At 70.8% G+C, this 115343-nt stretch carries 94 protein-coding genes and 1 pseudogene (1 of these 95 only partly in view); 39 read left to right on the top strand and 56 right to left on the bottom strand.

The genetic code is table 11. The features are described from left to right. Nucleotides 1-220: 220 nt before the first annotated feature. On the top strand, nt 221-1561 hold the full coding sequence (locus ABGB01_RS13650; protein WP_347773641.1) for an acyltransferase: 1341 nt from the start codon (nt 221-223) through the stop codon (nt 1559-1561). On the opposite strand, the gene aztD is transcribed toward ABGB01_RS13650, so the two are convergent. The 4 genes from aztD to aztB are packed head-to-tail and all read right to left on the bottom strand — an operon-like array spanning nt 1545 to nt 5651. Beyond that, nucleotides 1545-2720 carry a zinc metallochaperone AztD gene (gene aztD, locus ABGB01_RS13645; RefSeq protein ID WP_347773640.1) on the bottom strand — a complete coding sequence of 392 codons (1176 nt, stop codon included), beginning with the start codon at nt 2718-2720 and terminating at the stop codon, nt 1545-1547. The two genes, ABGB01_RS13650 and aztD, sit on opposite strands and share 17 nt — an antisense overlap. Before the next feature lie 23 nt (nt 2721-2743). Beyond that, on the bottom strand, nt 2744-3658 hold the full coding sequence (aztC, locus tag ABGB01_RS13640) for a zinc ABC transporter substrate-binding protein AztC (protein ID WP_347773639.1): 915 nt from the start codon (nt 3656-3658) through the stop codon (nt 2744-2746). After that, nucleotides 3655-4812: an ABC transporter gene (locus tag ABGB01_RS13635; RefSeq protein WP_347773638.1), complete on the bottom strand. Its 1158-nt coding sequence runs from the start codon at nt 4810-4812 to the stop codon at nt 3655-3657. The genes aztC and ABGB01_RS13635 overlap by 4 nt, the downstream gene beginning before the upstream one ends. Next, nucleotides 4809-5651 carry a zinc ABC transporter permease AztB gene (gene aztB / locus ABGB01_RS13630; protein WP_347773637.1) on the bottom strand — a complete coding sequence of 281 codons (843 nt, stop codon included), beginning with the start codon at nt 5649-5651 and terminating at the stop codon, nt 4809-4811. Before aztB ends, ABGB01_RS13635 begins: the two co-directional genes overlap by 4 nt. A gap of 51 nt (nt 5652-5702) precedes the next feature. On the opposite strand from aztB, the gene aztA reads away from it, so the two are divergent. After that, nucleotides 5703-6455 carry a zinc ABC transporter ATP-binding protein AztA gene (gene aztA, locus ABGB01_RS13625; protein ID WP_347773636.1) on the top strand — a complete coding sequence of 251 codons (753 nt, stop codon included), beginning with the start codon at nt 5703-5705 and terminating at the stop codon, nt 6453-6455. Between the two features lie 46 nt (nt 6456-6501). Here aztA and ABGB01_RS13620 read toward each other — a convergent pair whose 3' ends face one another. Next, entirely contained in the window at nt 6502-7608 is a 1107-nt protein-coding gene (locus tag ABGB01_RS13620) for a hypothetical protein (protein WP_347773635.1), read from the bottom strand. A gap of 134 nt (nt 7609-7742) precedes the next feature. Here ABGB01_RS13620 and ABGB01_RS13615 point away from each other — a divergent pair, with 134 nt between their 5' ends. Beyond that, entirely contained in the window at nt 7743-8753 is a 1011-nt protein-coding gene (locus ABGB01_RS13615) for a LuxR C-terminal-related transcriptional regulator (RefSeq protein ID WP_347773634.1), read from the top strand. 48 nt (nt 8754-8801) lie between these two features. On the opposite strand, the gene ABGB01_RS13610 is transcribed toward ABGB01_RS13615, so the two are convergent. Then, complete coding sequence (locus ABGB01_RS13610) at nt 8802-11825, bottom strand: BTAD domain-containing putative transcriptional regulator (protein WP_347773633.1); 3024 nt, start codon at nt 11823-11825, stop codon at nt 8802-8804. 301 nt (nt 11826-12126) lie between these two features. Here ABGB01_RS13610 and ABGB01_RS13605 point away from each other — a divergent pair, with 301 nt between their 5' ends. Next, nucleotides 12127-12498, top strand: a complete 372-nt coding sequence (locus tag ABGB01_RS13605) for a cupin domain-containing protein (protein ID WP_347619823.1) — start codon at nt 12127-12129, stop codon at nt 12496-12498. A 48-nt stretch (nt 12499-12546) separates the two neighbouring features. Here the strand turns inward: ABGB01_RS13605 and ABGB01_RS13600 are convergent, their stop codons facing one another. The 6 genes and pseudogenes from ABGB01_RS13600 to ABGB01_RS13575 form a co-directional block, all read right to left on the bottom strand. Continuing rightward, a complete protein-coding gene (locus ABGB01_RS13600; RefSeq protein WP_347773632.1) occupies nt 12547-13746 on the bottom strand; it encodes a DUF1266 domain-containing protein in 1200 nt (399 codons plus the stop codon). 211 nt (nt 13747-13957) lie between these two features. Continuing rightward, nucleotides 13958-14035, bottom strand: a pseudogene (locus ABGB01_RS13595) (transcriptional regulator); the annotation flags it as partial. 65 nt (nt 14036-14100) lie between these two features. Continuing rightward, nucleotides 14101-14919 (bottom strand): SAM-dependent methyltransferase, encoded by an 819-nt coding sequence (locus ABGB01_RS13590; protein WP_347773631.1) that lies wholly within the window; start codon nt 14917-14919, stop codon nt 14101-14103. 195 nt (nt 14920-15114) lie between these two features. Next, nucleotides 15115-15870 (bottom strand): trypsin-like serine protease, encoded by a 756-nt coding sequence (locus tag ABGB01_RS13585; RefSeq protein WP_347773630.1) that lies wholly within the window; start codon nt 15868-15870, stop codon nt 15115-15117. Nucleotides 15871-15997: 127 nt separating this feature from the next. Then, nucleotides 15998-17071: a peptidase gene (locus tag ABGB01_RS13580; protein ID WP_347773629.1), complete on the bottom strand. Its 1074-nt coding sequence runs from the start codon at nt 17069-17071 to the stop codon at nt 15998-16000. 123 nt (nt 17072-17194) lie between these two features. After that, entirely contained in the window at nt 17195-17485 is a 291-nt protein-coding gene (locus ABGB01_RS13575) for a hypothetical protein (RefSeq protein ID WP_347773628.1), read from the bottom strand. A gap of 272 nt (nt 17486-17757) precedes the next feature. Here ABGB01_RS13575 and ABGB01_RS13570 point away from each other — a divergent pair, with 272 nt between their 5' ends. Next, the gene (locus ABGB01_RS13570; RefSeq protein WP_347773627.1) at nt 17758-18120 is read left to right on the top strand and encodes a DUF3040 domain-containing protein; all 363 of its coding nucleotides are present in this window, start codon (nt 17758-17760) and stop codon (nt 18118-18120) included. 71 nt (nt 18121-18191) lie between these two features. Here ABGB01_RS13570 and ABGB01_RS13565 read toward each other — a convergent pair whose 3' ends face one another. Beyond that, a complete protein-coding gene (locus ABGB01_RS13565) occupies nt 18192-19694 on the bottom strand; it encodes a serine/threonine-protein kinase (protein WP_347773626.1) in 1503 nt (500 codons plus the stop codon). 121 nt (nt 19695-19815) lie between these two features. On the opposite strand from ABGB01_RS13565, the gene ABGB01_RS13560 reads away from it, so the two are divergent. From ABGB01_RS13560 to ABGB01_RS13545, 4 genes are all read left to right on the top strand, one after another. Then, nucleotides 19816-20241 (top strand): hypothetical protein, encoded by a 426-nt coding sequence (locus ABGB01_RS13560; protein ID WP_347773625.1) that lies wholly within the window; start codon nt 19816-19818, stop codon nt 20239-20241. 44 nt (nt 20242-20285) lie between these two features. Further along, nucleotides 20286-21014, top strand: a complete 729-nt coding sequence (locus ABGB01_RS13555; protein WP_347619813.1) for an FHA domain-containing protein — start codon at nt 20286-20288, stop codon at nt 21012-21014. A gap of 33 nt (nt 21015-21047) precedes the next feature. Then, the gene (locus ABGB01_RS13550) at nt 21048-21419 is read left to right on the top strand and encodes an arsenate reductase family protein (RefSeq protein ID WP_347773624.1); all 372 of its coding nucleotides are present in this window, start codon (nt 21048-21050) and stop codon (nt 21417-21419) included. A gap of 162 nt (nt 21420-21581) precedes the next feature. Beyond that, the gene (locus ABGB01_RS13545) at nt 21582-23291 is read left to right on the top strand and encodes a glycosyltransferase (protein ID WP_347773623.1); all 1710 of its coding nucleotides are present in this window, start codon (nt 21582-21584) and stop codon (nt 23289-23291) included. A gap of 38 nt (nt 23292-23329) precedes the next feature. On the opposite strand, the gene ABGB01_RS13540 is transcribed toward ABGB01_RS13545, so the two are convergent. The 12 genes from ABGB01_RS13540 to ABGB01_RS13485 form a co-directional block, all read right to left on the bottom strand. Continuing rightward, nucleotides 23330-23578, bottom strand: a complete 249-nt coding sequence (locus ABGB01_RS13540) for an ATP-binding protein (protein ID WP_347773622.1) — start codon at nt 23576-23578, stop codon at nt 23330-23332. Beyond that, nucleotides 23482-24204 (bottom strand): sensor domain-containing protein, encoded by a 723-nt coding sequence (locus ABGB01_RS13535; protein ID WP_347773621.1) that lies wholly within the window; start codon nt 24202-24204, stop codon nt 23482-23484. Before ABGB01_RS13535 ends, ABGB01_RS13540 begins: the two co-directional genes overlap by 97 nt. Nucleotides 24205-24375: 171 nt before the next feature. Next, complete coding sequence (locus ABGB01_RS13530; RefSeq protein WP_347773620.1) at nt 24376-25215, bottom strand: alpha/beta hydrolase; 840 nt, start codon at nt 25213-25215, stop codon at nt 24376-24378. Nucleotides 25216-25228: 13 nt separating this feature from the next. Continuing rightward, a complete protein-coding gene (locus ABGB01_RS13525) occupies nt 25229-26509 on the bottom strand; it encodes a hypothetical protein (RefSeq protein WP_347773619.1) in 1281 nt (426 codons plus the stop codon). Then, nucleotides 26506-27516, bottom strand: coding sequence for a ThiF family adenylyltransferase (locus ABGB01_RS13520; RefSeq protein WP_347773618.1), 1011 nt, complete (start codon nt 27514-27516; stop codon nt 26506-26508). Before ABGB01_RS13520 ends, ABGB01_RS13525 begins: the two co-directional genes overlap by 4 nt. Nucleotides 27517-27674: 158 nt before the next feature. Further along, complete coding sequence (locus ABGB01_RS13515) at nt 27675-27800, bottom strand: hypothetical protein (protein ID WP_269128690.1); 126 nt, start codon at nt 27798-27800, stop codon at nt 27675-27677. A gap of 152 nt (nt 27801-27952) precedes the next feature. Next, nucleotides 27953-29083 (bottom strand): alpha/beta fold hydrolase, encoded by a 1131-nt coding sequence (locus tag ABGB01_RS13510; RefSeq protein WP_347773617.1) that lies wholly within the window; start codon nt 29081-29083, stop codon nt 27953-27955. Between the two features lie 305 nt (nt 29084-29388). Next, nucleotides 29389-31350, bottom strand: a complete 1962-nt coding sequence (locus ABGB01_RS13505; RefSeq protein WP_347773616.1) for a S9 family peptidase — start codon at nt 31348-31350, stop codon at nt 29389-29391. Nucleotides 31351-31372: 22 nt separating this feature from the next. After that, entirely contained in the window at nt 31373-33100 is a 1728-nt protein-coding gene (locus tag ABGB01_RS13500; protein WP_347773615.1) for a CocE/NonD family hydrolase, read from the bottom strand. Continuing rightward, nucleotides 33093-34496 (bottom strand): serine hydrolase domain-containing protein, encoded by a 1404-nt coding sequence (locus ABGB01_RS13495; RefSeq protein WP_347773614.1) that lies wholly within the window; start codon nt 34494-34496, stop codon nt 33093-33095. The genes ABGB01_RS13500 and ABGB01_RS13495 overlap by 8 nt, the downstream gene beginning before the upstream one ends. Further along, a complete protein-coding gene (locus tag ABGB01_RS13490) occupies nt 34493-35566 on the bottom strand; it encodes a membrane dipeptidase (protein ID WP_347773613.1) in 1074 nt (357 codons plus the stop codon). The genes ABGB01_RS13495 and ABGB01_RS13490 overlap by 4 nt, the downstream gene beginning before the upstream one ends. A 7-nt stretch (nt 35567-35573) precedes the next feature. Next, nucleotides 35574-37466, bottom strand: coding sequence for a CocE/NonD family hydrolase (locus ABGB01_RS13485; RefSeq protein WP_347773612.1), 1893 nt, complete (start codon nt 37464-37466; stop codon nt 35574-35576). A 363-nt stretch (nt 37467-37829) separates the two neighbouring features. Between ABGB01_RS13485 and ABGB01_RS13480 the strand changes: the two genes are divergently transcribed. The 5 genes from ABGB01_RS13480 to ABGB01_RS13460 are packed head-to-tail and all read left to right on the top strand — an operon-like array spanning nt 37830 to nt 43837. Beyond that, nucleotides 37830-39293, top strand: coding sequence for an ABC transporter substrate-binding protein (locus tag ABGB01_RS13480; protein ID WP_347773611.1), 1464 nt, complete (start codon nt 37830-37832; stop codon nt 39291-39293). 5 nt (nt 39294-39298) lie between these two features. Then, entirely contained in the window at nt 39299-40267 is a 969-nt protein-coding gene (locus ABGB01_RS13475; RefSeq protein WP_347773610.1) for an ABC transporter permease, read from the top strand. Next, the gene (locus ABGB01_RS13470) at nt 40264-41121 is read left to right on the top strand and encodes an ABC transporter permease (RefSeq protein ID WP_347773609.1); all 858 of its coding nucleotides are present in this window, start codon (nt 40264-40266) and stop codon (nt 41119-41121) included. The genes ABGB01_RS13475 and ABGB01_RS13470 overlap by 4 nt, the downstream gene beginning before the upstream one ends. Then, a complete protein-coding gene (locus ABGB01_RS13465; RefSeq protein ID WP_347773608.1) occupies nt 41118-42965 on the top strand; it encodes an ABC transporter ATP-binding protein in 1848 nt (615 codons plus the stop codon). Before ABGB01_RS13470 ends, ABGB01_RS13465 begins: the two co-directional genes overlap by 4 nt. A gap of 35 nt (nt 42966-43000) precedes the next feature. Further along, on the top strand, nt 43001-43837 hold the full coding sequence (locus ABGB01_RS13460) for an MOSC N-terminal beta barrel domain-containing protein (protein ID WP_347773607.1): 837 nt from the start codon (nt 43001-43003) through the stop codon (nt 43835-43837). Between the two features lie 93 nt (nt 43838-43930). On the opposite strand, the gene dapB is transcribed toward ABGB01_RS13460, so the two are convergent. Beyond that, nucleotides 43931-44737, bottom strand: a complete 807-nt coding sequence (dapB, locus tag ABGB01_RS13455) for a 4-hydroxy-tetrahydrodipicolinate reductase (RefSeq protein ID WP_347773606.1) — start codon at nt 44735-44737, stop codon at nt 43931-43933. A gap of 449 nt (nt 44738-45186) precedes the next feature. On the opposite strand from dapB, the gene ABGB01_RS13450 reads away from it, so the two are divergent. From ABGB01_RS13450 to wrbA, 7 genes are all read left to right on the top strand, one after another. Next, a complete protein-coding gene (locus ABGB01_RS13450; protein WP_347773605.1) occupies nt 45187-45855 on the top strand; it encodes a GntR family transcriptional regulator in 669 nt (222 codons plus the stop codon). Between the two features lie 179 nt (nt 45856-46034). Beyond that, nucleotides 46035-46709 carry a pyridoxamine 5'-phosphate oxidase family protein gene (locus tag ABGB01_RS13445; RefSeq protein ID WP_347773604.1) on the top strand — a complete coding sequence of 225 codons (675 nt, stop codon included), beginning with the start codon at nt 46035-46037 and terminating at the stop codon, nt 46707-46709. 97 nt (nt 46710-46806) lie between these two features. Next, nucleotides 46807-48117, top strand: coding sequence for an FAD-dependent oxidoreductase (locus tag ABGB01_RS13440; RefSeq protein ID WP_347773603.1), 1311 nt, complete (start codon nt 46807-46809; stop codon nt 48115-48117). A 55-nt stretch (nt 48118-48172) separates the two neighbouring features. After that, complete coding sequence (locus tag ABGB01_RS13435; protein WP_347773602.1) at nt 48173-48802, top strand: TetR/AcrR family transcriptional regulator; 630 nt, start codon at nt 48173-48175, stop codon at nt 48800-48802. Between the two features lie 333 nt (nt 48803-49135). Beyond that, the gene (locus ABGB01_RS13430) at nt 49136-49744 is read left to right on the top strand and encodes a helix-turn-helix domain-containing protein (RefSeq protein WP_347773601.1); all 609 of its coding nucleotides are present in this window, start codon (nt 49136-49138) and stop codon (nt 49742-49744) included. 127 nt (nt 49745-49871) lie between these two features. Beyond that, nucleotides 49872-51224, top strand: coding sequence for an MFS transporter (locus ABGB01_RS13425; RefSeq protein ID WP_347773600.1), 1353 nt, complete (start codon nt 49872-49874; stop codon nt 51222-51224). Nucleotides 51225-51233: 9 nt separating this feature from the next. Beyond that, nucleotides 51234-51842 carry an NAD(P)H:quinone oxidoreductase gene (gene wrbA / locus ABGB01_RS13420; protein ID WP_347773599.1) on the top strand — a complete coding sequence of 203 codons (609 nt, stop codon included), beginning with the start codon at nt 51234-51236 and terminating at the stop codon, nt 51840-51842. A gap of 56 nt (nt 51843-51898) precedes the next feature. On the opposite strand, the gene ABGB01_RS13415 is transcribed toward wrbA, so the two are convergent. The 8 genes from ABGB01_RS13415 to ABGB01_RS13380 form a co-directional block, all read right to left on the bottom strand. Then, a complete protein-coding gene (locus ABGB01_RS13415; protein WP_347619807.1) occupies nt 51899-52168 on the bottom strand; it encodes a GlsB/YeaQ/YmgE family stress response membrane protein in 270 nt (89 codons plus the stop codon). Between the two features lie 118 nt (nt 52169-52286). Then, nucleotides 52287-53060, bottom strand: a complete 774-nt coding sequence (locus ABGB01_RS13410) for a GolD/DthD family dehydrogenase (RefSeq protein ID WP_347773598.1) — start codon at nt 53058-53060, stop codon at nt 52287-52289. Continuing rightward, complete coding sequence (locus ABGB01_RS13405; protein ID WP_347773597.1) at nt 53057-53641, bottom strand: ribose-5-phosphate isomerase; 585 nt, start codon at nt 53639-53641, stop codon at nt 53057-53059. The genes ABGB01_RS13410 and ABGB01_RS13405 overlap by 4 nt, the downstream gene beginning before the upstream one ends. Before the next feature lie 28 nt (nt 53642-53669). Continuing rightward, on the bottom strand, nt 53670-55460 hold the full coding sequence (locus ABGB01_RS13400; RefSeq protein ID WP_347773596.1) for a dihydroxyacetone kinase family protein: 1791 nt from the start codon (nt 55458-55460) through the stop codon (nt 53670-53672). A gap of 43 nt (nt 55461-55503) precedes the next feature. Continuing rightward, nucleotides 55504-56526: an NAD(P)-dependent alcohol dehydrogenase gene (locus ABGB01_RS13395; protein WP_347773595.1), complete on the bottom strand. Its 1023-nt coding sequence runs from the start codon at nt 56524-56526 to the stop codon at nt 55504-55506. A 36-nt stretch (nt 56527-56562) separates the two neighbouring features. After that, entirely contained in the window at nt 56563-57609 is a 1047-nt protein-coding gene (locus ABGB01_RS13390; protein ID WP_347773594.1) for a substrate-binding domain-containing protein, read from the bottom strand. A gap of 48 nt (nt 57610-57657) precedes the next feature. Beyond that, entirely contained in the window at nt 57658-58677 is a 1020-nt protein-coding gene (locus tag ABGB01_RS13385) for an ABC transporter permease (RefSeq protein WP_347773593.1), read from the bottom strand. Then, nucleotides 58674-60221 carry a sugar ABC transporter ATP-binding protein gene (locus ABGB01_RS13380; RefSeq protein WP_347773592.1) on the bottom strand — a complete coding sequence of 516 codons (1548 nt, stop codon included), beginning with the start codon at nt 60219-60221 and terminating at the stop codon, nt 58674-58676. The genes ABGB01_RS13385 and ABGB01_RS13380 overlap by 4 nt, the downstream gene beginning before the upstream one ends. Nucleotides 60222-60635: 414 nt before the next feature. Here ABGB01_RS13380 and ABGB01_RS13375 point away from each other — a divergent pair, with 414 nt between their 5' ends. Further along, nucleotides 60636-61394, top strand: a complete 759-nt coding sequence (locus ABGB01_RS13375; protein ID WP_347619799.1) for a DeoR/GlpR family DNA-binding transcription regulator — start codon at nt 60636-60638, stop codon at nt 61392-61394. A gap of 39 nt (nt 61395-61433) precedes the next feature. Here ABGB01_RS13375 and ABGB01_RS13370 read toward each other — a convergent pair whose 3' ends face one another. The 4 genes from ABGB01_RS13370 to ABGB01_RS13355 are packed head-to-tail and all read right to left on the bottom strand — an operon-like array spanning nt 61434 to nt 65304. Continuing rightward, entirely contained in the window at nt 61434-62030 is a 597-nt protein-coding gene (locus tag ABGB01_RS13370) for an ATP/GTP-binding protein (RefSeq protein WP_347773591.1), read from the bottom strand. Continuing rightward, a complete protein-coding gene (locus ABGB01_RS13365; protein WP_201760457.1) occupies nt 62011-62361 on the bottom strand; it encodes a DUF742 domain-containing protein in 351 nt (116 codons plus the stop codon). The genes ABGB01_RS13370 and ABGB01_RS13365 overlap by 20 nt, the downstream gene beginning before the upstream one ends. Beyond that, entirely contained in the window at nt 62358-62783 is a 426-nt protein-coding gene (locus tag ABGB01_RS13360; RefSeq protein WP_347773590.1) for a roadblock/LC7 domain-containing protein, read from the bottom strand. Before ABGB01_RS13360 ends, ABGB01_RS13365 begins: the two co-directional genes overlap by 4 nt. Further along, nucleotides 62764-65304, bottom strand: a complete 2541-nt coding sequence (locus ABGB01_RS13355) for a nitrate- and nitrite sensing domain-containing protein (protein ID WP_347773589.1) — start codon at nt 65302-65304, stop codon at nt 62764-62766. Before ABGB01_RS13355 ends, ABGB01_RS13360 begins: the two co-directional genes overlap by 20 nt. A gap of 477 nt (nt 65305-65781) precedes the next feature. Between ABGB01_RS13355 and ABGB01_RS13350 the strand changes: the two genes are divergently transcribed. The 7 genes from ABGB01_RS13350 to ABGB01_RS13320 all read left to right on the top strand — a co-directional run bounded on the left by ABGB01_RS13350 (nt 65782) and on the right by ABGB01_RS13320 (nt 73627). Beyond that, complete coding sequence (locus ABGB01_RS13350) at nt 65782-66561, top strand: IclR family transcriptional regulator (RefSeq protein ID WP_347773588.1); 780 nt, start codon at nt 65782-65784, stop codon at nt 66559-66561. Continuing rightward, nucleotides 66558-67865 carry an aminotransferase class III-fold pyridoxal phosphate-dependent enzyme gene (locus tag ABGB01_RS13345; protein ID WP_347773587.1) on the top strand — a complete coding sequence of 436 codons (1308 nt, stop codon included), beginning with the start codon at nt 66558-66560 and terminating at the stop codon, nt 67863-67865. Before ABGB01_RS13350 ends, ABGB01_RS13345 begins: the two co-directional genes overlap by 4 nt. Beyond that, on the top strand, nt 67862-68917 hold the full coding sequence (locus ABGB01_RS13340) for an ABC transporter ATP-binding protein (RefSeq protein ID WP_347773586.1): 1056 nt from the start codon (nt 67862-67864) through the stop codon (nt 68915-68917). The genes ABGB01_RS13345 and ABGB01_RS13340 overlap by 4 nt, the downstream gene beginning before the upstream one ends. 15 nt (nt 68918-68932) lie before the next feature. Beyond that, a complete protein-coding gene (locus tag ABGB01_RS13335; protein ID WP_347773585.1) occupies nt 68933-70030 on the top strand; it encodes an extracellular solute-binding protein in 1098 nt (365 codons plus the stop codon). 13 nt (nt 70031-70043) lie between these two features. After that, nucleotides 70044-71750: an ABC transporter permease subunit gene (locus ABGB01_RS13330; RefSeq protein WP_347773584.1), complete on the top strand. Its 1707-nt coding sequence runs from the start codon at nt 70044-70046 to the stop codon at nt 71748-71750. Beyond that, nucleotides 71747-72679 carry a M14 family metallopeptidase gene (locus tag ABGB01_RS13325; protein WP_347773583.1) on the top strand — a complete coding sequence of 311 codons (933 nt, stop codon included), beginning with the start codon at nt 71747-71749 and terminating at the stop codon, nt 72677-72679. The genes ABGB01_RS13330 and ABGB01_RS13325 overlap by 4 nt, the downstream gene beginning before the upstream one ends. A gap of 90 nt (nt 72680-72769) precedes the next feature. Continuing rightward, entirely contained in the window at nt 72770-73627 is an 858-nt protein-coding gene (locus tag ABGB01_RS13320) for an SPFH domain-containing protein (RefSeq protein ID WP_347773582.1), read from the top strand. Nucleotides 73628-73677: 50 nt separating this feature from the next. Here ABGB01_RS13320 and ABGB01_RS13315 read toward each other — a convergent pair whose 3' ends face one another. The 3 genes from ABGB01_RS13315 to ABGB01_RS13305 all read right to left on the bottom strand — a co-directional run bounded on the left by ABGB01_RS13315 (nt 73678) and on the right by ABGB01_RS13305 (nt 77164). Next, on the bottom strand, nt 73678-73908 hold the full coding sequence (locus tag ABGB01_RS13315) for a hypothetical protein (RefSeq protein ID WP_347647793.1): 231 nt from the start codon (nt 73906-73908) through the stop codon (nt 73678-73680). A gap of 226 nt (nt 73909-74134) precedes the next feature. After that, on the bottom strand, nt 74135-75031 hold the full coding sequence (locus ABGB01_RS13310; protein ID WP_347773581.1) for a sugar phosphate isomerase/epimerase: 897 nt from the start codon (nt 75029-75031) through the stop codon (nt 74135-74137). Between the two features lie 9 nt (nt 75032-75040). Beyond that, entirely contained in the window at nt 75041-77164 is a 2124-nt protein-coding gene (locus tag ABGB01_RS13305; protein ID WP_347773580.1) for a PQQ-dependent sugar dehydrogenase, read from the bottom strand. 349 nt (nt 77165-77513) lie between these two features. On the opposite strand from ABGB01_RS13305, the gene ABGB01_RS13300 reads away from it, so the two are divergent. From ABGB01_RS13300 to ABGB01_RS13255, 10 genes are all read left to right on the top strand, one after another. Beyond that, complete coding sequence (locus tag ABGB01_RS13300; protein ID WP_347773579.1) at nt 77514-78275, top strand: NAD(P)-binding domain-containing protein; 762 nt, start codon at nt 77514-77516, stop codon at nt 78273-78275. Between the two features lie 51 nt (nt 78276-78326). Beyond that, nucleotides 78327-79028 carry a PIG-L deacetylase family protein gene (locus tag ABGB01_RS13295; protein WP_347773578.1) on the top strand — a complete coding sequence of 234 codons (702 nt, stop codon included), beginning with the start codon at nt 78327-78329 and terminating at the stop codon, nt 79026-79028. Beyond that, entirely contained in the window at nt 79025-79663 is a 639-nt protein-coding gene (locus tag ABGB01_RS13290; protein ID WP_347773577.1) for a 4-carboxy-4-hydroxy-2-oxoadipate aldolase/oxaloacetate decarboxylase, read from the top strand. The genes ABGB01_RS13295 and ABGB01_RS13290 overlap by 4 nt, the downstream gene beginning before the upstream one ends. After that, complete coding sequence (locus ABGB01_RS13285; protein WP_347773576.1) at nt 79660-80739, top strand: ABC transporter ATP-binding protein; 1080 nt, start codon at nt 79660-79662, stop codon at nt 80737-80739. The genes ABGB01_RS13290 and ABGB01_RS13285 overlap by 4 nt, the downstream gene beginning before the upstream one ends. Beyond that, nucleotides 80739-82493 (top strand): iron ABC transporter permease, encoded by a 1755-nt coding sequence (locus ABGB01_RS13280; RefSeq protein WP_347773575.1) that lies wholly within the window; start codon nt 80739-80741, stop codon nt 82491-82493. The genes ABGB01_RS13285 and ABGB01_RS13280 overlap by 1 nt, the downstream gene beginning before the upstream one ends. 23 nt (nt 82494-82516) lie before the next feature. Next, nucleotides 82517-83614: an ABC transporter substrate-binding protein gene (locus ABGB01_RS13275; RefSeq protein WP_347773574.1), complete on the top strand. Its 1098-nt coding sequence runs from the start codon at nt 82517-82519 to the stop codon at nt 83612-83614. Nucleotides 83615-83702: 88 nt separating this feature from the next. Then, nucleotides 83703-84344, top strand: a complete 642-nt coding sequence (locus ABGB01_RS13270) for a GntR family transcriptional regulator (RefSeq protein ID WP_347773573.1) — start codon at nt 83703-83705, stop codon at nt 84342-84344. Further along, nucleotides 84338-85390 carry a 4-oxalomesaconate tautomerase gene (locus ABGB01_RS13265; protein WP_347773572.1) on the top strand — a complete coding sequence of 351 codons (1053 nt, stop codon included), beginning with the start codon at nt 84338-84340 and terminating at the stop codon, nt 85388-85390. Before ABGB01_RS13270 ends, ABGB01_RS13265 begins: the two co-directional genes overlap by 7 nt. Next, nucleotides 85387-86550, top strand: coding sequence for an MFS transporter (locus ABGB01_RS13260; protein ID WP_347773571.1), 1164 nt, complete (start codon nt 85387-85389; stop codon nt 86548-86550). Before ABGB01_RS13265 ends, ABGB01_RS13260 begins: the two co-directional genes overlap by 4 nt. Nucleotides 86551-86624: 74 nt before the next feature. Continuing rightward, nucleotides 86625-88613, top strand: coding sequence for a serine/threonine-protein kinase (locus tag ABGB01_RS13255; RefSeq protein WP_347773570.1), 1989 nt, complete (start codon nt 86625-86627; stop codon nt 88611-88613). A 632-nt stretch (nt 88614-89245) separates the two neighbouring features. On the opposite strand, the gene ABGB01_RS13250 is transcribed toward ABGB01_RS13255, so the two are convergent. The 15 genes from ABGB01_RS13250 to ABGB01_RS13180 form a co-directional block, all read right to left on the bottom strand. Further along, nucleotides 89246-90592 (bottom strand): M20 family metallopeptidase, encoded by a 1347-nt coding sequence (locus tag ABGB01_RS13250; RefSeq protein ID WP_347773569.1) that lies wholly within the window; start codon nt 90590-90592, stop codon nt 89246-89248. A 25-nt stretch (nt 90593-90617) separates the two neighbouring features. After that, complete coding sequence (locus tag ABGB01_RS13245; RefSeq protein ID WP_347773568.1) at nt 90618-92165, bottom strand: AbgT family transporter; 1548 nt, start codon at nt 92163-92165, stop codon at nt 90618-90620. A 186-nt stretch (nt 92166-92351) separates the two neighbouring features. Further along, nucleotides 92352-92672: an AzlD domain-containing protein gene (locus tag ABGB01_RS13240; protein ID WP_347619785.1), complete on the bottom strand. Its 321-nt coding sequence runs from the start codon at nt 92670-92672 to the stop codon at nt 92352-92354. Then, entirely contained in the window at nt 92669-93430 is a 762-nt protein-coding gene (locus ABGB01_RS13235; protein ID WP_347773567.1) for an AzlC family ABC transporter permease, read from the bottom strand. Before ABGB01_RS13235 ends, ABGB01_RS13240 begins: the two co-directional genes overlap by 4 nt. A gap of 2 nt (nt 93431-93432) precedes the next feature. Then, nucleotides 93433-98829 (bottom strand): amino acid adenylation domain-containing protein, encoded by a 5397-nt coding sequence (locus ABGB01_RS13230; protein ID WP_347773566.1) that lies wholly within the window; start codon nt 98827-98829, stop codon nt 93433-93435. A 17-nt stretch (nt 98830-98846) separates the two neighbouring features. Further along, nucleotides 98847-102473, bottom strand: a complete 3627-nt coding sequence (locus ABGB01_RS13225) for an amino acid adenylation domain-containing protein (protein WP_347773565.1) — start codon at nt 102471-102473, stop codon at nt 98847-98849. Beyond that, entirely contained in the window at nt 102466-105438 is a 2973-nt protein-coding gene (locus ABGB01_RS13220; protein ID WP_347773564.1) for an amino acid adenylation domain-containing protein, read from the bottom strand. Before ABGB01_RS13220 ends, ABGB01_RS13225 begins: the two co-directional genes overlap by 8 nt. 52 nt (nt 105439-105490) lie before the next feature. Further along, entirely contained in the window at nt 105491-106321 is an 831-nt protein-coding gene (locus ABGB01_RS13215) for an SDR family oxidoreductase (protein ID WP_347773563.1), read from the bottom strand. Then, complete coding sequence (locus tag ABGB01_RS13210; protein ID WP_347773562.1) at nt 106318-107031, bottom strand: alpha/beta fold hydrolase; 714 nt, start codon at nt 107029-107031, stop codon at nt 106318-106320. The genes ABGB01_RS13215 and ABGB01_RS13210 overlap by 4 nt, the downstream gene beginning before the upstream one ends. A 773-nt stretch (nt 107032-107804) precedes the next feature. Further along, entirely contained in the window at nt 107805-108338 is a 534-nt protein-coding gene (locus tag ABGB01_RS13205) for a hypothetical protein (RefSeq protein ID WP_347773561.1), read from the bottom strand. A gap of 141 nt (nt 108339-108479) precedes the next feature. Next, nucleotides 108480-109925, bottom strand: coding sequence for an argininosuccinate synthase (argG, locus tag ABGB01_RS13200; protein WP_347773560.1), 1446 nt, complete (start codon nt 109923-109925; stop codon nt 108480-108482). Nucleotides 109926-110039: 114 nt separating this feature from the next. Beyond that, a complete protein-coding gene (narI, locus tag ABGB01_RS13195) occupies nt 110040-110753 on the bottom strand; it encodes a respiratory nitrate reductase subunit gamma (RefSeq protein WP_347773559.1) in 714 nt (237 codons plus the stop codon). Next, the gene (narJ, locus tag ABGB01_RS13190) at nt 110750-111367 is read right to left on the bottom strand and encodes a nitrate reductase molybdenum cofactor assembly chaperone (protein ID WP_347773558.1); all 618 of its coding nucleotides are present in this window, start codon (nt 111365-111367) and stop codon (nt 110750-110752) included. The genes narI and narJ overlap by 4 nt, the downstream gene beginning before the upstream one ends. Further along, nucleotides 111364-113010: a nitrate reductase subunit beta gene (gene narH / locus ABGB01_RS13185; RefSeq protein WP_347773828.1), complete on the bottom strand. Its 1647-nt coding sequence runs from the start codon at nt 113008-113010 to the stop codon at nt 111364-111366. The genes narJ and narH overlap by 4 nt, the downstream gene beginning before the upstream one ends. Before the next feature lie 86 nt (nt 113011-113096). Then, nucleotides 113097-115343 carry the 3' portion of a nitrate reductase subunit alpha gene (locus ABGB01_RS13180; RefSeq protein WP_347773557.1) on the bottom strand. Its footprint extends 1404 nt past the window's final position, so the window shows 2247 of its 3651 coding nt (coding positions 1405-3651); its start codon lies beyond the right edge, outside the window; its stop codon occupies nt 113097-113099.

Genomic DNA, 115343 nt, shown 5'->3' with positions numbered 1-115343 from the left:
GATTACCTGAAAATCATGCGCGAACTCGATCGTGGCTGAAGAACACGCCATCTCACGGCAAGAAATGACCATGTGTCACGCCAAGAACACGCGATGCAAACCGTATGTCGAGGAAACATCACGGCTATTACCCGTGCCCATTTCGCGTCGTTCCCGCGGGTGCCTCCCGGGTTGGGTAGATGCTCCAGCATGAAAGAGCACACGGTGCACTGAGGGCGCCATGGGAGCCATCGAGCGGGCCGCGAGAGAGCTGCGGCGCAAGGCCGAGCAGACCCCTGCCCACCGCGACCGCCACGTCGACCTCCTGCGTGCCGTCGCGATCGCGGCCGTGGTGACCGGGCACTGGCTGGTGCTCTCGGTCAGCTACAACGGCGGCCTGCACGGGGTCAACGTCCTGGACGTCGTGCCGTGGACCCGGCCGCTGACCTGGCTGTTCCAGGTCATGCCGATCTTCTTCCTGGTCGGCGGGTACGCCAACGCCGCCTCGCTCGCCGCCCACCGCCGCGAGGGCGGCGGCGCCACCGGGTGGACGCTGCGCCGTACCGACCGGCTGGTGCGGCCCACCACGATGGTGCTGGCGGTGCTCGCGGCCGCCGGCCTGGCCGCCGGGGTCGCGGGGGTCGGTCCCGAACTGGTCGGCATGGGGGTCTGGCTGGCGGGCATCCCGCTGTGGTTCCTGGTGGCGTACCTGTCGGCGGTGGTCCTGACACCGGTGATGCACGCGCTGCACCGCAGGTACGGGCTGGCCGTGCCCGTCGTGCTGGTCGTCCTCGTCGCGGCGGGCGACGTGGGCCGTCTGGTGCCCTGGATCCCTTACAGCGGCGCGGGCAACTACCTGTTCGCCTGGCTGGCGGTGCACCAGCTCGGCTTCGCCTGGCAGGACGGGCGGCTGCCGGCCCGCCCCGCCGTCGCGCTGTCCCTGGCGCTGTCCGGGCTGGCCGCCCTGGTGGGGCTCACCGTGTTCGGCCCCTATCCGGTCAGCATGGTCGGCGTGGCGGGGCAGGAGATCCAGAACACGTCCCCGCCCACCCTGGCCCTGCTGGCGCTGGCCACCGCCCAGACCGGCGTCGCGCTGCTCCTCCACGGGCCCGTCAACCGGTGGTTGCGGGGCGTACGGCAGTGGACGGCGGTCGTGGCGGTCAACTCGGTGATCATGACCCTGTTCCTGTGGCACATGACCGCCGCCGTGCTCGGCGTCCTGGCGCTCTACCCCACCGGGCTGCTGCCCCAGGCCGCCCCCGGATCCCTTCCGTGGCTGTTGTTGCGCATCCCCTGGCTCGCCGCGCTCGCACTCATCCTCGGCCTGCTCGTCGCGGTGTTCGGGAACGTGGAGCGGCGCGGCGGCCCCTGCGCGGCGCCGGGGCGCGGCGCCGCCTTCCTGACCGTGGCCGGGATGGCCGCCGTCGTGGGCGGCCTTCTCGCCGTCGCCCTGGCCGGCCCCGGCCATCACGGGCCCGCCGGGTTCCCCACGGCGGCCCTGATCGGCTATTTCGCCGGGGCCGCGCTCCTACGGCTCCTGAGAAGCGGCTTTCCCGGACGGACGTTCAGCCGGTGCCGCTGAGCTCGTTCGGGCTCTCCGGCAGGGTGGCGCTCCTGACGACCTTCCCGGACGCGAGGTCGACCGCGTGCACCTTCCTGGCCGCCGGGTCGCTCACGTAGGCGCTCCGGCCGCGGACGAAGATGGCCGGCCGCGGCTGCTGCCAGTCGATCGGCTCCTTCCACTCGCCCATGACCTCGATCGACCTGACGACCTTCGCCTCGGCGGGGTCGATGACGTGGACACGGCCGTCCGTGCCGAGCACGAGGGCCTCCCCCTGCGGCCCGCGGGCCAGGGAGCGGAAGGTGTAGCTCGTCCCGAGGTCCAGCAGCCGCATCGTGCCGGCGGCGGTGTCGATGAGCGAGACCTGCGTCGGGCGCTCCAGCTCGGCGTCGGGATCCTTCTTGTAGTCGCCGAGAACGATGGGAGAGACGTCGGAGCCCGCCTGGTTGCCGATGCGGCCGTACTCGTCGGGGCTGTCGACCTTGGTGAACTCGCCGTCCTTGTAGACGAGCACGCCGTCCTCGCAGCCGACCACGACGGCCTCGTCCCGCGCGGTGGCCTCCCCGTGGACGCCCGGGCAGTCCTCGCTGCGCGCGATCTCCTTGCGGGACCTGTCGAGGACGAGCAGGCCCGCCCGCTTCTCCTCGGTGCCGAGGGAGACGACCAGCTCGCCGTTCTCCAACTGGAGCGCCACGCCGTGGTGGGGCGCGGCCGCGGTGTAGACCTCGCCCTCGGGCAGGCCCTCGGCCAGGTCGGCGGGGTCGAAGACGGTCACCTCGCCGGTGCCGTCGGCGAACAGCACGGTGGTGCCGCCGTGCCTGACGACGTGGCCCGGCTTGCTGCCCTTGAACTCGTCGTCCTTCAGCGCCGGGGTGACGGCGTCGAGCACGCGGAACCCGGTCGCGGTGGAGACCAGCACGTGCCGCTCGTCGCCCGCGGGGTTGACCCGGTTGAACCCGGCCAGCGGGATGTCCCTGGCCAGCCGCAGGCTCTGGCCGTCGAGCACGTAGAGCCCGCCGTCGTACGTCACCACGATCGGATCCGTCACGGGCGGCTGAGGGGAGGAGGCGGTGGTGGCGGGCGGCGCGGCGCCGGGCGCCGGGGCGGGCGGCGCGGTCCCGCACGCGGCCAGCAGGGCCGCTGCGGCGATCAGTGCGGGAGCGGATGTCCTGACGGTCATGGGTGTGCCCTTTCTCTGGGGGTTCAGCGGCCGTTGAGGCCGTCGACGATGGCTTTCGTGTTGGTGCGGACCATGTCGAGGTAGGTGGTGGCGCCCGCCGTACTGCTCAGCGACTCCGAGAACAGGGGGACGACCTTGACCCGCACACCGGCTTCGGAGGCGAGCACCTGGGCGAGCCGGTCGGGCTGGGAGGAGTCGGCGAAGATCGCGTTCACCTTCGTGCGCTGGACGGCGACCTTCAGCGACTGCAGGTCCGAGGCGCTGGGGGAGGCCAGGGTGGTGCCGCTGGGGATCACCGCGCCGACGACCTCGAAGCCGTAGCGCTGCGCGAAATAGCCGAAGACATGATGGTTGGTGACCAGCTTGCGCGCGGCGGGCGGGACGGTCGCGACCTGCTCCGCCACCCAGGAGTCCAGCCGCTCGACTCGCTCGCGGTAAGCGTCGGCGGCGGCCCGCACGGCGGCCGGATCGGCGCCGTCCACGTGCGCGATGACCTGCTCGGCGATCAGGTCGACGGCCCTGGCCATGCGCCGCGGGTCGGTCCAGAAGTGGGGGTCGAGCTGCCCGGCGCTCTCGTCGCCGGCGAAGCGGAGGGGTTCGACGCCCTCGGCGACGGCCAGCGTGGGCACGCCGGCGTCCGCTGCGGCCCGTACGTTCCGCAGGACGCCCTCCTCCAGGCCGAGCCCGTTGTGGACCACGAGGTCCGCGCGTTCGATCAGCGCGGCCTCCTGGGCCGAGACGCCGAACGAGTGCGGGTCGGAGTCGGGCTTCATCAGCACGGTCACCTCGGCCCCGCCTCCGGCGATGGCACGGGTGACGTCGCCGAGGATGTTGGTGGTGACGACCACCTGAGGCCCCTGCGCGTCCTGGCCGGCGCATCCGGTCAGCGCCGCCAGCACGACGGCCGCCACGGCGCAGGCGGCCCTGCACGCCCTCATCGCCCGGTCTCCATCATGTGCGCGGGCGCGAAGCCGGGCTCGAACGTGCGGGCGTGCCTGAGGCCGTCGTTGTAGTCGATCTCGTGCACGGCCCGGCCCGCCGGGTCGTTGACGTACGCGCGGGCGGCGTCGACCTCGATGGCCGGCGCGCCGGTCAGCGGCGTGCGGAGCACCTCCGTGCCGGCCTGTTTCTTCCCGGAGCCGGGGTCGTACGCGTGCAGCGTGCCGTCACCGGTCAGGACCAGGACCGGCATCCCGTCCCCCGCGGCGTTGACCGCCACGGCAGGCCCGGTCCTGATCCGCCGCCACGTCCTGGCGGTGACGTCGAGCACCCAAACGCCCGCGTCGCCGGCCCTGGCCGCCAGGATGGTGCTGCCAGGCCGGTGCCGGAACTCCGTGGCTCGCTGGTCAGCGGGCGGCACGCGCGGGTAGGGGATCCGTACGCTCTCGAACGCGCCGTCGTCCTCGGTGACGAGCACGGCGCCGCCGGCGCAGCCGATGACGACGCCGCGCCTGGTCACCGCCGTTCCCGCCGCGTTTGTGCAGGCGCCGATGGCCGGTCCCGGCTCGCCGGCCCGCGTCACGAGCCGCACCTCGCCGCCGACGGCCACGATGACGTGCTCCGCGTACGGCACCGCCGCGGCGGCCGTGAACCTGGCGGTCTCCGCCAGCGTGCCCTTCTCCATGCGGGCGCGGTCGAGCAGCCTGACCGTGCCGTCGGAGGAGCGCACGGCGGTCACGGCGGCGTCGCCGGCGACGGTGTACGGGGGTCGCCCGCGCAGCGTGCCGAGGTCGCGGGCCGCCGCCCGGTAGTAGTGCACGTGGTCACCGTGGTCGACGGTCCACGCGCCGGTGTCGATCACCCGGAGCCCGCCCGTGGCGGTGGTGAGGTAGGCGAAGCGGCCGTCGCCGGTCACGCTCTCGACCTGCTCGACGTCGGCGACCGGTGACACCTTGCCGGTGAGCAGGTCGAGCACGCGCACGGCGCCCGCCCGGTCACCGGCCAGCAGCAGCCGCGACTGGGGCTCAGGCATCTCCTCGGCGCCCGCGACGTACCCGTGCGGGGTGCGGGCGGCCGTGCTCTGCTGCGGTTGCCGCCCGCACCCGGTCAGCAGGAGCAGCCCGGCGAGCGCCACGGCGACGGCGGCCCTCATGACGGCGCTCCCGTACGGGCCGCGAGGCGGTTCTTCATCAGGCCGGCCGCCGCGGAGACGAAGAACAGCGCCACGGCGACGGCGGCGATGGTGGCGCCCGCCGCCGTCGCCGCGTGCCACGAGACGACGAGCCCGGTCACGGTCGAGACGATCCCGAGCAGCGCCGCCCCGAGCATGATCTTCGGGATGGCCCGCGCCCACAGCGCCGCAGCGGCGGCCGGCGCGATGAGCAGCCCGAAGACCAGCAGGGTGCCGACGATGTGGAACGAGGCGACGATGGCGACCGTCACCAACCCGACCAGCAGCACCTGAGCCGCCCGCGGGCGCAGGCCGAGCGTGTGGGCCTTACGGGGATCGAACGCGAGCGCGACGAACGCCCGGTGTCCGAGCGCCGCCACCACGGCGGTGACCGCGAGCGCGACGCCCAGGCCCGCGAGGTCGTCCCCGCGGACCGCGAGCACGTCACCGAACAGGAACGCGGTCAGGTCGACGGCGAACGACCGGGAGTGGGAGACGACGATCACGCCCAGCGCCAGCATCCCGGCGAAGAGCAGGCCGATGCCGGTGTCCTGCGACAGCCGCGGCGACCTGCCGAGCACGCTCACGCCCAATGCCATCCCGGCGGCGCTGAGCAGCCCTCCGACGAGCACGTTCACCCCCGTCAGGGAGGCGAGCGCCACGCCCAGGAGCATCCCGTGGGACATCGCGTCGCCGAGGAAGGCCATGCCGCGCAGCACCACCCACGTCCCGGCGATCGCGCAGATGAGGGAGACGAGGACGCCCGCCCAGAGCGCCTGCCGGACAAAAGACACCTGAAAGGGATCAAGCAGCCAATCCATGACAGCCACACTACAATGAAAACCGTTGTCGTTTTCAAGTGGAGGTTGGTCGTGAAGCTCGGCGATGCGATAGCGATCCATGACGTCGTGGCCGGATTCGGCCGCAGGACGGTGCTGCACGGGATCTCGGCCGCACTGCCCGCCTCGGCGGTGACGGCCGTCGTCGGCCCGAACGGCTCGGGCAAGTCCACGCTGCTCGGCGTGCTCGCGGGCGTCATCAGACCGGCGCGCGGGCGGATCGAGCGCGACCGGCGGCGCCCGGGATACGTGGCTCAGCGCAGCGCGGTGCCGGACGCCCTGCCGCTCACGGTCCGCGACGCGGTGGCGATGGGCCGCTGGGCGCTACGCGGGCCGTGGCGGCGGCTGACGGCGGCCGACTGGGCGGTGGTCGACGCCTGCATGTCCCGCCTGGGCATCCTCGACCTGGCCGGGCGGCAGTTGGGCGCGCTGTCGGGAGGGCAGCGCCAGCGGGCGCTGGTCGCCCAGGGGCTGGCCCAGGAGCCGGGGCTGCTCCTGCTCGACGAGCCGGCGACAGGGCTCGACGTGGAGGCCGGCCGTCTCATCGGCGTCGTCGTCGACGAGGAGAGCGCGGGCGGTGTCACGGTGGTCCACGTCACCCACGACCTGGCCGCGGCCATGAAGGCCGGCCACTGCCTCCTCCTCGACGGTGGCCGGCTGGTCGCGCAGGGCTCTCCCGGCGAGGTCCTGACGCCGCGGGCGCTGCGGGAGGTGTTCGGCGGCTCTCATCCACAGCCTGTGGACGCCGTGACCGCGCCTCCCGCCACCCTGGAGCCGGAAGGGTGACGGGTCTCGTGCGGCGAAAGGTGCGCCGGCCTCTCTCGCGGGGCGGTCAGACCTCTTCGGCCACCCCCAGGTACATCACGCTGGAGTCGGCGGGGTTGAAGGCGATCGAGGTGACCCGGTCGTAGGCGTTGTGCTGGGTGGTGACGTGGTCACGCCAGGAGTCGTATCGGTAGATGTCGGTGCCGAGCGAGGACCAGCCGGTCCCCCACACGAAATAGAGCACGCCCGGGTCCCTCGGGTGGGCGACGAGCAGCGGCCCGTTGGGGATCGTGACGCCGTTGCCCTGGTCCACGACGGGGATGAAGCGGCGGCCTCCGTCCATCGAGCGGTAGATGTGCCGGCCGCCGGACGGCGCGCCCGCATGCAGCTCGTCGAGGTCGAGCCCCATCACGTACACGACGTTCGGCGAGGTGGGCGAGATCGCGGCGCTGAACACGTTGACCTTCCCGCCGGACGCGCTCAGCCCCTTCGCCGTCGTCCAGGTGCGCCCGCCGTTGAAGGTGACGCGGACCCCGGTGTCCGACGCGCCCAGCACGACGTGGTTGAGGTTGTGCGGGTCGAACACCGCCGTGTAGACGCTGCGCAGTTCGTCCTTCTCCCAGGCGGGCACGCCGATGGGCTGCCATGTGCGCCCGCCGTCGCGTGACTCGTGCAACTGCCCGTCGCCGTCGGCCACCCGCAACTGGTCGCCGTGGCGGCGGTGGGTGCCGAGCCCGGCCAGCCTGCCGGCCGGCGAGGTCAGCGGCGTGACCCCGTCGGTCGTCGCGAGCGAGACATGGCCGTCGCGGTCCCACGCGTAGGCCCGGTCGCCGCGGGCCGCGGTCAGCTCGACGTACGAGCCCGCCACCTGGCCCACCGGCTCCCACGTGCAGCCGGCGTCCGACGAGCGCGACAACTGGTTGTTGGCCAAGGAGAGCAAGGTGTCAGGGCGGTCGAGCGTGACAAGGCCGGTCGTGTAAACGACCGGCTCCAACGTCTTGCTGGTCGGTGTGATGGTCTTGCCTTCGTCCCGCGTGTACGTCACCGTGCCGTCGCCGGTGACCGTCTCGCAGGAGGGCTGGTGCCAGCGGCCGAAACCGTCGGCGGACGCCGGTGTCGCGGGCGACATGACCGCGAGCGCGGCCGTCAACCCGATGGCGAAAGCCTTCTTCAAAGCTGCCTCCCTGGCAGGCATGGGTGCGGAACTTCAACAGGTCCATGTCCGTCCTACCGGGAAGCGGATCCCCGGGGCCAGCTCAACGGTTGGCAGCTTTGCGACATTTCATGAATATGACATGCTTGTGGATCGTGGACCCGCATGACAACGCGCTCGCGGCGGTCGGCGTCGACGCCGAGGACGAGCAAATATACCGTGATCTGCTGCGCCGGCCGCGCGCGACGCTGCACGAGCTGGCCGCGCACACCGGGCGCACCACGGTGGCCCTGCGCCGCGCGTTCGCCCGGCTGGAGGCGCTGGGTCTGGTCAGCCGCATGGCGGGGCGCCCGATCCGGTTCCTCGCGACCCGGCCGGACGTGGCGGTCTCCGCCCTCATCTCGCGCAGAGAGGAAGGGCTGGCGCAGGCGCGGCTGGCGGCGCTGGCGATGCTCGCCGAGACCCCGCGCACGGAGAACCACTCGCCCGAGGAACTCGTCGAGGTCGTCCAGGGCCGGGCGGCCGTGGTCCAGCGGTTCACGCAGCTGCAGCAGGCCGCGACCGGGGAGATCCTGGTGCTGGACCGGCCACCGTACGCGCAGGATCCCGGCGAGCAGAACGTCGCCGAGATGGAGCGCCTCGCGCACGGCCTGCAGGTCCGCGGCATCTACGACGCCTCCGCCCTGGAGATCCCCGGCAAGCTGCGCCTCGCCCAGGAGTCGGTGGCCGCGGGCGAGCAGGCCAGGGTCAGCCCCGAGGTGCCGATGAAGCTGGCCATCGCCGACCGGCGGATCGCGATCCTGCCGCTGAGCACCGACGAGTCCGCCCATGCCGACAGCGCGGTCATCGTGCACTCCTCGACGCTGCTCGACGCGCTGGTCGCCCTGTTCGAGGTGCTGTGGAGGTCGGCGCTGCCGCTGCCGGCCAGACCGCTCGACGCGCCGTCCGGCGGCCCGGCCGACCTTCCCGACCCCGAGCTGTTCACGCTGCTGGCGGCCGGGCTCAAGGACGAGGCCGTGGCGCGCCAGCTCGGCGTGAGCCTGCGTACGGTGCACCGGCGGGTCAGCGAGATGATGGAGCGGCTCGGCGCGCGCACCCGCTTCCAGGCCGGGCTGCTCGCCGCCCGCCGCGGCTGGTGGGGCGAGGACGGCCCCCGGCACGGCTAGAGCCACCGCCCGTGGCGCGGCTGGACCCGCCGCCCTCGCCTTCTGGGCTCAGGCGGTCACGGCGAGCGCCGCCTTGACGGCCTGCTCGTGCCAGCCCGTGGCGCCGATGCCGGCGAAGATGTCCGCGGCCTGCCGGAGCCGGCCCACGCTGTCCTCGCTCTCGATGTGTCCGAGCGTGAGGAGGACGCGGCCTTCGATCATCCTGTCACCCACCTGCCGGGCGATCCGCAACGCCCGGTGCAGGTCGTCGGCGGCAGCGACCGGCTCCCCGCAGCCGAGACGAGCCTCGCCCAGCGCGTGCAGCGCGTACGCCTGGCCCACCAGGTCGTTCAGGTCGAGCGTGATGGCCAGCGCCTGCTCGCCGTCCCTGACGGCCTCGGTGTGCAGGCCTTGCCGGCGGCGGACCTCCGCCCTGCGCTTGAGCAGCTGGGCCTCGCCCACGGCGAGTTTCGTGTCGATGGCCAGCGCACGATCCAGCAGCCGCGCGGCCTCCTCCAGCCGGCCTTCGAGCATGTGCACGTGCGAGAGAAAGCCCAAGCCGTGCGCCATGGACGCGGTGTCGCCGACCTGCTCGAACAGCTCCAGCGCGCGTTCGATCTCCACCCTGCCCCCGTCGAGGTCGCCTTGGATGAGACGGACGGTGCCGAGGTGACGGAGCACGATGGCCTGGCTGGGCACGTCCTCGAGCTGCTCGAAGAGGCTGAGCGCCGCGCACAGGAACTCGGTGGCCTGCGGCAGCCGCCGCAGGACGAGGTTGAGCGAGCCGAGGGAGTAGAGCATGGCGGCCTGGCCCGGCAGGTGGGAGGCGGCACGGCAGGCCTCGAAGGCCTTGGACGCCACCGCCTGCCAGTCAGCGAAATAGGCACGAGACTCGAACAGGTGCACGTAGCTGGCCACGAGATCGCGGCTCAGGTCGGCGAGCCCCAGCTCGGCGCACTGCGACACCGCGGCGACGAGCGTCAGCCGCTCGCTCTCCAGCCACGCCAGCGGGTCGCTCAGCGACACCGCCCAGGGCGCCTCGTCGGGCAGCCATCGCGGCGCGTCGCCGCGCGGCACCTTGAGGTACCGGGTGCCGAAGTGTATCTCGCGCGCCTTCTCCGCCAGGCCGAGCAGCCCGCTGAAAGCGCGGCACAGGGCGGCCGGCGCCGCGCCGCACGGCTCCTCGGCCTCGGCCTGCTCACGGGCGAACAGGCGGATCAGATCGTGGAAGCGGTAACGCGGCTGGCCGGCCCCGTCGCTCCCGAGCGGCTGCAGCAACTGGGCGTCGACCAACTGCTCGAGCAGCTGGTCCGCCTCCTGGACCGACGTGTCCAGCAGCGCCGCCGCCAGCCAGGGCGCGAACCCGGACGGAGCCTCCACCATCGAGAGCCAGCGGAAGGCCAGGGCGGCGCGCTTCGACAGCTCGCGGCAGGACAGCTCGATGCTCGCCCTGACCTCGAAGTCGCCCCGGCTGAGCTGGTCCAGCCGGTGGTGCTCGTCGGCCAGCCGCTCGGCCATCTCGGCGAGCGACCACCGCGGCCTCGCCGTCAGCTTCGCCGCGGCGATGCGCAGCGGCAGCGGCGACCGGTCGCACAGCGTCGCCAGCCGGGTCGCCGCCTCCTGCTCGGCCGACACCCGCTCGGCCCCCACCACACGTTCGAGCAGTTCGACCGACTCCTGCTCGCTCAGGACGTCCAACGGCACCTGCAGCGCGCCGTGGCTCACGGTCAACCCCTCCAACCGGCGCCGCGAGGTGACGATCACGCAGCAGTCCGGCGTGCCGGGCAGCAGCGGGCGCACCTGCGCGGCCGACTCGGCGTTGTCCAGCAGGACCAGCACCCGCTTGCCGTCCAGGGTGCTGCGGAACAGCGCGGTCCGCTCCTCCAGCGCGGGCGGAACCGCCGCCCCCGGCACCCCGAGCGCGCGCAGGAAACGCTCGAGGACGGCCGACGGCTCCGCCGACCTCCTGTCCCGGTCGTAGCCGTGCAGGTTCGTGAACAACTGACCGTCGGGGAACCGGCCGGCCACCTCATGAGCCCACCGCAGGGCGAGCGAGGTCTTGCCCACCCCCGCGGCGCCGCTGATCACGGCGACCGGCAGGCCGTCCCGGTCCGGCCGCGTCAACCGGTCGAGCATCCGGATCTGCGGCGTACGGCCCACGAACGCGGAAACAGCGGGCGGCAACTGCGCCGGACGTACCGTGACCACCGGAACGCGCTGGTCCGCCTGAGCACCGGACGCGCCTGACCGCGCTGTGGATGTGTTGGGCTGTGCGGTGGGCGTACCGGTTGGGGCGGTGGACGTGGTGGGCGGTGGCGCGGGTGTGTCGTCGTACTCCGCGCCGGCGGGGGGCGGTCCTGCCAGGATCGCCTGCTGGAGGTCCCGCAGGGCCTGTCCCGGCTCCAGGCCGAGCTCGTCCAGCAGGTGCCGGCGCCCCTGCCGGTAGCTTTCCAGCGCGTCGGCCTGCCGTCCCGAGCGCCACAGCGCCAGCATCAGCCGCTCGCGCAGCCCTTCGCGCAGCGGGTGCTCCTCCACCAGCGCGGCCAGCCGGGCCACGGCCTCGCGGGGACGGCCGCACGCCAGCTCCGCGTCGGCCCACTCCTCGGCGATGTCGAGCCGGGCGTTCTCCAGGCCGCGGGCGGCGGCGGCGATCTCGGTGGTGTCGATCTCGGCCAGCACCGGGCCGCGCCACAGGTCGAGCGCCCGTGCCAGCGTGGCCGAAGCCTCCTCCGGCCGGCTCGCCCGCCGGGCGGCGGCGGCCTGCTGCCGCGCCTCGTGCATGTCCAGCCATACGTCGTCGGTGAGCAGGCGGTAGCCGACCCGCTCGGTGGTGATCAGCTCCGCGTCCCGGCCGGCGGTCTTGACCGCCTTGCGCAGCGTGTGTACGTGGATCGCGACCTGGTTGCGTGCCGAGCCGGGCAGGCGATCCCCCCAGATCGCCGTCACCAGCCGGTCGAGCGGCACGATCCGCCCGGCGTCCAGCAGCAGGGCGGCGAGCAGCGAGCGCGGCCGCGGGCCGCCCAGCTTGACCGGACGCCCCAGGCAGCTCGCCTCCAGCGGCCCGAGGATCCGGAATTCCATCTGCGTTGTCATGTATCCCCCGTCGACCGTTCGATTGCCGTCTCCCCCTAGCGACCGGGCCTTCATGAATCGGTTCGAAATCGCCTGTAAAGCCCGGGGCCCTAGCCTCGCACCTCGGCCTGATGTGCCGTACCGGTTACGTAACAGGGAGGCATGAAGAACTCGGGGTCGTTGTCGGCAGTGACGGTCACCGTTCCGGTTGGAAGGACGCCGGCGGCTCGGGTGACAGGGCGATTTCGGGCGAGGAGGTTTACCGGGCCCTGCGATCAGGCAGGAGGAGAGCCCGTACGAACCCGTAGAGCAGGAGCCGACCGTGCACCATTTCACCATCGCGACCGTCGCCGAGGAGAGCGCCGACTTCCGCCGCGTGTTGTGGACGGGGGAGAAGAGCCAGCTGGTGATCATGACGATCCCGCCGGGCGGCGAGATCGGCGACGAGGTCCACGAGGGCATCGACCAGATCCTGACGTTCGTCTCCGGCGTGGGCGAGGCCCGGGTGGGCGGCGAGACCAGGGAGGTACGGCAGGGCGACCTGGTGGCCGTCCCCGCCGGGACCCGGCACAACTTCGTCAACACCGGCGTGAACCCGCTGGTCCTCTACACCGTGTACGGCCCGCCGGAACACGCCGACGGGGCCGTGCACAAGACCAAGGAGGAGGCCGACCGGGCCGAGCACGCCGCCTGACCTCCGCCGCAGGCGTGTCGCCCTGTCGGCTGGGTGGGCGGAGGGGGCCTACCGGGGGGCGTCGAGGGCGAACGGGATGTTCCGCCAGGGGCTGCCGGGATCCTGGGTGAGGATGCGGTGCGGGGTGAGCGCGGAGTCGTACATGTGGCCGAAGGCCTCGTCGTCGAAGCGCAGCACGCGTCCCAGGATGTAGCCGGCGGAGAACGACTCCCACGTCTCGTACACCTGCCTGGTCAGCTCGCCGGCCTTGATCACGACCTGCTCCACCTCGAACGGCTCGGCGAAGCGGGCGCTCAGCCCCCAGCGCGCGAAGTTCACCGCCCGGCCGAAGTCGTAGCCGAGTGCCGAGGTCACGTACCCGTCGGGCGGCAGCATGCCGTCGGCGCGGAACCGGTCCTCGTAGCGGGCGATCCGCCCGATCAGCTGCATCATGGCGTCGATGCCGGGCGGGCCCATGCCCTTCTGGGCGAGCACGCCGGCCGCCGCCTGCCGCCACGTCGACGGGTCGCGGTGCGAGCCCGGGTACTGGCGGGCCAGATCGCTTCTCACCTGGAGCAGGAACTCCGGCTCGACCGGGCTGTTGCGCCCCTCCAGCAGGGCGGTGACCTGCGTCTGCCAGCCGCCGCGGTCGGTGACGCCCCAGGACTCGCGCAGGTTCTCGACGTCGCCCTCGTAGTGGGTGTAGACGTCGCCGACCTCGTTCCAGATCACCCCGTTGTGCACGGCGAGGTGCCCGCCGCAGGCCAGCCCGTGGGCGAGCGGCCCGTGCAGGGGGCCGGTGTACCTGGTGAGCAGCTGGTCGGCGTCGTGCCCGCGCTTCGGGACGCTCTTCTTGAGCGATTTCCAGTGCCGGCGTTGGCGCTTGGCGTCGTTGAAGTACGCACCCGACGGGCTCCCTGGGTTGACCAGCATCCCCTGCAGCTCGCCGCCCCACCACTCCTCGGGAGGGAAGGGCAGGCCGACCTCGCACGCGACGGCGTCGTGCCGTCTCGGGGGCAGCTCGCCCCGGGTGTAGACGACCAGGCAGTCCTTGCCCTCGGGCCCCTTCTCCGTCAGCCAGTTGACGACCAGCTTGCGGCTGTCGACGCGGTCTTTCGGCTTGTAGGAGAACGTGTCGACGCCCAGCAGGACGCTCACGTACGCGTCCCAGTCACCGCGCGACTTGGCGTCGAACAATGCCCGCTCGACGTCGGTCGGCGGCACCCAGGGCGGCCCCTGGCCCGGCGGGTTGTTGATCGGCATTCCCATGAAGGCAGACCTTAGTCAACAAACTCCCGCAAAGAGTGGAATTACCGGTCGTTCCCCGCACGACAGGGTCGACCAGCGGAAAGTCCTGGTCCCTGCCGGTCGAAGGGGCACCTCGCAGGTCATCCGGAGGGCGGGCGCCTGGTCTCGGCGTTCCGGAGCTCGGCCAGCAGCTCGTCCTGCCCGACGATCACGTCGGTGAGGATCCGGCGCGATCCAGCACCCGGATGCGTACGGGATGGCCGAGCGTACGGAAGAACTCCGCCTTGGCCTGATAAAGGGGCACAGACATGCGTCAACCTTCGTCGCCGAGCTCCACATGGCTCACGTGCGGGCTGGAGGTCGTGCGGGGGCCCGTCAGGCCTTGCGGCCGACGCCGCCGTAGAGCCACTTCGTGGCCTGCGGGGCCGGGTCGGAGGGGTCCGGGTGCCAGTTGTCGATGGTCACCAGCCCGGGCTCGACCAGGTCGAAGCCGTCGAAGAAGCGGGCGATCTCCCCGCGACCGCGGAAGAAGATCGGCGTCGGCGTCCTGGCGTAGACGGCCTCGATCTGGGCGACCGCCTCCGGCGAGTGGGTGTCGGTGGTGACATGGGTGGCCGTGAGGTGGCTGCCGGCCGGCAGGGCGTCGTGCAGCTGGCGCATGATCGGGCCGCGTTCGTCCAGGGTCAGGAAGTGCACCATGGCGATCATGAGGACGCCGACCGGCTCGTTGAAGTCGATGAGCTTGACCGTCTCGGGGTGGCCGAGCACGTCGGCGGGGCGGCGCATGTCGGCGGCGGCCACGCTGGTGTTGTCGTCGGTCGCCAGGATCGCGCGGCCGTGCTGCAGCACCACCGGGTCGTTGTCGACGTAGACCACGCGGGAGTCGGGGGCGATCTCCTGGGCGATCTGGTGGGTGTTGCCCACGGTCGGCAGGCCGGAGCCGATGTCGATGAACTGCCGGATGCCGTTGCGGGCCATGTAGCGAACGGCGCGGCGCAGGAACGCGCGGTTCTCCTGGGCGAGCTGGCGGATCTCGGGCATCGCCTTCTCGACCTGCCGCACGGCCTCCCGGTCGATCTCGAAGTTGTCCTTTCCTCCGAGGTAGTAGTCGTACATCCGGGCGACGCTCGGCCTGGTGACGTCGATGCCCGCCGGTCCGCTACGCCCCTGCTCCACCATTTCCCCGACCTCCACGGGTAGATCATTTCTTACTCAAGTTAGCGCAATCAGGTAGGGCGGGGTGTAAAGAAGGCGTCATTCGACACTGAACCCGCCCAAGACCCCGGATGGTGCGATCGTTCGCCGACGGTCACGCGCGCCGCGATCACGCGGCCCGTGTGGCGGTCACGTCGTACCAGCGCAGGGTCCTGGCGGGGCTGGGGGAAGCCGTTAGGGGAGGGTGACGTACTCGTCGAGGAAGCTCCGGGCCGTGGGGGTGTCCAGGCGGTAGTCGTAGTTGGTGCCCCGGCAGGCGTCGTCGGCTCCGCTGATCGAGGTGGCGACGAGGAGGTGCGACTCGGGGCCGCCGAGGAAGTTCGGGCCGCCGGAGTCACCGAAGCACGTGCTGCCGTCGCCTTCGGCCTTCAGCGACAGGTCGAGCCACCGGCGCGAGAGGTTCTTGAAGGAGATGGTGGCCTGGTTGCGGGTGTCCGGGTAGTGGAACCGCGGGCCGTCCTTCTTCTTCTTTACGGGGTTCAGCGAGCCGTAGCCGACGGGGGTGAAGGCCGACTTCTGCAGCTTGCCCTCGGCTTCGAGCTCGTCGAGCATCCCCTTGCGGGGGAGCTGGGCGGGTTTGATGCCTGGGATGGGCTTGTCGAAGAGGACCACGGCCATGTCGTGCAGAGCTGATTCGTCCTTGAAGCGGGGATCCGGCACATAGCGCCCGGTGTAGTACGTGGTCCCGGGCCGGTAACGGTCGGCGAAGGTGACCCTGGCGGTCTTCTGCCCGCGCTCCCCGCAGTGGGCGGCGGTGAGGAAGACGGTGGGCGCGATGAGCGTGCCGGTGCAGTAGGCCCATGAGCCGTCGGGGTGCGCCTTCTTCGCGACGAGCGCGCCCACTTCGGGGTGTGCGTTTCCGTCGGCGACACCGTTGGTGATGGCTGCTGCCGGCGCGGAGGGGCTCATGATCAGGGCAGCGAAAATCATGACAAAAAGGACGAAACGCATTACAGGAGTATAAACACCCCTGTTCCGTGTATGAAGATGAGGAAAAAAGATCTACTCATGCCGCTCCCGGCCCGGATCCGGAGCGGATCCAGGCCGGGAACACCCTTCAGAGCGCGTTGGTGCTCTGGGCGGCGCGGTAGACGGCCATCGCCTCGTCGCCGAAGAACGGGCCGAACATGAAGTCCGGGGCGAAGTTGTACTTGAAGCTGTTGACGGAGTTCAGCCAGCCCAGCCCTGTGGACTCGTCGAACCCCTGGAACCACGGGCCGCCGCTGGCGCCCCCGGTCATGTTGCAGCGCAGCCCCAGGTCGCGCGTCTGGACGGTGTCGTTGAACGACCGCCCGCTGCAGTAGATCAGCTCGGAGCCGTCGAACGGCTCCGCGGCCGGATAGCCGAACGAGAACATCTGCCGGATCCTCGGCTGGTTGAACGCCACCCCCTGCCCGCCCACGACGTCGGTCAGCGTCCGGTTCTGCAGCGGCGCGACCACGGCGGCGCCGACGTCGAAATTGATGTCCTCGCGCGCGTTCCACTGCTGGGTGGTCAGCAACCTGCTGGCCACCCAGGTGCCGAACGGCCGCTGCCCCTCATCGAAGGCCGGGACGAACGCCCAGTTGCGGTGGAACTGGCCGTTCAGCTTCACGCAGTGCCCCGCGGTCATCACCACGCTCTCGTTCGCGCTGGTCACGGCCGTGCCGGAGCAGGAAGAGTTCTGGCCGTCGGCGGTGGTGAAGAAGACCCGGCCGGTGGTGCGCACCACCGCGCCCGCGTCGGTCCACCGCAGGCCGGGGCTGTTCGCCACCGCGGCCTGCCGTCTGACGGCCGAGGTGGCGCCCGTGTCACGGGACGGGGTGGTGGAGGAGCCGCGCGTGGTCCACGAACCGCGGTTGCCGCTGGTGGCCGAGGTGCCGCGGGCCGACCACGGGTTGCCCCGGGAGGGCTGCTCCGACCGGGCGCTGCGCCGCGGCGCGGGCGACGACAGCGGCTGCGCCGCCAGCATGCGCTGCCGGGTCCAGTACTGCGAGACGGTCCTGCGTTCCGACCACGAGTCCGTGGCCGACCACCTGACGGGCCCGTCGCGGTCAGGGCCGCTCAGGGCGCCGGCCTGCGCGGCTCCCGCGGGCGCCAGGACGCCGGCCACGACCGCGGCGGCGGAGAGCAGGGCGACTCTGCGGTGCATTACGTACCTCCCGAAAACCGGAATCTGCCGATTGGAGGTACGCATGGCGACATCCATGTCGCTCAAGGCATGCGCAGATTGATATGGCGGCACTACATGACGGAACGGCCACGAGACCGTGCGTCACCGCTCGCGGTGGGCCGCCTCCTCGAGTGGACGCCGGTGCTCGGCGAGCAGCCGCCCGTTGTGCCGGATCTGGACCGCCTCGTACGGGCAGAGCTGCCGGGTCACGTACGTCCTGGCGATCGCGTCGGCGTCGGCCCGGTCGACCCCCCAGCCGACCGTGTTCCACCGCGCGCGCCCGTCGTCTCCCGTGGTGTCCAGGACGACGATCTCGAAGAGCTGGCCGGTGGGCGGAGGCGTGCAGGCGGTGTGCCCGCGATATTCCTCGCGTGGCCGGTGCGGGACAGTCACGCCACTCCTTTCCGCCGGGACGAAGCCGGCAGCGATCTCAGGGCCGGGCGAACACGGGCATGCCCTGGCCCCTCGGGCGTAAACATGGCAAGAGATCTGGCTGGTAACGGTAACGGGCGATTCGCGGCGAACGCCTCGGGTAGGAGCGCGGCGGCTGACCAGCATCGCCCCGGCAGGGGCGGCGCTAAGGACCGTTCCCCCCCGGCAGGACGAGGGAGAACGATGTGACCAGCTTCACGCCCGGCGACCAGCCGCCGACCCCGTAGCCGACCATGAGCCTGTCGGACTGGGAACGAAGGGCCCTGGCCGAGATGGAGCAGGAGCTCCGCCGGGAGGACCCTCCATTCGCGCACCGCATCGACGCGCTCAACGCGTCGCCGTGCGGCCTGGGCCCGCAGCGGTTCGCCTGCCAGGTGTCCGCGTGCGAGGTCGTGTGCGTGTTCCTCACCGTGGTCGTGCTGGTCGGGCTGTGCGTGCTGGTCATCCTCACCGCGGGCCCTCGCCAGGCCCCGCCGCCGTCCCGGATCGGCGGGCCCGGCACGGCCACCGGCCAGCCGGCCGCACCGCCGGCCGCACCGCCGGCCGCACCGCCGGGCGCCCACGCCGGAACGCCGCAGCCCGCCGCCCCGCCCTGACCGCGAGCGGGTGCGCGCCCCGGCCGGGTGGAGTGTCAGGCCTGGCGTGGCCGCCCTGGCCGGGTGGGGCGTCAGGCGGGCTGGTAGTCGCGCATGTAGCGGGCCACCTTGGTGGTGTAGTCGCGCCACTTCGCCGGCACGCCGTTCGCCTGCTTCAGCGGGGCTACGCCGCTGCGGTAGAGGGCGGCGAGCTTCAGCGCGGGATCGCCTGGGATCTTCGCGACCTGAGGGCCGAGCCGGCACATGAATCGCCCCATGGAGACGATCGACAGCTCGGGGCTGAACGGCGGCGACGGCTCGGGACGCTGGAGGCCGCCCGGCTGCCAGTGCCACAACACCTCGGGGGTCCACCGGGCGATGCCGTACTCGTCGTTGGCCTTGTCGGAGAGGTCGGGGTCGAAGCCGGACTCCGCCTTGAGCATCGCGGCGATCAGCGCCGGGCTCAGGCCGGGCAAGTCGCAGTAGGTGCCGGCCTGCACGATCAGCCCGCGGTATTCGTCGGGGATGTCGGAGCCGGCGCGCAGGTAGCCGCCGGTCGCGTCGCCGGTGGACGACGCTGTGGACGACGCGGCAGGCGAGCCGGCCGTCGGGCTCGACTCGGGCGGCGGATCGACGGGCGGTGACGCGGTCAGCGCCACGGCCGTCACGGTCGCGGCGGCCACGACGACGACTCCGGTGCCGACGACGATCGCCGTACGCCGCCCCGGCCGCCGCGGACTCTCGTGCGGCTCCTCCTCGGGCGGTTCGCCGTCGTCACCCGGTGCGCCGGGCATGGGAGCGAGATCGGGAACGGTGGACGACCTCAGGGCCGCACCGAACGCGGCGGCGTCAGGCCAGCGGACCTCCCGGTCGGGGTCCAGAGCCCGCATCACCGCGACGTCGACCACCTCCGGCACCTCGGGGTTCAGCTGGCCGGGCGGCACCCGGAGCTCCGGCTTGGCGGGCACCTTCCCGGTGAGCATGTGGTACGCCAGCGCGCCCAGTCCGTGCACGTCGGCGCGCGCGTCCGGAGCACCGTCGAAGTAGAGCTGCTCGGGGGCCTGGTAACCGGGCGATCCCGCGGGCAGCGTCAACCCGCTCAGATGGTCGGTCGACCGCGCGATGCCGAGATCGGCCACCATCACCCGCTCGCCGCCCTCGGGACGGGAGCAGAACAGCACGTTCGACGGCTTCAGATCGCGGTGGACGACCCCGATGCTGTGGAGCACGGCCACACCCTGGCAGATGTCCCGCATCACGCCGAGCGTCTCGTCGACGGAGAGCGGGCGGCTGGCCAGGCGCTCCGCCAGGGTGCCGCCGTCGGCGTAGGTCATCACGAAGTAGGGGCGGCCGTCGTCGAGTTCGCCGATGTCGAAGACCTGCACCAGCAGGTGGGAGTCGGCCCTGCGCAGCAGGCGCGCCTCCTGCAGGAAGCGCTCGCGCACGTCGGTCTTGCGGGCCCAGTTGTCCGCCAGGATCTTGACCGCCACGGGCGAGCGCAACTCGTCGTCGTGCGCCAGATGCACGGAGGCGAACCCCCCGACGCCGATGAGCTGCTCGATCCGGTAGCGACCTGCGTGGGATGGCGCCGTCATTCGGCTCATCATGGCCGATGGGCACGGGGTTCGTCCATGTCACCTCGCAGCTGACAGGTTTACCCGATCCCAGGTGGCGTCCAGGATCAGGTTGCAACACCGAAACGGGGAGGAATGCACCATGATTGTTCGACGGGCCGCGATCGCGGGGGCCTTCACCCTTGGTCTCCTGGCCACCGTCGCACCCGCCGCGCAGGCCGCCGGGGACGGCCAGCCGTGCGGCAAGGCGTACAAACACGGCACCTACCAGGTCCAGAACTGCCCTGACTGGTCGCCGAGCGGGAGCATCCCGGTCTACAAGTCGGCGAAGAAGGGCACGATCGTCGGGTACATCAACCCGGCGGGCAACGACTGGTACCTGTGCGAGAAGGTCGGCGCCCGCTACGGGCTCGGCCGCTACCACAACTACTGGTGGGCGGCCACCATGGCCGACAACGACCAGTGGGGCTACGTGAACGAGGTCTATTTCCGCGGGGGCGGAAACGACGAGCCCGACGCCGGCCTGCGCACCTGCCGGGGCCCCGGCGGCAAGCCGTTGCCTGAGTGATGTGACCTCGACACCCCTATTGGATCCCGAGTAAGGTCCCTCCGATGCACAGCACGATCCTGATCCAGATGGCGGCCACGCCGACCGACGACCGGCCGTACTCTCTGGAGCTCGGGCCGGGCGAGCAGGCGTTCTTCGGGCGCGGCACCCCGGGCTCGCCAGTGGACATCGTGCTGGACGACCCCGCGGTCTCCCGCCGCGCCGGCAAGATCGTCGCGGTGGGAGACTACTGGCTGCTGTCCAACCTCAGCACGTCGAAGACGTACGTCGTGGAGAACCCCGAGGGCGGCGGGGAGTTCGTGAAGGTGCAGCCGGGACGCGTGGGGGCGCCGATCTCGTTCGAGTTCTCCCGGGTGAGCCTGCCCGCCGTCGACGGCACGGTGTCGTTCCTGGTCTTCGCGCCGCAGCACGTGCACGTGCCGCCGGGAGGCGCCGACGGCGGCGCGGCCACGCAGGTGGCCTACCCCCTCGACCAGAACGCCAAATACTTCCGCATCCTGGTGGCGTTGTGCGAGCCGCGCCTGCGCGACCCGTCGACCTCGCGCATCCCGACCATCCCCGAGATCGCCGAACGGCTCCCCGACCTGGGCTTGAGCCGCACCGCCATCGGCTTTCACATCGGCTATCTCGCTGAGAAGAAACTGCACGTCAAGAGCCCGCAGGGCGGCGACGGCAAGGCCGACTGGCAGCGCCACGCGCTGGTCTCGCTGGCCCTGAGGTTCGACCTGGTGACCAGCGAGCACCTCGCCCTGCTTCCTGTGCCCCGCCGCTGAACGGCGGGCGGCTGATGCGGGATCATCGGGGTCATGGAGATCTGGATCAATCCCGGCTGTTCCAAGTGCCGCTCGGCGCTGTCGATCCTGGACGCCGAGGCCGCCTCGTACACCGTGCGCCGCTATCTCGACGATCCGCCGACGGAGAGCGAGATCCGCGAGGTGCTGGCCAGGCTCGGCCTCGAACCGTGGGACATCACCCGCACGGGCGAGCCCGTCGCCGACCGGCTCGGCATGGCCTCATGGCCGCGCGAGCCCGGCGACCGTGACCGCTGGATCGGCGCGCTGGCCGCGAACCCCGTCCTGATCCAGCGGCCGATCATCACGGCCGACGACGGGAGCGCCGTGATCGGGCGTACCGAAGAGGCCGTGAGATCCGTGACGCGGCGAAGCGGTGACGCCTGACGGCGCTCCGCCGGGAGCGGGGTTCCTGTGAGCTTGCTGCTAGGGACGACCTGGGGCGATGCGGTGCAAAAGCATCCTGACCGATGGGTTTCCCCAGGAAGGTGGCGTAATGTAAAGCGCCGTCCGCCACCCCGAGCCGACTGTCAGAGGAGCACCAGGCGCATGTCCGACGATCGTCCCGGCCTCCCGCACCCTCCGGAAGATCTGGTGCCGGACGGTGGTGCGCGGCGCGTGCGCGGCAACGACTACCGCGTTCTGCAGCCGCCCGAGCAGTTCACCCCCGAGTTGCGGGTCAGCGTGGTCATCCCGGCCTACGGCGCCCAGGACAAGCTCGACCTGGTGTTACAGGGGCTGGCGCGGCAGACGTACCCGGCCGCGCTGACGGAGATCATCGTCGTCGACAACGGCACCTCGCCCCCGCTGCGCCTGCCCGGAGGCACGGCGGCCCGCCTGACCGTCTGTGACAAGCCGGGCCGGGCCTGCGCCCGCAACGCGGGGCTCGCCGAGGCCACCGGCGACGTGATCTTCTGGCTCGACTCCGACGTGGTGCTGACGCCGGGCGCGATCGAGGCCCACATGCGCTGGCACCACACCGCCCCCTACCTCTCGGTGACCAGCTACATCAGGTTCACCGAGGCAACGCTGCCCGAGGTGCTGCCCGACGACCTGGAGGCGGCGTTCGAGCCGGCCGCGCCGCACGCCTGGCTCGTCGACCTGGTGGAGCGCACCGACGGCCTGACCACCAACTCGCCGCGCCCGTTCAGCCTGCACGTCGGCGGCGCCACCTCGGTCAACGCCCGCCTCGTCCAGGCGGCCGGGCCCATGGACGACGACCTGATCGTCGGCCAGGACACCGAGATGGGCTACCGCCTCCACCAGGCGGGAGCGGTGTTCGTCCCCGAGCCGCGGGCCCGCGCCTACCACCTCGGGCCGACCATGCGGATGCGGCAGCAGAAGAGCATCGACCGGGTCAGCCACGCGTTCGTCGCCGACCGCATCCCGGCCTACCAGTGGCTGCGCACGCACCCCACGCGGGAGTGGCAGGTGCCCTACGTGACCGCCGTCGTCGACGGCACGGCCGGGTACGAAGCCGTCCGCGCCGGCGTGGACGCGCTGCTCGCGTCGACCGTGGTGGACCTGTCCGTCGTCGTGGTCGGCCCGTGGGACACGCTCGACCGCGACCGCCGCGCCCCGCTCAACGACCCCGACCTCGACCTGGTGCTGGTCCACGGCCACTACGAGCACGAGAGCCGGGTGCGCCTGGCGACCGAGGAAGAGGTCGACCCGCGGGTCCCGTTCGTGTTCCGCCTGCCCGCGGGCTGGACGCCCGGCGAGGACAGCCTGGCGGTGCTGCTCGACCTGGCCAGGACCGAGGGGCTCGGCCTGATCGAGGTGGCGCTCGACGAGCCGGCCGGCCCAGCGGACTCGGACGAGCCGGCCGGCCCAGCGGGCTCGGAGGTGGCCAGGCTGGAGCGCGTGTCCGCGTTCGCCCGTGCCCGGCTCGTCGCCCGGCCCGGCGAGCCGCTCGACGACGCCGTGGCGGCCGTCGCGGGCGTCCAGCGGGTCGACGGCGACCAGCACGCCTTCACCCGCGAGCCGGCCCAGCCGGTCGGGCGGCGCAGCGCGTACAAGGCCAGGATCGCGGCCAAGGCCGAGGTGGCCCGCCTGGCGAAGGAGTCCGAACGGCTGCGCGCGCAGGTCACCAAGTGGCGGGACGAGGCGGCGCGCTGGCGCAAGAGCACCGTGGAACTGCGCCGCGAGGTCGGTACGTTGCGCCGCGAGCTCTACACGGCCCAGAAGACCCAGCGCGCCACGCGTACCACCCTGGCGGGCTCCGTAAGACGCGCCATCGGCAAACGACTGCGCGGCTGACCGGCCCACGGCTCAGGGGAGAGGCTCAGGGCCGCAACTCAGGGCCCGCAGGGCAGGGCGACCCGGAGGGTGGTGGGCTCGCCCGATGGGCTGTCGAGCGCGAACGTGCCGCCGTGCGCTTCGGTACGGCGGCGGATGCCGCCGATCCCGGACCCGCTGTTCTCGTCGGCCCCGCCCTTGCCGTCGTCGGTCACCTCGACGTGCAGCCGGTCGTCGTGGTGGCGCACCCGGACGTACGCCTGCCGCGCCCCGCTGTGCTTGGCGATGTTGGTGAGCGCCTCGGCCACCACGTGCCGTCGTGCAGCGAGCGTTCGATGCGCCGCAGCTCGGTGGCGTGCGCGTCCAGCGCGGCCGAACGGGTGGCGGTCAGTTGCGCCACGCGCACGCTGAGGTCGGCGTCGAGGGCCAGGAGGCGGCGTCCCGGCCAGGCCTGCAACCACGCCATCAGCGGAGAGAAGATCATGGTGAGTGCGATCCACACCGGGGCCACCAGGGCGATGGCGAGGGCGCTCGTCCCGTCGTCCACGGTCCAGAGCCCCAGGCCGGCGTCGGACGCCTCTCCCGGCGGCACCAGCCGCCACCACGCACAGAACGTGACGTCCTGCACCGCCTTGACGGGCAGGGTCGTGCTGAGTATGCCGAGGAACAGCCCGAAGGAGGCGTGCGTGGCCACCCACGCGAGCTCCCTGCGCACGGTACGGTCGGCGAGCGCGGCGGGCGCCATGAGCAGCCCCACGCCGACCAGGGACATGAGCGCGGTGGCGGCCAGCAACATGAGCGAGACCAGCGCCAGGATTCCGGTTCCGAGCCCGCCGATGAGGCGTTCGAGAGCGTCCAGGGTGGTCCGGCCACGGGCGAAGACGTCCCATCGGACGGCGGACCCGCGTCGGTTCCCGGCGACACGAGTCGGCATCCGCGCCTCGACCAGACGGCAGGCCCTTGATCAGCAGGCTACACCCGTGCTTGTCGCATTGTTGGTGGCTCAGTCAGGGCATATCCCCCGCCATCACGCTCCATCGGAGGAAAAGGGCGGGCGCGGGGTGTGGGCGGTGGTGGGGATCGGCGGATGCCGGTCGTGAAGGCGTCAGGTGAGGAAGGTGGCGACGGTGCTCACGAAACGCGAGGCGTCGTCGAGCCACGGGAAGTGACCGGCGCCGGGCTGGACCGTGAGCGTGGCGTCGCGGAACAGGGCGGCGTACTCCGTCATGGCGGGCAGCGGCGCGGCCACGTCCACCTCGCCCGCGAGCAGCAGGACGGGACCGCCGAAGGCGGCCAGCGCCGTACGGGTGGCGGCGGGGTCGAACGCCCCCTCGGCGCCGAACGCGGCCGCCGCCTCCTCGTTGCGCTGCTCCTCGTCGGAGGCGTGGTGGGCCTGGGCGGCGGCGTCCCACCGGCCGTAGGTCAGCGGCGTGACGGCCTCCCAGTCGTCCGGCGTGGCCGTGCCCGTCGTGGCCGCCCGCAGCCCCGCGTACGCCCGGGAGAACCAGGGTTCGCCGGCCCGGAGCCGCGCCGTCTCCAGCCGCCACTCTCCGGCGATCTCGATGCCGACCGCCCGCGTGCTGGGCGTGACCAGCACGAGCCGGCCGGTGTGCTCGGGGTGCCGGGCCGCGTACTGGACGGCGAGGTTGGCTCCGGCGGAGTGGCCGAGCAGGTCGATCCGGTCGAGCCCGAGGTGCAGGCGGAGGGCCTCCACGTCGTCGACGAGGCGGTCGCACCGGTAGGCGGAGGTGTCCGCGGGCGTCGCCGAGCCGCCGGTGCCCCGCGGGTCCAGCATGATGAGGCGCGTGCGGGAGGACAGGCCGCCGAGCTCACCGAGGCAGGACGAGGGCAGCATGGGCCCTCCGGGCAGGCAGATCAGCGGCGAGCCGGCACCGTGGACGTGATAGGTGAGTGTGGCGCCGTCAAGCGCGGACAGGGAGGGCATGGCCCGGATCCTGTCAGCGCCGCTCGGCGGGCGGCAACGGCTTTTCCCGCCGCCGCCCCGTCGTCGCCCTGCTCCTCCGGCGGAACCAGTGGGGGTGCGTACGGACGAAGGTCACGATGAACAGGACCTGAATGCCGCCCTCGACGAGGATGAAGAGGCCGGAGTCCAGGGCCATGAGGGCGGATCCGCCGCCGATGCCCTGCACGGCCCGCACCAGGGCGCCGATCACGATGGGGGCGGTGAACAGCGCGAACGCGGCCAGGGTGATGCTCGCCCCGATCACCAGGAAGACGGAGTAGATCCGTGTGGCACGTCGCGCATGAGGAGCCAGCCCAGCCGTCGGGTCGGTGATCGCCGAAGGTCGGCGCAGCAGGGCGTCCAGGCCCCGCGTTCTGAGGTACTTCGCGTAGGCGATCCCGTCTTCGAAAAGATTGCGTGCCCGCAGCACCTCGCGCAGGACGTAGTAGAGGTCCGTGCGCATGTAGACCTGGAACTGGAACGGGATCGCCATGAGGACGGAGAGAACGAGCGCCTGAAGGATCGCCTGCGCGCGGTCGGCCAGCGGGACGTGGGCGATCACCAGGATCAGGGACGCCATCACCATGATGTCCCAGGCGAGCCCGGCCAGGTAGACGCGGTAGCGGGAGCGCCGGGGCAGCCCCCACACCCCCGTGACGTCCGTCTGCACGACGAGATTGTGCAGGCGGGTACCGAAGCCGATGCGGCCCGGGGCTCCGAGTGACCGGGCCGCGGTGAGGTGCATCAACTCGTGCACGCTGATGGAGGCCGACATCATGGCCGTGTTGACCAGCACCGTGAGGCCGACATAGTCGGACCAGAAGAAGTCCGAGTATGTCGGGATCAGATCGTTGCGCACGGTGAGGGTGAGCAGGGCCGCGGCCACGACGACGAGCCACAGCGCCTTCATCGGCATGCTGAAGAGCCAGGCCACATGATGCTCCGACAGCCGGCGGAAATGGCCGCGCGGCGTGCTCGCGGCGGCGTCCGGGAGCGGGGTCCCGTCGATGGAGGCGACGAATCCGAGCTCGGAAAGGGCCTCCACGAGCTCGGCGAGGTCGACCTCCGCGTCGTGGACGTCGGCTATCCGCCGCCGGGTGGCGCCGACGGACATGCCGTCGGCCATGAGCGAGATCGCCTCACCGTACGCGGCCGGGAGCTCGACGAACTCCCCGATCTCCGGTCTGCCGACGACGGTGATGACCGGGTCGTCGTCGTGCGGCCGGATGAGCAGCCGATGGAACCGGACGTGGCTCTCGGCGGTGACGACGCTCACGAAACCGTGGAGCCGCAGGTGGGACAGTCGTCGTCACGCGGGATGTCGATGAAGTAGAAGTGGTCCCACAGGGCGACGTTCCAGTGGTACATCCGCCCGCGGACCTGGGGGGCCATGTCACCGAGATGGTAGAGGACGTCCAGTGCGCAGAGATGGCCGCTGATGTTGGCGCTGGCCGCGTTCACGGCATTGGGTCGCCCTTCGGTGAGCGGGCTTCCGTGCGCCTTGATCTCGTGCTGGTCCTGCTGCCGGCGCAGGCACGCCCAGCAGCCGGTCTCACCAGGGATCATGGAGGCGACCACTGCCATCGGCCCTGTGTAGAAACTGGCGAACCACGGCGTCCGGGTGCGCAGCGCCGCCTCGTTCGTCCAGAACACGATGTCCGGCTGAGGCTCGTCCGCGCAGAGGACGAACACGTCGCAGTCGTCCATGAGGGAGGCGATGTCGTCGGCGCCGCCCGCCTTGAACGTGCTGCCGGTCACCTCGACGAAGCCGTTCATCAGGCGCAACCGCTCCACGGCCGATTCGACCTTGGGACGGCCGAGGTCGGCCTCGGTGTAGAGGAGTTGCCGGGTGAGGTTGGGCTCCTCCACGACGTCGAAGTCGGCGACATGAAGCGCCCCGATCCCGCCGGACACCAGCCCCGCCGCCACGGCCGAACCGGTGCCGCCGAGGCCGAGCAGACCCACCTTGGCATCCTTGATCCTGGACTGCGCCTCATAGGGCGAACTGCGCGGGACGGTGTCGATCCAGGCGAAGAAGTTGCGGGACGGCTCGTAGCGCTCGATCTCACGCGGGGTGAGGTTGCCCGGGGCCGGGGCGCCGGCGTCCTCGACGAAGCCGCCGGCGATCAGGTCGTCGATGACGGCGCGGACGCTCTCCTCATCGACGTCGCCATGGGTCTCGGCGAAGGCGGCGCAGATCTGGTCGACGGTCCTGGTTCCGTTCATCAGGACGATCAGCCGGGCGATGGCGCCGTCCTCGCCGTCCTGAATTTCGGATGACACTCCCTGTTGCGTCAAGCCGATGACGATGCGGTTCCCGGGCAACGACAGAGGCCGATGAACACGCTTGATTTGGGGGAGTTGCATCCGTACCTTCCAGCTTGGCGTCGTTATGAGAAGAGGCCGGCCAGGCGTGGCCTGGCCGGCCGGAAATCAAACAATCAGCTGTCGAGCGAGCGGTCGCTGGTGGTTTCGATCTTCTCCAGGCGCCGGATCTGGAGGGAGATCTTCTTCTTCTCGCCCACCGAACCCTGCTCGACCTCTTCAGCGTGCGGGTGGTTGTTCAAGGCAGACTCCTTCTTTCCATGGCCTCTTGCGACTCTCCGATTCGCGCCCGAGATCGCTGTGGCCAAATTTACTTGGCCAAGTTAACTCTACCTTGGCTAAGTAAGAAGATCAATGGTCTGCCCTGTTGCACGCCCTCCCGCCTCGGTCGGCCTCAGCCCTGGGGCTCTTCCCCCGGGCAGCGGGTGCCCTTGGCGGGTACCTGCAGGGAGATCAGGTACTTGTCCATCGCCGCCTTGGTGCAGTCGGTCATGCCGCAGATGCCGTGGCCCCAGCCCTCGTAGCTGAGCAGCGTGGCCTTGGGGCCGAGCTGGCGGGCCACGGTGGCCGACCACGCGTACGGCGTGGAGGGGTCGTGCCGGGAGGCGCCGACCAGCAGCGAGGCGCTGCCCTTGTTGGCGGCGCGCATCACGTCGGCGTACGCCTTGTAGTTGCGCAGTTTGAGGTTGTAGTCCTCGCAGAGGATCGCGGTGGGGAACTCGGCGTGTTCACCGCTGGCGGGTCCGTTGCCGGGAGGGTCCGGCATGTCGTCGGGCACCGGGCCGCCGTCGAGGGCGCGCAGCACCTTGGCCTCCAGCGCCCAGTCCGGCCCCTCGTTCATGATGTTCGGGAACAGCTCCGCGTACATCTGCTGGGCCAGCGTGCCGTAGGAGACGCCGTAGGAGGTCAGCTTGTCGTCGCCGAGCGCGGCGCGGATGGCGTCCATGTCACGCGCCACGTTGGCCGAGTCGATGTGGTCGTACAACGGGCCGGTGAGCTTGCGGCAGTCCGCGCGCAGCTTCTTGTTGAAGGCCGTCCACTTGTCGTAGTCGGCCTGGCTGGTCATGACCTCGTACGGGATCTTGTTGTACACCGACGCCGAGCAGGTCGCCGCTCCGCTGCGGCCGACGCCCCGGGGGTCGTAGCTGACGATGTCGAAGCGCCGTTGCACCTCCTCGCTGAACCCCGAAGGGCGAAGGATGTCGTTCACGCCGGAGTTGCCGGGGCCGCCTGGGTTGGTCAGCAGGGATCCGATCCGCGCGGAGGGGTCGGTGGTTCTGCGCCGGGCCAGGGCCAGGTCGACGGTGGGTCCGTCCGGCTTCGACCAGTCGATCGGGACGGCCAGCTTGCCGCACTCGACAGTGGGCTCGTCCTCACACGGGCCCCACGCGATGCCACGTTTGCCGACGGCATCCGTGACGCCCTCTCCGGCTACGGCCGCGTTGCCCACCCCGGCCATCGGCGCGGTCGACAAGCTCGCCATCGCCACGAGAGCGGTGGCGAGCAGGCTCGTTCTTTTCGGCACATTGCTCCTGTCGTTGATCAGCCGGCCCGGATGCTCGGGCCGTCGCCGGCGATCAACTCGTCGATGACGGCGTCGACGCTTGCCACGTCGACGCCGCCGGGATCTCGGAGAAGGCCGCGCAGATCTGATCTACGGTCCGGTTCCGTTCATGAGGATGATCGGCCGGGCGATGGAGTCGCTCGCGCCGACCTGTCTCTCAGATCAAGCTCCCTGGCGCACCAACCAACCAGGCGCTCTGCCACGAACCCTCTATTACTTGGCCGAGTTAATGTCACCTTGCTCAAGTAAGTCCGGGCAACGGTGGACTAGACGTATCGGATCATCCAATCCAGCAGGGCCTCGTTCTGAGCCAGACGGTGGGATGGGGGCCCGACGAGGGAGCCGTGATGGGAGGTGCCGGGGAATCGCAGCATCTCGGCCGGCACTCCGTTCGCCTTGAGGATGGCGTAGTACTGCTCGGTCTGTTCCGGTGGACACCGATGGTCGGCCTCGTGTTGCAGGAACAGGGTGGGTGTCGTGCAGCGGTGGGCGTAGGTGATCGGTGAACACCGTTCGTAGTCGTCGCGGCGTTCGTGCGGTGCGCCGCCCATCACGGTCGGCCCTTGCCAGAGGCCGGTATCGCTCGTGCCGTACATGCTGAACCAGTTGAAGAACGGGTTTTCGGGGCAGGCGGCCTTGAACCTGTCGGTGTGCCCGATGATCCATCCGGTGAGGAAACCGCCGCACGAGATGCCGAACACTCCGAGCCGGTCGGGGTCGGCGACTCCCAGCTCGACGGCGTGGTCGACACCCTTCATCAGGTCCGTGTAGTCGAGGTTGCCGTAGTCGTTGTTGATCGTCGTCGCGAAGTCGTCGCCGTACCCGGTCGAGCCGCGCTGGTTGACGAACAGAACTCCGAAGCCGGCGCCGGCGAGCATCAGAAAGTCGAAGTTGAAGGTGTGACCCCAGCCGGTGTGAGGACCCCCGTGGATGCCGAGCAACGTGGGGTACGGAGCGGCGCCGCCGTCGGGAGGCGCCAGGAACCATCCCTCCACGGTGGCGCCGTCGCCGCTCACGAACTCCAGCCGCCGGGCGGACGGCAGATCGAGTTCCGCCAGCAGTGCGGCGTTGAGCTCGGTCAGCCGTTCTTCATGTCGAGCCGCGACGTCGAACGTGTACAGGTCGCCGGGTTCCGTCATGCCGAAACCGGCGAACAACAACGTGTCGCCGCGCAGGCACGCGGGCGCGCAGACGCGTTCGCCCGCCACCACCGGCTCGTACGACTCCGGACCGGACAACGCGACCTTGACGATCTCCCCCTCCCCGCCACGCTGCACCATCGTGTAGGCGTGGGCGCCGTCGTCGGACACGACCAGTCGTCCCAGCGACATCTGCACGGCCGGCATGTCCGGCTGGAAGATGCCGCCGACACCGGCGTCGAGCCCGGTCGTGCGCGGGTCATGCGCGCCGGTGCGCGGATCGGCCACCCGCAGCTCCGCCTTGGTGCCCGGGAGCTGGCCCGGCTCGTACCCGATGAGGTAGGCGATCCGTCCGTCGGGACACGCGGTATGGCTGGAGAGCAGGCCGGCGTGTGCGAGTTCGCTGACGCCGCCGTCCAGGCCGACCATGCGCAGGTGCATCGTCATCGGGGCGGCGCCGGGGTCGTGGGAGGCGAGGTAGGCGATGCTCGTGCCGTCGGACGTCCACACCGGTTCGAAGTTCAGCGCCGCGTCGTCGGTGAGCCGCTGTGGCTCACCGCCGGCGACCTCGACCACGTAGATGTCGGTTCCAGCGTCGTCGAGAACGCCGATGCCGTCCACCCGCCACACGGCACGTGTGACCCGGTACGGCTTGGCCGGGTCGCGCGGCTCGCCCTGCGGTCCCGCGGCGAACGCGATGTGCGTGCCGTCAGGGGACCAGGCAGGCCCGCCGCTGACGCCACGCGGGAGCGAGGTGAGCTGTCGCGCCTCGCCGCCGTCCGCCGGCATCACGAAGATCTGCGGGGCCCCGCCACGGGCGGAGAGGAAGGCGATCCACCGTCCGTCCGGGGAGAACACCGGCGCGACGTGCACGGTGTCCGCGTACGTGAGGCGTCGGCACGCCCTGCTCCGGCGGTCAAGGAGGTAGAGGTCGGTGTGGTCGGTGTTCGACTCGGTGTCGGCCCTGGAGAGCGCGTACACCACGGTCCGGCCGTCGGGCGCGAGGTCGGCGCCCATCAGGAAGCGCAGCTTCAGCAGGTCGTCGGCGACAACGGGGCGCTTGGCCGTGGTCTCGTTGGCAGGGGTCATGCTCGCCTTCGCTCCTTGGGGATCAAACGTTCGCCTGGCCGGCGTGGCGCCGCACGACGGGCAGCAGAATGCGGCTGGCCAGGTCCGGGCTGTGGTACACGCGCTGCTCCGCGACGACGACGGTGTCGTCGGTGAAGAAGTTGCTCGCGCCCGAGTTGGTGTTGCGGTCGTACCGGCTGAAGCCCGAGCTGCTGATTTCGACCCGGATGCGGTGACCGGGGAGGAAGCGGACGCCGCAGGCGTCCATGCCGATCTCGTAGAGCGTGGGGATGCCGGGCTCGAGCGGCTCGGGATGCTCGAATGAGTGACGGAACCGGGCGCGCAGCGCACCGCGGCACAGGAAACGCGCGGTACCGTCCGGGTGCACATCGGTGAGCCGCAGGTGCCAGTCGGTGTCGAGGGCTGATGAGGAGGCGTAGAGCCGGCAGGTGATCCAGCCGACGACGTCCAGCGGCTCGGTCAGCGGCTCGCTCGTGTAACACAGGCAGTCGCTGCGCTTCGAGCCGGGACGGTCGTCGATCGGACCGTCGTGCAGGCTCCACGGGCGGGCACCGCAGTCGGCCGGGTCATACCGATAACTGTCGGGAGGTTCCTCCATGCTCGGGGGTTCCAGGGTCAGGATGCCGTCGCCGTCGAGGGTGTTCGCCTGCCCGCCGGAGTGGAGGTAGAGCGGCACGTCCTCCGCGTCAGGCAGCGGCCAGTCGTCTTCCGCCCACCACTCGTTCGCGCCGACGACGAAGATGTGAACCGGCTTTTCTTCGTCGATCCCGTTGGGCACGCCTTTCAGCCAACGGTCGAAGAAGCGCAGGACGTAGTCGTTGAGCTCGATGATCGCGCTCTCGCCGAAGTCGACCTCGTTGAGCTCCCGTTGGGTGTTGATCCAGTGCGGCCACGGGCCGATGACCAGCTTCTGCCTGGACTTCGCCCGGCTGTTTCGCATGGCCTGGTAGTTGGACGGGGCACCCGGGAGGTTCAGGTCCCACCATCCCGTGACGTTCAAGGACGCGACGTCCATCTCGGCATGGTTGTCGTACGAACGCCGGCGCCAATAGTCATCGAAGGTGGGGTGCTCGGTCATCTCGCGCCACCAGGGCGGGCTCTCCCCGGTGCTGTCGGGCACAGCGGCCAGCGGCAGGGTGTCGAAGTACGGCTGCGGCCCCGTGAGCACGCTTCCCGGATCGGCTGTCTGCCAGGAGCGTGCGCCCATGGCGACGGCCCACTCGGCCATGCCCAACATGAAGCAGCCGCCGAGGATCGGCTCGTTTCGCCACGGTGAGCCTGGTGGCGAGCACATCGGCACGATCGCCTTCAGATGCGGCGGGCGGCGGGAGGCCGCGAACCACTGCGTCTGACCAGCGTACGAACCGCCGATCATCCCGATGTTGCCGTCGCACCACTCCTGCGCGGCGATCCATTCCACCGTGTCGTAGCCGTCGTTGGCCTCGTCGGCGTACGGCTGGAACACCCCGTCGGAGTTGAACCGGCCGCGGCAGTCGGAGAACGCGATGATGTAGCCCGCCTGTGCGAATCGTTCGTACAGCTCGGCCCGGTGACCGCCGACCTTGTCGTAGGGCGTACGCATCAGGATGACGGGCAAAGGACCTGGCAGGTCGGGCCGCCGGAGGTCCAGCGCCAGTTCGACGCCGTCGCGCATGGGCACCCGCAGCCCGAGGTGCAGGCGGGTAACCGAGGTCAACTGCGGCGGAGTCTCGGCTCGAGGCGGCTCACCCTGGTGCACGTGTTCAGTCATCCTCATCCATTCCAGAAATTGCGGGCTCTACCCGGCGCGCGAGGCGGCCATCCAGGTAGACGAGCTGGTAGCGACCGGTGTGATCCGCCTGGGAGAAGTGCAGGCGGGTTCGGCCGTCGAAGAGGCCGGCCATGTCGGCGACGGCCGAACGCGGGCCGTCCGGGACGGCGTCGAACTCCGTGGCGGCTCCCTTCTCGTAGATCTCGGCTCCTTGGAGGTCCTCGAGGACGGGTTCGACCCTCACGCGCAGCCTCTCGCCGTGCGGCGTGACGGTGAGCCGTCTGCTCTTACGCAGGTAGGTTCCGGCGCACCGGCTGAGCTCAAGGGCTTCCGCGTCGTGGTTCTGGTGCGGGACGCGCAGCGGGGATCGTTCGGGAGGGAGGAACAGGTCGAGCGCATCCGCGTGGAGAGCGGCTGACGCGTTCGAGTTGGCGAAGGCGATGTACGCCAGGTGGTCGCGCGGGGAGAGCACGGCGAACGCTGTGCCTCCGTTGGAGCCGCCGCCGTGGGAGTACACCGGTCCGCCCTCGCGTGCGGTGTAGCGCCAGCCCAGGCAGTAGCCGGTCTCGGGCCCGGGCGGTTCCGCGACCGTCGGTGTGCGCATGGCCGCGACGGACGCCGGCGCGAGGAACTGATCCATGAGGTCCGGAGGGTCGAGGAACGCGCGCAGGAAACGGAGCGTGTCGCCGACCGTCGTGATCAGAGTCGATCCCGCCGCGGCCAGCGTCTCCGGCAACAGGAACCGCGTGGTCGGCACGTGCCCCTGCGCCGCGGGGAAGTGGCCGATGGCGGTGTGACGCATGTCGGCGTGCCTGGCGTCCGCGCTGGTTCGTTCGAGCTGGAGTCGGTCGATCACCCGTTCCTGGAGCAGCTGGAGAAAGTTCTTGCCGGTCAGGCGCTTGAGGATCACCTCGACGACGAACCAGCCGGCGTTGTTGTAGGAGGCGGTGGCGCCTGGTTCGTGCAGCTTTCCGACGTGACGCAGCAGGTCGACGTAACGGTCCACCCCGTCCGGGTACGGGCCGGTGTCGACGAGATAGTCGCCCGCGTCAGTACCGCTGGAATGGTTGAGCAGTTGCCGGACGGTTATCGCCCCGGCCGCCGCCTTGTCCGCGCCGAACTGAACGTCCGGCGCGTAGTCCACGATCCGCTGGTCAAGGTCGATCTTGCCCTCTTCGACAAATGTCATGACCAGGGCGGTCGTCCACACTTTTGTGACGGATCCGGTAAGGAACGCAGTGTCGGGAGTCATCTCGGCCTGCGTGTCGAGGTTCGCGACGCCGCAGGCGGCGACCGAAGTGCGACCGGCATGGTAAGCACCGACGACGAAGCCGGGCACGCCGTGCCCGCGTCGCAGCGTCTCGAGCCGGCGCCGCAGGTCGGTCCCGGCTATCACGACGACGACCGTTCCCGCTGCGACGGGACGCCCATGACCTCGCGGAAGACGCGCATCACGTTGTCGCCGAGGACTTTCTTGACGTCCTGCTCGCCGAAACCTCTCCGTACCATCGCGTCGGTGACCTTCACGAGGTCCGACGGCCGTTTGATCTCCGCGGGTTCGTACGGGCCGATGGCCCCGGCGTTGCCGCTGGGATCTCCGGCGTGCGCCGGCCAGCCGCCCCAGACCTCCTGGAAGTAGTCGTCGATGATGTCGGGGCCGAGCCCGACGTGGTCGATGCCGGCGATGTCCACGACGTGCTCGATGTGGTCGACGACGCGGTCGGCCGTAGGGTTGTGCGGGTCGACGAACCAGGGGATCGCGGCCGCGATGCCGACGACCCCGCCCAGTGCGGCGATCCGTCTGATCTGGTCGTCGCCGAGGCTGCGATGGTTGTCGGTGATGACGAGGCAGGTCGAGTGGGTGGCGAGAAGCGGCCGGCTGGCAAGGTTCAGCACGTCCTCCACACCGGTGACGCCGAGATGGCTGAGGTCGAAGACCATGCCGAGGCGCTCCATCTCGGTGAACACCTCGATGCCCTGCGGGGTGAGGCCGCCCCGGGCCGTGTCGTCCAGGCCGCTGCCGTCGGCGAGGAAGGTGCGGCCGTAGTGCGCTATCGATGCGACGCGCACGCCGGCCCTGAACAGGGTCCTGATCAGCTTCGGGTCCTGGCCGATGCCATGTGCCCCCTCGATGGCCATGACGAGCGCGATCCTTCCGCTCTGGTTCGCCGCGTCGATGTCCGCCGCCGTCGAACAGATCGCCACGTCATCCGGGTACTGGACGGCCAGCTCGTGGATCCGCTCGGCGAGGAGCAACGTACGGCGCAGGGCTCCTTCGGACTGGTGGTCCTCGTCGATCCAGATGGGCAGCACCTGGACGTCGACTCCGCCGGCCCGCAACTCGGGTAGCCAGAACTCAGCGAAATGGTCGGTCTTTCCCCGCTTGTCCATGTGGTCCACGAGGAGGATCAGGTCGTTGTGCGCGTCGACGACCTGGGCGTCGGCGTGCAGGCGCGCGGTGTCCATCTGCGGCTCATTCCTCCGTCGCCGAGGTGTCGACGACAGGGACGACAAGGTGGGACGGATGGTCTCGGTCACGGTAGATCGTCTGGGTGGCGACGACCGGGGCGCCGGGTTCGCCGCCCAGGTTGGTGTTCCTGTCGAAGCGGGGGAAGTCGGCGGAGGAGATGTCGACGCGGAGCCGGTGCCCGGTCCTGAACCTCATCGCCGTCGCCCACATGTCCACCTCGAGTCGATGGATCTTCCCGGGCTCGAGCAGCTCGGGTGCGCCGTCGCCGGTGCGGTGGCGGGCGCGGAGCATCCCGCTCTGGACGTGGAACGCGCGGCCGTCCGGCCAGACGTCGCTGAGGCGGACGTTGAAGTCGGTGTCCACCGCGCTGGAGCCGGCGTAGAGGACCATGACGAGCGGGCCGACGACGTCGAGATCCTCATCGAGCGGCGGTGTCGTGTACACCAGCACGTCACCGCGTCGCTGGACCTCGCTCACATCCCCGCTGCCCGGGGTGTAGTGGAAGGAGACGAAACTCCCGGCGACGGTAGGCGTCGGATCCTCGGGATCGTAGGCGTAGACGTCCGGCTCGGCGTCCGCAGCCGGCGGGCTCGTCGAGAGCACCCCTTCACCGCCGAGATAGAAGGCACGTTCCGTCGCCTCGGGCACCGGCCAGTCGGATGCCGTCCGCCACTCGTTGGCGCCCATCAGGTAGTAGGTCACCCTCGGCCAGGACTCCGTCGTGCCGTTGCGTACGGAGGTGAACCAGTGGTCGAGGAAGCCGACCTGGTCCAGCATGTTCGACGGACGCACCAGCTCGGGATGCTCGTCGGTGCCCAGCCGGTATCCAGGCCGGTTGTGCGCCCTCGGGGTGATGATGATGCGCGCGCCGTCGGCGACCTCGGGGCGTCCTTCGCGGCGCAGCATCCGGAACGTGGCGAGGGCGTCGTTGACGCCCCAGTCGTACCACCCGGTGAGCATCAGCGGCGGAGCGGTGACGAGCCGGCACATCTCCGCGGGGTCGGCGTGCGGCATGATGTGCCTGGCGTGAGAGATGCGGTGGCCGAAGATGTCGGACATGGCCTCCATGTCTGTCATCGTCACGTGGTCGACGCCCTTCGCTCGACGAACGAACTCGGCGCGTCGCGCGCTGGAAAGATCGCAGTACCGCTCCCACAACCACTGTCGTGCCTCGGCCGGATGCATTTCTGTGACGACGGGGTACTCCTGCACCAGCCACTCCGGCAGCGGCAGTTGCAACGGCTCGTTGAAGTAGCCGCCTGCCAGCGTCTCCTGCTCGAACACCCGCTCCATGTCGAAGAGCGAGACGGGCACCTTGTCCGCGCCGTTGCCGACGACCCGCGCATAAGAGTTGACGAACATGTACAGATGCACGGTGTTGACGGCGATCCCGAGTCCGCTGACCGCCGGCGCGATCGCCGACATCGCCGGGTTCGCCGACATGCACCACTGCGTGAGACCGGTGTAGGACCCGCCGCACGACGCGATGAACCCGCCGTACCACTCCTGCTCGCAGATCCAGTCAATGAGGTCCGGGCCGTCTTCCCGCTCGTGCACCAGGTAGTCCCAGTCGGCAGGCTCGCTCTCGCCGGTTCCTCGGCAGTCCTGCGACACCACGGCGTAGCCGCGCCGCGCGAATGCCATCAACGCCGCTGTCACGCCGAACGCCTCGACATCTCGGGGAATCGGGCCGCGGCTGACCAGGACCGGCGCTCGGTGGACCGGCGGAAGGTAGACGTCGGTCGCGAGTCGCACCCCGTCCCGCATCGGGACCTGGACCGTCTCGCACGTGATGGCGGACGCGGGGAACCGCGGCGGGGGGAGCGTTCCGTTCAGAAGGAACTCGTGGAGCTCCGGTGCGACGTCGACGAGCCGGGCCTGTGCCTTCTTGACCAAAGGTGCACACCTCTTCCTTGCCGATCGGCGAACGCCTCACCGGTGAGCTGGTTGACTCCACGCTGATCTCAGTCATACCATATGTAGCACCTTCAATGTAAGATATTACTATGTCGCGACGCATCCCCAAGGATCAGCCTCGGGTCAACGGTGCGCAGCGTGGCCCTGCATCTACCCGACCGCGGCCGCCGCCCGTCGGCATCCCCCACGTCCTCCATTCATGTCTCTGTCGCGCCGAGCGCAAGGAGAGAGGTCGAGAGCAGCATGAGCCTCAGGATGATCACGGCATGCCTGGCGCTGATGTCAGCATGCTTAGTGAGCTGCACGAACAGCGCATCCCAAGCAGACACCAACGTGCTGACCGTGGGACTCACCGGAACGGTGAGCACCCTCGACGACACCGCTAGCACGAGCTCGGTGGGCTTCACCGTGACGTCGCTCGGCGTGGAGCGCCTCATGCGGGTCGCCCCCGACGGCGAAGTCGAACCACACCTCGCGAAAGCGGTGGAGCATCCCGATGCGACGACCTACCTCTACACCCTGCGGCCAGGGATCACGTTCTGGGACGGCTCCCCACTCACCGCGGACGACGTCGCGTTCTCGATGAACCACGCGCGCCGGGCGAAGTCGCAGCTGGCGTCGTTCTTCGCGAGCGTGCAGGACATCACCGCCGACGATGGCGACACCGTGCGCGTGACGCTGAAACACCCCGACGCCAGCTGGAAATACACGCCGACGTTGGCTCCCGTGTTCCAGAAGGCGTTCGCCGAGAAACACGGGGACTCCCACGGGAAGCCCGGTGTGCTGGTCATGGGCACAGGCCCCTGGAAGTTCGCGGACCTCGCCGCCACCCGTGGCGTCGAGCTGGTCCGTAACGACAACTACTGGAACGGCCGACCGGCATTCGACCAGATCAAGATCGAGTTCCTCGCCGACGACACGAGCGCCGCCTTCGCGTTCCGCGCCGGCGAGATCGACGTCGCGTTCCCCGCCGACGCGCGCTCGTACGAGTCGGTGTCGGGGGCGAAGCTGGTCAGCAGCGGGCCGACCTGTTCGTCCATGGTCATGAGCATGAACACGAAGCTGGAGCCGTGGAGCGACGTCCACGTCCGGCGGGCGGTCGCGCACGCAGTCGACAGGGAAGGCATCGTGAAAGCCCTCGGCGACGACGTCACTCCCACCTCCCGGCTCATTCCCCGGCCCATGTGGGACGGCGCCGTGCCCGCCGCGGCAGCGGACAAGCTCTACGAGTCGCTCCCCACCTACGAGTACGACCTGGCCAAGGCGCGCGCGGAGCTCGCCCGCTCGGCGTACCCCGGCGGTTTCAGCGCGACCATCAACGCGTCGTCCAACGTGGCCGAGACCAGCATCGCGAACCAGGCGCTCGCAGCGAGCCTCGCCAAGATCGGGATCAGGATCGCCGTCAAGAGGGTGCCGAACAGTCAGTGGCTCAAGCAGCTCTACGGACCCCGTGCGGACATCCCCGTCTTCACGATGCCGATCGGTTGCGGCACGGTGCCCGACCCGAGCTTCTATCCCGGCATCCTGCTGGACTCGGCCGCCGCCACCGAGGGCGGCACCAACGTCGCCGACTACACGAAGCCGGAGGTCGACCGCTTGGTCCGGGCGGGCCTGCGTACCGACACCCCGGCGAAGCGCCTGTCCATCTACCGCGACCTGCTGCACCAAGTGTCGGAGGACGTGCCCTACGTGCCGCTCTACTCGCTCGAGGGGTACGTCGCCCTTTCCGAGCGGTTCGTCTGGCCAGAATTCGACGAGATGTACTCGGTCCAGCCATGGGCGCTGTCGATCAAGGCGAAGGCGTAACGACGATGAGCCTGCGGAGCACGGCCTTCCTTCTGCTCAAGCGTCTCGTGGCGGCATGCCTGCTGCTGGCCGTCATCTCTCTTGCGGTGTTCTCGCTGGTGTACCTCTCGCCGGGAAGCGCCGAGCAGATCCTCGCAGGCGGCAAGGGATCGATCTCGCCCGAGCAACTGCAGCGCCTCAGGGCCGAGCACCACCTCGACGAGCCGCTCCTGACCCAGTACTGGATCTGGGTGAAGGACGCCGTCACGCTGGACTTCGGCCAGTCCATCCAGACGGCGCTGCCCGTGACCGATGAACTGGGCGCACGGCTGCGCGTCTCTCTCTTCCTCGGCGGCTACGCCTTCGTCCTGACGACCGTGGCCGGCGTCCTGCTCGGCCTGTTCGCAGCGTTGCGAAGGAACAGCATCCTCGACCGCGCCATCGTGGCGTCGACGCTCGTCGGGCTCAGTGCTCCGGCGTTCGCGACCGCGCTCCTGCTGCTGTACGCCTTCGCCATTCTCGTGCCGGTGTTCCCCGCTTTCGGCCAGGGCACCGATTTCCTCGACACGTTGTGGCACCTCACGCTGCCGGCGCTCGCACTCGCCACCTCCAGCACGGCCTTCCTGGTCAAGCACACCCGCGCCGCGATGCTCGGGGTGCTCGACCAGGATCACGTCGTGTTCGCGCGCGCACGTGGGCTGTCGATCACGACCGTGCTCTGCCGCTACGTGGGGCGCAACGCGCTGATCCCCATCACGACGATCAGCGCGCTCACCTTCATCCAGTTCGTCGTCGGCGCCGTCCTCGTCGAGATCGCGTTCTCGCTGCAGGGGATCGGGAGCCTGCTCGTGCAGGCCGTCGCCGCCAAGGACGTGCCGATGGTCCAGGGAGTGGTGATGCTGGTCGCCGTCATCGTCATCGGCGCGAACCTGGTCGCCGATCTCTTCTCCATAGCCGTGGACCCACGGGTGCGACTTGGAAGGCGGGCGGCATGACCGAAGTCAGCGAGAGGGCGGCACCCCGCCGGCCTGGCACCGCCAACCGGTCGGATGTGACGGCCGGCCTCTGCTTCGCGTTCCTCGCGGCCATATGTGCGCTCGCCCTCGTGCCGTCCATGGCGCCGTACGATGCGATGGGCGCGAATCTCACCCTCGGTCTCAGCTCGCCCAGCGAGAGCCACTGGCTCGGGACGGACGCGCTTGGGCGCGACATCCTGTCGCGGGTCATCGTCGGCGCGCGGGCCGCCCTCCTCGGACCACTGATCGTCACGCTGGTGTCGATGACCTTCGGCAACGCCCTCGGCTTGATCGCCGGATGCCGTGGAGGGTGGGTCGACAGTGTCATCATGCGCTGGGTCGACCTGATGCTCGCGCTTCCCGGCCTGCTCGTCGCGGTGGTCGTGATCGGAGCGCTCGGCGGAGGCTACTGGGTGGCCGTCGCCGTGCTCGGAGTTCTGCTCGTCCCGTTCGACGCGCGCGTCATCCGCGGCGCCGCGCTCGAGCAGATGCCCCGCCCGTACGTCGAGGCGGCCAGGACGCTCGGTGTCCCGTGGTGGCGTCTCACCCTCTTCCATGTCTGGCCGAATGTGTCCGCGGTGACCGTGGCGAACACCTTCCTGGTGTTCGCGATGGCGCTCGTCTCACTGTCGGGCCTGTCCTTCCTCGGCTTCGGCGCGGATGCCGGCCAACCTGACTGGGGCCTCATGATCGCGGAGAACCGTACGAACCTGTTCGAGAACCCGGCTTCGGTCGTGGCGCCAGGATGCCTGCTCATCCTCACCGCGACGTGCGTGAACCTGCTGGGTGACTGGGTGTACCAACGCCTGTCCGAGCGAGGCCTCAGCCGATGAACGAGGTGGAATCCGTGGACGAGCCCGCGCTGGAAATACGGCGGCTGCGCATCGAGGCAGCCGGACGCGGTACGGCGACGACCATCGTGTCCTCGCTGGATCTCTCCCTGGCGGCCGGCGAGACGGTGGGCATCGTCGGCGAATCGGGCAGCGGGAAGTCGATGACCGCCCGAGCCGCCGTCGGGCTGCTCCCGCCTTCCGTGTTCGTGTCAGGTGGCGAGATCCGTTACGGCGGACGCAACCTGCTCGAACTGACCGAACGACAATGGCGCCGGATCCGCGGCTCGGAGCTGGGTTTCGTCATGCAGGACCCCTTCACGATGCTCAATCCCGTCATGAAGTGCGGTCGCGTCATCGAGGAGTCGCTGCCCGACGCCGGCCGGGGCACATCCAGGCGGCAGCGTCGCGCCGAGTCGATCGAGCGGCTGGCCGAGGTGGGCATCACGGACGAAGCCGTGGCGGATCGCTATCCCTTCCAGCTCTCCGGCGGCATGCGCCAGCGCGTCGCCATCGCCGCCGCGATCGCGTCCGAGCCGCAGGTGCTCATCGCGGACGAGCCGTCGACGGCTCTGGACGTCACGACGCAGCGAGACATCCTCCTGCTGCTGAAAAAGCTCCAGGCCGCGCGAGGCATGGGGCTGATCCTGATCACCCACGACCTGCGCGTCGCCTTCGCCATGTGCGACCGGGTCCACGTCCTTTACGCGGGTCACCTGGTCGAGGTCGCGGCGGCCGCCGAGCTCGAGAGCACCCCGATGCATCCCTACACCCACGGACTGCTGACCTCCGAACCACCGGTGGACCGCCGCGTGGCGGAGCTGACCGGCATACCGGGCGCGGTGCCGGTGCCCGACGACGTCGCCGGCCGGTGCGCGTTCGAGCCGCGCTGCGCCTGGTCGACGCCGACCTGCCGGAACGGCACGCCGCCACTGACCGAGGTGGCGCCGAGCCACCTGTCCGCGTGCACCCGTGTACGCGAGATCCACGGTGAGATGGCGCACCTGCGCTCCCGCATGAAGCTCGCCGAGCCGCTCCCGCCGGCCCAGCCGCCATCGGGCGAGCCTCTCGTTCGCGGGCGTGACGTGCGCAAAGTGTTCGACGGCCGCCGTGACCAGGCGCCGGCCCTTGCCGGCGTCTCGTTCGAGATCGGGTACGGCGAGAGCGTCGGGCTGGTCGGCGAGTCGGGATCCGGCAAGACGACCCTCGCCCGATCGCTGGTCGGCTTGGAGCGCATCACCTCCGGCGAGCTCGTCGTCGACGGAGTCGCCGTGAACGCCGGGTCTCGCCTGGACGCCCGGGACCGACGCAGACTGAGCCACACCGTGCAGATGGTGTTCCAGGATCCCTACGCGTCGCTCAATCCCATGCGCACCATCGGGTCGGCCCTGACGGAGGTGGTCAGGCTGCACGACCCGGCGGCGACCGACGCCTCGGCCCGGGTCGCCGAGCTGCTGGAGTCCGTCGGCCTGCCCGCGGAGCTGGCACAACGCAAACCGGTCATCCTGTCCGGCGGCCAGCGGCAGCGAGTCGCCATCGCACGTGCGCTGGCGGTCCGCCCGAAGCTCCTCGTCTTCGACGAACCTCTTTCCGCGCTTGACATGTCAGCACAGGCGCAGGTCCTCAACCTGCTCACCAGGCTGCACCGCGACCGCGGCATCGGTTACCTCTTCATCACGCACGACCTGGCGATGGTCCGTCAGATCGTCGATCGCGTCTACGTGTTGTACCGGGGCGACATCGTCGAGTCAGGTCCCGTCGACGAGGTGCTGGCACGCCCGGCTGACCAGTACACGAAGAAGCTGATTGAGTCCGTACCCCGGCCGACGGGGACCTGGCTCACGTGAGATCGGCGAACTCCCAGGACGATTGTGGAGGTGGCATGGGCCGGCGAATAGCGGTCGACTGGATCTCGGTGGCGCCGGTCAAGGGCCTCCGTCTGCTCCCGCGCAGCGAGGTGCGGCTGACGGCCGACGGCGTGCCCGGCGACAGGGCGTTCTTCGTCGTCGACGGCCGGAACGTGATGATCAGCATGAAGCGTGTCGGCCTCCTTGCGGCGGTTGTGCCCGATCATGACCCAGTGGCCGGCCGGCTCGCCCTGCGCTTCCCCGACGGCCGTTCGGTGGCGGATACGGTGCGGCTGGGTGCTGCGACGCGAGTGCGCTTCTTCGACACCGAACTGCGCGCACGTCCGGTCGAAGGCGAGTTCTCGGCTGCGCTGTCCGAGCACTGCGGCGTCTCCTTGCGCCTGATGGCCACGCCACCTGGGTGGGTGTCGTTCGACCGCAGGCAGGGCGTCGTCTCCGTGCTGTCGCTGGCCTCGCTCGAGCGGCTGCGTGAGGTGGCCGGGCTGGCCGAGCCGATCGATCACCGACGTTTCCGGATGACCTTCGGGTTCTCCGGCCTCGACGCGCACGAGGAGGACCGATGGGTCGGCCGTGACCTTCAAGTGGGGGAGGCGGTCCTGCGGATCGCCGGGCATGTGGGCCGTTGCGCCGCGACGACCCGCGACGCGGACACGGGTGTCATGGACCTCAAGACACTCCGTCACCTGGCGGCCTACCGAGGAGACCTGGCGGCGACGGAGCCCTTGCCGTTCGGCGTGCACGCCCAGGTCGTCCGCCCCGGTCCGGTCAGCGTCGGCGACCCGGTCATGCTGCTCGCGGGGACGGTCGAACCCCGGTCACGGGAGGTCAGCGACGCGGACCGAACGGCGTGATGTCCGGCGCAGGGATCGAGACATCGCGCGCCTGAGCGAACCACGCTGTCGACAGCCCGGCATTCCCCGCTGCGCCGCGGAGCCGGCTATGCGTCACGTCTGCTGGGCCAGGGCATCCGGGTCCAGACCGCGAACGACGCCGATGACATCCGGCACGCTCCTGATCGCATGCAGCGTGCCCGCGACGAACTTCTCCGCGCTGTGCCCGCTCTCGTGCCGGATCACCAGACGCTCATCGGCCCCGCCGAAGATCACCTCGGTGGCCAGCTCGTAGCTCGGCAACCGCAGGGAGTGAACCTGGGTGCCGGCCACGGTCGCGCCACGTGCCTCGGCCTGGCCTCCGGTGTCGGCGACAGGACGGTCGACCGTGGGCGGGCCGTGCTCGGCGAGCCGCTCGGCGAGCTCCCTGGCCGTCCCGCTCGGCGCATCCGGCTTGTTCTGCGACGCGTAGTCGACGATCTCCCAGGTCCGTAGATACTGTGCGGCCAGCAGCGCGGCCTGGGTCAGAACCGTGGCGCCGAGCGAGAAGTTGCCTCCGGCGAACACCCCGACGCGGGCCCTGCGCGCGATCTCGTCGATCTCCGCGAGGTCGTGCGCGCTCAGTCCTGACGACCCGACGACCACGTGCACGCCGTGCTCTATGGCAAGGATGGTGTGGGCGCGGATCGTCTCGTGCGAGGTGTAGTCGACGACCACGTCGACGTCGTCGAGCGCCTCGGCCAGCCGGCCGTGCACGGGGACGCCGATGGGGTCCTGCCCCCATGCCGCGCCGAGGTCGCTGCCGGCTGCGGAGCGGCTCACGGCGGAGGTCAGCTCCAGGTCAGGAGCTTCGATGACCGCTGCGGCGACGGGGCGGCCGGTCCAGCCGGTGGCGCCGGCGACGCACACACGAACGCTCATCTCAACCTCCATGACTGTGGCGCATCTTCTATTTAAAATAGCACATGTAGTAGGTAATGTATTATATGTGGAGGAGCGGGATCGACCTTGAGCGATCAGTGCGGTCCTCGTGCGGCGCCCAGGGGCGAGGCCGGCGCGGCAGCCGGGCATCGATCGGCGCCTCCGCCGCCTGGACGCGCGGGGTATACCGCGTGGAACTTCGGCGGCTTCGGCGTGTCCGTACTTGTGGTCCTCGCCATCGCATCGTCCTCGACGCCGGCTTCGCCTCCCCGCCCGCCGAGACATACCGGTGGGCGATGTGCCTGCGGTATCCGGTATGGCTGCTCGGCGGCATCCAGGTGTGGCGTTACCGTGAGTGCTCTCGCAAGCCACCTGGTGCCCAACCGGGCAGAACCGCTATGTGAAGTATGCTGTACAACATATAACGCACACATAGAGCGGGATTGACGTTGGCCAACGAACTCGGCAACATCTCGTCGACGAGCTTCCGCGAACAGGCGGCGCGCGCGATTCGAAGGGCGATCTTCACCGGCAGGATCGCACCGGGGGTGCTGTATTCGGTCTCCGCTCTCTCCGGTCAGCTGGGTGTGTCCGCGACACCGGTGCGGGAAGCCATGTTGGATCTCGTGAGCGAGGGCCTGGTCGTCGCGGTCCGCAGCCGCGGCTATCGCGTCGTCGACCTCACCCCTCAGGATCTTGACCACATTCTCAGGCTTCGAGTGCTCCTTGAGGTGCCGACGAGCGGAGAGATCGCCGAGTCGCGCAACGACGACGACCTGCCTCGACTGCTCGACCTGGCCGCCCGGTTGCCGGACTTGGCCGGCAGTGGCGACTACGAGACCTACTTGGAGAACGACCAGGAGTTCCATCTCGGCCTGCTCGCGCTGTCCGGCAACCCTCGACTCGTGAGCATCGTGGAGAAGCTCAGGAACCAGACCCGGATCTTCGACGTGAGCAAGCTCGCCGCCAGCGGTGGCCTGGCCGGCTCGGCCCACGAGCATCTCGAGATCATGAAAGCGATCAGAGACCGGGACCGCCCGCGCACCGAGGAACTCGTCGAGCATCACATCCTGCGCTCCCGACGTGCCTGGCCCGCCGAGAAGGCCGCCGGTTCCTGACGAGCCGCCCTCCACGTATCGATCGGCGAGGCCGCATCGTCCTGCCGCCGGGATGACGTGATGGTGGCGGGGCCTCGGCCTCGCGGTCCGCTGCGTACTTCTTGAAGAGGAGAACAGACCCTTTCCCGGCGCCCAGTCATGTGCAATGCTACATACAAAACCTAGTGTGTGAGGTTGCTATGGATGAGGTAGCGCGCCCATTGTCCGCAACTAGCCGTACACGGTTGCGCCGGTTTCCCGAGCGCGGTCGGACAGACCGCGCCGACCTCAAGGCGATCCTGGACGACGGTCTGATGTGCTTCGTCGGCGCAGTCGTGGAGGGAGGCCCGCGGGTGATACCGATGGTCTACGGTCGGATCGACGACACCCTCTACCTGCACGGATCCGTCGCCAACCAGGTGCTCACCGCCGCGAGGGACGGCGCTGAGCTCTGCGTGTCGGTGACGGACGTCGACGAGCTCGTCCTGGCGAACTCGTTGTTCCACCACTCCGTCAACTTCCGCTCCGTGATGATCTACGGCCGGGGGCGGCTCGTCACCGACCAGCGCGAGCAGGTGGCGGGGCTGCGCGCCGCGGCCGACCAGCTCGTGCCGGGACGCGGCGCGACGCTGGACGCCCCCACCCGCAAGCAGCTGGCCGCAACGCTGGTCATCGCCCTTCCACTGGACGAGGCCTCGGTGAAGGTACGGCAAGGTCCGCCGAACGGCGAGGTCGGCGATTACGACCGTCCTATCTGGGCCGGGGTGCTACCCCTCACACAGGCCTGGGGCGAGCCGTTGTCCGACCCCAAGCTCCGCACCGCGACGGCCATTCCCGACCACGTCGCCAGACTGGCCGGGCAGCCACTGCGGTGACGGCTGGGTACGGCGCGCCGATCCGGTGCCGCGGCCATGGGCTCCCTTCTTCGACAGGTGACGGTGACGGCCGGGCGCCGCATCGGGCAAGGATGGCATGGTGACTATCACCGCGGATGTCGTCGTCGTCGGTGCCGGCGTGATCGGCTCGTCGACGGCTCTCGAACTTACTCGCGCCGGCTTCCGGGTCGTCGTCGTCGATCGTCTCGGAGGGCCGGGGCAGGGCTCGACGAGCGCATCGAGCGCGGTCATCCGGTTCAATTACTCGACCTTTCCTGGCGTCGCCGCGGCGTGGGAGGCCCGGCACTGCTGGGAGAGCTGGCCGGACCACCTTGGGTTCGTGGACCAGGCGGGAATGGCCCGGTTCTGGCGGACAGGCATGGTGTTCCTCGATGTCGACGTGGCGCCGAAGGAGAGGGTGGTGCCGCTGTTCGACCGGGCCGGCATCCCTTACGAGACATGGGATGCGTCCCTGCTGGCAGAGCGGATCCCGGGACTCGACGCGAGCCGGTTCTGGCCACCCAAGAGGCTCGACGACGACGCGTTCTGGGCAGATCCCACGGAGCGACTCGGCGCCCTGTGGACCCCGGACGCGGGCTGGGTGGACGATCCGACGCTGGCTGCGGTCAACCTCGCTGACGCCGCCGGCCATGCGGGTGCGCGGTTCGTGTACGGCAGTCAGGTCACTGCCGTACGACGAAGCGGCGGCCGGGTCGCCGGCGTCGGCCTGGCGAACGGCGAACAGGTGGACGCGCCCATCGTGGTCAATGCGGCGGGACCGTGGTCGTCGGCCTTCAACCAGATGGCAGGCGTCGGTGACGACTTCACCATCACGACCCGTCCGATGCGTCAAGAGGTGCACTTCGTGACCGCACCCCCCAAGTTCAACCACGGCGACCGGCCCGGACCAGTGATCGCGGACCTGGACCTGGGCACATATCTGCGCGGCGCACCCGGCAACGGGCTCTATGTCGGTGGCACCGAGCCGGAATGCGACCCGATGCAGTGGCTGGACGATCCGGACGAGGCGAACCTCCGCCCGACCCCGGCGCTTTTCGACGCGCAGGTGACACGCGCCGCACGGCGCTTTCCCCACCTCAGTGTGCCGGCGCGGCCAAGCGGCGTCGCCGGTGTGTACGACGTCTCGACGGACTGGACTCCCCTTTACGACCGCACCTCGCTCGACGGCTTCTACGTCGCGATCGGCACCAGCGGCAACCAGTTCAAGAACGCACCCGTGGCCGGGCGTTTCATGGCGGCGATCGTCGATGCCGTGGAGAACGGGCACGACCACGACAGCCACCCGGTGCAGTACCGCGGTGGGCACACCGGTCTCACGGTCGACCTCGGGGCGTTCTCCCGCCGGCGAACGGTCAACGCCGACTCCAGCGGGACGGTGATCGGCTAGGCACGGCGTCGGGCGCGTTATTGTCCGTGGCCGATCAATCCGGATACCATTACCTGTGCAAGCAGGACCTGATGCCCATCACACCTTCACGGCGACCGCCCGCCGCGCGCAGATCATCGCTGCCAGCATCGACACGATCGCCGAACTCGGCTACGGCCAGGCCACGTTCGCCAGGATTGCCGAACGCGCCGGCCTGAGCAGCACCCGCCTGATCTCCTACCATTTCGCGGGCAAGGCCGAGCTCATGAGCGCCGTTGTGGCCGAGGTCTACGGGTTGCTCGGCCGATTCATCGCCGAACGCCTGACTGGCCATTCTGACGCACGCGGCGAACTGCGCGCGTACATCACCGGTGTGATCGAGTTCATCGCCGACCATCGCGTCCAGATGCAGGCCCTGATGTCGATCTTCCTGAACTTCCGCGACATCGAGGGCGGCAGTCGCTCCTACGATGCCTCCGACGACCGCGGCGCCATCGGCCACGTCGAGGGCATCCTGCGCAGAGGCCAGGAAACCCGCGAGTTCCGCGACTTCGACACCTTCGTCATGGCCACGACCATCCAGCGAAGCATCGACGGCCTGCCGTTCCTGCTGCAGAGTGCACCTGACCTCGACCTGGACGACTACGCCAGAGAACTGACGGCCCTATTCGACCTGGCCACGCGCGCACAGCCCACTGCTCCGTGATCGGCTCACCGGCCGACGGTGACCGGGCCGATCAACAGGAAGTGCTGCTCGCGTGGCGCATGGCACGATGACCGCACCCGCACGGGCGGCCTGGGACCAGGCCGTCCGGCCGTCCGACGAGGAAAGGCCAGGCGCAACGATGATCGCGAGGATCTGGCGTGGGTCCCGTCGCCGCCCTCACCGTCGCCGCGCCGGGAGCACCACCCGGCCGCTCCTCTGCGTCGGCGAGCCCGCCCTGCTCCAAGGCCGCCCCCGCCGCCCGTCGTTCGTCGTGCGGGCGGGTGGGGCGCCGAGTAAAGTGCACATGATGCGCAGTTATTAGGAGGGGCGGCCATGCCACCGGCGATCGACGACCCGCACAACGCGCGCAGCCGGCGCACCCGCGACGCCCTGCTCGCAGCCACCAGGGAGATCCTGGAGAGCGACGGTTTCGACGCCCTGACCATGGCTGAGGTCGCCGCGCGCGCCGGCGTCTCCCGGCGCGCGGTCTATCTGCACTTCCGTTCGCGCACCGACCTGGTCACCGCATTGTTCGGCTATGTGGCCGGCCAGGAAGGGCTGGCCGAGTCGCTGGCCGGGGTCTGGGAGGCCGCCGACGCGACCGAGGCGCTGCGGGCGTGGGTGCGCCACCTGGTCCGCTATCACCCGCGGCTGACCGCGATGAACCACGCGCTGGACCGCGTCGATCCCCAGGACCCCGACGCCGCCCGGCACAGGAGGACGGTCGCGACCGCCCAGATGGACAACTGCCGCCGCATCGCCGCCCGGCTCGCCGACGAGGGCCGGCTGGCGTCTCCCTGGACCGCCGACACGGCGGCCGACATGCTCTGGAGCCTGATCTCGACCGACCTGTTCGACCGCATCATGGTCGATCGCGGCTGGCCGGAGGAGCGGGTCCTGGAGCATCTGCTCGCGGTCTACGAGTCGACGTTCGTCCGCTGAGCCGCACCTGGTCGGCGGCCGGGAAACCCTCGTTCCAGGACGTCTTCTCCGGTTTCTCTTGCACTTAACTTCTCATGCTGTGTAGTTTCCAAACTGCACAGCATGAGAAGTTCGGAGGATCGGGCGGATGGCCGGGGAGACCTCGCGGGACCGGTGGTGGCTCGTGGCCGCGAGCGGGATCGCCGTGTTCATGACCCAGCTCGACGCCACTGTCGTCAACGTCGCCATCCCCACCATCCAGGAGCGGATGGGCATCGGGCCCAGCCTCGCCCAGTGGGTGGTGCTGGCGTACACGCTGCCCCTCATCGCCCTGACCGTGCCGAGCGGCCGCTGGCTGGACGGCGTCGGGCCGCGTACCGCCCTGGTGTTGTCCGTCTCCGGCTTCGGCGCCGCGAGTGCCCTGGTCGGGCTGGCTCCGGGCATCGCGTGGCTGATCGCCGCACGGGCCGCGCAGGGCGCGTTCGGCGCCGTGCTGCTCGCGCTGATCTCCCTCCTGGCCACGATCGCGGTACGCGAGCAGGCCCGCGGCAGAGCGATGTCCCTGGTGCTGCTCCTGGGCTCGCTGGGCGGGATGAGCGGCCCGGTGCTCGGCGGCCTGCTGATCGAGACGCTGGGCTGGCCGTGGATCTTCTACCTCAACGTGCCCGCGAGCGTTCTCGTGATCGCGATAGGGATGACGCAGCTGCCCCCGGGCGGCCGGCCACGCCTGCCCGACCGGGTCTGGGCCGTCGAGGCAGGGCTGCTCGGCGCCGCCGCCGTGGCGCTGCTGCTCGCCCTCTCGCTCGCCGGCGGATCGGGCGCCGGCTGGGTCGCGCTCGCGGCGGTCGCGGTGCCGTTCGTGCTGGTGTGGCTCCGGTTGCCGGGCAGCCGCCCGGTCGTCGACCTGCTGCGCTCACCGGGGGTGGCCGCACCGCACCTGGCGCTGCTCGCCGAGATGGCGGCCGTGATGGCCGTGCAGTTCCTGATCCCGTTCCACCTGCAACGGGTCGCGGCGGTCCCGCCGGCCCAGATCGGGCTGACGATGCTGGCCTTCCCCGTGGCGATGTTGCTCACCGGGCCGGTCGGCGGCGCGCTCGCCGACCGCTGGAAGCCCGTGCGGGTGGCCTGGCTCGGGACGGTGGTCGTGACCGCCGGGCTCGCGCTCGTCATCCCGCTCGGCTCCGACTGGGGCCCGGCCGACCTGGCCTGGCGGCTGGCCGTCGCGGGCGCGGGCGCCGGCCTGTTCGCCGGCCCCGACCAGGCCATGGCCATGGCCGACACGCCCCGGCACCTGCTCGGCACCACCGCCGCCACGACGAGCCTGGCCCGCCAGCTGGGCGTGGCTCTCGGCCCGGCACTGGCCACCGGGGTCTGGGCCTTCTCCGGCTACGACCCGCAGGGAATGCGCCTGGCCGTCGCGCTCGCCACGGCGCTGGCCTGCGCCAGCGTGCTGGCACTGACCTGGCCGGCCCGCCGGCCGCTGATCCGCACCACACAGTGAGGGAAGACCATGTCCGAACCCGTCAAGACCGCCGTGATCTACTACAGCGCGACCGGCAACGTGCACAAGCTCGCCACCGCTCTCGCCGAGGGGGCGGAGAAGGCCGGCTCCGACGTACGCCTGCGCAAGGTGACCGAGCTGGCCCCGCCCCAGGCCATCGCGAGCAACCCGCAGTGGGCCGAGCACGTCGAGAGCACCCGCGACGTCGCCGAGGCCGGCGTGGACGACCTGCTCTGGGCCGACGTGGTGCTGCTCGGCACGCCCACCAGGTACGGGGCGATGGCCAGCCAGCTCAAGCAGTTCATCGACACGACCGGCCCGGCCTGGCAGAAGGGGCTGCTGGCCGACAAGGTCTACGGTGCCTTCGGCTCAGCCGGCACCCGGCACGGCGGCCACGAAAGCACCCTGCTCTCGCTGTACACGATCTTCTACCACTGGGGCGGCATCATCGTCCCGCCCGGATACACCCACTCCATCCAGTTCCAGGTCGGCACGCCGTACGGCACGACCCACGTCGGCGGTGACGGCGCGCCCGGCGAGCCCGCCCTGGAGAGCGGCCGCTACCAGGCGCGGCGCGCGGTCGAAACGGCGGCGAAGCTCAAGGCGGGCCGCAACTGACCCCGGCGGGCGTGGACGACGGGCGGCTGCGGGTGCGCCGCCCGTCGTCCCGTGCGTCACTTGCGGCGTCTGCCGTACATGCCGACCGACAGCGAGACGCCGAGCGCGGCCAGGGCGACCTGGATGCCCAGCTCGATCCAGTCGACGCCGCCGGTGTCGGCGACCCCCAGAACCGCCGCGATGGCCGTGCCGATCAGCGCGGCGACCACGCCGATCACGATGGTCAGCCAAATGGGGATGCGCTGCCGCCCCGGAATGACCAGCCGCCCCAGTGCGCCGATCACGATGCCGATGATGAGGCCGGAAATGATGCCGGTGATCTCCACGCTGAACTCCCGAAACTCGGTGGGTCCGCCTGTCCGTTCAACGATCGCGCGCTGACGGTGGTTCCTCCAGCCGCCGGCCGGACACAGGGCCCTTCCGCTCGGGGGAGCTTCGTACCGGTCAGCGGATCGTGTAACCGCCGTCCACGAGGATGTCCGCGCCGTTGATCATGTCGGAGCCGTCCGAGGCGAGGAACAGCGCCGTGGCGGCGATCTCCTCGGGACGGGCGAAGCGGCCCGCGGGGATCTGTGCCTTCAACGCGTCGCCCTTGGGCCCCTCCCACGCCTTGCGCCCCAGGTCGGTGAGCACCACGGTGGGGGAGATGGTGTTGACCGTCACCCCGCGCCCCGCCCACTCGGAGGCGAGCACCTTCGACAGGCCGACCACGCCGAACTTGGAGGCGCAGTACGCGGCGTGCTGGTCCAGGGCCACGGTGGCGGCCTGGGACGCCATATTGATGATCTTGCCGCCGCCGGCGGCCAGCATGTGCCTGCCGACCTCCTGGCACATCAGGAACGTGCCCTTGAGGTTGATGTCGATCGTCCGGTCGAACGCGCTGACGTCGAGCTCCTCGGCCGGGGCCAGGATCGCGACACCGGCGCTGTTCACCAGGATGTCGATGCGGCCGTAGGCGTCCACCACCGCGCCGGTCGCCGACCTGACCGAGGCCGGATCGGCCACGTCGCACGCGAACCCGGTGTGGCCGGCCCCGAGTTCCTTCGCTCTCGCCCCGGCGGCCTCGTGGTCGATGTCGACCACGGCGACCCGGGCTCCCTTGGCCGCGTACGTGGCGGCGATGGCCGCGCCGATGCCCGACGCGCCGCCGGTCACCAGCGCCACCCTGCCCTGCAGCCCGAACGTGAGGTCGAGGTCCATCTCCGCTGCCGTCGTCATGAGCACTGCTCCTCGCTGTTGGTCTGTACGGCCTGCTTGTCCTGTTCGTCGCCGGTGACGAGGGACGAGTGCACGAGTTCCTCGCCCAGGCGCAACGTCTCGGCCTGGTCGGCCAGGTCGTGTCCCGACTCGTAGTCGAGCAGGGTCCTGACCTTGGCCGCCGAGCTGGAGTTGGCGTCGAAGCGGTAGCCGAGCCATTCGCTCGCCAGGCGGCGGGCCAGCTCCAGGCCGACGACCCGCTGCCCGAAGCAGAGGATCTGGGCGTTGTTGCTCAGCACGGAGCGTTCGACGGAGAAACTGTCGTGCGCCGTCACCGCGCGGATGCCGGGCACCTTGTTGGCGCTGATCGCGACGCCCAGCCCGGTGCCGCACACCAGCAGCGCGCGGTCGGCCTCGCCGGCGGCGACCATGCGGGCCGCCGTGACGGCGATGTGCGGGTACGGTGTCGAGTCGTCGGCCCCGACCCCGATGTCGACGACCTCGGCCACCCTGGCGTCGCCCGCCAGGTCGGCCTTCAGGACGTTCTTGTACTCCAGGCCGGCATCGTCGGAACCGACGATGATCCGCCATTGGTGAGGCATGGCCCCCATCCCTTCCTCTTCGTACGGCTCAGCGGGCGCGCTCCAGCACGTCCGCGACGGCGAGGGCGCACAGGGCGAACGACGTCGCGCCCGCGTCCGGGGTCCCAACGCTGCGTTCGGCGAGGGGACGCGCCCGGCCCACCCGGGGACGCAGGCCGGCGGTCGCCTCGGCCGCGGACTCGCACGCCCGCGCGGACTCCCGCCAGGCGGCGGGCAGCTCCGCCCTGGAACCGACGTGTTCGGTCAGCGCCTCGCAGAACGGGACGAACGCGTCGACCATCGTCTTGTCGCCGGGCTGCGCCTTCCCGAGGTCGAGCAGCGCCTTCAACCCTGCCGCGACGGCGTCCGCGACGTCGGAACCGGTGATCTTCTCCCGGTCGTCGCCCAGCCCTCGCCCGACGGCGCACAGGACGGCGCCCCAGAGCACGCCTGACGTGCCGCCGGCCTTCGCGGCCCACGCCTCGCCCGCCGCGAGCAGGACCGACTGCGCCCCGGCGCCCGCTCCTGCCGCCGCACGGCCGGCGGCGAACGCGGCGGACGAGCCCTTGACCATCCCGCGCCCGTGATCGCCGTCGCCGGCCACGGCGTCGATGCGGCCCAGCTCGGCCTCGGCCCCTGCCATGGCGGCGGCGATCGCCTCCAGCGCGGAGACGGCGACCTGGGCGCAGGCGCGGGAGGCGGGCGAGCCGGGCGGAGGCGCGGCCACAGACGGCTCGGCTGAGCGCCCGGCCCCCGCCAGGTCGTCCGGGCGCCCGTCGAGGCGATCGCGCGACCCGGCGTCACCGGGCGCCGCCGCCCTGCGGCGGAACTCCGCACGCGCTTCCACGCGGCCCCTGCGGAAGGCCGGGGTGTCGGCGGGCGCGCACCACAGCCGTTCCAGCTCGTCGTCGAGGAAGACCAGGGTCAGGGAACACCCGGCCATGTCCAGGCTGGTGACGAGCTCGCCCACCTCCGGCGCGACGACCTCGAGCCCTTCTTTCGCGAGCAGCCGGGCCACCGTACGCCAGACGACGAAGAGCTCCTCGTATTTCGTGGTGCCGAGGCCGTTGAGTATCGCGGTCACCCGATCGCCAGAACCGGCGGGCTTCTCCGCGAGCACGCCGGACACCAGGCGCCGGGCCAGGTCCGCGGCGGTCGGCAGCGCGTCCTCGCCCACGCCGGGCTCGCCGTGGATGCCGAGGCCCACGCCCATGCGCCCCTGGGGAACGGTGAAGAGCGGCGCGGCCCCGCCGGGCAGGGTGCACCCGTCGAAGGCCACTCCCAGCGTGCGGGTGCGGGCGTTGGCGTGGCGGGCGACCCGTTCGACCGCGTCGAGGTCGTAGCCCTCCTCGGCGGCGGCTCCTGCGACCTTGAACACGACGAAGTCGCCGGCGATCCCCCGGCGGTCGCCGATCTCCGACTCGGGCGCGCTGGCGATGTCGTCGGTGACGAACACCACGCGGGTGTCGATGCCCTCCTGGCTCAGCCGCTGCTGGGCGAGGGTGAAGTTCATGACGTCGCCGGCGTAGTTGCCGGTGGAGAAGAGCAGGCCGGCGGTGCCGGCGGCGGCTCTGCCCACCGCGTACGCGTCCTGCGCCGACGGCGAGGTGAAGATGTTGCCGACGACGGCGCCGTCGGCGAACCCGGGCCCGACAACGCCGCAGAAGGCGGGGTAGTGCCCGGAGCCGCCGCCGACGACGACCGCGACCTTGCCCGGCGGCGTCTCGGTGGCGCGTACGACACCGCCCGGCACGCCGGTCACGGTGTCGCGGTGCACGTCCAGGAAACCGGCGAGCATGTCGTCGGTGAAGGTGCTGGGGTCGTCGTACAGACGGGTCATCGGGGTTGTCCCTTCAGTCGCGACGGGCGAGCGCGCCTGCGTGTCATTGCTGGGGGTCGATCACGGACTTGACGGCGAGCGGGTCGCGTTCGGCGGCGAGCAGCGCCGCCTCCGACTCCGCGAGGGGGAAGTGACCGGTGACGAGGCTGTCGACGTCGACCCGTCCGGAGGCGGCGAGCGCGATGGCCGTGGGCCAGGTGTTGGCGTAGCGGAACGTGCCCGTGACCTCGATCTCGCGGCTCTGGACGAAGGTGAGCGGCAGCGGCAGCCCGTCGTCGCCCATCCCGACCAGCACGGCGCGGCTCGCCCTGCTCAGGGTGCGCAGCGCGTCGTTCGTGGCGCCCGGGTGGCCGGAGCATTCCAGCAGCACGGTGGGCTCGACCCCCGCCTCGTTCATGGGCGTGTCCGCGACGTTGATCGTGGCGGTCGCGCCCAGGTCCGCGGCCAGCTTGAGCCGGTGCGGGTTCAGGTCGGCGACCACGATCTCGGTGGCGCCGAAGGCGCGGGCGCACTGTGTCGCCACCAGCCCGATCGGTCCGGCGCCGGTGATCAGGACGCGGCTTCCCGCGTCCACGCGGCCCTTGCGGCAGGCCCAGACCCCGACCGACAGCGGCTCCAGCAGCGCCGCCGCGTCGTCCGAGATCGAGTCGGGTACCGGATGGGCGAAGGCCGCGTGCACGGTGACGAAACCGGCGAGCGAGCCGTCGATCGGCGGCGTCGCGAAGAACCTCATGTCCGGGCACAGGTTGTAACGGCCGGCGAGACACTCCGGGCAGGTCAGGTCGGGCACGCCGGGCTCGACGGACACCCGCTGCCCCATCCGTGAGGCGTCCACGCCGGGCCCCACGCCGGCGATGACGCCTCCGGACTCGTGGCCGAGCACCATGGGCCGCTCCACCACGAAGTCGCCGATGCGGCCGTGCTGGTAGTAGTGCACGTCCGAGCCGCAGACGCCCACCGCGTTGACCTGAACCAGCACCTCGCCGGGGCCGGGCTCGGGGACGGGGCGCTCTTCGATCGCCAGGTGGCGGATTCCACGCAGGACCGCTGCCCGCATCGTCGTCATGGGGGATCTCCTCGCTGCTCAGGCCGGCACGCCGGACTACTTGGCCGTCTCCTCGTTGGCGATGTCGCCGGTCTTGAGGTTCGCCTCGATCAGCGCGGGCAGCTGCTGGAGGAACTGGTCCTTCTTGGTGACCACGTGCTCCATGTAGGTGTCGACGTTGTCCGAGGTGACCTTCGGCATGAGATAGACGGGGTTCTTGTCGACCTCCTCGCCCTTGGCGATCTTGGCGGCCACGGCCAGGCCGGTGGCCAGCTCGACAGTGCCGTGCTGGAGGTTCGTGCCGATGAAGTCGCCGCTCTTGACGGCGTTGAGCCCGTCCTCGATGCCGTCGACGCCGACGATCGGGATCTTGACGCCGGCCTCACGGGTGGCCTGCAGGGCGCCGAGCCCCATGTCGTCGTTCTCCGCGACGACACCGTTGATCTTGTCGCCGAAGCTGGACAACCAGTTCTTCATCTTGTTGACGGCCTCGTCGCGCTTCCAGTTGGCCGTGTCCTTGGCGAGGATCTTGATGTCGGGGTACTTGGCAAGGACGTTCTGGATGCCCTTGGTGCGGTCGATCTCTCCCGACTGGCCGAGCGGGCCCTGGAGGACGACGATGTTGCCCTTGCCGTTGAGCTCGTCCGCCATCATCTGCATCTCCTGCTCGCCGGCCTTGACGTCGTCGGGCAGTACGGTGCCGGCCAGGTCCTTGCTGTCGAGTCCGGCGTTGACGGCGAGGAACGGGATGTTCTTCGCCTTGGCCGCGGCGACCTGCGGGCCCAGCGAGTCGGCCTGGACGGGGACGACCATGATGGCGTCCACGCCGGCGTTGACGTACTGGTCGACCTGGCTCGCCTGGGTGCTGACGTCCAGGTTGGCCGAGTTCCAGAGGACCTCGATGTCGTTGGCCTTGGCGTAGGCGTCGATGCCGGCCTTCCCGGCGGTGATGAAGGACGACATGTCGTAGACGCTGATGCCGACCCGGAGCTTGCCCTCGCCGGACGCGCCGGCGTTGGGATCGCCGGCGCCGCAGGCGGAGGTGGCCAGCAGGGTGGCGCTCGCCGCGGCGAGGGCGACGGCACGCAAGCTTTTCATGCGCATGAAGACTCCATTGGTGCGATTCGTGCAGATCTGTGCGGGAGTGGGGCGTCAACCCCTGCGTTTGGCGGACCAGACGTCCACGGTGACGGCGGCGACGATCAGCGCCCCCTTGATCACGCTCTGCCAGTAGGCGGGGACGACGAGGATGTCGAGGCCGTTGTTGAGGGTCTGGATGAGGAACAGGCCGAGCGCCGTGCCGAGGATGCTGCCCCGGCCGCCGAGCAGGCTCGCGCCGCCGATGACGACGGCGGCGATGGCGTCCAGCTCGTAGCCCTGGCCGAGGTTGGGCGGGCCCGAGATGACCCTGGACGCGAGCATCACGCCGGACAGCCCGGCGAGCAGCCCGCTGAGCGCGTAGACGCTGAACAGGATCCGGGTGGTCTTGACGCCGGCGATCTGCGCCGCGACGGGGTTGCCGCCCACGGCGTAGACGCGCATCCCGTACGAGGTCCGCTTCATGACGAGGGCGAGTGCGACGATGCCGACGATCATGACCACGACGGGGATCTGCAGGCCGAAGATCTTGTTGTTCGCGATCTCGCCGAAGTTCTGCGGCAGGCCGTTGATCGGCGCGCCCTGGCCCACGACGTACGCCAGGCCGGACGCCGTGGTCAGCATGCCGAGCGTGACGATGAACGGTGGCACGTTCACTTTTGAGACGAGGAAGCCGTTGACCGCCCCTGCCGCGAGGCCGACCAGCATGGCGACCAGAAGGGCCAGCCAGAGCCGTTCGGGATGGCCTTTCACCGTGTAGGCCGCGGTCATCGCGCTGAGCGCGATGACGCTGCCCACCGACAGGTCGATGCCGCCGGTGAGGATGACCAGCGTCTGGCCCAGCGCGATGAGCGCGAAGGGCGCTGCCGCGATGGCGATCGTCTGGAGGTTGTCCAGCGTTCCGAACCGGGCGCTCCGGTAGCTGAAATAGGCGATGATCAGGAGCATCACCACCACCATCGAGTGGCGGATCAGCTGGTCCCGGATCCATGGTCCGGACAAGCGCCAGGTCAGGAGCCGCGCGGCCGCTCCGCCAGGCTTCGTACGCTCCTGGGCTGACTCCTGCGTGGTCATCGGCCCTCCTTCTCGGTGTGTTGGGGCTCGGGGCCGCTCTTCGCATTGAGTCCGGCGGCGTACCTGAAGATCAGGTCCTGGACGTGAGGCGAGGAGAGGTCCTCGCGGGTGAGCTCGCCCGCGACCGCTCCTCCGCGCATGACGAGCGCCCGGTGGGCCAGGCTGAGGATCTCGGGCATGTCGGAGGAGGCCATGACCACGGCCATTCCCGAGGCCGCGAGCTCGGTGATGATGCGGTAGATCTCGCTGCGCGCGCCGACGTCGACGCCGCGGGTGGGCTCGTCGAGCAGCAGGACGTTGACGCTGCCGGTCAGCCAGCGCGCGAGGACCACCTTCTGCTGGTTGCCGCCGGAGAGCGTGCCGACCTGCTGGGACAGCCCGCGGCTGCGCAGCTTGACCGAGTCCATCGCCGCGCCGACCTGTTTGTCGCGGCTGCGCTGCCGCAACCAGCCGGCGACGGTGAAGCGGGACAGGCGGGGCAGGGAGCCGTTGTCCAGCACGTTCATGGTCAGCACGGCCCCTGCTCCCTTGCGGTCCTCAGGGACGAGGGCCATGCCGCCGGTGATGGCGGCGGCGGGGGCGTTGCGCCTGACGGGCTTGCCGGCGACGGTGATCGTCCCCGCGGTGCTCTTGCGCACGCCGAAGATCGCTTCGAGAAGTTCGGTACGGCCGGCCCCCACGAGCCCCGCCAGCCCGAGGATCTCGCCGCGGCGGACGGTCAGGTCCATCGGCCGCGGATAGCCGCTGACGTGCAGCCCGCTGACCTGAAGGGCGACCTCGTCGCCCGGGTCGTGCAGGTCGGGGAAGAACCCCTGCAGCTCGCGCCCGATCATCGCATGGACGATCTCGTCGTCGGTGATGTCGCCGATCGGCCGGTCGAGGACCAGCCCTCCGTCGCGCAGCACGACCACCCTGTCCGCGAGGGCGCGGATCTCCTCCATCTTGTGGGTGGTGTAGAGCATGGCGACGCCCTGCTCGCGCAGCCTGCCGATGACGGCGTAGAGCCGTTCGACCTCGCGTTCGGAGATGGCAGAGCTGGGCTCGTCCAGCAGCAGGATCCGGGCGCCGCCGCTCGTGCTCTTGACGATCTCGACGAGCTGCCGCAGGCCGACCGGCAGCCGACGCATGGTCGCCTGCGGGTCGATCTCCACGCCGAAGACGTCCAAAAGTTCGCGGGCCCTGCGCGCCATGGCCCGCCGGTCGAGCAGCCCCGCCCGCGTGCGCAGTTCCCGGCCGATGAACAGGTTCTCGTACACCGTCATGTCCATGATCGGCGCGAGCTCCTGGGGGATGATCGCCACCCCGTGCCGGTGGGCCGCCTGCGGATCGGCGTGGGGCAGTGGCTCGCCGCCGACCAGGACCTGGCCGCCGTCCGGCTTGACCTGGCCGGAGGCGATCTTCATCAGCGTCGACTTGCCCGCGCCGTTCTCTCCGGCGAGGGCGGTGACGGAACCGGCATCGAGAGCCAGAGAGACGCCCTTCAACACGGGCACGCCGCCGAATGCCTTGGCCAGATCCCGGCACTCCAATGCGACATCTTCCACGACTGATCTCCAGACCCGGCCTGGCGGCTCGGTGTTTGGTCGGGGTCCACTCGGGGACACGGTGGCGGTCCGGAACGGGTTCGGACACGTGCGGAAGCCGCCGGTGGGAGAAGCCGATCCAGGTCAGGGTGGCCGGCGTTCGCCCGACGGGCTCCGAACGAGATCCCTTTTGTTTGCTTGTGTGAACATCACACGAAGCGACATCTCAGTGTCAAGAGTGCGTTACCTATTCGATACAACTCGTACGTCTTCGCACCCGGGACCCCCTGACCAGCAGAAGGCGGCATTACCGTGCCTTGAACAAGCCGGCCGCATCATCTATCGTTCACTCGCCAGCAGGTCTATGGCGTCTCCAGGCGAGACTCCGGGTGTGACAGTTGACAAGACTGAACAGCAAGGGAGAGCGAAGACGGCATGGGCGTCAGGAGCAGCGTGGACCTGGAGAGCAGACGCCAGGCGCTGGCCGAGCTGCTGTCGTCCAGCGGCAGTCTGCGCATAGAAGACCTGGCCGCCCGCTTCGAGGTCAGCACCATGACCATCCGCCGGGATCTGCAGGCGCTGGAGGACGAAGGCCTGGTCCGCCGGGTGCGCGGCGGCGCCGTCAGCTCGGCGCAGCCCTTCGAGGCCCGCAAGAGCCGGGCATGGAGGGCCAAGGAGGAGATCGCGCGGAAACTGACCAGCCTGGTGCCCTCCGGCGGGGTGGGCATCTGCATGGACGCCTCGTCGACGCTGGCCGTGCTCGCCGGCTCGATGCCTCCCGCCGAGAACCTCTCCGTCGTCACCGACGGGATCGAGACCTTCCTGACCCTGACCAGGAACCCGCGGTTGCACGCCTACCTGACCGGAGGCCAGAAGGACCCCAACGCGGGCAGCCTCGTCGGCCCTCTGGCCTCACTGACGCTGAAGCAGTTCTCGTTCGCGCGGGCGTTCCTGTCCGCCGCCGCCATCGACCCGCACTTCGGCACCAGCGAGTTCAGCGCGGAGGAATGCGAGATCAAGCGGCTCATGGCCGAGTTGTCCGAGCACGTCGTCATGGCGGTCGACTCGCAGAAGCTCGGCACGGGAGCCGCCGCCCGCTGCCTGCCCTGGGACGGGATCGACCTGATGGTCACCGAACTCGACGTCTCCGACGACCGGCTCGACCCTTACCGCGACCACGTCGAGCTGCTCTGATCCCGCCCCAGCGCTGCTCGGGCACGCGCCCGCAGCCGGCTACGGCATCCCGCGTCCGGCGCCTTCCACCGCGTAGGTGACCAGCGTGGTGAGCACGTCCCTGACCGACGCGCGGTCGCGCACGTCGCAGAGCACGATCGGGACGTGCGCGGCCAGCCCGAGCGCCCGCCGTACCTTGGCCGGGTCGTGGCGGCGGGCGCCGTCGAAGCAGTTCACACCGACCACGAACGGGATGCCGCGCTGCTCGAAGTAGTCCACCGCGGGGAAGGAGTCCTGCAGGCGGCGGGTGTCGGCGAGCACGACCGCGCCGAGCGCGCCGAGCGCGAGCTCGTCCCACATGAACCAGAACCGGTCCTGCCCGGGGGTGCCGAACAGGTACAGCCAGAGCCCCTCGCGAATGGTGATGCGGCCGAAGTCCAGTGCCACGGTGGTGGTGCTCTTGGACTCCACGCCCGAGACGTCGTCGACCCCGACGCCGCGCTCGCTCAGCAGTTCCTCGGTGTGCAGCGGGCGGATCTCGCTGATCGTGCCCACCATGGTCGTCTTGCCGACACCGAACCCGCCCGCGATGAGGATCTTGATGGCCAGCGCCGAGGCGACCGCGGTCGCCCCCGGCTCATAGGCTGCGTAGTCCATCCAGCACTTCCCTGTAGATGTGTTCGTCGATCGTCTGCGCGACCGGGCGCGGGCGCTCAATGGTGACGAAACCCTCGCGCCGGAGGTCACCCAGGATCACCCGGGTGACGTTGAGCGGCAGCCGGAGGTGCGCCGCGACGTCCGCCACCGGCGTCGGTCTGCGGCACACCGACAACACGGCGCGATACTCCGGGATCAGGTCCGCGAGGGTGTGCGGGCCGCCGACCGTCGTGACGATGGCCACCAGGTCGAACGTCTCGCCCTGCGGGCGCGCTCTTCCCCCGGTCAGGCCGTACAGCCGGATCAGCGGCCCGGGATCCTGGCCTGTCACGGCCGCGAGCCGTTCCAGGCGGGTGCCGGTGCCGCTCCTCTCGGCTGCGCGGAGAGGTGCTCGCCGACCCTCTTGACCATGAGCGCCATCTCGTACGTCACCATGCCCAGCTCGGCGTCACCCGCGGCGAGCACGGCCAGCCGCGCGCCCTGACCGGCGGCGGTGACGAACAGGAAACCACCCTCCATCTCGATGATGGTCTGCCGTACGCCGCCCAGGCCGAAGTGCCGTCCCGCGCCCATGGCGAGGCTGTGGCTGCCGGCGGAGATGGCGGACAGGTGCTCGGCGTCCTCCCGGGTCAGCTCCCGGGAACCTCCCATGGCCAGTCCGTCGGAGGACAGCACGATGGCGTGCCGGATGCCGGGGACGCGCTCGGTGAGGTCGTCGAGGAGCCAGCTCAGTTCACTTCTGGGGTCGGGCATCGGGATGGTCGTCCTTTCGGTTCCACATGTCGGCTCCGTGCTCGACGTGGCGGCGTCCTTGCCGCCAGCCCTGCTGCATGGACGACATGAGTTGTGCGAGTTCCTCAGGCGAGCGCGCCGATACCGGTCGCCGCGCAGGGCCTCCGGTGGAACGCAGCTGGGGAGCAATGCTTGCCTGCGGTATCCGCATCGGCAGCCCGTCGAGGTCTTCGTCCGCGTCCTGAGCCGGCACCGTGACGCTCCAGTCGGCGGGCGGTCCTGGCGGCTGGGTGGCGGAGGGGGGAGCCTGCCGTGGCACCGGTCCGGTGCCCGGCCCACCGATCGGCCCACCGATCGGCCCGGAGATCGGCCCGGAGATCCGCCCGGAGAGAGGGCCGGAGACGGGGCCGGTCAGCGGCTCGTCCGCCGGCCGGGCCGGGCCGCCGCGTCTCGGCGCGGGCACGGCCTCGAACCAGGTGGCCCGCGCGGGCTCGGGGCCGGCCGGATCGGCGTGCTCACCGGGGACGCTCGCGCCGTTCACCGCGTCCGGCCGCTCGGGGGCGGCGGACACGATGCCGGACAGGGTGCCGGAGGGCGCCGTGCCGAGCGCCCGCGTGGGCTTGCCCGCGCGGTCTCCGGCGGTGACGGAGGGGTTGCCGGCCTCGGCGAGCAGAACGGTGGGCAGCAGCACGATCGCGGTGGTCCCGTCGTACGGCGAGGGGCGCAGCGAGACCTTGATCCCGTGCCGGGCCGCGAGCCTGGCCACCACGAAGAGGCCGAGCCTGTCGCTGTCGGCCAGGTCGAACTCGGGCGGCACGGCCAGCCGGGCGTTGTACTCCTGGATCACGGCCTCGGTCAGCCCCAGCCCTCGGTCCTCCACCTCCAGCGCGAAGCCGTTGGCCGCTGTCATGCTGCGGATCTGCACGGTCGTGTCGGGCGGGGAGAAGACGGTGGCGTTCTCGACCAGCTCGGCGACCAGGTGGATCACGTCGGTGACGGCCGCGCCGACGAGCAGCGGGGCGTCCGGCATGGGGGCGACGGAGACGCGGGTGTAGTCCTCGACCTCCAGCACCGCCGCGCGCACGACGTCGAACAGCGGCACCGGGTCGCGCCAGCGGCGGGCGGGGGCGGAGTCGGCCAGAATGATCAGGTTCTCGGCGTGCCGGCGCATGCGGGTGGTGAGGTGGTCGAGCTTGAACAGGTCCTCCAGGACCTCCGGCTCCTCGACGCGGCGCTCCATGGTGTCGAGCAGCGAGAGCTGGCGGTGCAGCAGCGCCTGGTTGCGCCAGGCCAGGTTGAGGAAGACCTGGCTGACGCCCTTGCGCAGGGTCGCCTGGCCCACCGCGGCCTCGACCGCGGTGCGGCGCACGGCGGAGAACGCGTTGACCACGCGGTCGACCTCGGCCGTGTCGGCGGGGGCGAGGCCGGGCGCCTCGGTGGCCGGGTCGACGTCCTCGCCGCGGCGCAGCCGCGCGACCAGCCGGGGCAGCCGCTGCTCGGCCAGCTCGACCGCCGAGGCCTGCAGCCGCTTGAGCTCGTCGATCAACGACTGGCCGAACCGGTATGACAGCGCCAGCGACGCGACCATGGCCGCCAGGCCCAGCAGCAGGACCAGCCCGATCCGCCAGTAGGCGCCGGTCTTCTGCCCCTCGGCCTCGGCGGCGGCGCGGGCCAGCTCCTCCTGCGTGTCGCGGTTGATCGTGTTGAACAAGGCGTCGGCGTCGTTCTTCCACTGGGCCGGCTCCACCGGCGGCGCCCCGTTGGTGTCCCAGCCGAACAGCTCGTCCTCGACCTCGATCAGCCGCTTGTACGCGGCGCTCGCGACCAGCTTGTCGTAGTCGGCCCGCAGCTCGGGACCGGCGTCGCGTTCGGCGTTGGCGAAGACGAGCCGGCGGCTGGTCATGGCGGCGACGAACGCGGCACGGTCGGTGGGGGTCATCTTGCGCTGCACGATCGTGCTGGTGAGCACGGCGTGCTCGCGGCCCAGGTATTCCGCCGTGGCGTTGTAGGCGGCCATGCCGCGCACCGCGCGGTAGGAGGAGACGCTGCTCAACGCGTCGCGGTCGTTGAACTGCCCGTTGGCGACGCTGATCAGGTTGTCGTACGCCTGGATGATCGTCAGCGGCGGGGCGAGCACGCCGCCGTCGGCGGAGGCCCGCAGCGACTGGAGCCCGTCGAGTGCCTGCACGAGCGCCTGCACCTGGGCGGGGGTCTCGGCGCCCGCGGACTCGACGTCGACGGCGCCGATGACCTCGCGTAAGCGTTCGACCTTCTCGTCGGTGACGTGCCGCTGCTCGGCCAGGGGGGCGTACGTCGCGGTGCTCTTCGGCGCCTCAGCCGAGAGCTGGCGTTCCCGCTGCAGCTCGACGATCAGTTGTAACAGGGGCGAGCCGATGGCTTCCCAACGGTCCTGCGTCTGGGAGACCTCGACGATCTCCTCCACGCTCGAGTAGGCGATGAACCCCCACAGGGCGACCATGGACACGAGCGGGAGCAGGAGAATCCTGAGCAGCTTGGTGCGGAGAGGTGGGGGCGAGCTCATGCATCTTGTCCAATTCCGCGCGTGATGATGCGCCGCTGGCAGTCGCAACCTGGTACCGGCCCCCGAGAATCCCGTCACGACTGGTACGCCTGTGGTCCGTCCACTATGCCGATGGGGCAGATGTACTTCAAGCAACAGATGTGAACATTCGTCCCGAATGGCGGTTTGACTCTTTGTCAGCACACGATTCGTGAATGTAACCGTGGGTAAGGGTCACGGACGGTGATGCCGGGCCCGCATTCCCTTACCGGCAGGCCTTATCCGTAAGGCGTCACGGTCACCGTGTTCGCCCCCTCCGCCACGGTTCGGCCGAGCCGTGCCGGCGATGTCCGGGTGCTCGCTGCCTACGCGACGGCGGGGGTTTCGTTCTGCCCAGAATCAAGGGACGATGCGGTAGAAACCGGACAAAACGGTCTGGCAACGGTTTTTGGCCTGCCCTTGACGTCCAGATAGGGACGTTCCTAAGTTGGCCTCCCAATGAACGCAAAGACAGTTCCACTGAGTGGAAGCGAGTCCCGTACCAGCTACCTCGCCCGGTTGCTCGACGTCCTGGACGTCGCGGTCACCCACGACCGCGCCCCCCTGCAACTGGGCGAGATCGCCGCGGCGGCGGGCGTACCGCCATCGACCGCGTCGAGGCTGGTCGCGCTGCTCGTCGAGCGCGGATTCCTGGTGCAGCTGGACAGGTCCGGCTACGCCCCGGGGCCGAGGCTGCTGCACCTGTCGGTGCGCACGCTCGACCAGATGCACGCCGCCGACCGGCTGAAGGCCTCCGTGGAGGCCCTGGCCGAGCAGACCGGCGAGAGCGCGAGCGCGGGACTGCTGGTGGGCGACGAGATCGTGCTGGTGGCGAGGAAGGAGCCCGCGCACTCACTGCGGGCCGTGGCGCGCGTCGGTGACGTGCTCAACCCGCACACCTCGGCGATGGGCAAGGCCGTGCTGGCGATGTTGCCCGCGCGGCGGCGGTGGGAGGTCCTCCGCACCGCCGTCGGCGACCAGGCCGAGCAGGCGCTGCGCGAGACGGAGGCCGAACTCGCCACCGCCCGCTTGGAGGGGTTCGCCGTCGATGAGGAGAGCTACGCGGTCGGCCTGCGCTGTCGCGCAGCCGCGATTCTCGACCGGTCGGGGCACGCGGTGGGCGGCATCTCGATCGCCGGGCCCGCGGCGCGCTTCACGCGCGAGAACGCCAACGCCTGCGTGCCCGCGCTGCTGGCCGAGGTCGAACGGCTGTCCCTGGAGATCAGGAGAAACAATTGAGCACGTCGCAGACCCTCTACGAGCGCGCGAGCCGGTACGTCCCCGGCGGGGTGCATTCCAACACCCGTTTCCAGGCGCCGCACCCCGTCTATTTCCACCGTGCCGAAGGCGCGTACCTGTGGGACGTCGAGGGCGAGCGTCACCTCGACTGCACCATGGGCAACGCCTCGGTGATGCTCGGCCACGCCCGCCCCGAGGTGGACGCCGCCGTCGCCGACGCGGTGAACCGCGGGCTGACCACCGGAGTGGAGACCGAGGCCGCGGTGACCGCGGTGGAGCTGCTCGCCGGGATGATCCCGGATTTCGGCCGGGTCAGGTTCGCCAACACCGGCACCGAGGCGTTGATGCACGCGCTCACGATCGCCCGCCACCACACCGGCAGGGAGCGGGTGGCCAAGGCCGAGGGCGCCTACCACGGCTGGTTCGACCCGCTCTGGGTGTCGACCTGGCCCGCCCCCGACCAGGTCGGGCCCGCCGACCGGCCGGCCGCGCCGCCCAGCTCGGCCGGCCTGTCGCGCTCGGCGCAGGGCACCGTGGTGCTGCCGTGGAACGACGCGGCCGCCACCGAGCGGCTGCTGCGCGAGCACGCCTCCGACCTGGCAGCCGTGGTCGTGGAGCCCGTGCTCATCGACATCGGTTTCATCCCGGCGACCGGCGAATATCTGCGGCTGCTCCGCGACCTCACCGCCGAGCTGGGCATCGTGCTCATCTTCGACGAGCTGCTCACGGGCTTCCGCCTGGCGCCCGGAGGCGCCCGCCAGGTCTACGGCATCACCCCCGACCTGACCACGTACGGCAAGGCCATCTCCAACGGTTACCCGCTGGCGGCGGTCGAGGGCCGCGTGGACCTGCTGGCCGCCACCGACCCGTCGAGCGGCGGCCCGGTCGGCTGGGTCGGCACCTACAACGGGCACGGCTCGGCGGTGGCCGCGGCCGCGGCGACCCTGCCGCTGCTGGCCGACGGCTCGGCCCAGGCCCGCCTCGACCGGCTCGGCGGCCTGGTGCGGGACGGCTTCGCCGAGTTGTCGCGCACGTACGGCATCCCGGCCGTGGTCGCGGGCGGGGGCGGCCATTTCCAGCCGTACTTCCTGTCGGAGCCGGTCACCGGATACCGCACGGCCATGGTCAGCGACCCGGCCCGCTACGCGATCCTGCACCGCGTCGCGCGCGAGCACCGCATCCTGCTCCCGGCCAAGCCGCTGCTGCACGCGGCGCTGTCCACCGCGCACACCGAGGCCGACGTCGCCGCCCTGCTGAAGGCGGCCGAGGAGGCGTTCGCGGAGATGAGGAGGAGGACGACATGACCGGTGCCGCGACCAGCAGCGGGCCCGATGCCGAGCTCCGCGGCATCCGCAAGGTCTACGACAACGGCGCCAGAGGCGTCGAGCAGGTCGACTTCACCGTGGCCAAAGGGGAGTTCTTCTCCATGCTGGGCCCCTCGGGCTGCGGCAAGAGCACGACGCTGCGCATCCTGGCGGGGCTGGAGGAGCCCACCTCGGGCGAGGTGCTGATCCGGGGCGAGCCGATGCGGGGCCGTCCAGCGCACCGGCGCCCCACGAACATGGTCTTCCAGCGTCTGGCCCTGTTCCCGCACCTGACCGTGGCCGACAACATCGCGTTCGGGCCGAAACTGCGGCGCAGGCCGGCCAGGCAGGTGGCCGAGATCGTCGGCTCGATGCTGGACCTGGTGGACCTGGCCGGATACGGCAAGCGCTACCCGGCCCAGCTGTCGGGCGGCCAGCAGCAGCGCGTGGCCATCGCCCGCGCGCTGGCCAACGAGCCGGCCGTGCTGCTGCTCGACGAGCCGCTGGGCGCGCTCGACCTGCGGCTGCGGGTGCAGATGCAGCAGGCGCTCAAAAGGATCCAGCACGACTCGGGCACCACGTTCGTCTACGTCACCCACGACCAGGTGGAGGCGCTGACGATGTCGGACCGGATGGCGGTGATGAACGAGGGCCGCATCGAGCAGATCGGCCCGCCGGCCGAGCTCTACCGGTCGCCGGCCACCACGTTCACCGCCACCTTCCTCGGCGACACGAACCTGTTCGAGGGCGCGTACGAGGGTGGCCTGCTGGAGTCGGAGGGCATCGGCGTCAAGGTGGCAAGGCCCGGCCGCGCGGTGTCCGTACGGCCCGAGCACGTCGCCGTCGGCACGGGCTTGACCTGCGCCAACCGCTATCACGGCCGGCTGGAGGACGTGATCTTCCAGGGCGCGAGCACGCGTTACCACGTACGTCTGGCCTCCGGGGTCCTGGTGATCTCCGAACGGCGCGAAGAAGCCGGATCCACCCTGACGGTCGGCGACGAGGTCGAGACCGGCTGGGACGTGGACGCCGGTGTCGTCCTCGACCACTGAGGGAGTTAGATCGAAATGACGGATATCTCGCGACGCCGGTTTCTCGGTGCCACGGCCGGAACGGCGGGCCTGGCGCTCGCCACGGCCTGCGGCAGCGTGTCCCCCCAGTCCGCCGCGCCGTCCGCGTCGAAGGGCGGCAAGCTCACCCTTACCATGTTCGCCTTCCTCGGCGGCGACCTCGGCAAGATGCCCAAGGAGTTCGCCAAGGAGTACATGGCCTCCCACAAGAACGTCGAGCTCAAGATCTACGAGCAGTCGAACTCCGTCGGCTACACCAAGATGCTGGCCCAGAAGAAGGCCGCCCCCGACCGGCCGCTGGTCAACTTCGGCTTCTTCAACGCCCAGACCTCCGTCCAGGGCGCCGACGACAAGATGTTCACCAAGCTCGACTACGCGGCGATGAGCAACGCCGCCGACATCGACGAGCGGTTCCGCTACGACGACGGCATCGGGATCGGCATCGGCATCGACCAGCTCGGCCTGCTCTACAACAAGCAGGAGATCGCACAGGCCCCCGGCTCGTGGGCCGACCTGTGGAACCACGCCCACCAGGGCAAGGTCGCGTTCTTCTCCTTCCCCTGGTACGCCGTCTACATGGCCGCCAAGCTCAACGGCGGCGGCCTGGAGAACATGGAGCCCGGCTGGGAGTTGTGGAAGCGCGAGGCCGGGCAGATCCGGCTGCTGGTCGAGTCGAACCCGCAGTACCTCAACGTGCTCAGCAACGGCACCGCGCCGCTGACCGCCTACTTCGCCGGCACCGGGCAGCAGTGGATCAACTCCGGCGCCCCGCTGGCGTACGTCGTGCCCAAGGAGGGCGCGATCCCGCTGCCGGTCAACCTCCAGGCCGTCGCGGGCCAGTCGCAGAGCCAGCTCGAGGCCATCCACGACATCATCAACGAGATGCTCTCGCCCAAGTGGTGCGCCCGCTGGGCGGAGACGAGCGTCGAGGTGCCCGCCAACACCAAGGCCGAGCTGCCCGAGAACCTGGCCGGGCTGCCCGCCTTCAGCAAGGCGACCAGCGACGGGTTCCAGCAGATCGACTACGGCATCGTGGGGCGCAACAACGCCGAGTGGCAGAAACGCTGGGAAACCGACGTCGCCTCGCGCATCTGAGAGGCCCGGCGACATGCGCAGACATCGCACGGCCTACCTGCTGGCGGCGCCCAGTGTCGTCCTGCTGGCCGGTGTGTTCGCAGGGGCCATGCTCACCCTGCTCGAATACAGCTTCCACCAGTACCTGCCCGACGGCACCGACATCGCGCACACCACGGCCACCTGGCAGACGTTCCTGACGGGCGGCTACCACTGGCAGATCGTCAGGGAGACCGTGGTGCTCGGCCTGATCACCACGGTCGCCGCCGCGGTGGTCGGCTATCCCACGGCCTACGCCCTGCACCGGGTCCGGCAGTCGCGGTGGCGTTACGTGGGCCTGTTCATCATCTTCGCCCCGCTGCTGACCAGCGTCGTGTCCCGCACCTACGGCTGGGAGCTGATCCTGGGAGACAGCGGGGTGCTCAACAGCCTGCTCGAACCGGCCGGGCTCGGCCCGGTGGAGCTGCTCTACGAGCGCTCGTCCGTGGTGATCGCGCTGGTGCACATCCTGCTGCCGTTCATGGTCTTCCCGATCACCCAGTCGCTCGGGCAGCTCGACCCGGCGTTCGGGGAGGCGGCGGGCGACCTCGGCGCGGGCGCGTTCCCGCGCTTCGTCAAGGTCACGCTGCCGTTGACCATGCCAGGCCTGATCGGCGGGGCACAGCTGGTGTTCGCGCTGTCGATCAGCTCGTTCGCCACACCCAGCCTGCTCGGCGGCGGGCGGGTGAACGTGCTGGCCACCGAGATCTACGACAACGTCAACAACGTCGACTGGCCGCTCGCGGCGGTGTCGTCGTACGCGCTGCTCGCGCTGGCCGTCGTCGCGCTGGGCGTCTTCGGCTGGCTGCAGCGGCGCACCGGGCGGGCCGAGCAGGGCGGGGTGACGGCGGCGGGCGCGGCCTCCACCGGAGCGCGCGGCTGGAGCGCGTGGCTCGCGATCGTCTACGCCTACGTGCTGCTGCCGCTGGTCATCATCGTCATCAACTCGTTCTCGTCCGTCTCGTACGGCACGTGGCCGCCGCCGGGCCTGTCGGCCAAGTGGTACGCCAACCTCTTCGAGCAGGAGGGCCTGGGCGCGGCGACCCTGCTGAGCCTGGAGGTGGCGATCGCGGCCACCATCCTCGCCATGGTCATCGGCACGGCCGTCGCGGTGGCGCTGGTCCGGCACCGCATGCCGGGGCGCGGGCCGCTGCAGTCGTTCGTGCTCTCGCCCACCGTCGTGCCCAAGGTGGCCTTCGGCTTCGCCGGGTTCATCTACCTGCACCGGCTGGGCCTGTTCGGCGGGGTGGCCGGCCTGGTCGTGACGCACACCGTGATCGTGTTGCCGTTCGTCGTCATCGTGGTGACGGCGGCGCTGATGCGGGCCGACGCCACCCTCGACGCGGCCGCCAAGGATCTGGGAGCCGCGCCGCTGCGGGCCTTCCGGCTGGCCACGCTGCCGCAGGTCAGGCCCGCGCTGATCGCGGCCGCGCTGTTCGCGTTCGTGGTGAGCTTCGACGAGGTCGACATGACGGTCTTCCTGCTCTCGCCCGACCAGAACACGCTGCCGGTCTGGATGTTCGTCTACATGCAGAAATTTCAGGACCCGACGCTGGCCGCGCTCTCCACCCTGCTCATCGTCGCCGCCCTGGCCATCGCCGCGACCGTCGCGGTGCTGCTGGCCCGCTCCGGCGTGTTCTCCTCGCTGACCACCTCCCCAGAAGAACCCGTAGAGAAAGTGAAGGAAGGATCCTCCGCATGACCGTCGAACAGATCCCGGTGACCACGCTGGCCGGCGGCCACCGCCTGGAGCTGACCGTGCACACCCTGCGAGGCGCCTCCGACGGCCCGCGCATGGTGATGTTCGGCGGCATCCACGGCGACGAGCCGATGGGATCGGAGACGGTCCGCCGCCTCCTGGACGCCGTCGACCCCGGCCGGCTGAGCGGCACCGTCGTCGCGGTCCCCGTGGCCAACCCGTACGCGCACCAGGCGCTGACCCGCAACACGCCGCTCGACGGCGTCAACCTCAACCGCATCTTCCCCGGCGACCGGGGCGGCAGCGTCACCGAGCAGCTGGCCGCCGTGCTCTCCGGGATCCTGGAGAGCGCCGACTACTTCATCGACTTCCACTCGGGCGGCAACTTCGCCACCGTCGAGTACGCCTACCTGCACGACGCCGGCGCCGAGATGTCGCGGGCGTACGGCACGTCCGTGCTCTACCGCGGCCACCCCTACGGCGGGTCGGCCACCGGCTGGGCGCTGGAGAAGGGCGTGCGCTGCATGGTCAGCGAGCTCGGCGGCGGCGGCCAGCGCATCGAGCACTACCTGAAGCGGGGCGTCGACGGCACGCTCAACGTCCTGCGCGCCATCGGCATGCTGCCGGGCGACCCGGTGGCGCCGCCGGAGGACCAGGTGGTCGTGGACACGCTGACCACGCTCAGGCCCACCGTCGGCGGCACCGTGTTGTCGGACTTCGGCGCCGCACGCCTGGGCGAGCGCGTCCCCAAGGGCACGGTGCTGGCCAAGGTCGTCAGCCCGTACACCTCCGAGGAGCTCGAAGTGATCACTGCGCCGTACGAGCCGAGCATCCTGGTCCTCGGCCGCGAGCACCTCACCAACGTCGCGCCCGGCGACTACGGCTTCATGGTCGCCGACGGGGCCACCGCCACGCCGGCCGACCCGGGCTGAGCGACCGGGACGCGTGGAGGGATGCCGAAGCGTCACGCGGCGTCGCCGTGATGCGTATTACCGTCATCGGGTATGAGGCACACCACCGTCATGACATCGTTAGCCGCCGCCTTTCTGGTCGCCGGTTGCTCGATCACCACCCCCGAGCCCGACCAGAAGGGCATCGTCTACGACGCGGGCGTCTTCTCCGACACCACGTTCCAGAACTGCGTCGACCCGGGCGTGCGCGACGTGTCCGGCCCGGGCGACCAGGGTTACGTCTATCCGGCCGGCCAGCGCACGTTCGAGTTCGCCGCCGACCCCAATGATCCGGAAGGGGAGAAGACGAAGCCGGGGGCCGAGTCCGGGCCGCTGACGATGTGGACCAAGGACCCGCTGGAGATGCGGGTGTCCGGCGTCGTCACGTTCTCGCTCACCAGCGACTGCAAGACGTTGCGGCAGTTCCACGAGCAGATCGGGCTGAAGTACGAAGCCGACACCGACCAGGGCTGGGACAAACTGCTCAGCGTCTACATCGGCCAGCCGCTCGACCGGGCGCTCGACGCGGCCAGCAAGGAGTTCGCCTGGCGCGAGCTGACCTACCGCGACCCGCAGGCCAAGCAGCAGTGGGAGGCGAAGGTCGCCGAATACATGGGGCAGTTCCTGCGCGAGCAGGGCGGCACCGCCTTCTTCGACAAGTTCTCGGTCACGCTGCAGCAGCCGCAGCCGCCGCTGAAGGTGCGCGAGGCGATGGCCGCCGTCCAGCAGGCTCAGGAGGAGAACACGGCGCAGAAGGCGAAGAACGAGAAGGCGCGCACCGAACTGGAGGCCATCAAGGCACTGAAGGACGTGCTCGGCGCGCAGGGCGCGGTCATGTGGCAGGCCGTCAAGGACGGGCGCATCCAGATCATCGTCTCCGACAGCGGCCAGATCAACGTCACGCCGAACCAGGGTAGGAAGGTGAACTGAGCGGCCACCCCCGGTCCGCGCCCGTCCGCCAGGTCAGGCGAGCCGGGGCCTCAGAGCTTGAAGAGCTTGGGGTACGGCGCGGCGATGCGGCGGGTCTGGGCGCCGAAGTCGACGAGGACGGCGACGCCTTCCTCGACCCCGACGACCGAACCGAGGCCGTAGGTGTCATGGCTCACCATGTCCTGCAGGACGAAGCTCTCGAGCGGGGGCGGGGCGACTTCGGGGACGTTGAACGGGCTCCCGGGAAGGCGTCGCCGAGGTGCGGATCGGTTTGACGTCATTAATACAGTATGCGCTGTTTTTGAGGAAAATATCTCGATCTTCGCCTTGAAAACCGTGTTTGTGCAGGTCAGTGGGCTGCCGGCGAGCGGCGATCCGGATCGCGGAGCAGCCGGTGACGTCGTGCCGGGCGTCAGCGCAGCCCGGACGATGCGGTACCTGGGCTCCGAGATCCACAACCGTTTCCGAGCGGCCCCCCACCCGGGCCGGGTGGGGGGCCAGGCGTCCCTAGAACCGCACCTTCCGCAGGTAGCGGTACCCGACCTCCGCCGTACGCCGGGGCGTCACGTCGGGGGTGTCGTTCTCGACGATGTACTCGATCACCCGGTGCTTGTCGAAGATCCGCCGGAAGTCGATCGTCCCGGTGCCGAGGTCGGCCATGTCGCCGTCGAGATGCCGGTCCTTGACGTGGAACTGCAGGACCCGCTGCGGCGCCCGGCGGATCACGTCGAGCGCGAAACGCACCGGGTCGCGCACGCCGCGCCCGACGCCGCCGGTGACCGCCCAGTAGAGGTCGATCTCCAGGTGGACCAGGCGCGGATCGAGCTCTGAGGTGAGCACGTCCCAGGGCGTCCTGCCGCCCCCGAGGTCGATGGTGAACTCGTGGGCGTGGTTGTGGTAGCCGTAGCGCAGCCCGGCCTTGCGCGCGGCGGCCGCCTCCACGTTCATGCGCTCGGCCCAGGCCTTCCACTGGTCCTCGCTGTCGGAGTTCAGGTAGGGCACGACCATGAACGACTGGCCGAGGGTCAGCGCATTCTCGATCTTGGCTTCGAGCCCGGCGTCGTCGGCGCTGATGTCGTCGTGGCTGGAGGTGGAGCGGATGCCGATCCCGTCGAGGAACTCACGCAGCTGCTTGGCCGTACGGCCGAAATAGCCGAGCGCCAGCTCGACCTTGGGATAGCCGATCTCGGCCAGGTAGGTGAGGGTGGCGTCGTAGTTCTGGGCGAGGTCGTCGCGCACCGTCCAGAGCTGCATGCTGATCTGGCCCGGCGGGATGCGGTGCTTGCGGTGGTGGTGGGGCGGCGTGGCGGCGGCGGGCGAGGCGGCGCCGGCGATGGCCGCCGTCCCGAGCCCGAGTCCCGCCGCCAGCAACGAGCGCCTGCTGGGGCCGTAGCCGTAACACATGGGGATCTCCTATCGCGTGGGCTGGAGCACGACCCTGTCGGTGCCGGTCAGCGGCGGCAGGTCGCCGCCGGGGTCGGTGTAGGTGGCGACGAAGACGCCGGTCAGCTCGTCGGTCTCCGGGTCGTGCCCGCTCGGCTCGGTGGTCTGGATGGAGCCGGTGCAGCCACGGGCCGTCGTCTGCGGATGGCCGTGGTCGTCGTGGCCGAGGATGTAGTCCACGGTCACGTCGGCGCAGTCGACCACCTGGTCGTCGGTGACCCGCACCTCGAACTCGACCACGTCGCCGAACGTGAACGGGTCACCGTCCACGGGCCTGACCAGCTCCACGACCGGCGTGGCGTTGCCCACCACGATCCGCACCGACGTCGCCGCCGACCTGCCGTGCCGGTCGGTGACCTTCAGCGTGGCCTGGTACAGGCCGTTCTCCTCGTACGTGAACGACCCCTCGGGGCGGCGGGAGTCGACCCGCCCGTCGGCGTCGAAGTCCCAGGCGTAGCTGAGCCGGTCGCCGTCGGCGTCGGTGGTGCCGTCGGAGGTGAAGGCGACCGCGAGCGGCGCGTGGCCGGCCGTCACCGACGCCGTGGCCGCGGGGACGGGCGTGTGGTTGCCGGTGTTGCCGATGTAGTCGTAGCGCGCCAGTTGGGCGTCCTCGTTCTCCTGGAAGTAGCCGTCGCCGTACTCCAGGACGTAGAGGGCGCCGTCGGGGCCGAACTCCATGTCCATCGGGTTGTCGAAGACGAGCGAGGGCAGCACGTCCTCGATGCGCCCGTCACGGTGGAACGCCTTCACGTAGTCGCGGGTCCACTCGTAGAACAGCGGGACGCCGTCGTAGTACTTCGGCCAGCCCACCGCCGTGCGGCCGCGCGTGTCACGCCGGTCGTAGTCGTAGGCCGGGCCCGCCATCGGGCCGATGCCGCCGGTGCCCAGCTGCGGGAACTCCGCCGAAGGGCCGTACGAGTACCACACCTGCGGCTGCACGACCGGCGGGAGCTCGCGCCTGCCGGTGTTGTGCGGCGACTCGTTGACGGGCGCGGCGCAGTCGAACGCCGCGCCGGACACGCCGGTCGCGAAGTCGTAGTCGACGTACGGGAGCCGCGCCGTCGCGCAGTACGGCCAGCCGTAGTTGCCGGCCCTGCGGATCGTCGTCCACTTGCCCGTGCCCGCCGGGCCGCGCTGGGGGTCGGCCTCCTGCTCGTCGGGGGAGTAGTCGCCCACGTAGAGGTCCCCGGTGGAGCGGTTGAGCTCGATCCTGAAGGGGTTGCGCAGGCCCATCGCGTAGATCTCCGGCCGGGTGCGCGGCGTGCCCGGCTTGAAGAGGTTGCCGCGCGGGATCGTGTACGAGCCGTCCGCGTGGACCTTGACGCGCAGGATCTTGCCCCGCAGGTCGTTGGTGTTGCCGGAGCTGCGCTGGGCGTCGAAGGCGGGGTTGCGGTCGGGCCGTTCGTCGATCGGGGTGAAGCCGTCGGAGGAGAACGGGTTGGTGTCGTCGCCGGTCGACAGGTAGAGGTTGCCCTGGGCGTCGAACACGATGTCGCCGCCGACATGGCAGCAGATGCCGCGGTCCACCGGCACGTCGAGGACGCGCTGCTCGGTGCGCAGGTCGATCGTGTCGCCGGTGAGGCGGAAGCGGGACAGCCGGATCAGCCCCTTGAAGGGCGCGAAGTCGTCCGGGGTGCCGGTGAGCGGGGCGTCGCCCTCGTTGACGTCCGGGGTGGCCGGGTCGTCGACGGGGGTGTCGAGCGGCGGGGAGTAGTAGAGGTAGACCCAGTCGTCCTTCTTCGACCCCTGGCCGAAGCCGGGGCTGAGGGCGATGCTCTGGAGCCCCTCCTCGTCGTGCTGGTAGACGTCGAGCCGCGCGGCCAGGGTGTTGAGCCCGGTCTCGGGGTCGTGCAGCCAGACCTCGCCCTTCCTGGTGGTGTGCAGCACCCGCGAGTCCGGTAACACCGCCAGGTCCATGGGCTCGCCCGGATGGTCGTTCAGCGTCACCTTCTGGAACTGGCCGTCGGGCGGCGGGGCCGCGCCGCCGGACGTCCCAGAGGCCGGCACGGTGACGGTCGCGGCGGCGCTCGTGGTGGCGGCCGGCAGGAGGATCGCCGCAGCAGCGATGGCCGCGATCACGGTTCTCGTTCCCATGCCTCTCCATTCGGTCTGCTCAGGGGGTTAAGAGAGGGCAAAGCACCGTGAATGTAACCCGGCTTCCGCCGATCAAGGAGGCCCTAATTTCGTTGGCTGGAGCACTTTCGTCTCCGATCGGACTAAGTGCTTCCCGCAGTCTGCGTCCACCTGATGACCTCCGGCCCTTAGAGCCGCCCGGAGGTCATCAGGTGGACGATGGCGAGAAGCCGAGGTCCTGGCTCGGAGGCATGCTCGCCATGAAGTCCGTAAATCCGCCGGTCATTCGACCGAAATAGGGTTGACATTGGCCATCAGATTGTCAACAATTCTGGCTACTGTTTCATCAACAGGATGGTCGGGAGCCGGCGTGATAAAGATCGCGATGTTGGGACTGGGCGAGGCCGGTCGGATTTACGCACGTGACCTGCGTGCGGCCGGGTTCGGCGTGCGGGGCTTCGATCCGTACGCGCAGGCCGGCGACGACGTGGAGCAGGTGTCCTCCGTGGAGGAGGCCGTGGCCGGCGCCGACCTCGTCATCAGTCTCGTCGGTGCCCGGGTCGCGGAATCGGTCGCCCGGCAGGCTCTTCCTAGTTGTCCGAAACATGCTATCTACGCCGACCTCAACACCGGTTCTCCCGCTCTGAAGCGCACGCTGGCGGAGCTCGCCGCGGCCGAGGACGTCCGGTTCGCCGACGTCGCGGTGCTGGCGCCCGTGCCCCGGCAGGGCGCCGGCACCCCCCTGATGGCCAGCGGCACCGGCGCCGGCACGTTCGCCGGCCTCGTGCGGCCCGCCGCCGTGCCCGTGGAGAACATTCCCGGCGGAGCGGGCGCGGCCGCGGCCAGGAAGCTGCTGCGCAGCGTCTTCATGAAGGGCATGGCCGCGCTGATGCTGGAGTGCGAGACGGCCGCCGTCGCCGCGGGCGAGCAGGAGTGGCTGCGGGCGCAGATCGTGGCCGAGCTCTCCGGCGACGTCGACCAGCTGATCGACCGGCTGATCGAGGGCAGCAAGGTGCACGCCGCCCGGCGGGTGCACGAGGTCGAGGACGCCGCAGGCTATCTCGCGGAGCTCGGCCGGCCCTCCTGGGTCATGGAAGCCTCCCGCAGCTGGCTCGCCTCACTGCTGGACTGACCGGTCCCCCACCACCACGAAAGGGCTGTCCAAGACATGACCGTACGAAGAATGCTGGTCGTCGGAGCGCACAGCGCGGACTTCGTCTGGCGCGCCGCGGGCGCCATCGCCAAGCACACCCTGGCCGGCGGCGAAGCCCGCGTGGTGACGCTCTCGTACGGGGAGCGCGGCGAGTCCGGCGAGTTGTGGAAGGAGCCCGGCCAGACCGTCGAGAACGTCAAGCGCATCCGGCACGCCGAGGCCACCGAGGCCGCGCAGGCCGTGGGCGCGAGCTACGAGTGCTTCGACCTGGGCGACTACCCGCTGCGCGCGGGCGGAGAGGCCATCGACAGGCTCGCCGAGCTGATGCGCGACCACGCCCCCCACGTCGTCCTCACCCACCCGGAGAAGGACCCGTTCAACCCCGACCACCCCGTGGCCTACCAGGTGGTCTCGCAGGCCCGGCTGCTCACCTCCGGCGCGGTCGTCGAGGCGGGGTTCCGTACCGCGCCGCCGTCGGAGTTCCTGGTGTTCGAGCCGCACCAGCCGGACCTGTGCGGGTTCGTCCCCACGGTGTTCGTGGACATCACCGAAGTGTTCGAGGCGAAGGCCAAGGCCATGGACGCGATGAGCGCGCAGGCGTACCTGAAGCAGTACTACACCGAACGCGCCGGGCACCGGGCCAACCACGCCCGCAAGGTCACCGGCGACAAGGCGATCCGGCACGCCGAGGCGTTCCAGCGGATCGTCCCGAACGTGGTGGGGGCGCTGTGAGCGGGCGCGACGGCAGGTTCGACGAGCTGGCCCGCCTCGGCGTGGCGACCGTGTACGAAGCGGCCGGCCGCCAGGGCCTGGTCGACGAGGACTTCATCCAGCTGAACCCCGGCACCGCCGTCGCGGGACCCGCGCGGATCGCGGTGTGCGGCCCGGCCGACAACCGCGCCGTGCACGAGGCCGCCGCCCGCACCCGTCCAGGCGACGTCGTCGTGCTCACGATGGACAACCCGGTGCCCGTGGCGGTGGTCGGCGACCTGCTCGCCACCCAGTTCAAGGCCCAGGGCGCGGCGGGCTTGCTGATCAACGCCTCGGTGCGCGACGCGGACACGCTGCGCGAGCTCGGCCTGCCGATCTGGGCCCGGTGGATCCGGGTGCGCGGCGCGGCCAAGGCGCACCGCGGCACGATCGACCGGCCCGCCGTCGTCGGCGGCACGCTGATCCGCCCCGGAGACGCCGTGCTCATGGACGGGGACGGCGTGGCCGTCGTCGCCGCCGAGCGGATCGACGACGTGGTGGCGGCCGGCCGGGCCCGCGAGGCGAAGGAGGCCAGGGCGCGCGAGCAGTACCTCGCGGGCGGGCTCTCCTACGACCTGCACGGCTTCCGCGCGGCCGACGAGAAGGGCTCCCCATGAAGGTCGACGTCCACGGGCTCACCCTGACCTACGGCGACGCGGTCGCGGTGTCCGACCTCGACCTGACGGTGAACGAGGGGGAGTCCCTGGTCCTCCTCGGCCAGTCGGGCTGCGGGAAGACCAGCACCATGCGCTGCATCGCGGGCCTGGAGACGCCGGCGTCGGCCGTCATCACCATCGGCGACCAGACGGTCTTCGACAGCGGCAGGGGCATCAACCGCGCGCCGAACAAGCGCAACGTCGGCATGGTGTTCCAGTCGTACGCCATCTGGCCGCACATGACCGTCTTCGAGAACGTGGCCTTCCCGCTCAAGATGAAGGGCAGGAAGAAGGCGGAGATCAACCAGGCCGTCCACGAGACGCTCGAACTCGTCGGCCTCGACCACCTCGCCGAGCGCGGGGCCAGCCTGCTGTCCGGCGGCCAGATGCAGCGGGTCGCCCTGGCCCGCAGCCTCGCCATGCAGCCGTCGGTGCTGCTGCTCGACGAGCCGCTGTCCAACCTGGACGCCCGGCTGCGCCACCGGCTCAGGATGGAGCTGCGCGAGCTGCAGCTGCGGCTCAGACTGACCTCGCTGTACGTCACGCACGACCAGGACGAGGCGCTGGCCCTGGCCGACCGGATCGCCCTCATGCAGTCGGGGAAGATCGTGCAGATCGGCGAGCCGCACGAGATCTACGCCAACCCGAAGAGCGCCTCCATCGCGGAGTTCCTCGGGGTCGACAACGTCATCCCCGTCACCCCGGAGGACGCCACCTGCGTCCAGCTGACGGCGACCGGTCAGAAGCTGAGGGTCGAGCCGTACGACGCGGCCGGGACCCTGCGGCTCTGCGTCCGGGCCGAGGACGTCCTGCTCGCCGCGGGCGGCGCCGGTGACGCCAACGCGCTGCCGGGCACGATCGTCAGCTTCGCGTTCCAGGGCTCCACCGTCGCCTACCGCGTCCGGGTCGGCGACGGACTGGAGCTGGACGCCGTCCAGATGAAGTCGGCCGGGCCGCCGTTCGGCATGAACGACGCGGTCACCGTGTCGTTGCCGGCCCGCGCGATGCGGGTGCTGCCCGCGGAAGTGGCCGCGTGATGACGTCACAGACCGCAGAGAGGCCCGTACGGAACCGGCCGGCGGGGCTGCCGGGACGCGCCCGCCGCCTGCTGCGGGAGCTGTCGCTGCCCGTGGTGCTGTTCGCGCTGCTCGCCCTGCTGATCCTCGCGCCCGTGGCGCTGGTCGTGTTGTCGGCGTTCGCGTCGGACACCCCGAGGCCCGGCAACTTCGACCTGAGCGGGCTGACCCTCGACAACTTCGTCAACGTGACGAGCGCCGGCTCACTCAAGGCGGCGCTCAACTCGCTCGTCGTGGGCCTCGGCGCCTCCGTGCTGGCCCTGCTCATCGGCGGTTTCCTGGCCTTCGTCACCGCCCGCACCAACGTGTACGCGCGCGGGTTCCTCTACCTGGTGGGCCTGCTGCCGATGTTGTTGCCGTCCTACGTGGGCGCGCTGGCGTGGTCGGTGCTGGGCAGCGAGAACGCCGGGCTGGCCAACATCACGCTGCGCGATCTCGGGCTGCCCGGGTTCGTCGACATCAACAACCTCGCCGGCCTGATGGTGGTGCTCGCGCTCTACTACGCGCCGTACGCGTTCCTGCTCGTCCACGGGGCGCTGAGCCTGATGAACCCCGACCTGGAGGAGGCCGCCAACGTGCACGGCGCGCCGTTCGGCCAGGTGCTGCGCCGGGTCACCCTGCCGCTGGTCACCCCGGCGTTCCTCGGCGCGGCCGTGCTGATCTTCGTGCTCACCATCGAGAACTTCCCTGTGTCGCAGATCATCGGCGGGGCCGCCGGCGTGGAGACGCTGCCCACGTACATCTACCGGCTGATGAACTCGACGCCGTCGCGCGGCAACGAGGCGGCCGCGGTGGCGATCGCCCTGGTCGTGGTCGTGCTGGTCGTCACCGCGCTGCAGCGGCGGATGCTGGCCAGGCGCACCTTCACCACCGTCTCCGGCAAGGGCATGAAGCCGCGCCGGATCGACCTCGGCGGCTGGCGGCTGCCCGCGCTGCTGGCCGGTCTGGGCTATTTCGTCCTGTCCACCGTGCTGCCGGTGCTCGCGCTGGCGTTCGTCGCCCTGCACGACTCGCCGTACATCGGCACGGTGCTCGGGGCGTTCGGCAAGCCGGACGCGTTCACCGTCGAGGCCTTCACCGACGTGCTCGACTCCAGCATCGCCCAGCGGGCCACGGTCAACAGCGTCGTGGTGTCGGTCGCGGCGGCGCTGCTCGGCACCCTCGTGGCGTTCGCGGTGGCGTACGTGGTGCAGCGCACCAAGCTGCCGGGCCGCCAGCCGCTCGAGTACGTGTCCATGTTGCCCCTGGCGATCCCGGCGATCGTGCTCGGCCTGGGCCTGCTGTGGACCTGGCTGATCATGCCGATCCCGGTGTACGGGACGCTCGCCGTCATGGTGATCGCGTTCGTCGCGGCGCAGATGCCGCAGGGGTTCCGCGGGGTCGCCTCGTCGATCGGCCAGGTCGACCGCGACCTGGAGGACTCGGCCGTGATGCACGGCGCCTCCCGCACCCGGGCGATCGCCACCATCACGGCGCCGCTGCTGCGGGTCGGTCTCACCTCGACCTTCCTGCTGTTGCTCATGTTGTCGATGCGCGAGCTGACGGTGCCGTTGTTCCTCTTCACGTCGGACACGCGGTTGTTGTCGATCGTGATCTTCGACGACTTCGACAACGGGATCCTGCAGCGGGCGGCCGCCACCAGCCTGCTCTACTGCCTGGTGATCCTCGCCCTGTCCATCTTGTCCAGGCGTTTCGGCGCCAGCGAGCAGAGATAGCCCAACTCTTCTAGGGAGATGTCATGAAAGCTGGCCGTACGGGTCGCAGAGCCCTCGCGACAGCCGTCGCCGCGGTCCTGGCGCTGGCCGGATGCGGCGGGTCCGGCGGCGGCGCCGGCGGGGCCGCGAAGCTGGAGGTCGGCGGCGAGCTGATCGCCGACGAGCAGTTGTTCTCGGCCGCCAAGGAGGAAGGCTCCCTCGTCTTCTACACCGGCGGCAGCGAGCACTCGGAGAAGGCCGTCACCGACGCCTTCACGGAGGCGACCGGGATCGAGGTCGAGACCATCCGGCTGGCCCCGAACAAGCTCGCCGAGCGGGTGCTGTCGGAGGTCGGCGCCAAGAAACTCGGCGCCGACGTGATCCGCATCTCGGGGGAGGACATCATCGTCTCCCTCGCCAAAGCCGGAACGTTCCAGAAAACCCCGCTGCAGGCCGCGGTGAAGACCGCGGCGGGTGACGCGATCAAGGACGACGGGCTCTACTTCTCCAGCTTCGACCGGGTCTACTCGTTCGCGTTCAACAACGCCGTCGTCCCCAAGGGCCAGGAGCCGAAGAACTGGGCGGACCTGCTGGACCCGAAGTGGCGGGGCAAGCTCGGAATCGTCCAGGTCGGAGCCGGCGGCAGCACCGCCGCGCTCACCCGGTTCCAGATCGACGAGATCGGCGACGACTTCCTCAAGAAGTACGCCGCCAACAAGCCGCGGATCTTCGACTCGTCCGCGGGGCAGACCGACGCGCTGACGCGCGGCGAGGTGTCCGTGTCGACGATGCCGGTGGCGACGGGCGTCGGGGCCATCGCCGACGGGGCGCCGCTCACGATCGCCGTCCCGGAGGAGGGCGCGGCCGGCTACCCGTTCTACGCGGGCGTGGGCGCGCAGGCGCCGTCCCCGAACGCCGCCAAGGTCTTCTCCGCCTGGCTGCTGTCCAAGGACGCCCAGAAGATCGCCGTGCGGCAGGGCGACTATCCGGTGCGCGCGGACGTCGGCACCCCGAAGGTCGGCGACACGGCCTTCCCCGCCGCCGACTCCGGCTGGCTCTACCGGACGGACGCCGAGACCTCGCTGAAGCACGTCGAGGAGGACGCGAAGCGGTGGCGGCAGATCTTCGGCTACACCGGCTGACGAACCGGTGGCCATCCTCTGGCAGTCCCGGCGGGCGGTCCCGCCGGGCGAAACGATCAAGTGAGTCAGGATCGGGGACGTCCGACCAATGAAAGTAGTGGACCGGATTCGTGAAGCCATCTTCGCGGGGGACCTGGCGCCGAATCAGCGGCTCATCGAGGCGGATCTCTGCACCCAGCTCGGCGCCTCCAGGTCGCACGTGCGCAACGCGCTGGCCGACCTGGTGAGCGAGGGCCTGGTGGAACGGATCCCGAACCGGGGCGCGCGGGTCCGGGCGATCACCCTCGCGGAGGCCATCGAGTTCACCGAGATCCGCATGGTCGTCGAGGGGCTCTGCGCGGCCAAGGCGGCCGCCAGGGTCACCGACGGCCAGGCCGCCCAACTGCGCTCCATCGGGGAGCGGATGCGGCAGTACGAGGCGTCCGGCGACCTCATCGAATACTCCAACTGCAACAAGGAGCTGCACGGCTTCATCAGGACGATCAGCGGCCAGTCGGCGGCCGGCGACATCATCGAGCGCATCCGCGGCAACCTGACGCGCTACCAGGTGCGACTCGCGCTCCAGTCGGGCCGCGCGGCCGTGTCGCTGCCGCAGCACCTGGAGATCATCGAGGCCATCTGCGCCCGCGACGAGGGCCGGGCGGAGGCCGCCATGCGCGCTCACCTGCGCAGCGTCATCGAGGCCCTGGAGAACACCCGGCCCGCCACGCAGAACGGAGACCCATGGTGACCGGACGTTCCGGCATCCCCTGCATGATCATGCGCGGGGGCACGTCGAAAGGACTGTACTTCCTCGCGGACGACCTGCCGGGCGACCCCGGGGAGCGCGACGAGCTGCTGCTGCGCATCATGGGCTCGCCGGACGACCGGCAGATCGACGGCCTCGGCGGCGCCCACCCGCTCACCAGCAAGGTGGCCGTGGTGTCCCCCGGGGACGACGGCTCGGTCGGCTACCTGTTCCTCCAAGTCTTCGTCGACCAGGCGCTGGTGTCGGACCAGCAGAACTGCGGCAACATCCTCGCGGGCGTGGGGCCGTTCGCCATCGAGCGCGGCCTCGTCGCGGCGGGGCAGGACACCACGTCCGTACGCATCGCGATGGCGAACACCGGCGGCGCCGTGGCCGCGACGGTGCGCACCCCCGGCGGCGAGGTCACCTACGACGGCGACGTCGAGATCGCCGGGGTGCCCGGCACGGCCGCGCCAGTCGTCCTCGACTTCCAGGGCACGGCCGGCTCGACGTGCGGCTCGCTGCTGCCCACAGGACAGGTCAGCGAGGTCATCGACGGCGTCAGCGTCACCTGCGTGGACAACGGCATGCCGGTCGTGGTGATGCCCGCGGCCCAACTGGGCGTCACCGGCGTGGAGAGCCCCGGGGAACTGGAGAACGACGCGTCGCTCCGCCGCCGCCTGGAGGTGCTGCGCCTGGAGGCGGGCCGCCGGATGGGGCTCGGCGACGTCAGCGACACCACGGTGCCCAAGCTGACCATGGTCTCCCCGCCGCGGGCCGGCGGCGCGTGCGGCACCAGGACCTTCATCCCGCACCGGTGCCACACCTCGATCGGCGTGCTGGGCGCGGCGAGCGTGGCGGCGGCGCTGCGGCTGCCGGGCAGCGCGGTCGACGGCATCGCCGAGCTCTCCGGCGGACCGCGGGTGCGGGTGGAACACCCGACGGGCCACCTCGACGTCGAGGTCGAGCTCGACGGGCACGACGTGACCAGGAACGGAGTGGTGCGCACCGCGCGCAAGCTCATCGACGGCATCGCCTACCCGCGGTGACCGCGGGCCGGGCCTTCTGGCCGCTGCTCGTGGTTCACGCGATCCTGGTGCAGGTCATCAGCTACGGGCTGCGGCCGTCGTTGTCGTACGCGGTCATCGAGCTCGGGTACGGGTCGGTGTGGCTGGCCGTGCTCGCGATGATGTTCGCGCTTCCCCCGCTGATCCTGGCGGTGGCCACCGGCCGGCTCGTCGACCGGGTGGGGGAGCGGCCGAGCATGGTGATCGGCGGGGCCGCGCTGACCGGCGCCTCGGCCGTCGCCCTCGTCGCCTCCGAGCACCTCGCGCTGCTGATCGCCGCCACCGCCCTGCTCGGCATCGGCATCATCTTCTCGATGGTCGCCGAGCAGTCGGCGGTGACCGGCCAGGCGCGGCGGCGCGGCATGGACACCGTCTTCGGTGTCTACACGTTCATCACGTCCCTGGGGCAGGGCGTGGGCCCGCTGCTCCTGCTGATGCCGCCGGCGCCGGGCAGCCTCTCGCCGCCGCTGGAGCCGATCGCCGCCGCGTGCGGGCTGGCGAGCCTGGTGACCCTGGCGGCCTCGTTCGGGTTCGGCAGCCATCACCGCGCCGCGCCGAAGCCCGCTTCCGCAGGCCGCTGGCCGGCGCGGCGGCTGCTCGCCATCCCGGGCATGTACCGGGCGCTGCTGGTCAGCGGGCTGATCCTGGCGTCCATCGACGTGACGCTGGCGTACCTGCCCGCCCTCGCGCACAGCAAGGGCATCGCCCCCGGCTGGGTGACCGCGATGCTCGCCGCCCGCTCGCTCATGACGATGGCCTCGCGCATCAACCTGGGCTCCCTCGTGCGGATGCTCGGGCGCAGGAAGCTCACCGTGGCGGCCTGCGCGGTGTCGGCGCTCGCACTGTGCGGCCTGCCCCTTCCCGTGCCCGTCGGTGTCCTCATCGGCCTCACCGCCGTGTACGGCTTCGCCTCGGGTCTCGGCCAGCCGATGACGATGGTGTGGGTCACCCGGCTGACACCGTCCGGCACCCAGGGGACGGTGTTGTCCCTGCGGATCGCGGGCAACCGGCTGGCCCAGACCCTGATCCCGGCGGTGTCAGGGGCGGCCGCCGCGGTGAGCGGCGTCGCGGGCGTGCTGGTGCTGACCGGGGCGGCCCTGGGGGTCGCGGCGTGGTCGGCCACGGCGGTCCCCGACGACTGAGATTGGGAAGGCGATTCCATAACGTCCTCCCCAGTACGGTTCTGATGATCCCTGCGTAGGGACACAATTACCGCATGCCATCCTTCATGCCGCTGGTTCCCGGCGACCCGGAGCGTCTGGGAGGCCTCGACCTCCTCGGCAGGCTGGGTGAGGGCGGACAGGGCGTCGTCTACCTCGCCAGTACACCCATGGGTGCGCACGTGGCCATCAAATGGCTGCGCGGCGACCAGGCGGACGACGAGCAGAGCGTCCAGCGTTTCCTGCGCGAGGCGCAGGTCGCCCAGCAGGTGGCGCCCTTCTGCACCGCGGTCGTGCTCAGCACGGGTGTCGAGCACGGCCGGCCCTACATCGTCAGCCAGTACGTCGAAGGCCCCTCCCTGGAGCGGATCGTGCGGGACGAGGGCCCCCGCACCGGCGCCGCGCTGGACCGGCTGGCCATCGGCACCGCCGCCGCGCTGGTCGCCATCCACGAGGGCAAGGTCGTGCACCGCGACTTCAAGCCGGGCAACGTCATCATGGCCGGCGACGGGCCGCGCGTGATCGACTTCGGCATCGCGCGCACGCTGGATCCGGTGCAGATGACGAGCAGCACGCAGATCGGCACTCCCGCGTACATGAGCCCCGAGCAGATCCTGGGCCAGCCGGTGGGGCCGGCGACCGACATGTTCTCCTGGGGCGCCACGATGGTCTTCGCGTCCTGCGGGCGGGCGCCGTTCGGCCATGACGGGCCGCACGCGGTGACGAACCGGGTGCTCAAGGACCCGCCCGACCTCGGCGTGCTCGACGGGCCGCTGCGCGAGGTGGTCGAGCGCTGCCTGGCCAAGGATCCGGCGGAGCGCCCGACGGCCCAGCAGGTGATCATGCAGCTGCTGCGGAAACCGCCGGCCGGCGGCGACCCGCTCAGGGACGTGACCTGGGAACCGCCAGGGGAGGCCGGCCTGCCCGCGAGTCAGGAACGCACGCGCCGGCCGGTCGCCGGCGTGGCCGCCGCCGTCACCGCTCTCGTCCTGGTGTCGGGGGCGGCCGGGGTGGCCGTGGGCAAGGCCGTCTACGAGCCCGACCCGCTCACCACCCGGACCGGGGCCGTCACATCGGCGACGCCACAGGACACGAGCACGCCGGAACCCGTCGAGACGAAGCCGCCAGGCGGCCGGATCACCCTCTACGAGAGCCCGGCCGACCCGATCAGGCTGACGGCGTACGAGCTCAAGGACAAGAAGAGCGGCACCCACGTCGACTACGCCAGGGAGTCGCTGGAGGGCACGTTCGAGAAATATCCCACCAACGACAAGTCGCTGGTCTCCCCCAACGGCCGGTATCTCGCGGAGAGGCCCAAGCTCTACACCGACGACGACTACAGCTCGGTCCTCCTCACCAACAGGGATACGGGGTCCAGTTTCCGGGTCAAGACCGTGCGCAAGCCGATGAGCGGCTCCATCCAGGCCTGGTCGAAGGACGGCACGAAGATCCTGCTCAACGTCACCAGGAAGGCCGGTGACGACTGGCTCACCGTGGGCTTCGCCATCCTCACGGTGGACCAGTCCGACCTCGCCAGGAGCTCGGTCAGTGTGGTCGAGGTGGCCGACAAGGCGATCGAGGACCACGAGTTCGTCTGGGGCCCCGGCGAGCAGGGCGTGGTCATCGCCTACGGCGACGGCGACGGGTTACGCTTCTTCGACGCTTCCGGCAAGGTGACGCGCGACGTGCGGGACGTCGGCGAGCCGCCGTTCGACGAAGCGCAGATCTTCTCCCCCTCGGGCGCGACGTTCGTGACCGACTGCCCGAGCGGCCACGACGGCGACCACTGCCTCTGGGAGTCCGCCACCGGCAAGCAGGTCCGCGCGTTCTCCTCCGACTGCGACACGGTGATCGGCTGGTACGACGAGACGCATCTCTACTGCTGGGAGCGGGACAACGCGAGCCTGATCCAGCTGAGGGTGGTGGACTTCGGCGGCAAGCTCGTGGACAAGCTCATGGAGGTGCCCGAGGGAGCCGGCGTGATCGTGCACTACACGGTCAACCCGGCCAGGACCCGGGGACCCCTCCCGGAGGGCGGCGGCTAGCGTGATCCGGTGCATGGAGAGATGATCGACGGCATGGCGTGGACGATGCGCAGACCGCAGAGCAAGGTGGACATCCTGCCGAAGGAGCTCGGAAACTTCGCCGAAGGGCTTCCCCCGGCCCAGCCGGGCACGCTTTTCGTCCGGGGCAGCAACGGAGGGATGCGCGTCGCGCCGGATGCCGCGTTCGACGTGGTGTTCGGGCGTTGCGAGCCGGACGTCCACGTCTGCGTCGGCCCGAACGATCCGCACGTCAGCCGGCGGCACGGGTACATCACCCGCGAGGAGTCCGCCTGGATGTTGTACAACCTCGGCAGGCTGCCCATCCGCCTGCCGGGGGCGCGGCTGGTGCTCACCGGCCATCGGGCGAGGTTGCCGGTGGCGCACACGCCGCTGTTCATCGTCGCCCCCGAGCAGGAACACCTGCTCGAGGTGCGGATCGTGATGGGCAGGGCCGGCGCCGGCCAGGACAACAGCCCTGACGCCGACACCCAGGAGAAGCCCGGGTGGAAGCTGAGCACGGTCGAGCGCCTGGTGCTGGTCTGCCTCGCCCAGCGCTATCTGCGGGCTGAGCCCTGGCCACAGCCGCTGACCTGGACGCAGGCCGCCCACGAGCTCAACCGCATCCTCCCCGGTCATGGCTGGACGGCCAAGCGCGCCGCCCACACCGTCACCCAGACGCGCAAGCGGCTCAGCCACAAGGTGCCGGGGCTCATGGAGGAGGAGATCCCGCCGCCGCTGGGCAACGCGCTCAACCACAACCTGATCACGGAGCTGCTGGCCAGCTCCACGATCGGCCCGTCCGACCTCGTCCTGCTCGACGGGCCGGACACGACGGGAGCTCCGCCCGCGTAGCCGGTGATGATGCCCATGGTGAGGGCGGTGCGCTCCGGGATGTGCTCGACGATGGCGTGTTCGCCTCGGGAGTGGGAGCCCGCTCCCACGGGGCCGAGCCCGTCGAGCACGGGGCGGCCGAGCGCGGAGACGAAGTTGGCGTCGCTGGCGCCGCCGACCCCCGCCTCGCGCAGGTCGAGGCCCTGCTCGATGGCGGCTTTGCAGGCCCTGGCGAACAGGTCTTCCGAGGCCGGGTTGGGGGTCATCGGGGGCCGGTTCCAGCCGCCGGTCAGCGCGATGGACACGCGCGGGTCGGGCGAGCGCAGCGCGGCGAGCGCGGCGTCCACGCGGTCCATCTCGTCGGTACGGGAGACGCGTACGTCGATCCCGCACGTGGCGCGCCCGGCGGTGACGTTGGTGCCGGTGCCGCCGTTGACGACGCCGACGTTGACCGTGGTGCCGCGCTCGGGCGCGCCCAGTGCGGCGATGTCGAGGATCAGCGCGGCCAGCGCGTGCACGGCGCTGGCGCCGGCCGTGGGGTCGAGCCCGGCGTGCGCTTCGATGCCGGTGGCGCTCACCTGGAAGATGCCCACCCCCTTGCGGGAGGTCTTCACCGCCCCGTCGATCGCGCCCTCGAAGACCAGGGTGGCCAGCGCGCCCTCGCTGGCCCCCTCGATCCGCTCGCGGGAGGCCGGGCTGCCGATCTCCTCATCGCCGTTGAACAGCAGCCGGACCGAGGGGTGCGGGAGGCCGAGCTCGCGCAGCCCTCGCACCGCCCACACCGCCTGGACCAGGCCGGTCTTCATGTCGAAGACGCCGGGCGCGCTGATGACGCCGTCGCTGACCCGCCATGGCCAGCCGGCGAGGGTGCCGGCCGGCCAGACGGTGTCGTAGTGGCCGACCAGCAGGACGAAGCCGGGGGCCGTGCCGTGGTAGGTCAGCTCCAGCACGTCACCGTGGCGCCCGCCGTTGTGACGCTGGAGCAGGTCCGGCTTCCCGATGCGGTCGGCGGCCCAGTCGCCGATCTCGTCGAGAGCCCGGTCGAGCAGTGCCTTGTCGTCGCTCGGGCTCTCCAGCTCGACGAGCCTGCGCAGGTCGGCGAGCATGGCGGGAAGGGCCTGGTGGGTCCACATGGGAGCCGGTGTCACTGAAGGATCCTTAATCTAGAGGGAGTTACCGGACGGGGACGCCCGGTCCGAGGGGGATGCCGAGGGCCCACCACGCCAGGAACAGCAGCGTCCAGGTGACGAGCATGACCAGGCACAGGGGCAGCACGAGGGCCATCAGGGTGCCGATGCCGGACGACTTGCGGTAGCGCTGGACGAACCCGAGCACCAGCACGAAGTAGGGGCTCATCGGCGACAGCGCGTTGGTGCAGGAGTCGGCGATGCGGTAGAGCGCCTGGGTGGTCTCCGCGGGGATGTCGAGGAGCATCAGCATCGGCACGAACACCGGGCCGACCAGCGCCCACTGGGCGGAGCCGCTGGTGATCAGCAGGTTGATGATCGTGACGATGAGCAGGATGCCGATGAACACCACGGGGCCGGTGATTCCGGCCGCCTTGAGCAGGTCGGCGCCCTTGATCGCGATGATCGTGCCGATGTTGGTCCACTTGAAGTAGGCCAGGAACTGCGAGATGGCGAAGAACAGCACGATGACCGGGGCCATCTCCCGCATGCCGTGCGCCATGAAGTCGGGCACGTCGCTGCTCTTCTTGATGGTGCCGACGATGCGCCCGTAGACGATGCCGACGACGCAGAAGGCGATGCCGATCAGCAGGGCGATCGCACCCAGCAGCGGGCCGAAGTCGAGGTCGCCGTTCTCGTCGCGCAGCGGCGAGCCGGACGGGACGATGGCCAGCGCGACCAGCGCGATGATCACCAGCAGCGAGATGCCGGACCAGCGCAGGCCGCGCCGCTCCACGTCGGACAGCTGGAGGTCGCCCAGGTCGCCGACGTCGGCGTCGTCGTCGATCGGCATGCTCTTCGCCCGCTTCGTGAGCAGGGTCTCCGTCACCAGCGTGATGATGGCGGCGAGCACGAACGACGAGGCGAGTGAGAAGAAGTAGTTGGCGAGCGGCGTGACGTTGACGCTCTGGTCGATGGTGTGCGCGGCCTCGGTGGTGATGCCGCCCAGGATGACGTCGGTCGGGGTGACGACAGGGCTGGCGTCGAAGCCGGCCGCGACCGAGACGTACGCCACGATCACGCCGATGATCGGGTTGCGGCCCACCGCGTAGAAGGCCAGGCCGCCCAGCGGGATCAGCACGATGTACGCCGAGTCGGCGGCCGCGTGGGAGATCATGCCGGTGAAGGCGAGGGCGAAGGTCACCCACCGCGCGGGCACGCGGGAGATGCCTCGCCTGAGCACCGCCGCCAGCAGCCCCGACTTGTCGGCCACGGCGACGCCGAGCATGACGGCGAGCACCGTGCCCAGCGCGGGGAAGGTGGCGAAGTTGTCGATGGCGTCGCCGAGCATCACCGCGACGCCCTCGGTCGACAGCAGGTTCTGGGCGACGACGGTCTTGTTGTCGGCGGGGTTGACCGCCGAGACGTTCAAGGTCGCCAGCAACCAGCTGAGCGCCATGAGGAAGGCACTCAGGAAGACGAAGAGCCAGAACGGATGGGGGAGCTTGTTTCCGGCGCGCTCAATTCCATTCAGAACGCGCAGGGTCGCGCTCATCATGCGCGACTCTTTTTCCACGGTCAGGGGGGTGGACATGAAGTCAGATATTAACCGCACACGTAACGGATGCGCAAGCGGTAAGCGTCCGTACCGAAGCGTTTTCCTGACTCTATCAGAGACAATTGGTCGCAGTGAACGTCAACGTCATCGTGCCATGTCACAGAGCTTTGTAACGTTCCAAAAAATGGAGTGAACAGTTATTCTGTAAAGGCGGTTCATCTTTCAACCGATCAGCCACCTACTCAGATAGAAAGCGGCAATACCAATCGACGTGGAGAGCAGAAATCTTTTCGAGACCATGCCCGCCACGAAGGTGACCGCGCCGCCGATCAGATAGGGATTGGCCAGCGTCAGCTCGATGCCCTTTCCTGACGGCGTCAGAACGGCCGGGAACACCAGCGCGGCCAGCACCGCCGGCGGCGTGTACTTCAGCAGGGTCTCCACCACCGCGGGCAGCTCCCGGCCGGCCAGGATCGCCAGCGGCAGATAGCGGGGCAGGAAGCTGCACAACCCCATGCCGATGATCAGCAGCAGCATGCTCATGCCACGTTCTCCTTCTGCTCGCTCTCCTTCGGCCGGCTCTTCCGCGTCGCCAGCTCGCACCCCGCGCCGACCCCGGCGCCGACGATCGCGGCCAGCACCACCCCGAGGTTGTACGGCAGGCCCTGCGCCAGCATCACCGTCACTCCGGCCGAGCCGATGGCCGCCGAGACCCGCCAGTTCGTCAGCCCGATCGCGAGCATGGCGATGAACATGGCGGTCACCGGGAAGTCGAGGCCGAGCTTCTCCACGTCGGGCACGGCCGACCCGAGCGACATGCCGATCACCGTGCACGTCATCCAGGTGACGTACAGCAGCGCCGACGCCCCGAGGAAGAACAGGTGCTTGTGGTGGGTGAGCCTCCCGTTGCGCAGGCGGTCGATCGCCACGAAGAACACCTCGTCGATCAGCCCGAAACCGAGCACGACCCGCCAGCGCTGCGGGACCTCCTTGACGTACGGGATGAGGATGGTGCTGTACAACAACATCCGCAGGCCCAGGATGAGCGTGGTCAGGATGATCGCCGGCCAGCTCGCGCCGTCGGCGATCAGGGCGAACCCGACGAACTGCGCGGTGCCGGAGTTCACCGCCATGGCCAGCCCCAGGGTGGCGAACTCCGACAGCCCGCTCGACAACCCCAGCACGCCTCCCGCGATCCCCATCGGGATGGCGGAGGCGAGGAAGGGCATCGTGCTCCTGGCCCCGGCCAGGAACACCTGGCCCGGGGTGGGCGGCGCCTCGGGTGGGTCGGTGGCTGACATGCTCAGCGCTCTTCCTTCCATAGCGTGCGCACGAGGGCGGCCACGGCGTCGGGGGCGGTGCGGCAGAAGTAGTGGCCGGCCGGGCCGATCTCGGCCAGCCGGGTCGTGCTCGCGAAGCGCGACCACTCCGCGTGGCGCCGGGCGTACCCGGGGGTGAGCGGGTCGTCGGCGGCGTACACGGCGGTCAGGGGCACGCCGAGCGGGGGCGCGCCCTCCTGTTCGAGCAGGTACGTGTTGGCGGCGCTGGAGTCGTGCCGGAACACGCCCGCCACGAAAGCGGCCTGGCCGGGGTCGAGCGCGTCGAGCCCGGTGAGCCCCGTGACGCCGGCCAGCCAGGCCACGACCTCGTCGTCGCCCATCGCCTCCGCCTGCCGGATGGACTCGCGGGTGGTGCCGGCGTCGTGCAGCAGCTTGCCGGCCACGACGACGTGCCGCGGCGGGGCGCCGGCCGCCTCCATCAGGCGGGCCGTCTCGACCGCGATCGCCGAGCCGACGCAGTGGCCCCACAACAGCACGGGAGCCCCGACGGCGGCGCGGATCTCGTCCGCCACCAGCCGGGCCGCCTCCCGTACGGACACGAACGGCTCGCCGGGCCGTCCCGCGTCGTGGCCCGGCAGGTCGACGCCGTAGACGGCGATGCGGCCGTCCTTCTCCGCGAGCGCGGCGGCCAGCGGCTCGAAGTTGGCGGCGTCGCCACCGGCGTACGGGAAGCAGACCAGCGCGCACGCGGCCCGGTCCGGGTCGTCCGTCAGGGGCCTGAGCAGGCGCCGGGGGCGGGGCTCCGCGTCGAGCCCGGCCTCAGCGTCGAGGTTGGCCTCGGCCACCGCGCACAGCGGCCCGAGCGTGGAGTTGCGCATCAGGTCGGTGAGCGTCACCAGGCCGCCCATCTCCATGACCACCCGCATCGCCGACAGCGAGCCGCCGCCGAGCTCGAAGAAGTTGCTGTCGAGCGTGATGGACTCCGCCGGCACGTCGAGCACCGCGGCCCAGGCCTTCGCGATGCGCTGCTGCACGGCGCCTTCGGGACGGACGCCCGGGCGCGCGCCGCTGCGGCCGGCGGAACGGCGGAAGGGCCTGCGCTCCGGCTCGGGCATGAGCTCCACGCGGCCGTTCAGGCGGCGGCCGTACAGCCCGGTGTCCACCGTGACGCTCTCGTCGCCGGCCGCGACGAGCACGGCCCTGCCCGGGGTGGCGAACGGCACGCGCATGCCGTGCGCGTCGGCGAACCGCAGGCGGGCCGGGCGGGGGAGGAGCCCCGCCACCTCCGAAGGCAGGTCCTCCGACTCCTCGGCCGCGGCCAGGGCCGCGCTCTCCTCGCCGGGCAGCAGGTCGGCGAGATGATGCGGAGCGTCGGGATCGGCCGTCATCGCCTCGAACGCCGCCCGGTAGTACGCGCCCATCCTGGCCACCTGCCACGGCTCGAAGAGGTGGGCGTGGTAGTGCAGGCTCAGGCGTACCTCGTCGGTGACGAAGTGCCGGGAGAACTCGGCGCGCAGCACGAACTCGGTCTCCGAGTTGGCCCGCACGTCGAGCAGCGCGAACCCGTCGCGCTCCGCCAGCTGTCTGAGCAGGTAGAAGTGGGTGAAGTTGAACGCCGTCTCGAACAGCGGGTCCTGGGTCTCCAGGTCGTGCTTCATCTGCGCCATCGGATAGCGCCGGGCCGGCAGCAGCTCCACCTCCGACCGGTAGACCTGGCGGACCAGGTCGGACCAGGAGCCGGTCTCCATGCGGGCGCGGAACGGCACGGTGTTGAGGAACAGCCCGATGGCCTCGGTGGCGCCCTCCGTCTCCGGGCGGCCGCTGTGCTCGTACCCCGTGATGACGTCGCGCTCGCCGCTGATCAGCGAGAGCACCTTCACGTGCGCGGCCAGCGCGACGTTCTTGACCGGCACCGACAGCTTCCCGGCCAGCTCCACGATCCGGTCCGACAACCCGGACGGCAGTTCCACCTCGTGGAACACCACGGGGAAGACGTCGGGCGCGGCCGAGTCCCTGGTCCTCGGCAGCTCGGTGAAGGCGCCGCCGGCCAGCACCTCCGCCCAGTGCGCGCGGTGCTCCGGGTCCGCGAGCGAGCGCCGCTCCAGCGCCACGTAGTCGCGCACGTGGTTGCCGGCCGGGGCGTCGGGCAGGGGCCGGCCCTCCACGAGCCGGTGGTACACGTCGAACAGCGTGGTGTGCACCAGCGTGATGCTCCAGCCGTCGAGCGCCGAGTTGTGCTGGCTGAGCGTGTACCTGAACAGGTCGTCGGCCAGCACGTGCACGTGCAGCCGCACCAGGCCGGGCTCGGCCCACACGAAGCGGTGCGCCTTCTCCCGCTCCACCCAGTCCCGGTACCACGCGTCCTGCTCCCGCTCGGTCATGCCGCGCAGGTCGGCGATCGACAGCGGGCTAGGCGCGTCCTCGTGCACGAGCTGCAGGTACTCGGTGTAGCCGGTGAGCTGGTAGCTGGTACGGAAGATCGGATGGCGGGCGGTGAGGATCCGCACCGCCTGCTCGAACCGCTCGGCGTCGAACGTGCTCTGGATCGTGTAGCTGATGATGTCGTGATATTCGACGGTGCCGTGCGACAGCTCGCTCTGGAAGACGAGCCCGGCCTGGAGCTGCGTCATCGGGTACGCGTCCACGACCCCGCCCGGGATCTTGGCCCGGTCCTCCGGCTTGAGCAGCTCGAACGGCTGCGGCACCCGGCCGTCGTCGCCTGTGCCGTCCTCGCCGGCGACTTCGGCGAGGCGGGCCACCGTCGGGTTCTCGAAGAGCTGCCGGAACGTGAAGTCAAGGCCGAGGGCGCGGGCCCTGGCCAGCACGGTGACGAAACGGATCGAGTCGCCGCCGAGCGCGAAGAAGTTGTCGTGCACGCCGACCCGCTCGACGCCCAGCACCTCCGCCCAGACGCGGGCCAGACCGGCCTCCCGCGGCGTGCGCGGCGCCTCGTACGCGGTGCCCTCGGCGGGCTCGGGCAGCGCGCGGCGGTCCAGCTTGCCGTTCGGCGTGAGCGGCCAGCGCTCCAGCGTCACCAGCCGGGCGGGCACCATGTACGCGGGCAGCGCCCGCCGCAGGTGCTCCTTGAGCTCGTCCTCCGGGATCGGCTCGGCCGACACCACGTAACCGCGCAGGCCGTCGGGCTCGCGCGCCACGACGAGGGCGTCCCGCACCGACGGGTGCCGCCGCAGCCGCTCCTCGATCTCGCCCGGCTCGACGCGGTGCCCGCGCACCTTGAGCTGGTGGTCCATCCGGCCCAGGAACTCGATGGAGCCGTCGGACAGCCGCACCGCGCGGTCCCCCGTACGGTAGACGCGCTCCTCGCCCGCGTGCGGCGCGGCGGTGAACCGCTCGGCGGTCAGCTCGGGCCTGCCCAGATAACCCCGGGCCAGCTGCACCCCGGCGACGCACAGCTCGCCCGGCACGCCGACCGGCTGCGGGCGCAGCCCGGCGTCGAGCACGTGGACGCGGGTGTTGGCGACCGGCCAGCCGATCGGCACCCGGGTCTCGTCGCCCCGGCACGCGTAGTGGGTGACGTCCACGGTGGCCTCGGTGGGGCCGTACAGGTTCACCAGCCGGGCCGACGGGATCACCTCGCGGAAGCGCCGCACGTGGTGCGGCGCCAGCGCCTCGCCGCTGGCGAACACCTGGCGCAGCGGGTCGGGGCCCTCCTGCGCACCGGACACGAAGTCGAGGAACGCGCCGAGCATCGGCGGCACGAAGTGCATCGTGGTGACGCGGTGCCGCCGGACGGCCGCGACCAGCGCCTCGGGGTCGCGTTCCGCGCCGGGCGCCGGCAGGCACACGGCGGCGCCCGCGAGCACGCCCCAGAACAGCTCCCACACCGAGACGTCGAACGACGTGGGCGTCTTCTGCATGATCACGTCGGCGGCGTCGATCGGGTACGCCCGCTGCATCCAGGCGATCCGGTTGACGGCCGCGCGGTGCTCGATCTGCACGCCCTTCGGCTCGCCGGTCGACCCCGACGTGTAGATGACGTACGCCAGATCGCCGGCGTCCCCGAGCACGGGCGGCGGGCTCGTGTCCGGCGCGTACGCGGCCTCGTCCGTGATGTCCAGGGTCACCGCGCCCGCGCCCGCCACTGTCCCGGCGAGGTGGGGCTGGGTCAGCACCAGGCGCGCGCCGCTGTCCCGCAGCAGGTACGCGATGCGTTCCGGCGGGTTGCCCGGGTCGATCGGGAGGTAGGCGCCGCCCGCCCGCACCACGGCATGGATGGCCGTGAACATCTCCGGCGACCGGTCGGCCAGCACCGCCACCAGGTCGTCCCGGCCCACGCCGCGGGCGCGCAGCGTGTGCGCCAGGCGGTTGACCCGGGAGCCCAGCTCGGCGTAGGTGAGGCGGAAACCGTCCCCCACCAGGGCGACGGCGTCAGGGGTCGCCGCCACCCGCCGGTCGAACAACTCGTCCAGCCGGGCCGGGCCGTCGAAGGACGTCTGCGTGGCGTTCGCCCCGGCGCTCAGCGCGCGGTCGGCGACGGAACGCAGGTCCAGGGCGCTCAGCTCGGCGTCCGGGTGGGCGCTGGCCTGGTCGAGCAGGAGCATGCAGTGGGTGAGCAGGCGCCGCGCGGTGCTGGGGGCGTGGGTGGCGGGCCGGTACCGCAACCGCAGCGTCAGACCGTCGTCCCGGCGGGCGAAGGAGAAGACCACAGGAAACCCGGAGAACCCCCCGCCACCCGCCGGTCCGTCCGCGGGGTCGTTGGCGGGGCCGTCCGCCGTTCCCTCCGCGAGGCTGTTCGCGGGGCCGTCCGCGGGGCCGTTCATGGGGGCGTTCGCGGGATCGCCTGTCGCGGTTGTCGTGTCGTTCGTCGAGTCGTGCACCGCGTCGACGAGCACCGCGGCGAAGGGGTCGTCGCCGTCGTGCGGCGCGGCGCCGGACGAGCGGGCGAGCAGCTCGATCGGGTAGTCCTGGTGCTCGGCCGCCGCCCGCAACCGGCTCGCCACCTCGCCGAGCAGGCTGCGCAGCGTACGGTCGCGCCCGATCGGCAGGCGCAGCGGCAGCGTGGCGGCCAGCGGCGGGGGCCCGCCCGCGACCGGGAGGGCGGGCACGGACAGGACGACCTCGTCCTCACCCGTGTGCCGCTGGAGCAGCGCGCCGGCCGCGGCGACCAGCAGGGCTTGCAGGGCGGCGTCCCGGCCCCTGGCCAGCTTGAGCAGCCGGCCCGCCAGGGACGGGTCGAGCTCGCGGGCGGCGACGGCGACACCGGCCGAGCCCCGACCGACGGAGGCGCCGGCGTCACGTGCACCCCGGCCGCCGGAGAACCCGGCGTCGGCTGAGCCGCGGTCGGAGGGGAAGCCCGCGCGTTCGGGCAGGGCCGCCAGCTCCGCACGCCAGAACGCGCCCTCGCGGGGACGTTGCGCGGCGGCGACCTTGAGCCTGCCCAGGCTCTCGATGGATTGCATGTGCTCCCTCACCCAGATCAGAAGTCGAAGTCGAACGCGAGCTCGGACAGGTCATGGGGGGTCACGGCGACGCGCCGGAGCTCGCCGAGCGGCGTGCCCGGGTCGGCGAGCGCGGCGTCGAGCAGCGCCAGCAGCTCGTCGCGGAACAGTTCCACGGTCGGTCGCAGGAACAGCGTGGTGGCGTACGCCCAGCGGGCGGCGTAGTCGTCGGGCTCGACCTCGATCTGCAGGTCGAGGTCGAAGATCGTGCGCCCGGTGACGTCGGGCCGCCAGCGCGGGCGGCCGCCCAGGAAGTCCACCCTCTGCAGCCCGGTGTCCTGCACCGCGAAGAACGTGTCGAAAAGGGGGTGCCTGCCGTGGCCGGACGGACGCGCGTACCGGGCGGTGTCGAGGGTGTGGTCCTGGTGGTCGACGGCGGCCACGGCGTGCGCGGCCACGGTCCGCAGGTGCTGGAGGAACGGCAGCTCGGCCGAGAGGCGCGCCCGCAGGCAGAGCGTGTTGACGAACATGCCCTGCACCCGGTCCACGCCCGGCAGGTGCCGCCCCGACGCCGCCGTACCGACCGTCACATCCGCGATGCCGCTCACCCGCCCGAGGAAGGCCGTGTACGCGGCCAGCAGCACGTGGAAGGGCGTCACGGATTCGGCGCGGGCCAGCTCCCTGACCGCCAGGGCCCGCTGCGGGCCGAACCGGAACGCGAGATGGCCACCCTCCGTCGTGCGCACCGAAGCCCCAGCCACGTCGGTGGGCAGGTCGAACGGCGGGACCGGCCGGTCGAACGTCTCCTCCCAGAAGGGCCGCTGGCTCTCCGACAGCGCCCGCCGCTCCGGCCCGGCCGCCCACTGGGCGTAGTCCCGGTAGCGCAGCTCGGGCGCGGCCGGCCGCTCGCCCCTGACCAGCGCCGCCCATTCGCCCATGAGCAGGGTCATGGCGTGGCCGTCGGTGAGCAGGTGGTGGACGTCGAGCACCAGCCGGGCGCCGTCGGCGTGCCGGACCAGCGCCGCCCGCCACAAAGGTGCCCTGGCCAGGTCGAACGGGCGGACCCAGCGCGCCGCCCACGCGTCGGGGTCCTCGCCCGGCGCCAGGTCCACCACGTCGATCGTGACGTCCAGCGGTTCGCGGACCCGCTGGTACGGGTGGCCGTCGCCGTCGACGGCGAACTCGGTGCGCAGGATCTCGTGTCGCTCCACGAGCGTGGCGAGCGCGGCCGTCAGGCGCTCGTGATCCACCGGGCCTGGCAGGTCCACGAAGATCGGCAGGTTGTACTGGGTGTCGGCGGGGTCCTTGACCTGTTCGACGTAGACGCCGTGCTGCTGGGGCGACAGCGGGGTCCGCTCGGCGGCCAGGCCGGGACGCGGCCCGGTGACCTGCGTACGGTCCGCCGCCCGTACGGTCTCGGCCAGCTCGGCGACCGTGCGGGCGGACAACACGGCCGACACCGGGCAGGACACCCCGAAGCGGCGGCGTACGAGCGCGGACACGCGGGTCGCGGTCAGCGAGCTGCCGCCGAGCCGGTCGAGCGGGTCGTCGGCGCCGATCCCGCGCACGCCGAGCACGTCCTCCCAGAGCCCGGCCAGGATGTGCTCCACCTCGTCCCGGGCCGCCCTGCCGCCGCTCGCGACCTCGGGGGCGGGCAGCCCGGCCAGATCGACCTTGCCGTTGGGGGTCAGCGGCAGCTCGGGCAGCACCACCAAGTGCGCGGGCACCATGGGGGCGGGCAGCCGCCGCTCGATCTCCGCCCGCACGTGCTCCGCCTCGACGCGGCCCTCGACGTACGCGCACAGGTGCGGCTCGGGCCTGCGGCGCAGCACCACCACCGCGCCGCTCACCCCCGCCACGCCCAGCAGGGCCGTCTCGACCTCGCCCGGCTCGACGCGGAAACCGCGCACCTTGACCTGGCGGTCCTCCCGGCCGAGGAAGTCGATCGAGCCGTCGGGCCGCCGGCGGGCCCGGTCGCCCGTCCGGTAGAGCAGCCGCCTTGCATGACGGACGAAGGCCCGCTCGGTGAGTTCGGGCCGCTCGTGGTAGCCGGTCGCCATGCCGTCGCCGCTCACGTACAGGTCTCCCGGGACGCCGACGGGCAGCGGGAGGCGGTCGTGGTTGAGCACGTACGCGGCGGTGTTGGGGACGGGACGGCCGATGGGCACCCGCGCGCCGAGCGGCCCGGCGACGGTGTGGACGGTGGAGATGACCGCGTTCTCCGTCGGCCCGTACGCGTTCACCAGCCGCAGGCCGGGGTTGGCGCGCAGCACGGCCCGCGCGTGCTCGGGGGAGAGCACGTCGCCTCCGACGAGCAGGTCCCGCAGCGGCCGGAACACCGCCGGATCCTCGTCGGCCAGCCTGGCGAACAGCGCGGACGTGAACAGCGCCGTGGTGAGGCCGGCATCGGCCAGCGACCGCCGCAGCTCCTCGGCGTCGAGGAACGTCTCCCTGTCGAGGAGGTGCAGCGTGCCGCCGTTGAGCAGCGCACCCCAGATCTCCCAGACCGAGGCGTCGAACCCGGTCGCGCCCACCTGCGCCATCCTGGTGGTGGCGTCCAGGCGCACGTATCCGACGCCGCGCACCAGCCGCACGACGCCGCGGTGGGGGATCATGACGCCCTTGGGCCGTCCCGTGGTGCCCGAGGTGTACATCAGGTACGCGGGCGCGCACGCATCGCCCACCACCGGCCCGTCCGGCTCCGGCTCGGCCGTCCAGTCGTGGTCGCCGAGGTCGACGACCCGTGACCCGGCGGGCGTCGCGGGAGGCCGTCCCGAGGTGATCAGCAATCTCGCGCCGCTGTCCTCCAGCGTGAACGCGACGCGGTCCTGGACGGTCGTGGAGTCGATGGGCAGGTAACAACCGCCCGCCTTCAGCACGGCCAGCGCCGCGACGACCAGCTCGGGGGTGCGCGGCAACAGCAGCGCGACCGGCTCGCCTGGGCGCAGCCCCGCCCGGAGCAGCGAGCCCGCCAGCGACGAGCTGCGGCGGTGCAGCTCGGCATAGGTGAGGGTGGTGCTCCCGTGCACCACGGCCGGATGGGCGGGGGCCCGCTCGGCCTGCTCGGCGAACAGCTGCTCGATCCGTGCTTCCCGCTGGTAGCCGGTGGCGGTGTCGTTCCAGCGCTCGAGGCTTGCGTGTTCGGCGGGGGACAGCGGGTCGAGGTCGCGGATCGTGCGCTCCGCCGGCATGGCCAGCACGGCGGCCAGGTGGGTCGCGTGGCGGGCGACCATGTCCGCGCTCCGGGCAGCGTCGTCGGCGGGGCCGTACCGCAGCCATGCCCCGTCACCGTCCAGCCCGAGCACGAGCGCGCCCGGCACCCGCTCGTCACCGCGTACCAGTACGGGCAGCGGCCCGGTATCCGGCGTGTGCGGTTCGGCGGCGGGGAGCGCGCGCGTCACCGACGCCGCCAGGCCGGCGAGCGTACCGGCGGGGTCGATCGTGAAACGGACCACGTCGTCCGTCCCGTCGCCGACGACGCGGAAGGCCACGTCGTGCCGGCCCGTGTGGTGGTGGAGAAGCGCACCCCAGGCCGCCAGCACCTCCGGCACCCCGGCACCGGGCGGGCACGCGAGCGCCGTGTCCGTGGGTTCCGGGCTCGGGGGTTCGGCGTCGGCGGGTGGTGCGCCGGTGAGCCAGTCCAGCAGTCCCGCGTCCTCACTCATGGCCGAGCACCCGCGCGAGACCGCGTACCGTCGGATGGAGATACAGCTCGCGCAGCGGCAGCGCGGGCAGGCCCCGTTCCCGCATGGCCGCCCCCAGCCGGATCGCCAGAAGCGAGTTGCCGCCGAGCTCGAAGAAGTTGTCGTCGGGCCCCACCGGCGTGTCGAGCACCGACTCCCAGACCGCGGCGAGCGTCCGGGTGAAATCCTCCGCGGGGGCGGGCGGGGGAGGCGGGGTCGAGGTGGGTTCCGGCAGGGCGCGGACGTCCAGCTTGCCGTTCGGGGTGAGCGGGAGCGCGGGCAGCGCCGTGATGGTGGCGGGCATCATGTGCTCGGGCAGCACCTTGGCCGCCCGCCGCCGCACCGCGGCCGGATCGGCGTCCGCGGGCGTCACGTACGCGTCCAGCCGCGCAAGGGCGTGATCGGCCACCTGCCCGGACGCCCGCGCCCCGCGCGGTTCGCCCGGCCGGACCGTTCGGGGCGGGTCGCTCGGGCAGCCGTCACGCAGGACCACGGCGGCCGAGGCCACCGAGGGGTCGTCGAGCAGGACGCTGCGGATCTCGTCCAGCTCGATGCGGAAGCCACGTACCTTGACCTGGGTGTCCAGCCGGCCCAGGTGCTCGAGCCGACCGTCGGGCCGCAGGCGGCCGCGGTCGCCGCTGCGGTACATGCGGCCGCCGGCGAACGGGTCGGGGACGAAGCGCTCAGCGGTCAGTTCGGGGCGGCCCAGGTATTCGGTGGCGACTCCCGCCCCGCCGACATGGATCTCGCCGGGCGCGCCGGTGGGGACGGGCCGGCCCCGCTCGTCCAGGACGTACACGTGCCAGCCGGGCAGCGGGTGTCCGACCGACCTGGACCCGGCGATGGCGTCGCCACGGGCCAGGGTCTGCGCGGTCACGTGGACCGTGGTCTCGGTGATGCCGTACATGTTGACCAGGCGGCAGTCCGGATACCGGTCGAACCAGCCCAGCAACGGGCGCGCGTCGAGCGGTTCGCCGCCGAAGACCGTCAGCCGGACGGCGAGCCGCTCGTCCCGGAGCCGGTCGGCCTCCATGAGCTGGGCGAAGGCGGACGGGGTCTGGCTGAGTACGGTGACCCGCTCGCGCACCAGCAGCTCGTGGAACTCGTCAGGCGACCTGGAGACCCAGTACGGGACCAGGACCAGCCGGCCCCCGGTGAGCAGCGCGCCCCAGATCTCCCAGACGGAGAAGTCGAAGGCGCTGGAGTGGAAGTTCGACCAGGTGTCGCCAGGACCGAGCCCGAAGTCGTCCTCGGTGGCCGTCAGGAGGGCGACGACGTTCCTGTGCGGCACCACGACGCCCTTGGGGCGGCCGGTCGAACCGGAGGTGTAGATGACGTACGCGGCGTCGTCCGGGCCGCCCCGCTCCGGCGCGCCCCCGCCGTCGAGAGAGCCGCCGTCAAGGGCGCTGTCGTCGCCGGCCGCGAGCCGTTCGGGGGAGACGACGGTCAGGTGCTTGGCGGGAGGGAGGTCGCGATGGGTAACGATCACGCGCAGCGCGGCGTCGCCGGCCGTGTACGCCAGCCGGTCCGCCGGGTAGGCCGGGTCCATCGGCACATAGACGGCTCCGGCCTTCAGCACGGCGAGCATGGTGATCACCAGGTCGGGGGTGCGCTCCAGGCAGAGGCCCACCCGGTCGCCCGGCCGTACGCCCATGCCGTGCAGGGAGGCGGCGCAGCGGCCGGCGCGCTCGTCCAGTTCGGCGTAGGTGAGCGTGCGGTCCTCGCCGGTGAGCGCGACGGCTCGCGGCCGTTCCGCGACCCGGGCGGCGAAGATCTCCTCGATCCGCTCCGGCCGCCGTTCCAAGGGCCTGGCCGGGCGGCCGAGGCCGATCACGTGGCGGCGCTCGGGCTCGTCCAGCAGGTCGACGTCGGCGGGGGCCAGGTCGTCGTCGCCGGCCAGCACCTCGTGGACGCGGGCGACGTGGCGGGCGAACCGCCGTGCGGACTCCTCGTCCACGTCCTCCAGCCGGTGGCGTACGTCGAGCCGGGGGGAGCCGTCAGGGTCCCGGCCGGGTACGAGGGTGAGCGGGAAGGGAGCGGTCTGGCAGGGGACGACGTCCTCGTCGGGCGTCTGGCGGGGCGTGTCCTCGCCGTAGGGAGTGGCCAGGAGCCCGGCCAGGACCCGGCCGCCCGTCTCCGCGCACAGCGCCTCGTACCGGCGGGAGTCGCACCATCCGCCGTCGCCGTCGAGGATCCGGGCGCTCCGGGCCACCAGCTCGCCCGTCGTGGCGGCGCCGGACAGGTCCACCGCCAGCAGCGTCCCGGCGTCGTACGCCCCCAGCGCTCCCTCCGGCCGCGAGGGCAGCCCGGCCAGCGCGCCGATCACGGGGCAGCGCCGGCCCTCGTACCGTCCCAGGACCAGCGCGGCCGCCACCGCGATCCGGGCGGCCAGGTGCGCCGACTCGCGGACCGGTACGCTCACCACCCCGGTACGGTTCCCCGCCGTGGCGTCCCCGGCCGCCCATTCGACGGTGGCTCCCGAGTAGTCGGCCTCCTGCCACCGTTTGACCAGCTCGGCGTCGGGGGCGGGCATGCGCGTATGACCGGCGTGGAAGCGCTCGCAGGGAACCCGCTCGGTGAGCACCTCGGCCACCATCCGCAGCGACGTCGCGTCCAACCACGCCCGGTGCGCGACGAGGACCAGGTCGGCGGGCCCGTCAGCGTACTCGAGCAGCACGGCCCGCAGCCCGTTTCCTTCCGCGCGCACCGGCCTGGACAGTTCGGCGTCGAGCCTCCTCCCGGCCTCCGCCGAGCCGGCGGCGGCGGAAACCCGTTCCGCCCACAGGCGGGCGGGCCCGCCCCACCAGAGGCGGGCGGCCCGGTCGAGGATCCGCGCCATCCGGGCGGCGTCGGCGCCTGCGGGCAGCCGGGTCCGCCGGGCATGGCAGTGCCCGGACGGCGGGCCGGCCGCGGGGATCAGCGGCCAGGCGTCAACGGTGCGGTACACAGAGTGATCTCCAGTGGGTTCGGGAGGCCGGCACGGCTGGGTCGGCGGGGCGTCAGCGCGTGGTGAAGCCTCCGTCGACGGTGAGCACGCTGCCGGTGACCTGGCGGGACTCGTCGGAGGCCAGCCACACGGCGGCGGAGGCCACGGCGTCGGGCTCGATGAGCGCGTTGGTCGGCTGGGCCTGCAGGAACGTCTCCTCGTGCGTGCCGACGGGCACGTCGAGCGAGCGGGCGATCTCCGCCAGCATCCGGCCCTCGACCTGCGGGTCGTCCCTGACAGAGCCGGGGCACACGGCGTTGACCCTGACCTGGCGCGGGGCGTAGTCGAGCGCCGCCGCCTTCGTCAGGCCGATGAGACCGTGTTTGGCCGCGACATAGCCGGCGAAATGCCGGTAGCCCACCAGCCCGGCGGTGGACGCGACGTTGACGATGCTGCCCGAGCCGCGTTCGGACATGAGCTTGCCGACCGCGCGGATGGCCCGCCAGGCGCCCGAGAGGTCGACGTCGAGCATCAGCTGCCACTCGTGCTCGTCGATCTCGTGCGTCACCTTGCCGGACGGGGCGGCGATGCCCGCGTTGTTGACGAGCACGTCGACGCCTCCGAACCGGTCGACCGCCATGCTCACCGCGTCCTCGACCTCGCTCAGGTCGCGTACGTCGGCCTCCTTGACCAGCACGGCGACGCCCGCCTGGCGGCAGAGCTCCTCGGTGTGCCGGAGCTGGCTGGAGGAGCCCAGCGGGTAGGGGACGCCGGGAAGGTCGCGCGCGATGTCGATCAGCACGAGGTCGGCTCCCTCGCGGGCGAACGCCTGGGCGGTGGCGCGTCCGAGACCGCGGGCCGCGCCGGTGATGACGGCCGTCTTCCCGGCCAGGCGCAGTGTCACGTCCCGTCCCTGGAGAGCTCGTCGGTGATCAGCCGGAGCAGGGGGGCGGGGTCGTCGGCCAGGTACATGTGGCCGCCGTCGAGCTCGGCGGTGCTGAACTCCGTGCTGGTGACCCGCTCCCACTGCGCGATCTGCGCCGTGTCGACCAGCTCGTCTTCGCGGCCCCGCAGCGCGGTGACCGGGATCGGCAGCGGCTTGTCCGTGACGGGTTCGTACGTCTCGTGCATCTCGACGTCGGCCCGGATCACGGGCAGCAGCAGCGAACGCATCTCCGGGTCTTCGAGCGCCGGGTGCGTGTAGCCGGAGAACTCCCTGACCCTGGCCAGGAACTCGTCGTCGCTGAGGCCGCCGGCCTTGGTCTCGCGCCCGTCGTACGGGCTGGGCGAACCGCTCACGAACAGCCGTTGCGGCCGCACGCCTCTGACGTTCGCGAGGTGGTTCGCCAGCTCGTACGCGAGCACGGCGCCGAGACTGTGGCCGAAGAGCGCCACGGGCGGGGTGGCGCCGTCGATCCTGGCCAGAACCTGGGTGCAGGCCGCCTCGGCGGCGCGGGTGACGTCGGTGTAGGGGGCTTCGTTGAAGCGTTCTTCACGGCCGGGCAGCTGCACCGGCAGGATGTTCAGTTCGTCGGGGGCCTGCCGCTGCCATCCACGGAAGAACGACGCTCCAGCGCCGGCGAAGGGCAGGCAGACAAGGTACGTGGGTTCCATGAAGCGGACTTTCTCCGATCGATCGTCCAGAGGCGGAATCCTGGCCTTCGGGGACGTCACCGTTCGGGCGAGCATCTCCTTAGCCGATTACGTAGTGGTCCAACCCGGTTACTTTGGGTGATGCTCCTGGTCGGACCGCTGGCCTCTATCGCCTCCCCCGTCCATTCGCGACCTCAAGCCGGGCCGGGCCCGGGGCGGGCGTCGCGCATCGCTCGTTGCGGCCCCAAGCATGCCGAACGACGGCCAAAACTACGGAGTTTCGGTCCTTTAGGTCAAGCCGAACATGAAGATTCTGTGACAGACGGTGGCGGTTCGGTGCTCTCCGGCGTCACATGCCAGACCCCCTCTCCGGGGGCTGCTTTTTACGTTTCGACCTGCTGTTATATAGCCGTCTCCAGAATGGGTCCGGCGGGTTTTGCATCGTTCCATCGAGGGCTCAGACGTGTCCCTGATTCTTTGCCAGGAAACATGCGCCCGAGAGCGTATGTCCTGAATCTAAAGTTTGGGGTAGCCGTATGTAAATCACCTGTGTCAGAATGTGAGACGGCGGGTTGATCACATCTCTCGTGTGCGAGAGGGCCTGAGGCTGCGAACCGGGCATGTGCGGCCTGTGCGCCCGGCTTCGGCCCCCGCTGGGCGCACGGGGGCGACGAGCGCGTTCGCTGAGGAGGAAGGGTTGTCCAACCGGTTGACGGAGCTCATCGGCGCGACCGTCAACGGCGCGGATCGGCCGTGCCGATGGCCGGGCAGTCAGGACCTGCCGAGCAGCGCCGTCAGGCCGTCCGGGGCATGACGGCGCGCAGGCCCAGGGTGACGGCGCCGGCCAGGAGCACGACGCCCGACAGCACGCCGCTGACGACCGGCACCCACGCCACGGCCGCCGTCGGCGTCATGACGAGCCCGGCGACGCCGAGCAGGGTGAGCACCACGCCGGGCACGGCGATGCTCCAGTCCTTCCAGACGGGCGCCAGCGCGACGAAGTGCACGCCGACCACCAGCGCCACCCAGGCCACGTTGGCCTGCTCGGGAAGCCCCCAGGCGGACAGCACCCTGAGCCCGCCGAACAGCAGGATCACCTCGGCGGCGACGATGAGCAGATAGCCACGGCCGAACATGCCGCGCTGCGCTCGCGCCTCCCCCTCCTGCCGTTCTTTCCTGGCGGTGGCGAACCACATGGCGAGCACCCCTGCGGCGGCCAGGCAGGCGGCCACCCTCAGCACGTTCACGGTCACGGTGTTCAGCGGGCTCTGCGCGTTGACGACGACGAAGACCGCGCCGAAGACCGCACCGACCAATAATCCAGTCATACGTTGCACGACGGTTAGTAAAGCGCATGCCGGCTCGCGCCCGCATGAGGGCTGGGCCGAGAACGCGGTGAGCCTGGCCCTTGCATGGCGCGCAGCTCGCGGGCCGAGCCGGCGAACTGCGCGATCTGCTGGAGCGGAGGGTCAGTCGGTGCCCGACTCCATCGCGGCGTGATCGAGGAGTTCGTCCTCGGGGACCTCGCCACGGGAGGCGATCGCCTCGGCCCCGCCCTCCGGCATCGCGCCGATCAGCTTGGTCGAGGGCGCCTGCGCGGCGGCGATCAACGCCGAGTGGTCGGCGCCGACCATGCCGAGCCCGGCGTACTGCTCCAGCTTGGCGCGGGTGTCGGCGATGTCGAGGTTGCGCATGGTCAGCTGGCCGATGCGGTCGACCGGCCCGAAGGCGGAGTCTTCCGTGCGCTCCATGGAGAGCTTGTCCGGGTGGTAGCTGAACGCCGGCCCCGACGTGTCGAGGATCGAATAGTCCTCGCCGCGCCGCAGCCGCAGCGTCACCTCGCCGGTGATCGCCATGCCGACCCAGCGCTGCAGCGACTCGCGCAACATCAGCGCCTGAGGGTCGAGCCAGCGGCCTTCGTACAGCAGGCGGCCGAGCCGGCGCCCCTCGCTGTGGTAGACGGCGAGGGTGTCCTCGTTGTGGACCGCGTTGACCAGCCGTTCGTAGGCCGCGTGCAGCAGCGCCATGCCCGGCGCCTCGTAGATGCCCCGGCTCTTGGCCTCGATGACGCGGTTCTCGATCTGGTCGGACATGCCCAGGCCGTGCCGCCCGCCGATGGCGTTGGCCTCCAGCACCAGGTCGACGGCGGAGGCGAACTCCTTGCCGTTGATCGTCACCGGGCGGCCACGCTCGAAGCCGATGGTGACGTCTTCAGGGGCGATCTCGACGTTCTGGTCCCAGAACCGCACGCCCATGATCGGCTCGACGATCTCGATGCCGGCGTCGAGGTGCTCCAGCGCCTTGGCCTCGTGGGTCGCTCCCCAGATGTTGGCGTCGGTGGAGTAGGCCTTCTCCGTGCTGTCGCGGTAGGGCAGGCCGTGCTCGAGCAGCCACTCGGACATCTCGGTGCGGCCGCCGAGCTCGCTGACGAAACCGGCGTCGAGCCACGGCTTGTAGATGCGCAGCGACGGGTTGGCCAGCAGGCCGTAGCGGTAGAACCGCTCGATGTCGTTGCCCTTGAAGGTGGAGCCGTCGCCCCAGATCTGCACGCCGTCCTCGAGCATCGCGCGCACCAGCAGGGTGCCCGTGACCGCCCGCCCCAGCGGGGTCGTGTTGAAGTAGCCTCGGCCGCCGGAGCGAATGTGGAACGCCCCGCAGGCCAGAGCGGCGAGCCCTTCCTCCACGAGGGCGGCCCGGCAGTCGACCAGCCGGGCGACCTCAGCGCCGTAGGCCGTCGCGCGCCCGGGCACAGAAGCGATGTCGGGCTCGTCGTACTGGCCGATGTCTGCGGTGTACGCGCACGGCACCGCGCCCTTCTCGCGCATCCACGCGACCGCTACCGAGGTGTCGAGGCCGCCGGAGAAGGCGATGCCGACACGTTCGCCGACAGGCAGAGAAGTGAGAACCTTGGACACGCGTGAAGTATATACATAGTCATGCATGATCATGCAACACCATCGTGGGACGGCCCCTTCGCCGTGTCGTGATCTCCGGAGAACGGCTCAGCGGGTGGGGTGCGTGGCCGTGACCTAGCGGGAGGGTTCCCAGCCGCGCCGGGTGGCCGGCCGCGTCTCGTCCCTGCTGCGGTAGACGATGTAGGGCCTGGTGAGGTAGCCGACGGGAGCGGTGAGCATGTGGACCAGCCGGGTGAAGGGCCAGATGGCGAACAACACGAGCGCGCTGAGCGCGTGCAACTGGAACAGCGGGGGAGCGCTCGCCATCAGCGCGGGTTCCGGACGGAAAGAGAAGATCGACCGGAACCAGGGTGAGACGGTGGTGCGGTAGTCGTAGCCGCCGCCGACGAGGTTGGCCACGACGGTGGCGGCCAGGCCGAGGGCGATGGTGAGAGCGAGGACGGCGTACATGAGCTTGTCGTTGCGGGTGGTGGCCATGAAGACCGGGCCGACGGTGCGGCGCCGGTAGATGAGGATGGCCATGCCGCCCACGGTGGCGATGCCCGCGATCGTGCCGAGGACGACGGCGAGCAGGTGGTAGAGCCCTTCGCTGACACCGGCGGCTTCGGTCCAGCTTTTGGGGATGACGAGCCCGCCGATGTGGCCGAGGGCGACGACGAGGATGCCGAAGTGGAACAGCGGGCTGCCGACGCGCAGCAGCCGTGACTCGTACATCTGGGAGGAGCGGGTGGTCCAGCCGAATTTGTCGTAGCGGTAGCGCCACACGTGGCCGAGCACGAACACGGTGAGTGCCACGTACGGCAGGACCACCCACAGCAGGGTGCTCATCGGCCGGCCTCCATGATGGCGTAGGGTTCGAGGCCGACGGCTTCGGCGGGTGGTCCTTGTTCTGCCAGCCGTAGCGCGGCCTCCCGTTCGCGGGCGCGGGCCGGCGGCAGGGTGGCCAGCACGGCGGCGACCACGTCGGCGTACGGTGAGCGCTCGTCTTCCAGCGCCGCGCGCAGCACCTCCATGCCGGCGCGGTGCTCGGTCATCAGCCGCCGGGCTTGGCGGACGGCGCCGCGTGCCGACAGCTCGCACACCACGGCCAGGTGGTCGGGCAACTCGCCGTCGGTGAGCTCGAAGCCCGCGGTGTGCAGCGCGTGCTTGAACCGCAGCAGTGCGGCGCCGCGCTTGCGGGTGTCGCCGTAGGCGTAGTAGGTGAGGTACGGGCAGCAGCGCCGTTTCAGGTCGAAGGTCGCCACGTAGTGGGCGGCCAGGTCCGGCTGAGTGGTGCCGGCGGTGTGTCCGAGGAAGGCCGACAGGCGGTCGCGGACCTCCCCCGCGGGCAGCGCGGACACCGCCTCGACCAGCACCTGCCGGGAACCGTAGAGCCGCTCGTCGGGGTAGCCGAGCAGCACCGAGGCCACCATGTGGGCGCTGCGCAGGTCGCCGTCGTTCACTTCTTCCTCCTGGGGAACAGTCCGTCGGGCGTGCCCTTGCCGTCCCAGTTGAGCAGGTTGACCCGGCCGCGCAGCTCGTCGGCGTCGTCCAGTTCGTCGCCGGCCTGCCGCTCGCGCAGGGCCTGGAAGCTCTCCACCGCGATCGGCGACGGCCGCCCCGACGCCTCGCCGAACGGGCCCGCCATGCCGGGGCCGCCCTCGTAGTCGAGGCTGCAGCCGGTGGCCGTCTCCTCCAGCCGGGCGCCCTGCTCGGCGTGCGCCTTCGGGATGACGTACCGCTCGTCGTAGGGGGCGAGCGCGAGCAGCCGGTGCATGTCCTCGATGCGCGGGCCGTCCATGCCGACCGCCGTGGCGATCGACTCGTCGGGCTCCTGGCCCAGGTTGAGCCGGCGCATGTACGAGCGCATCGCGGCCAGGCGGCGCAGCGCGGCGCGCACCGGTTCGGGGTCGCCGGCGGTGAACAGCTCGGCCAGGTAGCCGATCGGGATGCGCAGCGTCTCGATGGCGCCGAAAAGGTTGCCCGCGTCCTCGCCGTCGTGGCCGGTCTCGGAGAGCACGTCCACGACGGGCGACAGCGGCGGGATGTACCAGACCATCGGCATCGTGCGGTATTCGGGATGCAGTGGCAGCGCCACCCCGTAGTCGAAGATCAGCCGGTGGATCGGGGAGTTGCGGGCGGCCTCCAGCCAGTCGTCGGGTATGCCCGACCTGCGGGCCGCGTCGATCACCTCGGGGTCGTGGGGGTCGAGCAGGACGCCCTTCTGCGCTTCGTACAGGTCCTTCTCATCCGGCGTGGCCGCCGCTTCGGCCACCCGGTCGACGTCGTACAGGATGAGGCCGATGTAGCGCAGCCGCCCGACGCACGTCTCCGAGCAGACCGTGGGGATGCCCACCTCGACGCGCGGGAAGCAGAACGTGCACTTCTCGGCCTTGCCGGTGCGGTGGTTGAAGTACACCTTCTTGTACGGGCAGCCCGTCACGCACATCCGCCAGCCCCGGCAGCGGTCCTGGTCGACCAGCACGATGCCGTCCTCGGAGCGCTTGTACAGCGCTCCCGACGGGCAGGACGCCACGCAGGAGGGGTTGAGGCAGTGCTCGCAGATGCGCGGCAGGTAGAACATGAACGCCTGCTCGAACTCCAGCTTCACCTGGTCCGACAGCTTGCGCAGCACGGGATCGGCGGGCGCCAGCTCGGGCCCGCCGGCCAGGTCGTCGTCCCAGTTCGCGCTCCAGCTGATCTTGGTGGGCTGCCCGGTGATGAGCGAGCGCGGCCGCGCCACCGGGGTGTCGGCCTGCATCGGCGCGGAGAACAGCTGGTCATAGTCGTAGGTCCAGGGCTCGTAGTAGTCCTGGATCGACGGCATGAGCGGGTTGGCGAAGATGGAGAGGAGCTTCCTGAACCGGCCGCCGGCTCTGAGTTTCAGCCGGCCGCGCCGGTTGAGTTCCCAGCCGCCCTTCCACCGGTCCTGGTCCTGGTAGGTGCGGGGGTAGCCCTGGCCGGGGCGGGTCTCGACGTTGTTGAACCAGACGTACTCGGTGCCCGCGCGGTTGGTCCAGGCCTGCTTGCAGGTGACCGAGCAGGTGTGGCAGCCGATGCACTTGTCCAGGTTCATCACCATGGCCAGCTGCGCCATCACGCGCATGCTCATGGTTCACTCACCACTCCTCATTCGCTCCGCGGAGTCCCTCCTTCGTCGGGCCTCCACTCCACTCACTGCGTCGGGTTCGCTCACGAGTAGTTCACCTCCTGGCTGCGGCGGCGGATCACGGTGACCTCGTCGCGCTGGTTACCGGTCGGCCCCAGGTAGTTGAAGGCGAAGCTCAGCTGCGCGTAGCCGCCGATCAGGTGGGTGGGCTTGATGAGGAGCCGGGTGAGGGAGTTGTGGATGCCGCCGCGCCGGCCGGATGTCTGGCTCTTGGGCACGTCCACCACGCGTTCCTGGGCGTGGTACATGTACACCGTCCCTTCGGGCATCCGGTGCGAGACGACGGCGCGGGCCACGACGACGCCGTTGCGGTTGACCGCCTCCACCCAGTCGTTGTCGGCGATGCCCGCCTTCGCCGCGTCGGCCGGGCTCATCCAGATGTTCGGACCGCCTCGCGACAGCGTCAGCATGAGCAGGTTGTCCTGATATTCGGAGTGGATGGACCACTTGGAGTGCGGGGTGAGATAGCGCACGGTGATGCCGTTCTCGCCGCTCTCTCCCACGCGGGGCTCGCCGAACATCGCGGCCATGTCGAGCGGCGGCCGGTAGGCCGGCAGCGCCTCGCCGGCCTCGTGGATCCAGTCGTGGTCGAGGTAGAAGTGCTGGCGGCCGGTGAGCGTGTGCCAGGGTTTGCGGTGCTCGACGTTGATGGTGAAGGCCGAGTAGCGGCGGCCGCCCGTCTCGATGCCCGACCACTCCGGCGACGTCGTCACCGCCACCGGCCGGGCCTGCGTGTCGGCGAACGTGATCTGCTTGTGCTCGTCGGCCAGACCGTCGAAGGCCGTGCCCGTGCGCCGGGCCAGCGTGGCGAACCCCTGCGCGGCCAGGCGCCCGTTCGTGGTGCCCGACAACCCCAGGATCGCCTCGCACAGGTCGATGTCGCGGGCCAGCGACGGCCGCCCGGCCGCCACGCCGTCGCGTACGGTGCCGTTCCTGCGGCGCAGCCGCTCCACCTCCTCGCCCACCTGGAACGTCAGCCCCTTGGTGGTGGCGCCCAGGGTGTCGAGCAGCGGGCCGAGCGCGGCCATCTTGGCGGAGATCGCGCCGTAGTCGCGCTCCACGATCGTGATCTTCGGGAAGTTCCTGCCCGGCTCAGGGGTGGTCCCGGTGCGCCGCCAGTCGTCCACGCGGCCGTGCGGGGTGGCGTACTCGTCGGGGGTGTCGTGCAGCAGCGGCGCCGCCACCAGGTCGAGGCGCACCCCGAGATGGGTGGCGGCCAGGGTGCTGAACGCCTCGGCGATGGCGTGGAAGGCGGCGAAGTCGGTACGCGTCCGCCAGGGCGGGTCGATGGCCGGGCTGAAGGCGTGCACGAACGGGTGCATGTCGGTCGAGGACAGGTCGTGCTTCTCGTACCAGGTGGCGGCGGGGAGCACGATGTCGGAGAACAACGTCGTGGACGTCATCCGGAAGTCCAGCGACAGCAGCAGGTCGAGCTTGCCGCGCGGCGCCTCCGGCCGCCAGGTCACCTCCTCGGGCCGCTGCTCCGGCGCGGCCTCGACGGCCCGCAGTGACGCGTCGGCGCCCAGCAGGTGCCGCAGGAAATACTCGTCGCCCTTGGCCGACGAGCCCAGCAGATTGGCCCGCCACACGGTCAGCACCCGTGGCCAGTTCGCCGGAGCGTCCGGATCCTCGCAGGCGAAGCCCAGCTCGCCGGAGGCGGCCCGGCCCGCGACGTACGCGCCCGGCTCCTGCCCCGACGCCGCCGCCTCGTCGGCCAGGTCCAGCGGGTTGCGGTCGAACGTGGGATAGGACGGCATCCACCCCATGCGGGCCGAGGCCGACATCAGGTCGGCGGTCGACCTCCCCGCGAACGCGCCCTCGCCCAGGGGCGAGGCGACGGTGTCGGCGCTGTAGGTGTCGTAGCGCCACTGGTCGGTGTGCAGGTACCAGTACGCCGTACTGATCATGTGCCGGGGCGGGCGCGACCAGTCCAGCGCCGACGCCAGATGCGCCCACCCGGTGATCGGCCGGCACTTCTCCTGCCCGACGTAGTGCGCCCAGCCGCCGCCGTTGACCCCCTGGCAGCCGGTCAGCGTGGTCAGCGCCAGGAAGGAGCGGTAGATCTGGTCGGAGTGGAACCAGTGGTTCGCCCCCGCCCCCATGATGATCATCGACCGGCCGCCGGACTCCTCCGCGTTGGCGGCGAACTCGCGGGCGATCCGCGCCGCCCTCGCCGCCGGCACGCCGGTGATGCCCTCCTGCCAGGCCGGCGTGTACGGCTGCGCCGCGTCGTCGTAGCCTCGCGGCCACTCGCCCGGCAGGTCGCGCGG

Origin of the sequence: Nonomuraea sp. B5E05 (genome assembly GCF_039880665.1) — a bacterium.
Taxonomy (GTDB): domain Bacteria; phylum Actinomycetota; class Actinomycetes; order Streptosporangiales; family Streptosporangiaceae; genus Nonomuraea.
This window is presented reverse-complemented; position numbering and strand designations above follow the sequence as displayed.

What these genes read in the sequence shown, in the direction of transcription:
- ABGB01_RS13650 (WP_347773641.1), top strand. Translation starts at nt 221, where the DNA reads ATGGGAGCCATCGAGCGGGCCGCGAGAGAGCTGCGGCGCAAGGCCGAG.
- aztD (WP_347773640.1), bottom strand. Translation starts at nt 2,720, where the DNA reads ATGACCGTCAGGACATCCGCTCCCGCACTGATCGCCGCAGCGGCCCTG.
- aztC (WP_347773639.1), bottom strand. Translation starts at nt 3,658, where the DNA reads ATGAGGGCGTGCAGGGCCGCCTGCGCCGTGGCGGCCGTCGTGCTGGCG.
- ABGB01_RS13635 (WP_347773638.1), bottom strand. Translation starts at nt 4,812, where the DNA reads ATGAGGGCCGCCGTCGCCGTGGCGCTCGCCGGGCTGCTCCTGCTGACC.
- aztB (WP_347773637.1), bottom strand. Translation starts at nt 5,651, where the DNA reads ATGGATTGGCTGCTTGATCCCTTTCAGGTGTCTTTTGTCCGGCAGGCG.
- ABGB01_RS13610 (WP_347773633.1), bottom strand. Translation starts at nt 11,825, where the DNA reads ATGACAACGCAGATGGAATTCCGGATCCTCGGGCCGCTGGAGGCGAGC.
- ABGB01_RS13600 (WP_347773632.1), bottom strand. Translation starts at nt 13,746, where the DNA reads ATGGGAATGCCGATCAACAACCCGCCGGGCCAGGGGCCGCCCTGGGTG.
- ABGB01_RS13585 (WP_347773630.1), bottom strand. Translation starts at nt 15,870, where the DNA reads ATGATTTTCGCTGCCCTGATCATGAGCCCCTCCGCGCCGGCAGCAGCC.
- ABGB01_RS13580 (WP_347773629.1), bottom strand. Translation starts at nt 17,071, where the DNA reads ATGCACCGCAGAGTCGCCCTGCTCTCCGCCGCCGCGGTCGTGGCCGGC.
- ABGB01_RS13570 (WP_347773627.1), top strand. Translation starts at nt 17,758, where the DNA reads ATGAGCCTGTCGGACTGGGAACGAAGGGCCCTGGCCGAGATGGAGCAG.
- ABGB01_RS13565 (WP_347773626.1), bottom strand. Translation starts at nt 19,694, where the DNA reads ATGACGGCGCCATCCCACGCAGGTCGCTACCGGATCGAGCAGCTCATC.
- ABGB01_RS13560 (WP_347773625.1), top strand. Translation starts at nt 19,816, where the DNA reads ATGATTGTTCGACGGGCCGCGATCGCGGGGGCCTTCACCCTTGGTCTC.
- ABGB01_RS13555 (WP_347619813.1), top strand. Translation starts at nt 20,286, where the DNA reads ATGCACAGCACGATCCTGATCCAGATGGCGGCCACGCCGACCGACGAC.
- ABGB01_RS13550 (WP_347773624.1), top strand. Translation starts at nt 21,048, where the DNA reads ATGGAGATCTGGATCAATCCCGGCTGTTCCAAGTGCCGCTCGGCGCTG.
- ABGB01_RS13545 (WP_347773623.1), top strand. Translation starts at nt 21,582, where the DNA reads ATGTCCGACGATCGTCCCGGCCTCCCGCACCCTCCGGAAGATCTGGTG.
- ABGB01_RS13535 (WP_347773621.1), bottom strand. Translation starts at nt 24,204, where the DNA reads ATGCCGACTCGTGTCGCCGGGAACCGACGCGGGTCCGCCGTCCGATGG.
- ABGB01_RS13530 (WP_347773620.1), bottom strand. Translation starts at nt 25,215, where the DNA reads ATGCCCTCCCTGTCCGCGCTTGACGGCGCCACACTCACCTATCACGTC.
- ABGB01_RS13505 (WP_347773616.1), bottom strand. Translation starts at nt 31,350, where the DNA reads ATGACCCCTGCCAACGAGACCACGGCCAAGCGCCCCGTTGTCGCCGAC.
- ABGB01_RS13500 (WP_347773615.1), bottom strand. Translation starts at nt 33,100, where the DNA reads ATGACTGAACACGTGCACCAGGGTGAGCCGCCTCGAGCCGAGACTCCG.
- ABGB01_RS13490 (WP_347773613.1), bottom strand. Translation starts at nt 35,566, where the DNA reads ATGGACACCGCGCGCCTGCACGCCGACGCCCAGGTCGTCGACGCGCAC.
- ABGB01_RS13475 (WP_347773610.1), top strand. Translation starts at nt 39,299, where the DNA reads ATGAGCCTGCGGAGCACGGCCTTCCTTCTGCTCAAGCGTCTCGTGGCG.
- ABGB01_RS13470 (WP_347773609.1), top strand. Translation starts at nt 40,264, where the DNA reads ATGACCGAAGTCAGCGAGAGGGCGGCACCCCGCCGGCCTGGCACCGCC.
- ABGB01_RS13465 (WP_347773608.1), top strand. Translation starts at nt 41,118, where the DNA reads ATGAACGAGGTGGAATCCGTGGACGAGCCCGCGCTGGAAATACGGCGG.
- ABGB01_RS13460 (WP_347773607.1), top strand. Translation starts at nt 43,001, where the DNA reads ATGGGCCGGCGAATAGCGGTCGACTGGATCTCGGTGGCGCCGGTCAAG.
- dapB (WP_347773606.1), bottom strand. Translation starts at nt 44,737, where the DNA reads ATGAGCGTTCGTGTGTGCGTCGCCGGCGCCACCGGCTGGACCGGCCGC.
- ABGB01_RS13445 (WP_347773604.1), top strand. Translation starts at nt 46,035, where the DNA reads ATGGATGAGGTAGCGCGCCCATTGTCCGCAACTAGCCGTACACGGTTG.
- ABGB01_RS13440 (WP_347773603.1), top strand. Translation starts at nt 46,807, where the DNA reads ATGGTGACTATCACCGCGGATGTCGTCGTCGTCGGTGCCGGCGTGATC.
- ABGB01_RS13430 (WP_347773601.1), top strand. Translation starts at nt 49,136, where the DNA reads ATGCCACCGGCGATCGACGACCCGCACAACGCGCGCAGCCGGCGCACC.
- ABGB01_RS13425 (WP_347773600.1), top strand. Translation starts at nt 49,872, where the DNA reads ATGGCCGGGGAGACCTCGCGGGACCGGTGGTGGCTCGTGGCCGCGAGC.
- wrbA (WP_347773599.1), top strand. Translation starts at nt 51,234, where the DNA reads ATGTCCGAACCCGTCAAGACCGCCGTGATCTACTACAGCGCGACCGGC.
- ABGB01_RS13410 (WP_347773598.1), bottom strand. Translation starts at nt 53,060, where the DNA reads ATGACGACGGCAGCGGAGATGGACCTCGACCTCACGTTCGGGCTGCAG.
- ABGB01_RS13405 (WP_347773597.1), bottom strand. Translation starts at nt 53,641, where the DNA reads ATGCCTCACCAATGGCGGATCATCGTCGGTTCCGACGATGCCGGCCTG.
- ABGB01_RS13400 (WP_347773596.1), bottom strand. Translation starts at nt 55,460, where the DNA reads ATGACCCGTCTGTACGACGACCCCAGCACCTTCACCGACGACATGCTC.
- ABGB01_RS13395 (WP_347773595.1), bottom strand. Translation starts at nt 56,526, where the DNA reads ATGACGACGATGCGGGCAGCGGTCCTGCGTGGAATCCGCCACCTGGCG.
- ABGB01_RS13390 (WP_347773594.1), bottom strand. Translation starts at nt 57,609, where the DNA reads ATGCGCATGAAAAGCTTGCGTGCCGTCGCCCTCGCCGCGGCGAGCGCC.
- ABGB01_RS13385 (WP_347773593.1), bottom strand. Translation starts at nt 58,677, where the DNA reads ATGACCACGCAGGAGTCAGCCCAGGAGCGTACGAAGCCTGGCGGAGCG.
- ABGB01_RS13375 (WP_347619799.1), top strand. Translation starts at nt 60,636, where the DNA reads ATGGGCGTCAGGAGCAGCGTGGACCTGGAGAGCAGACGCCAGGCGCTG.
- ABGB01_RS13370 (WP_347773591.1), bottom strand. Translation starts at nt 62,030, where the DNA reads ATGGACTACGCAGCCTATGAGCCGGGGGCGACCGCGGTCGCCTCGGCG.
- ABGB01_RS13360 (WP_347773590.1), bottom strand. Translation starts at nt 62,783, where the DNA reads ATGCCCGACCCCAGAAGTGAACTGAGCTGGCTCCTCGACGACCTCACC.
- ABGB01_RS13355 (WP_347773589.1), bottom strand. Translation starts at nt 65,304, where the DNA reads ATGAGCTCGCCCCCACCTCTCCGCACCAAGCTGCTCAGGATTCTCCTG.
- ABGB01_RS13350 (WP_347773588.1), top strand. Translation starts at nt 65,782, where the DNA reads ATGAACGCAAAGACAGTTCCACTGAGTGGAAGCGAGTCCCGTACCAGC.
- ABGB01_RS13340 (WP_347773586.1), top strand. Translation starts at nt 67,862, where the DNA reads ATGACCGGTGCCGCGACCAGCAGCGGGCCCGATGCCGAGCTCCGCGGC.
- ABGB01_RS13335 (WP_347773585.1), top strand. Translation starts at nt 68,933, where the DNA reads ATGACGGATATCTCGCGACGCCGGTTTCTCGGTGCCACGGCCGGAACG.
- ABGB01_RS13330 (WP_347773584.1), top strand. Translation starts at nt 70,044, where the DNA reads ATGCGCAGACATCGCACGGCCTACCTGCTGGCGGCGCCCAGTGTCGTC.
- ABGB01_RS13325 (WP_347773583.1), top strand. Translation starts at nt 71,747, where the DNA reads ATGACCGTCGAACAGATCCCGGTGACCACGCTGGCCGGCGGCCACCGC.
- ABGB01_RS13320 (WP_347773582.1), top strand. Translation starts at nt 72,770, where the DNA reads ATGACATCGTTAGCCGCCGCCTTTCTGGTCGCCGGTTGCTCGATCACC.
- ABGB01_RS13315 (WP_347647793.1), bottom strand. Translation starts at nt 73,908, where the DNA reads ATGACGTCAAACCGATCCGCACCTCGGCGACGCCTTCCCGGGAGCCCG.
- ABGB01_RS13310 (WP_347773581.1), bottom strand. Translation starts at nt 75,031, where the DNA reads ATGTGTTACGGCTACGGCCCCAGCAGGCGCTCGTTGCTGGCGGCGGGA.
- ABGB01_RS13305 (WP_347773580.1), bottom strand. Translation starts at nt 77,164, where the DNA reads ATGGGAACGAGAACCGTGATCGCGGCCATCGCTGCTGCGGCGATCCTC.
- ABGB01_RS13295 (WP_347773578.1), top strand. Translation starts at nt 78,327, where the DNA reads ATGCTGGTCGTCGGAGCGCACAGCGCGGACTTCGTCTGGCGCGCCGCG.
- ABGB01_RS13285 (WP_347773576.1), top strand. Translation starts at nt 79,660, where the DNA reads ATGAAGGTCGACGTCCACGGGCTCACCCTGACCTACGGCGACGCGGTC.
- ABGB01_RS13280 (WP_347773575.1), top strand. Translation starts at nt 80,739, where the DNA reads ATGACGTCACAGACCGCAGAGAGGCCCGTACGGAACCGGCCGGCGGGG.
- ABGB01_RS13275 (WP_347773574.1), top strand. Translation starts at nt 82,517, where the DNA reads ATGAAAGCTGGCCGTACGGGTCGCAGAGCCCTCGCGACAGCCGTCGCC.
- ABGB01_RS13270 (WP_347773573.1), top strand. Translation starts at nt 83,703, where the DNA reads ATGAAAGTAGTGGACCGGATTCGTGAAGCCATCTTCGCGGGGGACCTG.
- ABGB01_RS13265 (WP_347773572.1), top strand. Translation starts at nt 84,338, where the DNA reads ATGGTGACCGGACGTTCCGGCATCCCCTGCATGATCATGCGCGGGGGC.
- ABGB01_RS13255 (WP_347773570.1), top strand. Translation starts at nt 86,625, where the DNA reads ATGCCATCCTTCATGCCGCTGGTTCCCGGCGACCCGGAGCGTCTGGGA.
- ABGB01_RS13245 (WP_347773568.1), bottom strand. Translation starts at nt 92,165, where the DNA reads ATGTCCACCCCCCTGACCGTGGAAAAAGAGTCGCGCATGATGAGCGCG.
- ABGB01_RS13240 (WP_347619785.1), bottom strand. Translation starts at nt 92,672, where the DNA reads ATGAGCATGCTGCTGCTGATCATCGGCATGGGGTTGTGCAGCTTCCTG.
- ABGB01_RS13235 (WP_347773567.1), bottom strand. Translation starts at nt 93,430, where the DNA reads ATGTCAGCCACCGACCCACCCGAGGCGCCGCCCACCCCGGGCCAGGTG.
- ABGB01_RS13230 (WP_347773566.1), bottom strand. Translation starts at nt 98,829, where the DNA reads ATGCAATCCATCGAGAGCCTGGGCAGGCTCAAGGTCGCCGCCGCGCAA.
- ABGB01_RS13225 (WP_347773565.1), bottom strand. Translation starts at nt 102,473, where the DNA reads ATGAGTGAGGACGCGGGACTGCTGGACTGGCTCACCGGCGCACCACCC.
- ABGB01_RS13210 (WP_347773562.1), bottom strand. Translation starts at nt 107,031, where the DNA reads ATGGAACCCACGTACCTTGTCTGCCTGCCCTTCGCCGGCGCTGGAGCG.
- ABGB01_RS13205 (WP_347773561.1), bottom strand. Translation starts at nt 108,338, where the DNA reads ATGACTGGATTATTGGTCGGTGCGGTCTTCGGCGCGGTCTTCGTCGTC.
- narI (WP_347773559.1), bottom strand. Translation starts at nt 110,753, where the DNA reads ATGAGCACCCTGCTGTGGGTGGTCCTGCCGTACGTGGCACTCACCGTG.
- narH (WP_347773828.1), bottom strand. Translation starts at nt 113,010, where the DNA reads ATGCGCGTGATGGCGCAGCTGGCCATGGTGATGAACCTGGACAAGTGC.